96 protein-coding genes, 3 tRNA genes and 1 pseudogene (2 of these 100 only partly in view) are annotated in these 115343 nt (G+C 67.2%); 53 read left to right on the forward strand and 47 right to left on the reverse strand.

The window, feature by feature from the left end; translation table 11 throughout:
* Positions 1-28, forward strand: partial view of a helix-turn-helix transcriptional regulator gene (locus ACW175_RS18740; protein ID WP_492101500.1) — the 3' portion only. It extends 554 nt beyond the left edge of the window; only the last 28 of its 582 coding nucleotides appear in the window; the start codon falls outside the window, past its left edge; its stop codon occupies positions 26-28.
* 234 nt (positions 29-262) lie between these two features.
* Here ACW175_RS18740 and ACW175_RS18745 read toward each other — a convergent pair whose 3' ends face one another.
* Positions 263-1873: a sensor histidine kinase gene (locus ACW175_RS18745; RefSeq protein WP_492101501.1), complete on the reverse strand. Its 1611-nt coding sequence runs from the start codon at positions 1871-1873 to the stop codon at positions 263-265.
* 63 nt (positions 1874-1936) lie between these two features.
* Between ACW175_RS18745 and ACW175_RS18750 the strand changes: the two genes are divergently transcribed.
* Together ACW175_RS18750 and ACW175_RS18755 are read left to right on the forward strand one after the other, a co-directional pair.
* A complete protein-coding gene (locus ACW175_RS18750) occupies positions 1937-2560 on the forward strand; it encodes a response regulator transcription factor (protein WP_492101502.1) in 624 nt (207 codons plus the stop codon).
* A 119-nt stretch (positions 2561-2679) separates the two neighbouring features.
* Positions 2680-3048, forward strand: a complete 369-nt coding sequence (locus tag ACW175_RS18755; RefSeq protein ID WP_492101503.1) for a response regulator — start codon at positions 2680-2682, stop codon at positions 3046-3048.
* On the opposite strand, the gene ACW175_RS18760 is transcribed toward ACW175_RS18755, so the two are convergent.
* From ACW175_RS18760 to manD, 6 genes are all read right to left on the reverse strand, one after another.
* Positions 3049-3936 (reverse strand): TauD/TfdA dioxygenase family protein, encoded by an 888-nt coding sequence (locus tag ACW175_RS18760; RefSeq protein WP_492101504.1) that lies wholly within the window; start codon positions 3934-3936, stop codon positions 3049-3051.
* 78 nt (positions 3937-4014) lie between these two features.
* Entirely contained in the window at positions 4015-5637 is a 1623-nt protein-coding gene (locus tag ACW175_RS18765; protein WP_492101505.1) for a glycoside hydrolase family 43 protein, read from the reverse strand.
* Positions 5634-6848 (reverse strand): MFS transporter, encoded by a 1215-nt coding sequence (locus ACW175_RS18770; protein WP_492104997.1) that lies wholly within the window; start codon positions 6846-6848, stop codon positions 5634-5636. The genes ACW175_RS18765 and ACW175_RS18770 overlap by 4 nt, the downstream gene beginning before the upstream one ends.
* A gap of 152 nt (positions 6849-7000) precedes the next feature.
* The gene (locus tag ACW175_RS18775) at positions 7001-7525 is read right to left on the reverse strand and encodes a low affinity iron permease family protein (protein WP_492101506.1); all 525 of its coding nucleotides are present in this window, start codon (positions 7523-7525) and stop codon (positions 7001-7003) included.
* Positions 7526-7609: 84 nt separating this feature from the next.
* Positions 7610-7867 carry a hypothetical protein gene (locus ACW175_RS18780; RefSeq protein ID WP_492101507.1) on the reverse strand — a complete coding sequence of 86 codons (258 nt, stop codon included), beginning with the start codon at positions 7865-7867 and terminating at the stop codon, positions 7610-7612.
* A gap of 525 nt (positions 7868-8392) precedes the next feature.
* On the reverse strand, positions 8393-9604 hold the full coding sequence (manD, locus tag ACW175_RS18785) for a D-mannonate dehydratase ManD (RefSeq protein WP_492101508.1): 1212 nt from the start codon (positions 9602-9604) through the stop codon (positions 8393-8395).
* 172 nt (positions 9605-9776) lie between these two features.
* On the opposite strand from manD, the gene ACW175_RS18790 reads away from it, so the two are divergent.
* Positions 9777-10541, forward strand: a complete 765-nt coding sequence (locus tag ACW175_RS18790) for a FadR/GntR family transcriptional regulator (protein WP_492101509.1) — start codon at positions 9777-9779, stop codon at positions 10539-10541.
* A gap of 11 nt (positions 10542-10552) precedes the next feature.
* Here the strand turns inward: ACW175_RS18790 and ACW175_RS18795 are convergent, their stop codons facing one another.
* The gene (locus ACW175_RS18795) at positions 10553-11830 is read right to left on the reverse strand and encodes an alginate lyase family protein (protein WP_492101510.1); all 1278 of its coding nucleotides are present in this window, start codon (positions 11828-11830) and stop codon (positions 10553-10555) included.
* 265 nt (positions 11831-12095) lie between these two features.
* On the opposite strand from ACW175_RS18795, the gene ACW175_RS18800 reads away from it, so the two are divergent.
* From ACW175_RS18800 to ACW175_RS18810, 3 genes are all read left to right on the forward strand, one after another.
* Entirely contained in the window at positions 12096-13259 is a 1164-nt protein-coding gene (locus ACW175_RS18800) for a glycoside hydrolase family 88/105 protein (protein WP_492101511.1), read from the forward strand.
* A 549-nt stretch (positions 13260-13808) separates the two neighbouring features.
* Complete coding sequence (locus ACW175_RS18805) at positions 13809-16652, forward strand: TonB-dependent receptor (protein ID WP_492101512.1); 2844 nt, start codon at positions 13809-13811, stop codon at positions 16650-16652.
* A 207-nt stretch (positions 16653-16859) separates the two neighbouring features.
* Positions 16860-19616, forward strand: coding sequence for a M14 family metallopeptidase (locus tag ACW175_RS18810; RefSeq protein ID WP_492101513.1), 2757 nt, complete (start codon positions 16860-16862; stop codon positions 19614-19616).
* A 131-nt stretch (positions 19617-19747) separates the two neighbouring features.
* Here the strand turns inward: ACW175_RS18810 and ggt are convergent, their stop codons facing one another.
* The 5 genes from ggt to ACW175_RS18835 all read right to left on the reverse strand — a co-directional run bounded on the left by ggt (position 19748) and on the right by ACW175_RS18835 (position 28312).
* Positions 19748-21574 carry a gamma-glutamyltransferase gene (gene ggt / locus ACW175_RS18815; RefSeq protein ID WP_492101514.1) on the reverse strand — a complete coding sequence of 609 codons (1827 nt, stop codon included), beginning with the start codon at positions 21572-21574 and terminating at the stop codon, positions 19748-19750.
* Between the two features lie 46 nt (positions 21575-21620).
* On the reverse strand, positions 21621-24878 hold the full coding sequence (locus ACW175_RS18820) for a TonB-dependent receptor (protein WP_492101515.1): 3258 nt from the start codon (positions 24876-24878) through the stop codon (positions 21621-21623).
* A 120-nt stretch (positions 24879-24998) separates the two neighbouring features.
* Positions 24999-26003 (reverse strand): FecR family protein, encoded by a 1005-nt coding sequence (locus ACW175_RS18825; RefSeq protein WP_492101516.1) that lies wholly within the window; start codon positions 26001-26003, stop codon positions 24999-25001.
* The gene (locus ACW175_RS18830; protein ID WP_492101517.1) at positions 25967-26557 is read right to left on the reverse strand and encodes an RNA polymerase sigma factor; all 591 of its coding nucleotides are present in this window, start codon (positions 26555-26557) and stop codon (positions 25967-25969) included. The genes ACW175_RS18825 and ACW175_RS18830 overlap by 37 nt, the downstream gene beginning before the upstream one ends.
* 90 nt (positions 26558-26647) lie before the next feature.
* A complete protein-coding gene (locus ACW175_RS18835; protein ID WP_492101518.1) occupies positions 26648-28312 on the reverse strand; it encodes an MFS transporter in 1665 nt (554 codons plus the stop codon).
* 222 nt (positions 28313-28534) lie between these two features.
* On the opposite strand from ACW175_RS18835, the gene ACW175_RS18840 reads away from it, so the two are divergent.
* From ACW175_RS18840 to ACW175_RS18850, 3 genes are all read left to right on the forward strand, one after another.
* Positions 28535-28705, forward strand: coding sequence for a hypothetical protein (locus ACW175_RS18840; RefSeq protein WP_492101519.1), 171 nt, complete (start codon positions 28535-28537; stop codon positions 28703-28705).
* A gap of 140 nt (positions 28706-28845) precedes the next feature.
* Positions 28846-29457, forward strand: a complete 612-nt coding sequence (locus ACW175_RS18845; RefSeq protein WP_492101520.1) for a peptidylprolyl isomerase — start codon at positions 28846-28848, stop codon at positions 29455-29457.
* A gap of 18 nt (positions 29458-29475) precedes the next feature.
* A complete protein-coding gene (locus ACW175_RS18850; protein ID WP_492101521.1) occupies positions 29476-29991 on the forward strand; it encodes a hypothetical protein in 516 nt (171 codons plus the stop codon).
* 21 nt (positions 29992-30012) lie between these two features.
* Here the strand turns inward: ACW175_RS18850 and ACW175_RS18855 are convergent, their stop codons facing one another.
* The 3 genes from ACW175_RS18855 to ACW175_RS18865 form a co-directional block, all read right to left on the reverse strand.
* Positions 30013-31578 (reverse strand): tryptophan halogenase family protein, encoded by a 1566-nt coding sequence (locus ACW175_RS18855; RefSeq protein WP_492101522.1) that lies wholly within the window; start codon positions 31576-31578, stop codon positions 30013-30015.
* Between the two features lie 10 nt (positions 31579-31588).
* Complete coding sequence (locus ACW175_RS18860; protein ID WP_492101523.1) at positions 31589-33142, reverse strand: tryptophan halogenase family protein; 1554 nt, start codon at positions 33140-33142, stop codon at positions 31589-31591.
* A gap of 138 nt (positions 33143-33280) precedes the next feature.
* Complete coding sequence (locus ACW175_RS18865) at positions 33281-36397, reverse strand: TonB-dependent receptor (protein ID WP_492101524.1); 3117 nt, start codon at positions 36395-36397, stop codon at positions 33281-33283.
* 649 nt (positions 36398-37046) lie between these two features.
* Between ACW175_RS18865 and ACW175_RS18870 the strand changes: the two genes are divergently transcribed.
* Together ACW175_RS18870 and ACW175_RS18875 are read left to right on the forward strand one after the other, a co-directional pair.
* The gene (locus ACW175_RS18870) at positions 37047-38090 is read left to right on the forward strand and encodes a LacI family DNA-binding transcriptional regulator (protein ID WP_492101525.1); all 1044 of its coding nucleotides are present in this window, start codon (positions 37047-37049) and stop codon (positions 38088-38090) included.
* 58 nt (positions 38091-38148) lie between these two features.
* Positions 38149-40431, forward strand: coding sequence for a beta-glucosidase family protein (locus ACW175_RS18875; protein WP_492101526.1), 2283 nt, complete (start codon positions 38149-38151; stop codon positions 40429-40431).
* A gap of 82 nt (positions 40432-40513) precedes the next feature.
* Here the strand turns inward: ACW175_RS18875 and ACW175_RS18880 are convergent, their stop codons facing one another.
* From ACW175_RS18880 to ACW175_RS18890, 3 genes are all read right to left on the reverse strand, one after another.
* Positions 40514-42106 carry a fatty acid--CoA ligase gene (locus ACW175_RS18880; RefSeq protein ID WP_492101527.1) on the reverse strand — a complete coding sequence of 531 codons (1593 nt, stop codon included), beginning with the start codon at positions 42104-42106 and terminating at the stop codon, positions 40514-40516.
* 96 nt (positions 42107-42202) lie between these two features.
* The gene (locus ACW175_RS18885) at positions 42203-43000 is read right to left on the reverse strand and encodes a copper resistance protein B (RefSeq protein WP_492104998.1); all 798 of its coding nucleotides are present in this window, start codon (positions 42998-43000) and stop codon (positions 42203-42205) included.
* Positions 43000-44676 carry a copper resistance system multicopper oxidase gene (locus ACW175_RS18890; RefSeq protein WP_492101528.1) on the reverse strand — a complete coding sequence of 559 codons (1677 nt, stop codon included), beginning with the start codon at positions 44674-44676 and terminating at the stop codon, positions 43000-43002. Before ACW175_RS18890 ends, ACW175_RS18885 begins: the two co-directional genes overlap by 1 nt.
* 48 nt (positions 44677-44724) lie before the next feature.
* Between ACW175_RS18890 and ybaK the strand changes: the two genes are divergently transcribed.
* From ybaK to ACW175_RS18925, 7 genes are all read left to right on the forward strand, one after another.
* Positions 44725-45201, forward strand: coding sequence for a Cys-tRNA(Pro) deacylase (ybaK, locus tag ACW175_RS18895; protein ID WP_492101529.1), 477 nt, complete (start codon positions 44725-44727; stop codon positions 45199-45201).
* A 53-nt stretch (positions 45202-45254) separates the two neighbouring features.
* Positions 45255-45331: transfer RNA gene (locus ACW175_RS18900), tRNA-Met, on the forward strand.
* Positions 45332-45645: 314 nt separating this feature from the next.
* On the forward strand, positions 45646-46119 hold the full coding sequence (locus ACW175_RS18905) for a hypothetical protein (RefSeq protein WP_492101530.1): 474 nt from the start codon (positions 45646-45648) through the stop codon (positions 46117-46119).
* Between the two features lie 17 nt (positions 46120-46136).
* On the forward strand, positions 46137-47834 hold the full coding sequence (locus ACW175_RS18910; RefSeq protein ID WP_492101531.1) for a hypothetical protein: 1698 nt from the start codon (positions 46137-46139) through the stop codon (positions 47832-47834).
* Between the two features lie 8 nt (positions 47835-47842).
* Positions 47843-48046, forward strand: a complete 204-nt coding sequence (locus tag ACW175_RS18915) for a hypothetical protein (RefSeq protein WP_492101532.1) — start codon at positions 47843-47845, stop codon at positions 48044-48046.
* Complete coding sequence (locus ACW175_RS18920; protein WP_492101533.1) at positions 48043-48540, forward strand: hypothetical protein; 498 nt, start codon at positions 48043-48045, stop codon at positions 48538-48540. Before ACW175_RS18915 ends, ACW175_RS18920 begins: the two co-directional genes overlap by 4 nt.
* Before the next feature lie 15 nt (positions 48541-48555).
* Positions 48556-50103 (forward strand): AAA family ATPase, encoded by a 1548-nt coding sequence (locus tag ACW175_RS18925; protein WP_492101534.1) that lies wholly within the window; start codon positions 48556-48558, stop codon positions 50101-50103.
* Between the two features lie 38 nt (positions 50104-50141).
* Here ACW175_RS18925 and ACW175_RS18930 read toward each other — a convergent pair whose 3' ends face one another.
* Complete coding sequence (locus ACW175_RS18930) at positions 50142-52160, reverse strand: di-heme-cytochrome C peroxidase (protein WP_492101535.1); 2019 nt, start codon at positions 52158-52160, stop codon at positions 50142-50144.
* Between the two features lie 154 nt (positions 52161-52314).
* On the opposite strand from ACW175_RS18930, the gene ACW175_RS18935 reads away from it, so the two are divergent.
* The 7 genes from ACW175_RS18935 to ACW175_RS18965 all read left to right on the forward strand — a co-directional run bounded on the left by ACW175_RS18935 (position 52315) and on the right by ACW175_RS18965 (position 58890).
* The gene (locus ACW175_RS18935) at positions 52315-53586 is read left to right on the forward strand and encodes a cytochrome P450 (RefSeq protein ID WP_492101536.1); all 1272 of its coding nucleotides are present in this window, start codon (positions 52315-52317) and stop codon (positions 53584-53586) included.
* 366 nt (positions 53587-53952) lie between these two features.
* On the forward strand, positions 53953-54606 hold the full coding sequence (locus tag ACW175_RS18940) for a TerD family protein (protein ID WP_492101537.1): 654 nt from the start codon (positions 53953-53955) through the stop codon (positions 54604-54606).
* 6 nt (positions 54607-54612) lie between these two features.
* Entirely contained in the window at positions 54613-55581 is a 969-nt protein-coding gene (locus ACW175_RS18945; RefSeq protein WP_492101538.1) for a hypothetical protein, read from the forward strand.
* An 11-nt stretch (positions 55582-55592) separates the two neighbouring features.
* Entirely contained in the window at positions 55593-56342 is a 750-nt protein-coding gene (locus ACW175_RS18950) for a VWA domain-containing protein (protein WP_492101539.1), read from the forward strand.
* Positions 56343-56463: 121 nt separating this feature from the next.
* A complete protein-coding gene (locus ACW175_RS18955) occupies positions 56464-56772 on the forward strand; it encodes a PadR family transcriptional regulator (RefSeq protein WP_492101540.1) in 309 nt (102 codons plus the stop codon).
* A complete protein-coding gene (locus ACW175_RS18960) occupies positions 56769-57941 on the forward strand; it encodes a putative peptidoglycan glycosyltransferase FtsW/RodA (RefSeq protein WP_492101541.1) in 1173 nt (390 codons plus the stop codon). The genes ACW175_RS18955 and ACW175_RS18960 overlap by 4 nt, the downstream gene beginning before the upstream one ends.
* Before the next feature lie 58 nt (positions 57942-57999).
* Positions 58000-58890 (forward strand): alpha/beta hydrolase-fold protein, encoded by an 891-nt coding sequence (locus ACW175_RS18965; RefSeq protein ID WP_492101542.1) that lies wholly within the window; start codon positions 58000-58002, stop codon positions 58888-58890.
* A gap of 29 nt (positions 58891-58919) precedes the next feature.
* Here ACW175_RS18965 and ACW175_RS18970 read toward each other — a convergent pair whose 3' ends face one another.
* Entirely contained in the window at positions 58920-59891 is a 972-nt protein-coding gene (locus ACW175_RS18970; protein WP_492101543.1) for an alpha/beta hydrolase, read from the reverse strand.
* A complete protein-coding gene (locus ACW175_RS18975) occupies positions 59888-60742 on the reverse strand; it encodes an SGNH/GDSL hydrolase family protein (protein ID WP_492101544.1) in 855 nt (284 codons plus the stop codon). The genes ACW175_RS18970 and ACW175_RS18975 overlap by 4 nt, the downstream gene beginning before the upstream one ends.
* Positions 60743-60955: 213 nt before the next feature.
* On the opposite strand from ACW175_RS18975, the gene ACW175_RS18980 reads away from it, so the two are divergent.
* The 4 genes from ACW175_RS18980 to ACW175_RS18995 all read left to right on the forward strand — a co-directional run bounded on the left by ACW175_RS18980 (position 60956) and on the right by ACW175_RS18995 (position 69100).
* Positions 60956-62149, forward strand: coding sequence for a TetR family transcriptional regulator (locus ACW175_RS18980; RefSeq protein WP_492101545.1), 1194 nt, complete (start codon positions 60956-60958; stop codon positions 62147-62149).
* Positions 62150-62290: 141 nt separating this feature from the next.
* The gene (locus ACW175_RS18985) at positions 62291-64573 is read left to right on the forward strand and encodes a TonB-dependent receptor (RefSeq protein ID WP_492101546.1); all 2283 of its coding nucleotides are present in this window, start codon (positions 62291-62293) and stop codon (positions 64571-64573) included.
* An 88-nt stretch (positions 64574-64661) separates the two neighbouring features.
* Positions 64662-65855 carry a Ca2+-dependent phosphoinositide-specific phospholipase C gene (locus ACW175_RS18990; RefSeq protein WP_492101547.1) on the forward strand — a complete coding sequence of 398 codons (1194 nt, stop codon included), beginning with the start codon at positions 64662-64664 and terminating at the stop codon, positions 65853-65855.
* A 110-nt stretch (positions 65856-65965) separates the two neighbouring features.
* Positions 65966-69100, forward strand: coding sequence for a TonB-dependent receptor plug domain-containing protein (locus tag ACW175_RS18995; RefSeq protein WP_492101548.1), 3135 nt, complete (start codon positions 65966-65968; stop codon positions 69098-69100).
* A gap of 6 nt (positions 69101-69106) precedes the next feature.
* On the opposite strand, the gene ACW175_RS19000 is transcribed toward ACW175_RS18995, so the two are convergent.
* Together ACW175_RS19000 and ACW175_RS19005 are read right to left on the reverse strand one after the other, a co-directional pair.
* Positions 69107-70132 carry a FecR family protein gene (locus ACW175_RS19000; protein ID WP_492101549.1) on the reverse strand — a complete coding sequence of 342 codons (1026 nt, stop codon included), beginning with the start codon at positions 70130-70132 and terminating at the stop codon, positions 69107-69109.
* Positions 70129-70656, reverse strand: coding sequence for an RNA polymerase sigma factor (locus ACW175_RS19005; RefSeq protein WP_492101550.1), 528 nt, complete (start codon positions 70654-70656; stop codon positions 70129-70131). Before ACW175_RS19005 ends, ACW175_RS19000 begins: the two co-directional genes overlap by 4 nt.
* Positions 70657-70956: 300 nt before the next feature.
* Between ACW175_RS19005 and ACW175_RS19010 the strand changes: the two genes are divergently transcribed.
* Positions 70957-71496: a helix-turn-helix domain-containing protein gene (locus ACW175_RS19010; protein WP_492101551.1), complete on the forward strand. Its 540-nt coding sequence runs from the start codon at positions 70957-70959 to the stop codon at positions 71494-71496.
* A gap of 76 nt (positions 71497-71572) precedes the next feature.
* On the forward strand, positions 71573-71983 hold the full coding sequence (locus ACW175_RS19015; RefSeq protein ID WP_492101552.1) for a GFA family protein: 411 nt from the start codon (positions 71573-71575) through the stop codon (positions 71981-71983).
* 9 nt (positions 71984-71992) lie between these two features.
* Here ACW175_RS19015 and ACW175_RS19020 read toward each other — a convergent pair whose 3' ends face one another.
* From ACW175_RS19020 to ACW175_RS19035, 4 genes are all read right to left on the reverse strand, one after another.
* Complete coding sequence (locus tag ACW175_RS19020; RefSeq protein ID WP_492101553.1) at positions 71993-73102, reverse strand: hypothetical protein; 1110 nt, start codon at positions 73100-73102, stop codon at positions 71993-71995.
* 117 nt (positions 73103-73219) lie between these two features.
* Positions 73220-73759, reverse strand: coding sequence for a DUF1993 domain-containing protein (locus tag ACW175_RS19025; RefSeq protein ID WP_492101554.1), 540 nt, complete (start codon positions 73757-73759; stop codon positions 73220-73222).
* Between the two features lie 43 nt (positions 73760-73802).
* On the reverse strand, positions 73803-74510 hold the full coding sequence (gene hutC / locus ACW175_RS19030; protein WP_492101555.1) for a histidine utilization transcriptional repressor HutC: 708 nt from the start codon (positions 74508-74510) through the stop codon (positions 73803-73805).
* Entirely contained in the window at positions 74507-75910 is a 1404-nt protein-coding gene (locus tag ACW175_RS19035) for a formimidoylglutamate deiminase (RefSeq protein WP_492101556.1), read from the reverse strand. Before ACW175_RS19035 ends, hutC begins: the two co-directional genes overlap by 4 nt.
* A gap of 85 nt (positions 75911-75995) precedes the next feature.
* Here ACW175_RS19035 and hutI point away from each other — a divergent pair, with 85 nt between their 5' ends.
* The 4 genes from hutI to hutU are packed head-to-tail and all read left to right on the forward strand — an operon-like array spanning position 75996 to position 81200.
* Entirely contained in the window at positions 75996-77201 is a 1206-nt protein-coding gene (hutI, locus tag ACW175_RS19040) for an imidazolonepropionase (protein ID WP_492101557.1), read from the forward strand.
* Complete coding sequence (gene hutH / locus ACW175_RS19045) at positions 77186-78727, forward strand: histidine ammonia-lyase (RefSeq protein ID WP_492101558.1); 1542 nt, start codon at positions 77186-77188, stop codon at positions 78725-78727. The genes hutI and hutH overlap by 16 nt, the downstream gene beginning before the upstream one ends.
* Entirely contained in the window at positions 78724-79539 is an 816-nt protein-coding gene (gene hutG / locus ACW175_RS19050) for an N-formylglutamate deformylase (protein WP_492101559.1), read from the forward strand. The genes hutH and hutG overlap by 4 nt, the downstream gene beginning before the upstream one ends.
* Positions 79536-81200 carry a urocanate hydratase gene (gene hutU / locus ACW175_RS19055; RefSeq protein ID WP_492101560.1) on the forward strand — a complete coding sequence of 555 codons (1665 nt, stop codon included), beginning with the start codon at positions 79536-79538 and terminating at the stop codon, positions 81198-81200. Before hutG ends, hutU begins: the two co-directional genes overlap by 4 nt.
* Here the strand turns inward: hutU and ACW175_RS19060 are convergent.
* Positions 81197-82744, reverse strand: coding sequence for a glycine betaine ABC transporter substrate-binding protein (locus ACW175_RS19060; RefSeq protein ID WP_492101561.1), 1548 nt, complete (start codon positions 82742-82744; stop codon positions 81197-81199). The two genes, hutU and ACW175_RS19060, sit on opposite strands and share 4 nt — an antisense overlap.
* Complete coding sequence (locus tag ACW175_RS19065) at positions 82737-83501, reverse strand: ATP-binding cassette domain-containing protein (RefSeq protein WP_492101562.1); 765 nt, start codon at positions 83499-83501, stop codon at positions 82737-82739. The genes ACW175_RS19060 and ACW175_RS19065 overlap by 8 nt, the downstream gene beginning before the upstream one ends.
* A gap of 146 nt (positions 83502-83647) precedes the next feature.
* Here ACW175_RS19065 and ACW175_RS19070 point away from each other — a divergent pair, with 146 nt between their 5' ends.
* Positions 83648-83806: a hypothetical protein gene (locus ACW175_RS19070; RefSeq protein WP_492101563.1), complete on the forward strand. Its 159-nt coding sequence runs from the start codon at positions 83648-83650 to the stop codon at positions 83804-83806.
* 170 nt (positions 83807-83976) lie between these two features.
* Here ACW175_RS19070 and fliE read toward each other — a convergent pair whose 3' ends face one another.
* From fliE to flgB, 3 genes are read right to left on the reverse strand one after another with little or no spacing between them, the layout of a single operon-like run.
* On the reverse strand, positions 83977-84288 hold the full coding sequence (gene fliE, locus ACW175_RS19075; protein ID WP_099580655.1) for a flagellar hook-basal body complex protein FliE: 312 nt from the start codon (positions 84286-84288) through the stop codon (positions 83977-83979).
* An 11-nt stretch (positions 84289-84299) separates the two neighbouring features.
* Complete coding sequence (gene flgC / locus ACW175_RS19080) at positions 84300-84719, reverse strand: flagellar basal body rod protein FlgC (RefSeq protein ID WP_492101564.1); 420 nt, start codon at positions 84717-84719, stop codon at positions 84300-84302.
* Between the two features lie 11 nt (positions 84720-84730).
* Positions 84731-85174, reverse strand: coding sequence for a flagellar basal body rod protein FlgB (gene flgB, locus ACW175_RS19085; protein WP_492104999.1), 444 nt, complete (start codon positions 85172-85174; stop codon positions 84731-84733).
* Positions 85175-85285: 111 nt separating this feature from the next.
* On the opposite strand from flgB, the gene ACW175_RS19090 reads away from it, so the two are divergent.
* The 3 genes from ACW175_RS19090 to ACW175_RS19100 are packed head-to-tail and all read left to right on the forward strand — an operon-like array spanning position 85286 to position 87332.
* Positions 85286-85594, forward strand: coding sequence for a FliO/MopB family protein (locus tag ACW175_RS19090; RefSeq protein WP_492105000.1), 309 nt, complete (start codon positions 85286-85288; stop codon positions 85592-85594).
* A complete protein-coding gene (gene fliP, locus ACW175_RS19095; protein ID WP_492101565.1) occupies positions 85594-86394 on the forward strand; it encodes a flagellar type III secretion system pore protein FliP in 801 nt (266 codons plus the stop codon). The genes ACW175_RS19090 and fliP overlap by 1 nt, the downstream gene beginning before the upstream one ends.
* Before the next feature lie 26 nt (positions 86395-86420).
* The gene (locus tag ACW175_RS19100; RefSeq protein ID WP_492101566.1) at positions 86421-87332 is read left to right on the forward strand and encodes a ribokinase; all 912 of its coding nucleotides are present in this window, start codon (positions 86421-86423) and stop codon (positions 87330-87332) included.
* Here ACW175_RS19100 and ACW175_RS19105 read toward each other — a convergent pair whose 3' ends face one another.
* The 7 genes from ACW175_RS19105 to ACW175_RS19135 all read right to left on the reverse strand — a co-directional run bounded on the left by ACW175_RS19105 (position 87333) and on the right by ACW175_RS19135 (position 93586).
* Positions 87333-88247, reverse strand: a complete 915-nt coding sequence (locus tag ACW175_RS19105) for an NAD-dependent epimerase/dehydratase family protein (RefSeq protein ID WP_492101567.1) — start codon at positions 88245-88247, stop codon at positions 87333-87335.
* A gap of 51 nt (positions 88248-88298) precedes the next feature.
* Complete coding sequence (mopJ, locus tag ACW175_RS19110) at positions 88299-88793, reverse strand: motility/cell cycle regulatory protein MopJ (RefSeq protein ID WP_492105001.1); 495 nt, start codon at positions 88791-88793, stop codon at positions 88299-88301.
* Positions 88794-88990: 197 nt separating this feature from the next.
* Complete coding sequence (locus tag ACW175_RS19115) at positions 88991-89410, reverse strand: Ros/MucR family transcriptional regulator (RefSeq protein WP_099582373.1); 420 nt, start codon at positions 89408-89410, stop codon at positions 88991-88993.
* Between the two features lie 229 nt (positions 89411-89639).
* A complete protein-coding gene (locus ACW175_RS19120) occupies positions 89640-90860 on the reverse strand; it encodes a DUF2336 domain-containing protein (RefSeq protein ID WP_492101568.1) in 1221 nt (406 codons plus the stop codon).
* A gap of 84 nt (positions 90861-90944) precedes the next feature.
* Entirely contained in the window at positions 90945-91829 is an 885-nt protein-coding gene (locus ACW175_RS19125) for a crotonase/enoyl-CoA hydratase family protein (protein WP_492101569.1), read from the reverse strand.
* Between the two features lie 163 nt (positions 91830-91992).
* Complete coding sequence (locus ACW175_RS19130; protein ID WP_492101570.1) at positions 91993-92178, reverse strand: DUF5808 domain-containing protein; 186 nt, start codon at positions 92176-92178, stop codon at positions 91993-91995.
* A 73-nt stretch (positions 92179-92251) separates the two neighbouring features.
* Positions 92252-93586 carry a cytochrome P450 gene (locus ACW175_RS19135; protein ID WP_492101571.1) on the reverse strand — a complete coding sequence of 445 codons (1335 nt, stop codon included), beginning with the start codon at positions 93584-93586 and terminating at the stop codon, positions 92252-92254.
* Between the two features lie 230 nt (positions 93587-93816).
* Here ACW175_RS19135 and ACW175_RS19140 point away from each other — a divergent pair, with 230 nt between their 5' ends.
* From ACW175_RS19140 to ACW175_RS19165, 6 genes are all read left to right on the forward strand, one after another.
* Positions 93817-95484, forward strand: a complete 1668-nt coding sequence (locus ACW175_RS19140) for a GMC family oxidoreductase (RefSeq protein WP_492101572.1) — start codon at positions 93817-93819, stop codon at positions 95482-95484.
* Between the two features lie 16 nt (positions 95485-95500).
* Positions 95501-97039 carry an acyl-CoA synthetase gene (locus tag ACW175_RS19145; protein ID WP_492101573.1) on the forward strand — a complete coding sequence of 513 codons (1539 nt, stop codon included), beginning with the start codon at positions 95501-95503 and terminating at the stop codon, positions 97037-97039.
* A 50-nt stretch (positions 97040-97089) separates the two neighbouring features.
* A complete protein-coding gene (locus ACW175_RS19150) occupies positions 97090-98106 on the forward strand; it encodes a nucleotidyltransferase family protein (protein ID WP_492101574.1) in 1017 nt (338 codons plus the stop codon).
* Positions 98107-98156: 50 nt separating this feature from the next.
* Positions 98157-99506 (forward strand): Nramp family divalent metal transporter, encoded by a 1350-nt coding sequence (locus ACW175_RS19155; RefSeq protein ID WP_492105002.1) that lies wholly within the window; start codon positions 98157-98159, stop codon positions 99504-99506.
* 57 nt (positions 99507-99563) lie between these two features.
* Positions 99564-100010 (forward strand): MaoC family dehydratase, encoded by a 447-nt coding sequence (locus ACW175_RS19160; RefSeq protein ID WP_099580679.1) that lies wholly within the window; start codon positions 99564-99566, stop codon positions 100008-100010.
* Positions 100011-100073: 63 nt separating this feature from the next.
* Complete coding sequence (locus ACW175_RS19165; protein ID WP_492101575.1) at positions 100074-100550, forward strand: OsmC family protein; 477 nt, start codon at positions 100074-100076, stop codon at positions 100548-100550.
* Between the two features lie 63 nt (positions 100551-100613).
* On the opposite strand, the pseudogene ACW175_RS19170 reads toward ACW175_RS19165, so the two are convergent.
* Positions 100614-100810: pseudogene (locus ACW175_RS19170) on the reverse strand (CsbD family protein).
* 73 nt (positions 100811-100883) lie between these two features.
* Positions 100884-101732, reverse strand: a complete 849-nt coding sequence (locus ACW175_RS19175) for a trypsin-like serine peptidase (RefSeq protein ID WP_492101576.1) — start codon at positions 101730-101732, stop codon at positions 100884-100886.
* Positions 101733-101864: 132 nt separating this feature from the next.
* On the opposite strand from ACW175_RS19175, the gene ACW175_RS19180 reads away from it, so the two are divergent.
* The 3 genes from ACW175_RS19180 to ACW175_RS19190 all read left to right on the forward strand — a co-directional run bounded on the left by ACW175_RS19180 (position 101865) and on the right by ACW175_RS19190 (position 106554).
* A complete protein-coding gene (locus ACW175_RS19180; protein WP_492101577.1) occupies positions 101865-104078 on the forward strand; it encodes a S9 family peptidase in 2214 nt (737 codons plus the stop codon).
* 46 nt (positions 104079-104124) lie between these two features.
* Positions 104125-104673 (forward strand): GNAT family N-acetyltransferase, encoded by a 549-nt coding sequence (locus ACW175_RS19185; RefSeq protein WP_492101578.1) that lies wholly within the window; start codon positions 104125-104127, stop codon positions 104671-104673.
* 72 nt (positions 104674-104745) lie between these two features.
* The gene (locus ACW175_RS19190; protein WP_492101579.1) at positions 104746-106554 is read left to right on the forward strand and encodes an ATP-binding protein; all 1809 of its coding nucleotides are present in this window, start codon (positions 104746-104748) and stop codon (positions 106552-106554) included.
* Positions 106555-106642: 88 nt separating this feature from the next.
* Here the strand turns inward: ACW175_RS19190 and ACW175_RS19195 are convergent, their stop codons facing one another.
* Together ACW175_RS19195 and ACW175_RS19200 are read right to left on the reverse strand one after the other, a co-directional pair.
* On the reverse strand, positions 106643-107071 hold the full coding sequence (locus ACW175_RS19195) for a Ros/MucR family transcriptional regulator (protein ID WP_099582375.1): 429 nt from the start codon (positions 107069-107071) through the stop codon (positions 106643-106645).
* A gap of 482 nt (positions 107072-107553) precedes the next feature.
* Positions 107554-107627 (reverse strand) — tRNA-Gln (locus tag ACW175_RS19200).
* A gap of 165 nt (positions 107628-107792) precedes the next feature.
* On the opposite strand from ACW175_RS19200, the gene ACW175_RS19205 reads away from it, so the two are divergent.
* Both ACW175_RS19205 and sppA read left to right on the forward strand, forming a co-directional pair.
* Positions 107793-107869 (forward strand) — tRNA-Pro (locus ACW175_RS19205).
* 174 nt (positions 107870-108043) lie between these two features.
* The gene (gene sppA / locus ACW175_RS19210; RefSeq protein ID WP_492101580.1) at positions 108044-109828 is read left to right on the forward strand and encodes a signal peptide peptidase SppA; all 1785 of its coding nucleotides are present in this window, start codon (positions 108044-108046) and stop codon (positions 109826-109828) included.
* Positions 109829-110106: 278 nt separating this feature from the next.
* Here the strand turns inward: sppA and ACW175_RS19215 are convergent, their stop codons facing one another.
* Positions 110107-113091 carry a TonB-dependent receptor gene (locus ACW175_RS19215; protein WP_492101581.1) on the reverse strand — a complete coding sequence of 995 codons (2985 nt, stop codon included), beginning with the start codon at positions 113089-113091 and terminating at the stop codon, positions 110107-110109.
* A 649-nt stretch (positions 113092-113740) separates the two neighbouring features.
* Here ACW175_RS19215 and ACW175_RS19220 point away from each other — a divergent pair.
* Positions 113741-114148: a TIGR01244 family sulfur transferase gene (locus ACW175_RS19220; RefSeq protein ID WP_492101582.1), complete on the forward strand. Its 408-nt coding sequence runs from the start codon at positions 113741-113743 to the stop codon at positions 114146-114148.
* Between the two features lie 5 nt (positions 114149-114153).
* Here the strand turns inward: ACW175_RS19220 and ACW175_RS19225 are convergent, their stop codons facing one another.
* On the reverse strand, positions 114154-114300 hold the full coding sequence (locus ACW175_RS19225) for a hypothetical protein (RefSeq protein WP_492101583.1): 147 nt from the start codon (positions 114298-114300) through the stop codon (positions 114154-114156).
* 79 nt (positions 114301-114379) lie between these two features.
* On the opposite strand from ACW175_RS19225, the gene ACW175_RS19230 reads away from it, so the two are divergent.
* Complete coding sequence (locus ACW175_RS19230) at positions 114380-115273, forward strand: MBL fold metallo-hydrolase (protein WP_492101584.1); 894 nt, start codon at positions 114380-114382, stop codon at positions 115271-115273.
* 12 nt (positions 115274-115285) lie between these two features.
* Here the strand turns inward: ACW175_RS19230 and ACW175_RS19235 are convergent, their stop codons facing one another.
* Positions 115286-115343, reverse strand: partial view of a long-chain-fatty-acid--CoA ligase gene (locus ACW175_RS19235; protein ID WP_492101585.1) — the 3' end only. It continues 2942 nt past the right edge of the window; 58 of the gene's 3000 nt are visible here — the last part of the coding sequence; its start codon lies beyond the right edge, outside the window — the gene reads right to left on this strand; it ends in the stop codon at positions 115286-115288.

Here is a 115343-nt window from a genome sequence, read left to right on the forward strand (position 1 = left end):
GCGTCGAGCCCACTACGCGGCGGCCTGACATCCCTGCAAACGACTGCGCCCGTTTGTCGCACCCGTAAGCTAACCTGGGCGTTGCCATTTTTACGGGACTCGCCGAGAATTCCGGGACTCGGCGCACCCCACCGCGTCCGACACCTTTCAAGAGCCGGCTGGCCCCGCCTCGCGCGGGACCAGCCGGCTTCATTTAAGGCATAGCGTTTGCCCTGCCCGTGGCGATGACGCCGGGATAGTGGGTTTTAGCTGATCTGGGTTTCTAAGCGGCAGGCAGGACCACGCGGAACAAGGCTCCACCGCCCGGCGCGGTCTCCACGGCGATTCCGCCACCGTGGGCCTCCACGATCGATTTGCTGATCGACAGGCCCATGCCCATTCCCGCCGCCTTGGTCGAGTGGAACGCCTTGAACAGGCTCTGCACGTCCTCCGCGGCGACGCCTGGACCCGTGTCGGCCACCTCCATCACCACCTGCTCGCCGTCGCGCCGCGTGGAGAGGGTCAGGTCGCGCACCGTCGTCGCGCCGCCGCCCATCGCCTGGATCCCGTTCATGGCCAGGTTGATGACCACCTGCTGCAACTGCACCCGATCGCCCCGGATCTCGCCGACGTCCGGCGACAGGGCCAGGACCAGTCGGACGTCGTGCGCCGCCAGCTCGCGCCTCAGCAGTAGCGCGGCGTCCTCGATCGCCGCGTTCAGCGCCACTGGCGCGCGCTGCGGATCCTTGTTCGAGGCCAGAGCGCGGATGCGGCTGATGATGTCCGAGGCCCGTTGCCCCTCGACAATCATCCGACTCATGGCGGCGCGGGCCTCCTCAAGGTCGGGCTCGGCGCGATTGATCCACCGCAGCCCGGCCTCGCCGTTGGTGACGATGGCGGCCAGGGGCTGGTTGACCTCATGAGCGATCGAGGCGGTCAGCTCGCCCAGGGTCGAGACCCGGGCGGCGTGGGCGAGGTCGGCCTCGGCCTTGCGCAAGGCGTCCTGGGCCGCCAGCCGATCGCTGATGTCGACGATCCCGACCAGCACCGTCCCCCGCTTGACCCCGTCCCGGGGGTAGCAGGTGGTGAACAGGGCGTCGAACTCGGTCCCGTCCGCCTTGTGGAACCGCGCCTCGGCCTCGTAGCTGTGCCGCCGCTCCAGCGCCGCGAAGACGCTCTCGGCGAACACGCCCTCGCTGGACCGGGGCCAGAACCGCGACACAGAACCCAGCAGCTCTTCGCGCGGCGCGCCGAACAGCGAGACGGACTTGTCGTTGACGTCGACCACATTCGAGACCTCGATCATCCGCCGGACGACCTCCGGATGGGCCGCGACATGGGCGCGGAGATCGGTCACGCCTTGCCCTTGCAGCTCCGCCAGCATCTGGCTCAGGCCGTTGAAGTCCAGCTCCCAGAACGACACCGCCATGGCGCGGAAGACGTTGCTGTAGCGGTATTCGCTGTATTTCAGCGCGAGCGCCGCCCGATGCGCGGCCGTGACGTCGCGGCCGGTCTCCAGGACTTCGACGGGGGCGCCATCCGCGTCTCGACGCAGAGTCCAGCGGCCGTCGACGACCACGGTCTCGCCGGCGGCCGTGGTCCGCGTCAGCTCGCCCTCCCAGTGGCCGGTCTCGATCAGCTGGGCCTTGATCGCCGCGATCTCGGCTGGATAGCGCGTCGCCAAGAGCACGCCGGGATCACGGCCCACGGCGTCCTCGCGCGCATGGCCGTACAGCGCCGACGCGCCGCGATTCCAGAATGTGATCCGACCCTCAAGATCGCTGACGAAGATGGCGTCGTGGGCCGCGTCCAGCATCTCGGCCAGGTCCTGGCGCCTGCGCTCGATATCTTCGGAGGCCGCCAAGGCGAACATCGCGGACGAACTGTCGATCATGCGGCCCTGTCTCCCATGGCCTTTATTGACGAGGCCGCGCGTCTGGTCCAGCTAACGAGAACAATGGTCACCCAAACCGTCCATATCGTCGATGACGACAGCGCTTTGCGCGAGGCGCTGGGCAGCCTGTTCCGTTCGGTTGGCCTGGAAACGAAGGCGTTCGGCAACGCCCAGGAGTTCCTGCAATCGGGCCACGCCCACGAGGCCGGGTGCCTGGTGCTGGACGTCCGCCTGCCGGGTCTCTCCGGCCTCGATTTCCAGGAGAAGCTGGCGGCCGCCGACATCCGCATGCCGATCGTGTTGATGACCGGCCACGGCGACATCCCGATGAGCGTGCGCGGCATGAAGGCCGGAGCCGTGGACTTCCTGACCAAGCCCTTCCGCGACCAGGACATGCTGGACGCCGTCGCCGCGGCCCTGGAACGCGACCAGGCCTCCCGCGCCCAGCAGGGCGGCCTCGACGACCTGCGCGCCCTCTACGAGACGCTGAGTGTGCGTGAGAAACAGGTCATGGCCCTGGTCGCCAGCGGCCTGATGAACAAGCAAGCCGCCCACCAGCTGGGCCTCTCCGAGATCACCGTGAAGATCCACCGCGGCAACCTGATGCGGAAGATGGAGGCCAGGAGTCTGGCCGACCTGGTCCGCATGGCCGAGGCGCTCAAGCTGCGGCCCCAAGACCCATCGTGACGGGCCGTCTTGAACGATCCATGCGCGAGGCCACACAAACCTCCGTATAATTCCCGCGACCGCGGTTATCGGGCACTGGTCATGACGCGGCCCGCCGTCGCGCGTTCAAGGATTCTGTTTTGCCCTCCTCCCCGCTCATCTGTGTCGTCGACGACGACGACTCGGTTCGCGTCTCGCTGGAGGGGCTGCTGCGATCGCTGGGCCACCGCGTCCAGGCGTTCGAAAGCGCCACGGCCTTCATGGCCTCGGCCGCGCGGGGCCAGGCCGACTGCGTGATCAGCGACCTTCAGATGCCCGGCATGACCGGCGTCGAGATGAAGGAGGCGATGACCGCGGCGGGCGAGAAAACCCCGGTGATCCTGGTCACCGCCTTCGCCGACGACATCCAGAAGCTCCGCGCCGAGAAGGCGGGCGTGACCTGCTTCCTGCCCAAGCCGTTCAACGGCGAGAAGCTGATCGACTGCTTGAACCGGGCTCTGATCGGGTGATCAGAACGGCTTGTCGCCCTTGATCGTCACGCGCTCGACGATCCGTTCCTGGGGCCAGTAGTCGAGGATCGCGTAGTGCTGGGTGGCGCGGTTGTCCCAGAAGACGATGGCGTTCGGCGTCCAGCGGAAGCGGACCTGATATTCGGGCGACTTCACGCGGTCCAGCAGGTCAGCCAGCAGCGCCTTGGCCTCGTCCTCGGGCAAACCGAGGATCCGGGTGGTGAAGACCTTGTTGACGAACAGATGCTTGTCGCCGGTCTCCGGATGGGTGCGGACCACCGGATGGACCATCGGCGGATAGGCGGCGCGCAGTTCCTGGCGCTTGGCCTCGTCGACGCGATAGCCGTAGCTCTGGATGATGTCGTGCTCGGCCGTGAGGGTCGCCAGCTTGTCCTTCAGGGCCTGCGGCAGGTCGGCATAGATCGCGGCGGTGTCCGCGAACAGGGTGTCGCCGCCCAGCGGCGGCATGTGCCGCATCCGCAGCACCCCGCCCATCGACGGCGCCTCGCGGAAGGTGACGTCGGTGTGCCACTTGTTGGCCGCGCGGACGAGCGGCACGATTTCCTCGCGTAGCTTCATGCCGTCGGCGGCCTCGATGTGCAGGATTTCCGGGAAGCCCGGCACGTGGGCGGTGACCGGATGCCCCTCCAGCTCGCCGAAGTACCGGCCGAAGCGGACGTGGTCCTCGTAGGAAATGTCCTGGTCGCGGAAGAACACCACCTTGTGGCGCAACAGGGCCGCGCGGATCGCCGCGACGATCTCGGGCGTGAGCGGCTGGGTCAGGTCGAGACCGGATATCTCGGCCCCCAGCACCGTGCTGACGGGCGTGACGGTCAGGCCGGCGTAAAGGGCGGCGTCGCGTTCGGAGATCGAGACCGGAGCGTTCATGGCGTCCTCCCTGGACTTTCCAGAACCCTACGACCGAACGCCGATCGCTCAATTCACAATTTCTAGGGCTGGCCCCAGTTAGAGAGAATAGTCGCGTTCCTCGTAGTCGAACCAGTCGAAGTCGGCCGGCGCCGCGGTTCCGGAGGTATCCTGGCAAGCCATGCCGACGAAGGCGCCGGTGAAGTTCGGCGCGCCCGGCGCGGTGGCCTCGTCCGACAGGATCGAGGCGTCGAACGTCTCCGGTAGCCAGTTCCAGGCGTCCCGACCCTGCCGGTAGCCGAACCGCAGGCGCTCTAAATCGACCTCGACCCGAAGTTCGATCGGGCCGGCGGCCAACGGGATCGGGGTGGTGAAACTATCGGACTGCGGGCTGTCGGGACTGCAGCTCATCACCCGCAGGTGCTTGCCGATCGCGTCGTCGTGGCTGACGTACAGATAGTGCAGCTTGCAGCCGTTGTAGTAGCAGATCAGCCCCGCGGCCTGCTGAAAGTGCTCGGGCTCGAAGTCCAGCACCGTGGCTGCCGAGTAGCAGTGCGCCTGCTGCCGGCGAGCGACCAGGGCCTGGCGGAAGACGCTGCCCAAGCTCTCTCGACCGTAGAGGCGCAAGGTGCCCGGCTTGGCGGTCAGGCTGAACAGGTCTTCGGGATAGGGCGTCCGCAGCCACTGGAAGTCGATCGGCAGCTCGGGACCGTCGAAGTCGGCGCGCACCGGCGTGGCGGGCCAGTTGTGTTCCGGCAGATCCGGCGCGGGCGTTTCCAGCGTCGGGTCGCCGGAGCCGTCCAAGGTGCGCGGCCAGCCGTGCTCGCCCCAGACCAGCTTCTGGATCGCCGTCTCGCGCCCCAGCGGGCAGCGGCCGCGATTGGGCAGCGGCCGACCGACCAGATAGACGGCGTAGGTCTCGCCGTCGGCGGTCTCCACCAGGTCGCCGTGGCCGGCGCGCTGCAGCGCCACGTGCGGGCGGTCGCGCGACGTCAGGAGATAGGTGTCGGGGTGCAGGTCGTAGGGGCCGTCGAGGCCGCGCGACCGGGCCAGGGTCATGGTGTGCCCCCAGCCGGTGCCGCCCTCGGCCGTGACCAGATAGTACCAGCCGTCGCGCTTGTAGAGGTGCGGCGCCTCGGTCAGGCCGATCGGCGTGCCTTCGAAGATCACCTTGCGCGGACCGACCAGCTTGCCCTGGGCGACCGAAAACTCCTGCAGCACGATGCCGGCGAAGCGGCTCTTGCCGGGCCGATGGTCCCACAGCTGGTTGACGAGCCACTTGCGGCCGTCGTCGTCGTGGAACAGCGACGGGTCGAAGCCGGAGCTGTTCAGATAGACCGGATCCGACCACGGGCCGTCGATGCTGTCGGCCGTGACCAGGTAGTTGTGGAAGTCGCGCAGGCTGGCGCCCGACGCGCCGCCGACGGTCGTCCGGCCGTAGCGCTTCACGTCGGTGAAGATCAGCCAGAACTTGCCGTCGGCATGGGTCAGGCAGGGCGCCCAGACGCCGCAGCTATCGGGATCGCCCCGCATGTCAAGCTGGCTGGGTCGGGTCAGCGGCCGGGTCAGCAGGCGCCAATTCCTCAGGTCCCGCGAATGATGGATCTGGACGCCCGGGAACCACTCGAAGGTCGATGTGGCGACGTAGTAGTCCTCGCCCACCCGCACGATCGACGGGTCCGGATTGAAGCCGCGAAGGATCGGGTTCTGGATCACGCTCATACTCTTACCTCAGGCGCGGCGCGGTCCTTGACCAGCGTCCACAGCAGAACCGCCCCGGCGATGTCGAGCACGCCCAGCGCCACGAAGAACGGGTCGTAGCCGATCGTCGTCACCAGGCCGCCGATCATAAGGGAAAAGATCAGCAAGCCCAGATTGCCCATCATACCGGCCAGCCCCGCCACGGTGGCGACCTCGTCGCGACGGAAGAGATCCGAGGCCATGGTGATGACGGTGACCGACAGGGTCTGGTGGGCGAAGCCGCCCAGGCACAGCAGGGCGATGGCGGCGTAGGCGCTCTCGACCTTGCCGACGAAGATCATGCCGGTCATGAGGACCGCGCCCAGCGTGAAGGCGATGCGGCGGGCGTTGATCAACGACACGCCGCGCTTCTGCAGGAAATGCGCGATCACCGGCCCGGCCAGGCAGCCCAGGTCGGCGGCCACGAACGGCATCCAGGCGAACAGGGCGATCTGCTTGAGATCGAAACCGCGCGTCTGCGACAGATACAGCGGCACCCAGAACGACAGCGTGCCCCAGGTCGGGTCGGCCAGGAAGCGCGGCAAGGCTATGCCCCAGAACTGGCCCTGCTTGAGGATCGAGACGATCGACGGCTTGGTCCCGGCGGCGGCCAGGTGAGTCTCCTGGCCGGCGGCGATCTGGGCGCGCTCCTCGTCGGTCATCGACGGGTGCCGCTCGGGCGAGCGATAGAATGTCAGCCACAGCACCACCCAGACCAGGCCGAAGGCGCCGGTCAGCACGAAGGCCGCCCGCCAGTTCCAAGCCAGCACGGCCCAGACCACCAGCGGCGGCGCCAGCACCGAACCGATCGAGGCGCCGATGTTGAACACCCCGCCGGCGAAGCCGCGCTCCTTGGCCGGGAACCAGGTCGCAACGGTCTTCATGCCCGCCGGTTGGGCCGAACCCTCGGCAAGACCCAGGAAGCCGCGCAGGAAGGCAAAGCCCTGCCAGTTGTGGACCAGCCCGTGGGCCATGGCGATCAGCGACCAGGCGGCGGCGAAGACCGCGAAGCCGGTGCGCAGGCCCAGGGTGTCGAGCACATAGCCGCAGAAAGGCTGCAGCATGATCCCCAGCTGAAAGGCACCGGTGATCCAAGAATACTCCTTCACGGAGATATCCAGGTCCTTCATCACCGTCGGGGCGGCGATTCCCATGGTCGAGCGGGTCAGGTAGTTGACGATCGCGCCGAGCATGACCAGGCCGATGATCCACCAGCGCAGGGCCCTGAGCTTTGGAAAAGAGACTTTCGGCAAGGCGGCTCTCCCCGTCGGGCGCCTAGATCCGCCCGTTCGATGGTACCGCTATCGTCGTTGAGGTCTGACGTCCACCCCGCCGTGGTCTGATATCACCCGGCCTTTTTGGGCGCGGCGTGACCGGCCGCCGGGGCCTTGGCGCGGCTAGTGGCGCGAGCGGTGACGGGCGGGGCCTTCTTGGCGGACTTGGCGGACGCCTTGTCCTTGGAGCGGGCCTTGAGACGGGCGTGCTTCTCGGCCGCCACCTTCTGGAAGGCTTGCATATGCTGGTCCGCCCGCTGCTGGCAGTGGGCGTGCATGGTCTCGAGTTCCTTGTCGGTCAGCTTCTCGATGCCGATGAAATTGTCCTCGGCCGCTGTGGTGGCCCGGATAAGCTCGTCCAGCTTGGTTTGCAGGGCCACGCCGTCGCGGTTCTGGGTGTTCTGGATCAGGAACACCATCAGGAAGGTGATGATCGTGGTGCCGGTGTTGATCACCAGTTGCCAGGTCTCGGAGAACTTGAAGATCGGCCCCGTCACCGCCCACAGCACGACGAGGGCGACGCAGATCAGGAACGCGGGCGGACTGCCCGTGGCGCGGGCCGTGACGTTGGCGAACTTGGCGAACAGCTTGTCCACGCGGCGACCTCCGGAGCCTTCCGCGGAAGGCTCCATCTCTTGGGGTTCGAGCACGCTATGTGCTCGCGATCGCCCCGGTAACGCCTAGACGGGCGCGGAGGCTCCGCGTTGCGGCATAGGTTGATGTGGGACCTGGGAGCCGCGTCGCTCGACCTCGCCGACGAAGCGGTCCTTGCCGTCCTCCGCGGCGGCCGGCTCCCAGACGAAGACACCGACACAGTCGTGCTCCGCCGCGACTTCGACCGCCAGCGCCAGGGCTTCGAGGTCATTCCGGGCGGCGTTGGCGATGAAGGTCAGGGACACGCCATCGGCCCGACGCGGGTAGAAGAGGTACGTAGGCACGACACGGACTCCTGCCTTTCGAGCGGGAGTGAAGCCTAGGCTTCGTCTCTCAGTCACCAGCGCTCGAACAGGATGTGCTGGTGATGACTACAGATTAACACCCCGATTTGGGGAGCGCGAACAAATATGGCCAAGTCAGGCCATAAATGTTTGTCGTAAACCCGACATTCGCGAACACGTAAGTGCTATAAACCATCGAAATACACCAGGAATGCGAAGGCATTCACCATGCATTGGCGACAGGAAGATTGCCCCGTGATCTGCAATCGAACCGCGCCAACCGTCTTCCGTGGGGCTATTTGTAGATGAGCGGAGGCTGACCGTCAGCGCACCACGCGCGCCGGCGCAACCCTTCTGGTCATCATGGCGCCGGTCGGACAGCGATAGCGGGGAAAGCCGCTCGGCGGATACGTCCGCCAGCGCTGGTGCGCGCGAACAGCTCGTTCAGCCAAGGTCAGCGGCGACGGCGGACGCGGCGACCGCCGCCCCCGCGTCAGCAGGGGCGACTTGCGTCGGGAACTGGTCTTACCAGTTGAACATCGTCCCGTCCTGCAGGCGGTTCACCGGCAGGTAGGCGCGCTTGTATTCGTACTTTCCGGCCAGTTCCTCATCGATGTCGACGCCCAGGCCCGGCTTGTCGCCCGGGTGCAGCATACCGTCGTTGAAGGTGTAGGCGTGCGGGAACACGGCGTCCGTCTCCGGCGTGTGGCGCATATATTCCTGCAGGCCGAAATTGGGGATCGACATGTCGAAATGCAGGGCCGCCGCCATGGTGATGGGCGACAGGTCCGTGGCGCCGTGGCAGCCGGTCTTGACGTGGTGCAGGTCGGCGAAGGCCGCGATCTTCTTAAGATTGCTGATGCCGCCCGCGTGCAGCACGGTGGCGCGCAGGTAGTCGATCAGCTGTTCCTCGATCAGTTGCTTGGCGTCCCAGATGTGGGCGAAGATCTCGCCGACGGCCAGCGGCGTCGTGGTGTGCTGCCGGATCAGGCGGAAGCCAGCCTGGTTCTCGGCGGGGACCGAGTCCTCCAGCCAGAACAGGCGATAGGGCTCCAGGTCCTTGCCAAGGCGCGCGGCCTCGATCGGGGTCAGGCGATGGTGGACGTCGTGCAGCAGGTGCACGTCCCAGCCCAGGACCTCACGCGCCTTCTCGAACAGTTTCGGCACGTGGTTCAGATACTTGGCGGTCGACCACAGGTTCTCGGTCGGCAGGTTTCCATCGGCAGGCTCGTAGAACATCTTGTCACCGGAGACGCCGTAGGTGCTGGGCAGGCCCGGCACGCCGGTCTGCAGGCGGATGGCCTTGTAGCCCATGGCCTTGTACTTCACCGCCTCGGCGATGGTGTCGTCGATGGTCTCGCCATTGGCGTGGCCGTAGACGGTGACGCCGGTGCGGCACGCGCCGCCCAGCAGTTGGTAGACGGGCAGGCCCGCGACCTTGCCCTTGATATCCCACAGCGCCATGTCGACGGCGGCCAGGGCGGTCATGGCCACGGGGCCGCCGCGCCAGTACGAGCCGCGATAGAAGAACTGCCAGATGTCCTCGATCTGATGGGCGTCACGACCGATCAGGCTGGGGACCATGTGGTCCCGCAGGAAGCTCACGACCGACAGCTCGCGGCCGTTCAGGGTGGCGTCGCCGACGCCGGTGATCCCGTCCTCGGTCGTGATCTTGAGCGTCACGAAGTTGCGGCCGGGGCAGGTGACGATGACCTTGGCGTCGATGATCTTCAGCATGGACCTGGAGTAGCTAGGTGGAACCGTAAAGTGGCCTGACCACTTCTAGCGAGTTATCCGACAAGAAGCTAGTGGCCTTGCCGGTCCGTCGAACGTCGGCCTGTAGCGCGCCGATCACTCCTACAATAGGGTGCGTCGACCCCGGCGCGGGGTCGGTTGGATTGACGAGACGATGACAACTTCGACGGCCGAAACCCGCAAACTCTACCAACAGGTGGCCAATTCGATCGCCGATGCGATTCGCGACGGCACGCACCGCCCTGGCCAGCGCCTGCCCTCGGAGCGGGACCTGGCGGAAGACTACAAGGTCAGCCGCCCGACGGTGCGCGAGGCGATGATCGCCCTGGAGATTCGCGGCCTGGTCGAGGCCCGTCACGGCTCGGGCGTCTATGTCACCGAAGCGCCCCGCGCCGAAGTCGCCGCCCCCGAACTGGACATCGGCGCCTTCGAGCTGACCGAGGCCCGCCGACTGATCGAGGGCGAGGTCGCGGCGCTGGCCGCCGCCACCATCACCGACGAGGAGTTGGCCGAGCTGGCGACGATCATGGACGACATGGTCGTGGAGAACGATAGCGACCCGCGTGGCGGCGAGCGCGCCGATCGCCGCTTCCACGTCACCATCGCCCAGGCCAGCCGCAACAGCGCCTTCGTCACCGTCGTCGAGAACCTCTGGGACCTGCGCTACAAGTCGCCTCTCTGCCGCGCCATGCTTGAGCGCGCCCGGCAGGTCGGCGTGCGCCCCCTGATCGACGACCACCAGGAGATCCTGCTGGCCCTCAAGGAACGCGACCCCACCGCCGCCCGCAATGCGATGCGCGAGCACCTGGGCCGGGTGATCGACAATCTGCTGACGGCGACGGAGATCGACGCCCTTGAACGCGCCCGCAACGAGGTCGCCGCGCGACGGACCGAATTGGCGCGGCGTTCGGCGATTTAGAGCCTCCAAGGCTATTTCTTGTAAGCCTCGATCACCAGCCGGCTCCCCGCCGCCGGGTTCTTGCTGGCGATGACGTCGGCCTTGGCGGCGAAGCCCGCGTCGCCATAGGCCCGGGCCGCCAGGTCGTACAGCGGCAGCGCTTCGTCGGTCGCGTCCTCCGGCTTCAGCTCCTTGTACGGGAAGGCCGCCTCGTTGCCGACATAGGGCGCGAGATAGTCGAGGGCGGCGCGGATCCCCTGCCCCTTCGGGCCCTTGTGGTTCCACAGGTCGACACCGACGCAGGGACCAAGCTCGGCCATGCCGATCAGCGGCTCGAGGGCGAAGTAGCTATAGTGCAGGCCCCGTGTGCGGCCGAGCTCCTTGGGCATCTTGCCGTCAGGCTCGATCTGAGGGTCGATGCGCCCCTTCCCGGCCTCGGCGATCACGGTCCTGGCGAGATCCGCCCGGCGCGCGAACAGCGAGAAGGTCGCCAGCTGATAGTCGTACCAGATGCCGTGGTTGTTCTGGGCGGCGCGTTCTTCCTTGGCGGTCGCCCCGGTCTGGAGCCAGGCGACGTAGTCGCCGAACCAGGCCTCGAGCCCCTTCTGCTCCGCCGGCGCGATCGTCTTGGAGGGGGCCAGCAGGCCGATCGACTCGACCACCCGCAGCAGGCGGTAGGTGTCCAGCACGCCCTCGGCGCGACCCAGGGTGCGGCCCGGCACGCCCTGGGCGTAGGTCATCGACGGATTCATGCGCGTGGCCGGATCCAGGAACCACACGCGCAGCAGTTGGGCGGCCTTCGTCGCGTACCTGGCGTCGTCGGTGAAATAGTAGGCCAGGGACAGCGCCTCGACGGCGCTGGCCATGCTGTCCATGCGCACGGCGTCGAAGGCGTTGGTCGAGCGCTCCGGATTGAACTCGCCGTCCTTGCGGATACAGGGCTCGCCGTTCGGCTTGGTCGCATCCGGCCACCAGTATGGCCCCATGGAAATGTAGTCGTGTTTGTCGCCGCTGGGCGGCGTGCGGGTCTTGTCGGTAACGGCGTAGTCCGGGCCGGCCAGCGCCTTGTCGGCGCGGGCGATCAAGGCCTTGTAGGCCGGCGCGACGGACGGATCGGCGAGGTTGGCCTTGGCGGCCTTCAGCCCCTGCGGCTTCCAGCGAAAGGTGCGCCGGCCGTCGAAGTCCGCGGCGTAACCGTCGGCGGCCTTGCAGACCGGGCCAGCGCCAGCCGCCAAGGCCGGCGCGGCGATCGCCAGCGCGCCGGCGGCGACCGCGCAGAGGGCCAGGGATCGGATCGTAACGCGGATCATCGGGTCTTCCTCCTCGTGGTGTCGCCCGCCACGTCGAGGCCGCGAGCCCGCGCCGGCGCCGCTCCATTTGCGAAGCAGAGGAAACCGGTGTCAGGCTCAACTAAACCCAGATTGGGCGACCAGACAAGGAACTGGCATGACCAGGGCGCCATCGGGCGAGCGCGGTTGCCTGAAAGCTATGGCCTCGGGTAAAAACAACTGTCAGCGGAGCCGCTAAGCGCCGCGACGCAGCGTCCAACAGAGACGGGCCGACGGGGAGATCGCGATGCGCGCACGGTTCGCGACGGCCTTGGCCTGCCTGGCCCTGAACGCCCTTCCCGTCGCCGCGCAATCGCCGAAGCCGATCGAGCCCGCCACGGCTTCCGCCGATCTCTCCGCCTCCGCCCTGACCCTGGGCCGCGCCGTCGCCGACTGGCAGTTGCGCCACATGGACGGCCAGTTCGCCTATGTGAAGACCCAGCACGCCAAGACCCAGAATCCGCGCGGCTGGATCCAGGGCGCCTTCTATGCCGGCCTGACCGCCTTCGCCGAACGGACCGGCGACCAGGGCTACGCCCAGGCCGTGCGGACCCACGGCGCGCAGGAGGCGTGGGGCCTGGGACCGCGCGCCCTGCACGCCGACGACCACGTCATCGCCCAGACCTGGATCTGGGCGTACAGCCGCGACCATGATCCCGTTCAGATCGCGCCCGTGAAGGCCCGCTTCGACGCCATCCTGGCCGATCCGCCCAAGGCGGAGCTGACCTTCATCGAAGGCACGGAAGACCAGCCCTGCCAGGCCCGATGGTGCTGGAGCGACGCCCTGTTCATGGCCCCGCCGACCTGGACCGCCCTGTCGGCCGCGACAAGGGATCTCCGCTACGCCGCCTATGGCGACAAGGAATTCTGGGCGGCCACCGACTGGCTGCTGGACAAGCAGGAAGGTCTCTATTTCCGCGACAGCCGATACTTCCATCGCAAGGACGACCAGGGGCGCAAGATCTTCTGGAGCCGCGGCAACGGCTGGGCCTATGCGGGCGTCGTCAACATCCTCAAGACCCTGCCGGCCGACCACCCGTCGCGCCCGCGCTACGTGGCGCTGTTCAAGCGGATGTCGGCCAGGTTGGCTGATCTGCAGAAGCCCGATGGCTACTGGTCGGTGTCGCTGCTGGAGCCCGAGTATAGCCCGCCGGAGAGCAGCGGAACCGGTTTCTTCGTCTACGGCCTGGCCTGGGGCGTGAACAACGGCCTGCTGAAAGACCGGAAATACGAAACCGCCGCGCGCCTGGGCTGGAGCGCTCTGGCCAAGGCCGTACAGCCGGACGGCAAGCTCGGCTGGGTGCAGCAGGTGGGCTACGCGCCCGATCATGTCGAGGCGGGCGACACCCAACTCTATGGCGCTGGGGCATTCCTGCTGGCCGCCTCGGAAGTCTCGCGCGGTCGCTTCTAGAGCATTTTCCGACGAAGTGGGCACCGGTTCGTCGTCAGAAAATGCGTCAAAACAAGAGGCTAGAGCATTTCACCGATCCAATGGGATCGAAAGTGCTCTAGCGCCTACCCCGCCTTCGCATTCAGCCCCGAACCCGACGATCTCGCGGACACAAGCGCGCGCGCAGCCTCGCGCGACAACGCACGAGGCTGAATATCGATATTCAACGAACGCCTTGATTATTACCTACACTAAAAACGCTACATAGAGTTCATCGTTCCGCGAACGATGAGATTTCCACCTTGTTCCCCGAGCTGATCTATAAATTTCCGTAATGTTTCGCCGACGATATGGCCTCGTCTCATTCCCGCCCCAATTGGCCAAAGTCGTGGCCTTAAAGATACAGCTTCACGACAATTCGATTACACGAATTGCCTCACGATTGACCACTTGGTTCGGAAGCGCCTAAGGCGCCGACAACCGCCGGATCGCGACGGGAAACACATCTTGCATCGGGCTGTAAGGACGTCGGCGCTCGCGCTGGCGAGGGCGGCCCGGAAGGATAAAGTCATGAAGTATCAGATTACCCGGGGCCGTTTGCTCGCGACCTCCATGATCGTTGGCGTGGCCACGCTGGCCGGCTTCGCCGCGAACGCCCAGACCGCCCCCGCCGCTCAGCCGGCTCCCGAGGACAACTCGGTCGAGGCCGTCGTCGTCACCGGTTCGCTGCTGCGCCGCACCGACACCGCCACCCCCTCGCCGGTCACGGTCCAGACGACCGAACAGCTGAAGGCCCAGGGCATCACGACGGTGTCGGACGCCATCCGCAGCCTGTCGGCCGACAACTCCGGCTCGATCCCGGCCGCCTTCGGCAACGGCTTCGCCGCCGGCTCGACCGGCGTGTCGCTGCGTGGCCTGTCGGTCAACTCGACCCTGGTCATGATCGACGGCCTGCGTAATGCGAACTATCCGCTGGCCGACGACGGCCAGAAGGCGTTCGTCGACCTGAACTCGATCCCGTTCAACGCGGTCGAGCGCATCGAGACGCTGAAGGACGGCGCCTCGTCGCTGTACGGCGCCGACGCCATCGGCGGCGTCGTCAACATCATCATGAAGTCGAACTACCAGGGCATGAGCGCCGACACCTCGTTCGGCACGTCTCAGCACGGCGGCGGTGACCAGTATCGCTTCAACGGCGACATCGGCTACGGCGACCTGGATACCGACAAGTACAACGTCTATTTCGACGTCGAGTACCAACTGGACAAGCGCATCCGCGGCAACCAGCGCGGCTTCCCGTACAATACCAACGACCTCAGCTCGATCCCGGGCGGCGCGAACAACAACCCGCAGACCGGCGGTAGCACCTTCTACGGCAACATCAAGCGCGCCACCCTGGGCACGCCGGGCAACCTGGCCACGGGCGTCGCCATCGACGACCCGACCAACGTCTGGCAGCCGCTGCGCACCTGCGCCGCCGACGCCCCGCTGACGTCGCAAACTGACGAAGACGGCGTCCTGATGGGCACGTACTGCGCCCAGAACATCGCCAACTTCGGCGACATCCAGCCCAAGCAGTCGCGCGTCGGCGCCTATGGTCGCTTCACGATCAAGCCGAACGACAACTTCGAAGCCTATATGTCGGGCAGCTTCATCCAATCGAAGACCTCGGTGAACGGCACCCCGGTCAGCGTCTCGTCGAGCACGCCGAACAACCTGTCTAACCTGGTTCTGCCGGTCTACATCTGCTCGGCTGGCGTCAGCTGCGCCACCGCCGTCGATCGCCAGCTGAACCCGAACAACCCGTTCGCCTCGACCGGCGACTACGCGCTGATCAAGTACCGCTTCAGCGACCTGCCGGCCACGGCCCGCTACACCAACCGCATGTTCCGTGTGGTCGGCGGCGTGAAGGGCGACATCAAGGACTGGAACTACCAGGCTAATGTCGTCATCGCGCACGACACCCTGGAAAGCGCCCAGACCGGCTTCCTCAGCTACAAGCAGCTGATGAGCGACATACAGACGGGCGCCTACAACTTCGTCGACCCGTCGAAGAACAGCCAGGCCGTCCGTGACGCCCTGTCCCCGGTCCTGGCCAAGACCTCGACCACCGATATGGACTCGGTGAACTTCCAGGCCTCGCACGCCCTGTTCAGCCTGCCGGGCGGCGACGCCCAGCTGGGGATCGGCGGCGAGTTCCGCTATGAAGCCACCAATGACCCGGCCCTGAACCCGGTCAACGACGCGCAAGGTCTGGGCAATGCCCGCACCGAAGGCAACCGCACCGTCGCCTCGGCCTTCGCCGAAGTCGGCCTGCCGGTCACCACCCAGATCGAAGTGAACCTGTCGGGTCGCTACGACCACTACTCGGACTTCGGCGGCAACTTCTCGCCGAAGATCGGCGTCAAGTTCACGCCCATCAAGACGGTCGCCCTGCGCGGCACGATCTCGAAGGGCTTCCGCGCGCCGTCGTTCTCGGAAGCCGGCAACTCGGCCAGCCAGGGCTTCACGACGTTCTCGTTCAAGGCCGACCAGTATGCCGCGTTCCGCGACTCCCACGGCAACAACGAGTACACCAAGGCCTACTCGCTCTCGTCGATCACCACAGCCAATCCGGACCTGAAGCCGGAGAAGTCGACCAGCTACACGCTCGGCGCCGTGTGGGCTCCCACGCGTAGCTTCAGCGTCTCGCTGGACTACTACCACATCAAGAAGAACGACGTGATCGCGCAAGCCAGCGCGGGCACGGCCCTGGCCGCCTACTACTCGGGCCAAGCCATCCCGGCCGGCTACACCGTCGTCGCCGACGCGATCGACCCGGAACACCCGACCGCCCTGGCGCGCGTGCTCTCGGTGGCCTCGCCCTACATCAACGCCGACTCGCTGGTGACCAGCGGTCTGGACCTCAACGTCCAGGCCACGTTCTACCTGCCGGCCGACGTGAAGTGGACGAGCAACCTCGATGCCACGACCATCTTCGACTACAAGTACACGCAAGGCGGCACGACCTATAACTACGTGGGCAAGGAAGCCCCGTACGTGCTGTCGTCGGGCGCGGGGACGCCGAAGAACCGTCTGTCGTGGATGAACACCTTCGAGCGCGGCCCAATCCACGTGACGGGCACCATGAGCTACGTCTCGGGCATGCGCGAAGAGGACGACAGCTACGACAGCGCATGCCTCTACGGCGACTCCAACTTCAACTGCCGCGTGAAGTCGTTCACGACCGTCGACCTGACGGGCGCCTACGACGTCACCGAAAAGGCGACGGTCTATGCCGACGTCATGAACCTGTTCGACACCGGCCCGATGTTCAACCCGGCCAACTACGCCGGCGTGAACTGGAACCCAACCTACTCGCAGTCGGGCATCGTGGGCCGTTACTTCCGCGTCGGTATGCGCCTGAAGTACTAGTCGTTACCTGATCTCGCGTACGGACCGCGTGAGTATGGTCCGATGAGATGGAAGGGGTCGTCCGCGAGGGCGGCCCCTTTCCTTTTATGGCCTCGAAAAAATGGGCTGGGCCGGCCGTTGCCGCGGGTGCGGAAACGCTCTCCACTTACGTCAGTCTAAAGAAGGGCCGACGCACCGTTGCGTCCGCCGAGGGCAACGGGGTTGGAAATGACGCGAAGCGGAGCAATGGCCGGGGCGGCCCTCGGCGTGGTGCTGGCTTTCACGGGGCTCGGCGGCGCGATCGCCGCCGACATCACCCCGCCGGAAAAGGCCTTCGCACAACCGGTCGGCAGCGACTACTTCCTGGCCGACTACACCGCCTATGAGGCCTATCTGAAGACCCTGGCCGGCCAGTCGGACCGCATGAAGCTGGTCGACATCGGCAAGACCGAAGAAGGCCGCACCATGTGGGTGGCGATTGTCTCCTCGCCGGCCAACCTGGCCAAGCTGGACCACTACAAGGAGATCGCCCGCAAGCTGGCCAAGGCCGAGGGCGTCAAGGAAGACGAGGCCCGCAAGCTAGCCGCCGAGGGCAAGGCGATCGTCTGGATCGACGCGGGCCTGCACGCCAGCGAGACGATCACCTCGCAGGGACAGATCCAGGTGCTGTACCGGATGCTGACCCAGACCGATCCCGAAACGCTGCGCCTGCTGGACGACACGGTCATCCTGTTCGGCCAGGACAATCCGGACGGGATGGAGATGGTTTCGGACTGGTACATGCGTAACCAGGATCCGAAGAAGCGCGAGTTCGGCTCGCTGCCGCGCCTCTATCAGAAGTACGTCGGCCACGATAACAACCGCGACAGCTTCATGTCGGCCATGGCCGAGACGACCAACGTCAACAAGCAGCTGTTCCGCGAGTGGTACCCGCAGATCATCTACAACCAGCACCAGACCGGCCCGAACGGCATGGTGGTGTTCGTGCCGCCGTTCCGCGACCCGTTCAACTTCAACTACGACCCGCTGGTCATGACCGAGCTGCAAGAGGTCGGCATGGCCATGCACAGCCGCCTGGTGGCCGAGGACAAGCCCGGCTCGGGCGCGCGCAGCGCCGCCCCCTACTCCACCTGGCACAACGGCATGGAGCGGTCGGTCGCCTATTTCCACAATTCGATCGGCCTGCTGACCGAGATCATCGGTGGCCCCACCCCGACGACCGTCAACCTCGTGCCGGAACTGCAACTGCCGGGCAACGATCGCCCGGCTCCGATCGCGCCGCGCGAATGGCGCCTGCAGGACTCGCTGGACTACCAGTGGACCATGAACAGGGCTGTCATCGACTACGCCGCCCGTAACAAGGAACGCCTGCTCTTCAACATCTGGAAGATGGGCGACAACAGCATCAAGCGCGGTAACAAGGACAGCTGGACGATCACCCCGACCCGCGTCGAGGCGTTGCAGGCCGCCGGCAAGGGCAAGCCCGGCCCCTACGGCGCGGCGGTGGATCCGACGCTCTACAAGACCGTGCTGCAGACGCCGGCCGAGCGTGACGCCCGCGGCTATGTCATCCCGTCCGACCAGGCCGACATGCCCACGGTCGTCGCCTTCCTGAACGCCCTGATCAAGACCGGCGTCGACGTGGACAAGGCCACCAAGCCCTTCACGATCGCCGGCAAGACCTATCCGGCCGGCTCCTATGTCGTGCGCGCGGCCCAGGCCTATCGCCCGCACATCATGGACATGTTCGAGCCGCAGGATCACCCGCACGACCTGGAATATCCGGGCGGCCCGCCCAAGGCGCCGTACGACGTCACCGGCTACACCCTGGCCTATCAGATGGGCATCAAGTTCGACCGCATCCTGGACGGCTTCGAGGCGCCCACGACGCGCGTGCCGGACCTGATCTCGGTGACGCCGGGCGCGGTGAAGGGTTCGGGCGGCGCGGGCTGGCTGGTCAGCCACGAGACCAACGCCAGCTTCACCCTGACCAACCGCCTGCTGAAGGCCGGCGCCAAGGTCTATTGGGTCAAGGACGGCGCCAAGGCCGGCAAGACCAGTTTCGGCCCCGGCGCGATCTGGGTTCCGGCCTCGCCCGCCGCCAAGGCGGTGATCGACCAGGGCGTCACGGACCTGGGGATCGACGCCTACGCCGTCGGCGGCAAGCCGTCGGGCGCGACCATCGCCCTGAAGCCGATCCGAATTGGTCTGGTCGACGTCTATGGCGGCTCGATGCCCTCGGGCTGGAACCGCTGGATGTTCGAGAAGTTCGAGGCCCCCTTCCAGGTCGTCTATCCCCAGCGCCTGGACGCTGGCGACATCGCCAAGGACTACGACGTGCTTGTGTTCGCCGACGGCACGGTGCCCGCCCCCGCCGACGGCCCGTTCAAGACGGGCCGCCCCTCCACCCAGCCCAAGCCAGAGGACATCCCGGCGGAATATCGTCCGTGGCTGGGCCGGGTGACCGACGAGAAGACCCTGCCCAAGATCGCCGACTTCGTGAAGGGCGGCGGCACGGTGGTGGCCATCGGCGCCTCGACGCGTCTGGCCACGGCCCTGGGCGCGCCGGTCGAGGTCGCCACCGCCAAGATGGAGAACGGCCAGCTGAAGGCGCTGACCAACCGCGAGCTCTACATCCCGGGCTCGGTGCTGCGCGCCAAGGTCGATCCGAAGCAGCCGCTGGCCTATGGGGCTTCGGACCAGGTCGACGTGTTCTTCGACCGCAGCCCGGCCTTCACCGTGAAGCCCGACGTAAAGGGCGTGTCGCGCGTGGCCTGGTTCGACGCCGACAAGCCGCTCCGCAGCGGCTGGGCCGTCGGCCAGGAGAAGCTGAAGGGCTCGACCGCCATGCTCGACATCGACATCGGCAAGGGCAAGGTCTTCGCCTTCGGTCCGGAAATCACCCAGCGGGCGCAGTCGTACGGGACGTTCAAGTTCCTGTTCAACGGCCTGCTGTACGGGCCGGCGGTGTCGGCGGGTAAGTAAGCGCTGATAGATGCTCCCCCGCATCGCGGGGGAGCATCTCGTCTCCACAAACCAAAATCGGCGCCGGGAGGGCAGTCCCGGCGCCGATGGATCGCGTCCCAAGAGGTCTCTCAGGTGGGGGGAGCTGACCTCTAGGGGGCGATCGCCTCGGCTCCCGGACGACGCGGATCCGCGCCGCCCAGGAAGAGACCCTTGTCGATCATGATCGACTGGGCGGAGCCCATGGTCTCGTCCGAGGATAGGGGGTGGCCCATGGCCTTGAGGGCGGCCACCGTGTCGGGATTGAAGTTCGGCTCGACGCGCAGGTTGTCGCTGGCGTCTTGGAAGATGCGCGGCTGGTGGGTGGCCTCGGCCACGTTCAGCTTGAAGTCGACGACATTGACGATGACCTGCAGCACCGTGTCGATGATCGTGCTGCCGCCGGGCGTGCCGGTGATCAGCCACGGCTTGCCGTCCTTGAAGATCATGGTCGGCATCATGGTCGACAGCACACGCTTGCCCGGCTGCAGGGCGTTGGGCGGCAAGGGACGTCCGCTCTTCCGAGCCCGCCACGCCGCGGCGTGCGAGTAATTGTTCATCTGGTTGTTCAGCACGAAACCCGCGCCAGCGACCATCACGCCCGAGCCGAAGTCCGCGCCCAGGGTGAAGGTGTTGGAGACGGCGTTGCCGTCCGCGTCGGCCACCGAGAAGTGGGTGGTGTTGTGGCTCTCGAACGCCCAGGGATCGCCAGCGCCCATCTCCTTGGCGCTCTTGGCCCGGTCCGGGTCGATCAGCTTGGCGCGCTCAATACCGTAAGCTTTGGACGTGAACCCGGCGAGCGGGACCTTGACGAAGTCGGTGTCGCCCAGGAACCGCGAGCGGTCGGCGTAGCCCAGCTTCATGGCCTCGGCCATCAGGTGCAGCGACTTGGCCGAGCCGGGGCCGGAAGCCTTAAGATCGAACTGCTCCAGGATGTTCAGCATTTCCAGCAAGGTCGCGCCGCCGGCGCTGGCGGGCGGCGAGGTCTTGACCGTCAGGCCGCGATAGGTCCCCTCCAGCGGCTGGCGGACCACGGCCTTGTAGGACGCCAGGTCCTCGGCGGTGATCAGGCCGCCATGGGCCTTCATGTCGGCGGCGAAGCGCTGGGCGATCTCGCCCTTGTAGAAGGCGTCCGCGCCCTTGTCTGCGATCTGGCGCAGCGACCAGGCCAGGTCCGGCTGCTTCAGGATCTCGCCGGCGCGATAGAGCTCGCCGCCGGCCTTGTAGAACGCCGCCTTGCCGGCCGCGCTCTCGGACAGGCGCTCCTTGCCCCAGCTGAACACGAAGGCCTCGTCGGGCGACAGGGCCACCCCGTCGCTGGCCAGCTTGAAGGCCGGCTCGACGACCTGCTTCCACGGCAGCCTGCCGTACTTCTGGTGGGCCAGATAGAGACCCGCCACCGTGCCCGGCACGGTCGGGGCGCGGTAGCCGCGCGAAGAGACGTCGTCCATCTCCTTGCCGTTCTCGTCGACGAAGGTCTCGAGCTTGGCGGCCTTGGGGGCGATGCCCCGATAGTCGATGAAGACCGTTTCATGGCTCTTGGCCATGTAGACCATCATGAAGCCGTCGCCGCCGATATTGCCGGCGCGCGGAAGGGTCACGGCCAGGGCGAAGGCGGTGGCGACCGCGGCGTCCACGGCGTTGCCGCCCTGCCGCAGGATCTCCACGCCGACCTTGGTGGCGAGGGCGTTCTGGCTGACTACCATCCCCTTCTCGCCCACGACCGGCGAGTGGATGCTGGGATATTCCAGCAGCTGCTTCTTCTGGGCCAGGGCCCCGCTCGAAGCGATCGGCGTGAAGGCGAGGGAAATAGCGGCCAGGCTGACCGAGACGAGACGAATGAACTTCACAGCGGCCTCGTATTCATAAGGCCGCTCTTCCCGGCGAAAGCCGGGACCCAGATCATAAGGCTGTGCTCGAGTAAGACGTGGTGCGGCCAAGCCCTACGATCTGGACCCCGGCTTTCGCCGGGGAGAGCGGACGGGATTAGAACTTCTTGGATAGGTTCATGTACCAGTAGCGGCCCGTGGAGTTGTGCAGGGCGCCCGAGTAGCCGAAGTTGGACGCCGAGATCGGCGGATCCTTGTCGAACACATTGCGCGCGCCGATACGGACCGTCGAACCGCCGAACATGCCGTCCTTGAAGGCGTACTGACCGTACAGGCTGAGCGTGGTCCAGTCCTTGATCGGGAAGTACTCGCCGTTCACCTGCGCCGGGCCGGTGTCGTAGGCTTCGCCGACATACTGCACGAACGCGCCGGCGCCCCAGCCCTTGTAGCGCCAGGTGAAGCTGGCGGCGCCGCGGAACTCGGGGAAGCCGTCCATCTTGATCTGGTTACCGGCCGACGAGATCGTCAGGCCCGGCAGTTCGCCAGCGGCGACGGCGCTCTGCAGCAGCGACTCCAGCGGGCTGGCCGCCTGGTCGTACTTCAACAGCTTGGCCACATTGACCGACAAGCCGAAGTCGCCCCAGGGGGTGTCGTCAAGGTCGTAGGCGACGCTGAAGTCGGCGCCCTGGACCATGCGCGGCTGCAGGTTCTGATAGGTGTCGTTGATGTAGGCGATGTTGCCGACCGTGGCCGCGCCCACCGGAGCATCGCGGACGACGTTCGGGTTCGAGGAGCCGTGCAGGCGCAAATAGTAGTCGTAGGCGATGGCGTTGTAGCCGCCCACGACGCCGATGACGCCCTTCTCGCGGATCGACCAGAAGTCGGTCGTCAGGGTCAGCTTGCCATACTGGGCCGGAATGAAGGTCGGCTGATAGACGAAGCCGACCGTGGCGTTGTCGGCCTCTTCCGGCTTCAGGTTCTTGTTGCCGCTGCGCGACTCGATCGTGCTGGCGGTCGCGCAGGTCGTGCCGTTGATGCGGCAGGCGCCATAGTCGATGCGGTTGTTCGAGACCGTCGCGCCGTCGCTGTAGAACTGCGGCAGGTTCGGAGCGCGGAAGCTCTGCGAGACCGAACCTCGGAAGGCCAGGCCGTAGCCGACCTTCCAGTAGATCGCGCCCTTGGGCTTATAGACGCTGCCGAAATCCGAGTAGTCCTCGCCGCGCGCGGCGATCTGCAGGCTGATCTCCTCGACGAACGGGATGTTCATCTCGGGCGAGATGACCGGCACGGCCAGTTCGAAGAAGGCCGACTTGACCGAACGGCTGCCGTGCACGTCCGGCGAGCCCGAAGCGCCCAGGACGTCGGTGTTGTAGGTCACGCCGGTGACGCTGTTGGTGTACTTGATCTTGCCGTCCAGGCGGTCGTCACGGTCGTCGTCATAGGTCTCCCGGCGCCACTCGACACCGGCCGCGAAGCCGACGTCGCCGCCGGGCAGCCGGAACAGGTCCTTCCTGGAGACCTTGAAGTCGGCCAGGGCCAGCGAGGTCTCGCTGATGCGATAGACGTTGATCAGGAACGAGTTGATCGTGTCGCGGCTGTTGGGCGAGGTGTCGCCCAGCGAATAGTTGTCGAGGTTGCCGCCGTTGAACGGGTTGTAGGCCGACGCGTCGGTGCGGTTCAGCGCCTGCTGGAACAGCGTGTTGCTGATCGCGTTGTGCGTCATGTCCTTGGTGCGAGCCTTGGAATACAGCGCCGCCGAATCCCACTTCCAGCCGTTCCACGAACCCTTCAGCCCGCCCAGCAGGCGGTAGCTGTCGTCCGTCACCGTGTAGGTGCGCGGCCCGGTGTCGACCACGCGATAGGTCAGGATGTTCATCGCCGCGCCGCCGGTCGGCACGCCGGTCAGGTTGGCCAGGCGGTTGACGCTGCCCACGGGACCGAAGGGGTTCCAGTAGGCGTTTGCCGCGATGGTGATCGGGGCTGTGCTCAGCGGCGCCGACTGCTCGCGGCTGCCGGTGAACAGGGCGTGGTAATAGCCCGCCTCGCCATAGGCCGTGATATCGCCGAAATCGTGCTCGACGGTCGAGAACAGGTTGGTGCGCTCGACGCCGCCCTTGAGGGTGCGGTCGGGGTTTTCGTCATAGCGCAGCACGCGGTCGGTCGCGCCCGTGATGGTGCCGGACTTGATGCAGATGCCGCCGGTCAGCACGGTGCTGGAGCAGCCGGCCGCCGTGTTGCTGACGGGCTCGATGTGGAACACGCCCGAGGTCGTCAGGGCGCTCGTCCCCTGGCGCACCGCCGTGGTCGCCGGGATCAGGGTGAACGATCCCCACGGGCTGGAGGTCGAGCGGCTGTCGAAGGTGGTGTTGTCCGCCCACGGCGTGTCGGCGACCTGCGCGCGGTGGTCTTCGCTGGCGGAATAGTCGCGCTCGCTGGCGTTCAGGCGGCTGCGGCCCGTGTAGTTGCCGAAGAAGGTCAGGCGTGTGCCGTCTTCCAGGCGCGTGCCGGCCTTCACGTTGAACGAGCCTTCGCGGTAGCTGGTGCCTTCCGAGCCGCCGTACTGGGCTTCCATCTTCAGGCCGCGGAACTTGGTGTCGAGCACCGTATTGACCACGCCGGCCACGGCGTCGGTGCCATAGATGGCGGCGGCGCCGTCGCGCAGGACCTCCACGCGCTTGACGCCCGCGACCGGGAACGAGTTGGTGTTGACGGTCTGGACCGGCACCAGGTTCTCGGTCTGGCTGCCCGGCGCCAGCACGGCGCGGCGGCCGTTCAGCAGGGCCAGAGTATTGCCGGTGCCGAGGCTGCGCAGGTTCAGCGAGGAGACGTCGCCGCGCGCGTCGTTCAGGTTGCCCGTGGTGCGGGCTTCCTGGAACGTCACGTCGCCGGCCTGCGGGATGGCGCGGAACAGCTCGTCCCCCGAAACCGCGCCCGTGGCGATGATCTCGTTCTCGCCGACCACCGTCACCGGCAGAGCCGCGTTGGTGCGGGCGCCTTCGATCTGCGAGCCGACGACCACGATCGCTTCGACCGTCTGGGCCTCTTCACTCGTCGCGCCGGCCCCCGCGCCAGGAGACTGGGGGGAGACGGCCGAGGCCTGGCGCAGCGTGATGGTCTTGCCGTCGTCGGAGGCGACGACCAGGCCGGCGGCCTTGGTCAGGCGCGCCAGGGCGTCGGCGTCGGCGACGTCGCCGGTCACCGCCGGCGTGGTCTTGCCCGAAGCCGCCTCGAACGGGAACAGCACCTGCTTGCCCGATTGCTTGGCGAAGGCCTGCAGCGCGTTGACCGCATCGCCAGCTGGAATGTTGAAGCTGTGCCGGGCCTCTTGCGCCAGGGCCGGACCGGCCAGGACGACAACGGCGGCGGACGCCATCAGGAAGCCGCGGACCGTGCGGCGGCGAGTGTCGATCGACATTTTTCTTGGTAACCCCTCGGGGGCGTCATCCATCCCCATGGGAAGACGCCTTCAACCTGACCGACGCGAGGGCTCCCCGTTTCCGCCACTCGGCCGGAAACTTTTTCAGCCCACTTTTTCTCAGCCCGCCTTTTCGGCGACCGCGCGACGCGACAGGCGAATAGCGCCATCGGCGCCCGCGCCGGCGCGCACTGGGAAGGCGCTGGTCACCGCGCTGACGAAGCTGTTGGGCTCGGTGGTCTGGAAATAGCCGGCCAGGCGCAGACCCGAGATCGAAGGATCGGCGATGCGTATCTGCTGCTTGTTATAGCGGTTGAACTCGGCCACCGCCTGTTCCAGCGACTGGCCATTCAGGGCGATCGCCCCCTGTCGCCAGGCCAGGGCCCGGTCGATCTCGCTGTCCGACACGGCGTGGGAGCGGCTGCCGGCCGAGCTATAGATGGCGGTGACGCCGGCCTTCAGGCGCAGATCGTCCTTGCGCTCGGTCGGGGCGGCGTCTAGGTCGACCGCGCCGCGCTTGACCGTCACGGCCGCGCCGTCCGAGCGCAGGCGTACGGCCATCTCGGTGGAGCCGTCGGCCTGCATGACCGCGTGGGCGGCCTTGATCACGAACGGGCGGGCGTCGCCCTTGGCGGCCTCGAACACGGCCTCGCCACGAACCAGCTTCACCTCCCGCACGCCCTTGCGGTAGCGGACTATGACCTTGCTGTCGGTATTCAGCTCGATGCGGCTGTTGTCGCTGAGGACCACCACCCGGCGCTCGCCGATGGCGGTGGCGTAGGCCGTGCCGCCGTCGAAGGTCATCGCGCCGGCCACGACCAGGGCGATGGCGGCGGCGGCGGCCATGCCGCGCGCCCAGGGCGTGCGCGACACGCTCGGGCGGCGCTCGGCCAGCAAGTCGCGATCCGGACGCTCCATGCCCGGACGCATCGCGCGCAGGCGCTCCAGCCGCGACCAGGCGGCGGCCTCGCGCTCATAGGCGGCTTCATGCTCGTGACTGTCGTCGCGCCACACCTCGAAGGCGGCGCGATCGGCGGCCGAGCACGAAGGATCGTCAAGCCTGACCACCCAGAGGGCGGCCGCCTGCCTCACCGCTTCGCGTCGTGATCCCGTTTCGCGCTCCATGAGCGTCCTTCGTCGACCTTACTCTTGCGTCCGATACGACGTCCCAGCTTGTCGGAACAGTACCGAAGGCCCTTCACCAGATGCTTCTCAACAGTAGAGACGGATAGCCCGAGCCGAACCGCTATATCGTCAGGCGAGAGGCTGTAAACTTTTCTCAACGTGAAGACGCGTCGGCATTGAGTCGGAAGTTCGGCGATCGCTTCGACCAACAGCCGAAGCTCCTCGCGTGATTCGAGCACCATCTGCGCGGTGGGCGCTTCGTCGATCGGCTCTATGCGGTCGAAGTCGGCGACGGCGGTGATGGTCAGGACCTTGCGGCGGCGCAGCGCATCAAGCGCGCAGTTGCGCAGGATGCGGGTGGCGAAAGCGCCCGGATTTCCGATCTCGCGCCAGGTCTTGCAGGCGATAGCGCGGGCGAAGGTGTCGTGGACCAGATCCTCGGGATCGGTCTGGCCGTCGCGGCAGAACCGACGCGCATAGGCCAGCAGGTCCGGCTCCAGCGGCAGGATTTCGCGCCTGAACCAGGCGCGACGGTCATCGTCTTCTTGCGCCATCGACGCTCCCCTCGACGTCCAGCCAAGCGGATTAAGGGCGCGATGGCAACCCGGCGGCGACACGACCGGCGGGTTGCCAGGGTCCGCTGCCTAATCGTCGATCACGTTGTGGCGCGTGTCCTTCAGGAACAGACCACCGATAACCGCGGTCACCGAGGCGATGATCACCGGGTACCAGAGCCCCGAATAGACATCGCCCGTCGCCGCAACGATCGCGAACGAGGTCGTGGGCAGGAAGCCGCCGAACCAGCCGTTGCCCAGGTGGTAGGGCAGCGACATGGCCGTGTAGCGGATCCGCGTCGGGAACAGCTCGACCAGCATGGCCGCGATCGGGCCGTAGACCATGGTCACGTAGAGGACCAGCAGGGCCAGCAGGCCGATGACCTTGGGCTTGTCGACCAGCTTGCTGTCGGCCTTGGCCGGATAGCCGGCGACCTTCAGCTGGTCGCCGAGATCAGCCTCCCAGGCCTTGCGCGCGGCGGCGAAGGCCTTGCCGGTCGCGCCCTTCGCGTCGAAGCCCGACAGGGTGACGCCGCCGACCTGCACGGTGGTCGGCGCGCCCGGGCTGGCCTCACGCACCGAATAGGTGACGCCGGCCTTGGCCAGATAGGCCTTGGCCACGTCGCAGGCGGTGTTGAACCTGGCCTTGCCGACGGGATCGAACTGGAAGGCGCAGGTGGCCGGGTCGGCCGAGACCGTCACGGGCGCCGAGGCTTCCGCCTGGGCCAGCAGCGGATTGGCGTAGGTGGTGATCGCCTTGAAGATCGGGAAATAGGTAGCCGCCGCAAGCACGCAGCCGGCGATGATGATCCACTTGCGGCCGATCTTGTCCGATAGCCAGCCGAAGAACACGAAGAACGGCGTGCCGATCAGCAGGCCGCTGGCGATCAGCAGGTTGGCCAGGGCGCCGTCGACCTTCAGGGTCTTTTCCAGGAAGAACTGGGCGTAGAACTGGCCGCAGTACCAGACCACCGCCTGCCCCATGGTCAGGCCGAACAGCGCCAGCAGCACGACCTTGAGATTCTTCCACTGGCCAAAGGCCTCGGCCAGCGGCTTCTTGGTCCCCTTCCCCTCGGCGATCATACGCTGGAAGGTCGGGCTCTCGTGCAGCTTCAGGCGGATCCAAAGCGACACGCCCAGCAGCAGCAGCGAGACCAGGAACGGCACGCGCCAGCCCCAGGCCTTGAAGGCGTCCTCGCCCAGCTGGGTGCGGACGACCAGGATGACCAGCAGGGACAGAAACAGACCCACGGTCGCCGTGGTCTGGATCCAGCTGGTGTAGAAGCCGCGCCGGCCCTCGGGGGCGTGCTCGGCCACATAGGTGGCGGCCCCGCCGTACTCGCCGCCCAGGGCCAGGCCCTGGACCAGGCGCATGACGACCAGGGCGATCGGCGCGGCGATGCCGATCTGCTCGTACGACGGCAGCAGACCGACCACGAAGGTCGAGACGCCCATTAGCAGCATGGTGATCAGGAAGGTGTTCTTGCGGCCCCAGATGTCGCCGAGCCGTCCGAAGATCACCGCCCCCAGCGGCCGGATCGCGAAGCCGGCGGCGAAGGCCAGCAGGGCCAGGATGAAGCCGGTGGTCTCGTTGACGCCCGAGAAGAAGTGGCCGGTGATGATCACCGCCAGCGAGCCGTAGAGATAGAAATCGTACCACTCGAACACGGTGCCGAGCGACGACGCCCCGATCACCAGCACGTCGCGTCCCCTGCCCTGCTTCGACGCGGGCGCGGCTTGGCTGTCAGCCCCCATTACGCTTGTCCCTTCCCTCGATCGCGCCGCGTGTGTCCCGCGGTCGCCCCAAATGCGAGAGGACCCTAGCTCGACGAACGCGACTCTTGCGACCAAGGAAATCTGGTAGCGGTCACTTTTCGCGACATTGCGCCACAGGCCAGGCGCTGAGGCGGACGGAGCCCGCTGTCGTCCTTGGTTCTCGCGAGGCGCTTTGTCTCGCGAGAACCGATGGAGTTCAGAATGAATATCTCCAGCGCCACCGCCGCCGTTCAGATGACGGCCATGCGCAAGCCGGAAGCCGCCGAGCGTGGTCCCGACCGGGACGGCGACGCCGACGACGGCGCCCGGTCCGCTCCCGTCGCGGCGAAGCCGGCGGCGGGAACGGGCTCGCGGGTCGACACCTGGGCGTAAGACCCAGTTCGACCACGGGGACCGCGGCTCGCAACGTCCCTATGGCGAGCCGCGGCCTTCACGGGCAAGGACAGTCGACGTCATCGCCCGGCTCGCGCTAAGCATCGTCCACGTTCCCGCGTGACGAGGCCCGCAACGCCATGACCCTTCCCACGATCGGCCGCCGGGCCGCCTTCAGCCTGATCGCCGCCCTCGCGATCCTGTCCGCCCCGCCGAGCTTCGCCGCCGGCAAGCCGCGCGTGGCGATCGAGACCGACAAGGGGACCATCATCGTCGAGCTGGAAGACAAGAAGGCCCCGATCACGGCCGCCAACTTTCTGACCTATGTCGACCGCCACCGCTTCGACGGCGGCCAGTTCTTTCGCGCCAATCGGGCCAAGGGCGCGCCGGGCGCCGGCTCGATCCAGGGCCAGCCCAAGCCCTATTCCCGCCGCGCCCCGCCGATCGCCCACGAGAGCACGCTGAAGACCGGCCTGAAGCACACGGCCGGCGCCATCTCGATGGGCCGCGACGCGCCCGGCTCGGCCACCGCCGACTTCTTCATCTGCGCCAGCCCCCAGCCCTATCTCGACGCCAAGCCGGGCAAGTCCGACGCCGCCCAGGGCTACGCCGTGTTCGGCAAGGTCGTGCAGGGCATGGACGTCGTGAAGAAGATCCTTGCCGGCCGCACCGACGGCCCGACCAACGTGCCGTCGATGAAGGGCCAGATCCTGAACCCGCCGGTGAAGATCATCGCGATGAAGCGGGTCTGATCGTATTGGGAGGCAAGCATGACCGGGAAAGATATGTGGCTGCTGGTGCTGGGAGCCTTGCTCGGAGTAGGCTCCTCTCTATTCGCAAACTTCCTTAGTGGTCCGCTGCTTGCCGGTATAACCAGCTATCGCGTGATCCACTTACTAGCGAAAATCCCAACTACGGGCATCCCTGGTTTCGAGGGCAATTGGGACGTCATCTGGGAAACCGATTCCGATCGCTTTGAATCTTCAAATTCAGCCCCCGTAACAATGTCAACTTTCTGGTCCTGGATATCTTTCGAGGCAGGCTATCAACTAGGATCAGAAATAATTCTCTATCGATTTGTTGGTCGAAATCGTGGAGGGAAAATTTCCGGTTACTGGTTTGATAAGCGCAGCCACGAGGGCTACCACGGCCAGTTCCAGGTTTTACGGTCTGGTGATCTGAGAACAGCTTCTGGCGCTTGGCTGGGTTTCTCAACAACCTCAAACGTACGCTCGGGTAAAATGACCTGGGTGCGCACTTCATGCGCACGGTCAGCCGTTGACTGAACTCGCGGACCGAAACGCCTTCTAAGCCACCGTCTTGAACGGTGCGGCCACCGGTTGCGGCGGCGGCGCGGGGCAGTTCGCGGCCAGGAACTCGCCGTGGCTGGGCAGGCCCGCGACCTGGGCGGCCAGCATCGGCTTCGACTGGTCGAGGGTCCGCGAAATGACCTCGTAGGGTACGGTGTCGGCCAGTTGCTGATAACGCTGGGGTCGCACGCCCATGCCCTCCATGACCGACTGCCAGGACGGGTTGCGGAACATCTCGTCGACGCCTTCGCGCAACACGCCGTGGGCCTTGAACAAGTCCATGCGGGTCTTGAGACTGCCGGGGACCGGCGCCTGGCGGACATCGCGCCAGAACGGCGTGTCATCGCGCTGGGTCGTGCAGTAGTGCAGCACGATGAAGTCGCGGATCTCCTCGTAGTCGGCGGTCATGCGCCGATTGTACTCGGCCGCCAGAGCGGGGCTGAAGTCGCGGTCGGGGAAGAACCGCAGCAGGAAGTCCATGCCGCGATAGATCAGGTGCAGGGCCGTCGATTCCAGCGGTTCGATGAAGCCGCCGGCCAGGCCCACGGCCACCACGTTCTTCTCCCACAAGCGCTGGCGCATACCGGTCTTGAAGGCGATGAACATCGGTTCCATCAGCATCGGGCCCTGGACGTCGCGCACCAGGGTGGCGCGGGCTTCGTCATCGCTGATGTGCCTGGAGCTGAACACATATCCGTTGCCGGCCCGGTGCTGCAGCGGGATGCGCCAGCGCCAGCCGGCGTCCTCGGCCTTGGACAGGGTGTAGGGGGGCGGTTCGCCGATGTTCTCCGTCTGCACCACCACCGCGCGGTCGCACAGCAGCATGTCGGACCAGTCGTTGAACGGCACGTCCAGGGTCTTGCCGATCAGCAAGGCGCGGAAGCCCGAGCAGTCGATGAAGAGGTCGCCCTCGACCTCCTGGCCGTTCTTCATGACGACCTTGGCCACCGAGCCATCCGGGTGGGTGACCACGTCGGTGACGATACCTTCGGTGCGCTTGACGCCGCGCGCCTCCGCGAAGTCGCGCAGGACCTTGGCGATCCGGCGCGCGTCGATGTGCAGGGCGTAGCTGGCGCCGGCGATCAGCGACCGTTGGGCCTTGAAGGGCAGCATGAACTTGCCCTGGTCGGCCATCACCGTGCCGGGCGCGAAGTCCTGCAGTTCCGAGGGATGGCCGTTGGCCTTGGCCCGCAGCCAGCACTGATAGAACTCGTGCGGACCGATCGGGCCGCCGATGGCGCCGAACGGGTGATAGTAGTGCTGGCCCTTCCGCTTCCAGTCCTCGAACCGGATGCCCAGCTTGAAGCTGGCCTGGGTGGCCTGGATGAATTCGCGCTCGTCGATGCCCAGGCTGGCGATCAGTTGCAGGAACGGCGGGATGGTCGACTCGCCGACGCCGATCGTGCCGATCTCCTCGGACTCGATCAGCTCGACTTCGCACCTTGCTTCTTGGGCAGCCCCCTTCTCGAAATAGTGGGCCAGCATCGCCGCCGAGATCCAGCCGGCCGAGCCGCCGCCGACGATGACGATCTTCTTGATGGCGTTAGGGTTGGTGTTGGTCATCGGCGTGATCCTACTCAGCCGCTACTTCCGAGCGCGCTTGCGCGCTCGGCGGAGATGGGGGCGCGGGTCGGCAATACTGGTCGAGGAAGGCTTCGTGCGGTGGGGCGTTGGCCACCACCTCGCGCACGGCCTTGCGCATCTCGGCGAGCGGGGCGCTAAGGGTCTTGGGGTCGATACCGTCCAGCGACGGATCGACCGTCTCCGGCAACAGCTCGAAGCCGGCATAGATCGCCATCCAGCTGGGCGGAGCGAACATCTCCCAGCGATAGCGGACGAAGTGGCCGCGAGAGCGGAAGAGGTCGACCTTGCGCCGCAACGCCTCGGGCAAAACGACCTTGTTGCAGTCACGCCAGAAGGCGGTGTCGCCGCGCTTGTTGGCCCAGTAGTGCAGGATGATGAAGTCGCGCACGCGCTCCATCTCGCGCCTGGACCAGTCGTTGAACTCGTCGACGATCTCGGGGGCGAAGTCCTTGTCGGGAAACAGCGCCTTGATCTTCTCGATGCCAGTCTCGATCAGGGCGATCGAGGTGCTTTCCAGCGGCTCCAGGAAGCCCGAGGCCAGGCCCAGGGCGATGACGTTCTTGTTCCAGACCTGCTTGCGGCGGCCGGGATTGAAGCGGATCAGGCGCGGTTCGTGCAGCAGCGGATCGGGGATCGCCGCCTTCAGCTCGACCAGGGCGTCCTCGTCGCTTATGTGGCGCGAGGAGAAGACGTAGCCGTTGCCATAGCGGTGCTGCAGCGGGATGCGCCAGCGCCAGCCGGCGGTGTGGGCGGTGACGTCCGTGTACGGCATGGGGTCCCCCACGCCCTCGCTCTGCGCCGCCCAGGCGCGGTCGCAGAACAGCACGTCGTTCCAGTGCTCGTAGCCGGTCTGGAGGGCTTCCTCGATCAGCAGGCCGCGGAAGCCCGAACAGTCGATGAAGAGGTCGCCCTCGACCGTCTCGCCGGTGTGCAGGTCCAGCGAGGCGACGAAGCCGTCCTCGGGACGCAGATTGACCTTGGTGATCTTGGCGTCGACGCGGCGCACGCCGTTCTCCTCGGCCACCCGTCGCATGAGTTGGGCGAACAGGCCGGCGTCGAAGTGCAGCGCCCAGTCGAAGATCGACAGGGTCGAGGCCGGGTTGCGGCTGGGGGCCATGAACTTGCCGGCCTGCGCCAGCGATGCGCCCAGCGAATAGTCGGCGATGTCGGTCGGCTCGCCGGCCTGGGCAAGCTTGCGCCAATAGTGGTGGAACGGCACGCCGCGCAGGTCCTGGCCGAAGTGGCCGAACGGATGGATGAACGACTGGCCCTCGCGCACCCAGCCGTTGAAGCGGATGCCCAGCTTGCAGGTCGCCCCCGTGGCCCGCATCACCTCGATGTCGGTCAGGCCCAGCTGGTTGTAGAAGGCGCGGATGGTGGGGATGGTCGCCTCACCCACCCCGATCGTGCCGATCTCGGCGCTCTCGACCAGGGTGATCTCGAGCGGGCCGCCCTGGAAGTGCCGCCGCAGCGCGGCCGCCGCCATCCAGCCGGCCGTGCCGCCGCCGACGATCACGAGCTTGCGGATTCGATTGTCCTGCATGGGCTTGCTCCCGACTCCGGTTCTATCGCCCGGTTATCTCCAGGCTATCGGCTCAGCCCCGGACCGGACAGGCCTCGCCTCCCAAAAAAGTAGCCGCCGCGGGGGTCCGCGGCGGCTGCAGGAGGTCAGAGGGATCTTTTACCAGCGGGCGCGGATACCCAGCGTGTAGCGGGGCTCGAACTCGTTCTGGTTGGCGTACTGGGTCTTCCCCTTGGCGAAGCGGAGGTAATAGTCCTCGATCTCGCCGGTCACGTTGGACCCGTTGAAGTAGACCGTGACGTTGTCGCGGACGTTGTAGCTGACGTTCACGTCCACATAGCCGGTGGCCTTCTGCATGATCGGGATCACGCGGTCGCCGCCGCCGCCCATCGTGCCGGAGAGGCGCGCGGTGCGGTAGTTGTAGGCGACACGGGCCTGCAGCTTGTCGTCCTGGTACCAGCCGACCAGGTTGTACTGGTGCTTGGAGTTGTCGAAGAACGGGATCTCGTCGCCCGCGAGGTCCAGACGGCTCTCGTGGCTGGGCGAGTAGGTGTAGTTCGTATCGACGCCAAAGTTCGACAGCAGGCCCATGTCCGGGATGATGTCGCTGAAGGCCAGCTTGGCGCCGACTTCCAGACCCTTCACCGAGCCGCCATCGCCCTGGATGGGCAGGCTGACATTGACCGTGCGGCGGATGACGCCGTCCTGGTCGGGGAACTGTCCGGTCGTCTGGCCGCCGGTCACGAAGCTGTCGATCTTCAGCTTGAAGGCCGAGATGTTCAGCATCGAGGCACGACCGAAGTAGTATTCCACCGCGCCGTCGATGTTCGACGAACGCCACGGATCCAGGTTCGGGTTGCCCGAGGCGCTGGCGCCGGTGACGCAGCGGACGTTCGGCAGGCTGGCGCCGCAGTCGGCCGTGAAGATCGACAGACCGCCGCCGTAGTTGCCCAGATCCAGCGGCTGCATGGTCTTGGCGTAGGCCGCGCGCAGCTTGATGTGGTCGTTCAGGTCGTAGACCGCGTTCAGCGACGGCAGCCAGTCGGTGTACTTGCGCTTGGTGACCTGGTCGCCGGCGTCGGCGTTGGTGTCGCCGTAGTTGCGGGTGTCGCCGGTCAGGTTCTGCTTCACGTCCAGTTGGGTCTGGATCACGTGCACGCCGAAGTTACCGCTCAGGGCGCCGATCGCGAAGTCGAAGGCGCCGAAGGCGCTCTCTTCCTTCAGGGACACGTCATAGGTCTGGCCCGGCACCTGCACGCGGATGGCGCCGCCGAACACCTTCTTGTGGAAGGCCTCGACATTGTCGAAGTCGCGCGGATCGATGGTCCAGAAGCCTGGCATGCCCGAGGTGACGCCGCCTAGGTCATCGACCCAGATGACGTTGTTGTAGGTCGACAGCTTGGTCGGCTTGTTGACCGTATAGCCTTGGAACACCGGCTTGCCCGTGACCGGATCGGCCACGAACTCGCCTGCCTGGCACTGGTTCTGGTTCATGACGACGTCGATGGCCTTCCACTGGGCCTCGCAGCCGCCGGCCGGCACGGGCGTGCCGTTGGCCTGCACCGCGCCCGGCGTGCCGCCGTAGAAGCTGGAGAACAGGTGGAACTGCTCGACGCTGACCGAGCGGTCGCTGAAGCGGACGCCGGCGTCGACCTTGGTGATGAAGCCCAACAGCTTGTCGTCGAACTTGTAGTGCCCGTCGGCGCGGAACACGTTCATGTCCGAGTCGACTTCGTTGTTGCCCTCGGACGAGAACGCGCCGATCGCGTAGCTGTCCTTGTTGGCCATGTAGTCCTTGAGCGTCTTGCCAGCGCCCAGACCGCCCGAGATCGGTGTGTCGAAGCCGCTCCACACCGGGTGATCGCCGCTGATGTTGTAGTGCAGCTGCGGGTTCTGGCCGTAGCCCAGCGGGTTCGGGTTCAGGTAGCAGCCGCCGGCGCTGCCGGAGATGGCGTTGCTTCGCTGGGTGGCCGGGTACTGGTCGCAGATCGCCTTCGGATAGAACGGGCCGCGGGTGCGGTCATTGGCGTCGCGGAACAGGTTGAAGCGGCCGTCGGCATAGCGCCAGTTCGACAGATCACCCTGGGCCTGGCCGTTCATGCTGAGACGGTTGCCGTCAGCCCGGATGGCGCGGGTCTCGAAGGTGAACGGACCGCCGTTGTCGTAGTTCAGTTCGAGGTTGTAGTTCTTGGTCTTGGACTTGGTGACCCGGTTGACGGTGAACGAATTGATCCACCAGGCGTCCAGGTCGTACTCGTCGACGGCGATCCAAGGCCGGCCGTTGCCGCCCGTCGGGCTGTTGACGCCGGTCGTCTCGAACGCGGTCGGCTTCGTCCAGACGCCGAAGGCGCCGCCGTCCCAGCGGTTCGAAATGTTGATGCCGGCCCCGCGGTTGTATTCGTCGAGCTTGGCGTAGAAGCCCTCGGCGATCAGGGTGAAGCCCTCGCCAAGGTGGGCTTCGAACGAGGCGTTGACACCCAGCCGTTTGCGCTCGACGACGCGGTTGAAGCTCTCATAGCCGTGCGGCGAGACGAAGTTGTTGGCGGCGGAACCACCCCAGTCGTTGTTGCCCGACAGGCCCACGACGCCCGAGGAGTTGTTGCCCAGGTTCGACTTGCTGTTGGCGGCCGAGATCATCAGGCCGACATTGTCGTTGCGCCAGTTGACGACGCCGTTGACCAGATAGTCGTCCTTCTTGGTGCGGTCGCCGCGCTGGGCTTCGGCCGCGCCGGTCATGGTCAGGCCGTTGCTGAACTGGAACGGACGGCGGGTGCGCAGGTCGATGGTGCCCGACACGCCCGACAAGGCGTTCTTCGGGTTGGTCGACTTGTAGACCAGCACCTGGTTCATCAGCTGCGAGGGCACGTCCAGCAGGTTCGGCTGGGCCGAGCCCATGTTGCCGGCGCTGAGATACTGTTCGCCGTTCAGCAGGGTGATGACCTGGGCCAGACCGCGGATGTTGACCGTGGCGCCTTCACCGGCGTTACGCTGGATCTGCACGCCCGAGATGCGCTGCAGGGAGTCGGCGATGGTGACGTCGGGCAGCTTGCCGATGTCTTCCGCCGAGATGGCGTCGACGATCGAGGTTTCCTTGCGCTTGAGGTCGACCGATTTCAGCTGCGAGCCGCGGACGCCGGTGACGACGATTTCCTCGACCTGGGTCTGACCGGCGTCCTGGGCGAAAGCCCCGGTGGCCAGAGCCAATTGCGACGCGCCGGCGACCAGCGCCAGCGTCAGGCCGCGCTTGAGCACGGCTTTCCTTGCTTCCTGTGACAATTCCTCGCTCCCCAAATTAGTTCGTTCTTGTTGGACGCCCGCCCGCCGCTCGCGCCGCCGCTCTTGTCGGTGGCTTTCGAGAAACGTTTGAGGCTTTTGCGGACCCGGCCGTCGCATGTCTCGCGATCGGACAAGGTCTTCGGCGGCCCCGGCGCCCGGACTTTCGAGTCCGGCCCCGCGCCTTCCTCGAACGCTGTCACATTCTCCAAATGTCCCGAGCAAGTCAACAAGAATGTCAACGTTGTCATTCTTGCGAGACAAGGGTTTTAGCCAAGCGCGGCCACCCCTTAAAGCCAAAGAGTCAAGGCCGACTGACGCGCCAAGACTTTCGACCCCGCGCGACTTATCATTGTTTTATATCATCTTTTTTAAAATAAGACACCGGTGTCGTAAGACGGCGCTGTACCGCTACCATAGCAATGCCACCGAGCCCGGATCGCCGCGCGGCGACGCCCAATCGCCCGAAGCAGCCTCCCAGGAATGTCCCGCAAATGTCCTTCCGCCTCGACTTTATGACCCATTTTTGTCCTGACGCCATGACATCAGGGACAGCATGGACTATGGCTTTGGACGTTAGCCGCCTTGTGGACGCCGCCTTTCGTTGTTGGGGTAGCGCCGACAAGCTTGACGGTTAGGGATACGGGGACCCATGACGACGATCACCGACGTGGCCGAACGGGCGGGCGTTTCGCCCAAGACCGTCTCCCGCGTTCTCAACGATCACGACAGTGTCAGCGCCAAGACGCGCGACCGTGTCCGTGCGGCCATGACCGAGCTGGACTATCAGCCCAGCGCCGTGGCCCGCAGCCTGCGCTCGCAGGGGTCCGGTTCGGTCGGCGTATTGATGGGCGACCCGTCCGGCGGCTACCACACCCGCGTCCACCACGCGCTACTGGTGGCGTGCGTCGAGACCGGCCGCCACCTGTCGGTCGACCTGTCCGAGGGCCCGATCCCCGGCTGGGCCGACCGCGTCCGCGCCTTTGTCCGGGACGGCGGCATCCGCGAGATGATCCTGCTGCCCCCGGAATGCGACTTCGGCCCTATGAAGGAGCTGATGCGCGAGCTGGACGTGCGCTGCGTGCTGATCACCCCGACCACGCCCGATCCGCAGTTTCCCGCCATCGGCATGGACGATCGCGCCGCGGCGCGCGAGGTCGTCGAGCACCTGTTCTCGCTAGGCCACACTCGCATCGGCCACATCGCCGGCCACCCGGACCACGCCGCCAGCACCCATCGCCGCAACGGCTTCTTCGAAGCCTATGCCGCGCGAGGCCTGCCGCGCCCGCCGCCCGAGCTGGTCGTCGGCGGCGAGTTCACCTTCAAGACCGGTCTCGACGCGGCCCGCCAGCTGCTGGACATCGACAATCCACCGACCGCGATCTTCGCCGCCAATGACGACATGGCCGCCGCCACCTGCATGGAAGTGCAGCGCCGCGGCCTGCGGATCCCGGACGACGTCTCGGTGGTCGGCTTCGACGACGCGCCCATCGCCGGCGTGATCTGGCCGACCCTGACCACGATCCGCCAGCCGTTCGACCAGATGGCCCTGCGCGCGATGCACACCTTCGCCGCCTGGAGCGCCAACGAAGGCGCCGGCAAGACCAACACCCCTTTCCTCGCGCAGCACAGCCTGGTGGTGCGCGAATCCACCGGTCCAGCCCGGAGCGGCCCGCCGCCTCGGCGAAAGACTTGAACCCCTCCCCGACCCGGTCCGAGAGCCGCGCGGGGCCTAAGAACACGACGGAGGAAACATGACTCGGACGACCTGGCGGGGCCCGCGGCTCGCCCTGCTGATCGGCGCTTCCGCCTTGGCGCCGACCGCCGCGCCGGCCTTGGCCGACACCGCCAGCAAGCCGGCGGCCGCCCCCGCCCACGCGTGGTTCAACGCCAAGCTCTCCGCCGACGCCCGCGCCGACCTGGCGCTGAAGGCGATGACCAACGACGAGAAGTTCACGGTCATCTTCGGCTACTTCGGCTCGGACATGAAGCCGAAGTATACGCGCCACAAGGACTCGCACGACGCCTCGGCCGGCTATGTCGCGGGCGTGCCGCGCCTGGGTATCCCAGGCCAATGGCAGACCGACGCCGGGGTCGGCGTCGCCACCCAGGGCAGCCACCAGGACCTGCGTCCGCGCACCGCCCTACCCTCGGGCCTGGCCACCGCCGCAACCTGGAACCCCGAACTGGCCTTCAAGGGCGGCGCGATGATCGGCAAGGAGGCCCGCGACTCGGGCTTCAACGTCCAGCTGGCCGGCGGCGTGAACCTGATGCGCGATCCCCGCAACGGCCGGAACTTCGAATATGGCGGCGAGGATCCCTGGCTGGCCGGCGCGATGGTCGCCGCCCAGATCAAGGGCATCCAGTCCAACCACATCATCTCGACGATCAAGCACTACGCCCTGAACGGCCAGGAAACCGGCCGCTTCGTGGTCAGCAGCAACATCGACGACGCCGCCGCCCGCACCTCGGACCTGCTGGCCTTCCAGTTCGCCATCGAGCAGTCGGACCCGCACTCGGTGATGTGCGCCTACAACCGCGTCAACGGCGACTACGCCTGCGAGAACGACTGGCTGTTGAACACCGTCCTGAAGAAGGACTGGGGTTACAAGGGCTACGTCATGTCGGACTGGGGCGCCGACCACTCGTCGGCCAAGGCGGCCAATGCCGGCCTCGACCAGGAATCGGCCGGCGACGCCTTCGACAAGCAGCCCTTCTTCGCCGCGCCGCTGAAGGCCGACCTGGCCGCCGGCCGTGTCAGCCAGGCCCGCATCGACGACATGGCGCGCCGCGTGCTGCGCGCCATGTTCGCCAGCGGCCTCGTGGACCATCCGGTCGTCAACCCGGCCCCGGTCGACCTTCCGCCCGCCACACTGGCCGCCCACGCGAAGATCACCCAGGCCGACGCCGAGGAAGCTATCGTCCTGCTGAAGAACGACGGCGACCTCCTCCCCCTGGCCAAGACCGCCAAGACCATCGCCGTGATCGGCGGCCATGCCGATGCCGGCGTACTGTCGGGCGGCGGCTCCTCTCAGGTCTATCCGGTGGGCGGCCGCGCGGTGAAGGGCCTGGAGCCCAAGACCTGGCCGGGTCCGGTGATCTACTATCCGTCCTCTCCGCTGAAGGCGCTGCGGGCCCGGTATCCGAACGCCAAGATCACCTATGACGACGGGACCGACACCGCGCGCGCCGCCAAGCTGGCGGCCGAGAGCGAGCTGGCGCTGGTCTTCGCCGACCAGTGGACCACCGAGTCCGTCGACGTGCAGGACCTGAACCTGCCCATGAACCAGGACGCCACGATCGACGCGGTAGCCTCCGCTCAGAAGAAGACGGTGGTCGTGCTGCTGACCGGCGGTCCGGTGGTCATGCCCTGGCTCGACAAGGTCGGCGCCGTGGTCGAGGCCTGGTTCCCGGGCACGTCGGGCGGCGAGGCCATCGCCCGCGTCCTGACCGGCGAGGTCGACGCGACCGGCCGCCTGCCCGTCAGCTTCCCCAGGAGCGTGGCCGACCTGCCGCGTCAGAAGCTGGACGGCGTCGGCAAGGCCGAAGGCGAGATGTTCGATGTCGACTACAATGTCGAAGGCGCCGCCGTCGGCTACAAGTGGTACGACCTCAAGAAGATCGAGCCGCTGTTCCCGTTCGGCCACGGCCTGTCCTACACCCAGTTCGCCTACGCCAACCTCACGGCCAGCGTCGCCGGCGGCAGGGTCACGGTCAGCTTCGACGTCAAGAATGTCGGGGCCCGCGCCGGCAAGGACGTGCCCCAAGTCTATGTCGCGCCCACGACTGGTGGCTGGGAAGCGCCCAAGCGCCTGGCCGGCTTCAAGAAGGTCTCCCTCGCCCCCGGCGCGACGCAGCGCGTGAGCCTGACGGTCGACCCGCGCCTGCTGGCGGTCTGGGACGGCAAGGCCCACGGCTGGTCGATCGCGGCTGGCCAGTACGACATCGCCCTGGGCTCTTCGTCCCGGGCTCTTTCCTCCACCGCCCAGGTCACCCTGGCGGCCCGGAGCCTGCCGGTTTCCCCGACAGGCAAGTGAGGGGTGCGGGGCTTTTCCACCCTTGCCCCGCATCCGTCAGTCTCTTCCCCTCTCGGGGCGTCGTTCGCGACGCCCCTCTTTTTTAGTTCACCTGCCGCTCGCGCCCTTCCCAATAGGGAGCTCGCAGTTCGCGCCGCAGGATCTTGCCCGAGGCGTTGCGCGGCAGGGCCGCTACGAAGTCCACGCTCTTGGGCGCCTTGAAGCCCGCGATCCGGGTCCGGGCAAAGGCGATGATGTCGTCGGCGTCCGGCGTCACGCCGGGCTTGGCCGCGACCACCGCCTTGACGGCCTCGCCCCACTTGTCGTCCGGCACGCCGATCACCGCCACCTCGGCCACGTGCGGGTGACCGTAGACCGCGCTTTCGACCTCCGCCGGATAGATGTTCTCGCCGCCCGAGATGATCATGTCCTTCACCCGGTCGTGGATGAACAGATAGCCGTCCTCGTCCAGGTAGCCGGCGTCGCCGGTGCGCAGCCACCCGTCGGTGTCGATGGTCTTGGCGGTGGCGTCGGCCAGCTTCCAGTAGCCGGCCATGTTGGCCGGTGAGCGGACGGCGACCTCGCCCACCGCGCCGGTCGGCACGCTGTTTCCCGCCTCGTCGATCACCTTGATCTCGACGCCAGGCATCGGCAGGCCCGCCGAGCGCATGCGCTTATTGCCGGCGGGGTCATGGTCCTCGGGCGGCAGATAGACCACCGTGCCGGTCGTCTCGGTCATGCCGTACTGCTGGACGAAGCCGCAGCCGAACACCTCCATGCACTCGCGCAGCAGGTCCAGCGGGATGGGCGCGGCGCCATAGAGGATGTGGGTCATCCGCGAATAGTCGACCTCGCGCGCCCGTGGCTGGCGCACGACGATCTGCAGCGCCGCCGGCACCATGAACATCTTCGAGACGTGGTCCCGCTCGATATAGTCCAGCACCTTGAACGGATCGAACTCGCGCGCCACCACGCCCTTGGCGCCGTTCAGCAGGCCCACCAGACCCCAGCCGGTGCCTCCGATATGGGCGACTGGCATGGCGACAAGGCTGACGTCCTCCGGTCCCCAGCGGTTCCAGTCCAGCGGATCCTTGGCCGCCTCGCGGCGCATGGCCAGCAGGTTGTCGTGGGTCAGCATCGCGCCCTTGGGCCGCCCCGTGGTGCCCGAGGTGTAGAGCTGGATGGCGATATCCGAGGTGGCGATCGGCTTACGGGCGTCGACGTCCGACTGGGCGTCGCGCCAGGCCGCGAAGGTCGGATGCTGGCCCGCGCCGTCCGCCTCCATGGCCACGACCACCGGCCGGTCGGTCAGCTCGGCGGCGACCGCCTCGATGTGGCCGATCAGCTCTGGACCGACGAAGACCATCCTGGCCTCGCTGTCGCCGACGATATAGGCGATCTCGGCCGCCGCCAGGCGCCAGCCGATCGGCGTGGTCACAACCCCCGCCTTGGCGGCCCCGATCAGCAGCTCGAAATAGTGGTCGCTGTTCTTGCCGACATAGGCGATGCGGTCGCCCGTCGACAGCCCCGCCGCCATCAGAGCGTTGGCCACCTGGTTGGTATGCCGGTCGAAGTCGGCGAAGGTCGTGTCCCGCCCCTCGAAGCTGAAGGCGACATCCCCCGGCCGCGCCTCCGCGTGATAACGGGCGACGTCGCCCAGGGTCCGCATGCGGTCGAAATCGATCGCTTCCGCCATCGCGCCTGACTCCCTCGTTGTCCGGATCTGTGTCCAGTCAAACGGATGTTGGGCCAGGCTTAACGCCGCGACAAGCCATTCATGTCGACGGGCGGATCAGCGCCAGGCGCGGACACCGATCACCACCGCCGTGCTCCCGGCCCGTTCGCCGGCCACCGCGGCCGGACCGAACGCCCGCTCGCGCACGAGGCCGACATAGGGCGCGAACTCTCGCGTGATCTCGTAGCGCAGGCGAAGACCGCCCTCGAGCCTGCCGGCGCCGGCTTCGGCGACATCGGCTTCCAGGCGTGGCTGCAGGATCAGCTTCTGGGTCAGGCGAAGGTCGTAGGACGCCTCGCCACGCGCCGACACCTTGCCCTGGTCGGACAGGTAGGCCGTCCCCTGCAGCTCGAACCAGTACGGGGCCAGGCCCTCGAAGCCGACGGCCGCATAGCTCCGCCCCTTGGCGGCGAGATCATACCTAAGCCCGGCCTGGAGATCGAAATAGGGTCCCATCGGCCAGGCCTTCAGCACCTCGGCCTCGCCCTTTTCCCAGCCTTCGCCGTCGGTGCGATCGCCACGCGCCTTGAGCACCCACTTGGAGGCGTCGTTTCCCCACCAGGCCTCGCCCTCGAAGGCCTGGGCGTCGGCCCCGTCGCGCGAACGGTATTCCAGGGTGTCGGCGCGGACGGTCCAGACCGCCATGCCGCCGTGCTCCTTCATCAGCTGGGCGCGGGCGGCGGCCATGGCTTCCGGGCTGTAGAAGCGCTCGGCGGCGTGGTCCGTCGGGACTGGCGGCGGCTTGACCTCGGCGGCCGTCGTGGCCGGCGCCATCGCGGACATGTCGTGGCCGGCGTGCGGATCGGCGGGCTGAACCGCCGACGCCGGCGTCGGGTGATGCTCGTGCTGGATCATCACGCGCCCACCCCATCCAGAGGCCGCACCGTAACGACGTCGAACATGCCCGCGTGCATGTGCAGCAGCAGGTGGCAGTGAAAGGCCCAGTCGCCGGGTTCGCTGGCCGTCAGGTCGAAGGCGACCTTGCCGCCCGGCGCGACATTGACCGTGTGCTTCAGCGGCTGGCGGTCCTGGCCGTTGACCAGTTCGAAGAAGTGGCCGTGCAGATGGATCGGGTGGGCCATCATGGTGTCGTTGATCAGCACCACCCGCACCCGCTCGTCACGCTGGAAGGCGATCGGCTTCTTGATCGGCCCGAACGCCTCGCCGTCGAACGCCCACATGAAGCGTTCCATGTTGCCAGTGAGGTGGATCTCCATCGTGCGGCCCGGCGAGCGCGGATCGGTCGGCGGATGCAGGTTGGCGAGGTCGGCGTAGCGCAGCACCGTGTGGCCGACATCCTCAAGCCCTTGCGGCGGCTGGTCCATGCGGTCCATCGGCATCGGCGAGATCGTCTGGACCCCCGGCGTCAGCGGCACGTTGGGCGCATTGGCCTGGGACCGCATCGACATGTCCATGCCGGGCATGTCCATCCCGTGATGCATGGCGCCCATGCCCATGTCCTTCATCGTCGCCAGGGGCCGTTCGCGCAGCGGCGGCACGGCGGCGGTCATGCCGAGGCGCGGCGCCAGGGTTCCACGCGCCAGGCCCGAGCGATCCGAAGCCTCGGCGACCAGGGTGAAGGCCTTGTCCTCGGCCGGCCGGACGATGACGTCGAAGGTCTCGGCCGGGGCGATCTGGAACTCGTCTACGGCGACCGGCGCGATCGGCTGGCCGTCGGTCGCCACGACCTCAAGGGAGAGGCCCGGAATCCGGACGTTGAAGATCGTCATGGCCGCGGAATTGATGAAGCGCAGCCGCACCCGCTCGCCCGGCGAAAACAGGCCCGTCCAGTTGTCGCCCGGACCGTGGCCGTTGACGAGGTAGGTGTAGACCGAACCCGTGACGTCGGCGATGTCGGTCGGGTCCATCCGCATCCGGCCCCAGTCGACGCGGTCCTTCAGCGGCTGGTCCTGTCCTTTCAGCAAGCCGGCCACGGTCTGCTTTTGCATGTTGAAGTGGCCGGCATTGACCTTGAGCTTCCGGTACAGCTCATGGGGATGCAGGAAGCTCCAGTCCGACAGCACCACCACGTGCTCGCGGTCATAGGCAATAGGGTCCTCGCCGGCCGGGTCGATGATCATCGGGCCGTAGTGACCGATCTGCTCCTGCAGGCCCGAATGGCTGTGCCACCAGTAGGTCCCGGCCTGGCGGACGGGGAAGTCATAGGTGAAGGTCTCTCCGGGTTTGATGCCCGGGAAGCTGACGCCCGGCACGCCGTCCATCTGGAACGGGACGAGCAGGCCATGCCAGTGGATCGAGGTCTCCTCGTCCAGGGTGTTGGTCACCGCGATACGGACGCGCTGGCCTTCCTTCAGCCGGATCAGCGGGCCAGGGATGGTGCCGTTGACGAGGGCGGCGTGGCAGGCGCGGCCGTCGATCTTCGCCATGGCGTGGCCGACGGTGAGCTTGATCTCTTCGCCCGACAGCGCGGCCGGCGAACGTCCCGCCTCCCCCGCCATCGCCCAATCGGGCAGCAGGCCGGCCGCGCCAAGGCCTAAGGCGCCGCGCAGCAAGGTCCTTCGATCGATCATTCGCTATCCGTATTCCAACCTTGAGCTCGCTTGGGTATCACCCGAACCATGTCCAAGAGCACCCCCGCCACGATCGCACTGAGCAAGGCCGGCGTCGCGTTCGACCTGCATACGTACGACTACGACCCCGGCTCGGAGCGTGTGGGACTGCAGGCCGCCGAGGCCCTGGGCGAGGACCCGCGCCGGGTGCTCAAGACCCTGATCGTCACGCTGGACGGCAAGCCCGCCTGCGCCATCCTGCCCTCGGACAAGGAGGTCAGCATGAAGAAGCTGGCCGCCGCCCTCAAGGGCAAGTCGGCCGCCATGGCCCCGGTCCCCGACGCCGAACGGATCACCGGCTACAAGGTCGGCGGCGTCAGCCCCTTCGGCCAGAAGAAGCGCCTGCCGACGGTGATGGAAGAGGCCGCCCTGGCCGAGCCCTACGTCTTCATCAACGGCGGCCAACGCGGTCTTCAGGTGAAGCTGGCGCCGGCCGATGCGGTGAAGGCCCTGGGCGCGGTGACGGCGGCGATCGTCTCGGACTAGGCTCCGCTTGAAATGGCGGGCGGTTCTCGCCTATAAGCCCCGCCTCCTGGCCCGGTTGGGTAGCTCAGATGGTTAGAGCGGTGGATTCATAACCCACAGGTCGGCGGTTCGATCCCGCCTCCAACCACCAGGACGGATTTCCTTAAATATCTGGTTTTCTTGCGCTTTTCGCGAGATCTAAAAGACCAAAGCCAGGCTCTCGGGCTTTCATTCGACGCGACCGTGCGCCGCCTCGCGCGCCGGAGCGAGGCCGGCCGGGTCGACAGGTCGCCGACATCCTGAACGCCAAGGACGAATTCAGCTTGGAACGCCAAAGGCCGAGGAAGGCTCGGCCCCTCGGGAAATGTGGCTTCAGCCCCCCGTAGCACTCTCCGCTCTTCGCGCGTATGGACTCAACCGACAATACGCGTAAGGCTGCCGCCTTGGGGTCACTTGGGGGCTGGGATGGCGAGAACGATTCTAGGCGTCGGCGGACAGGTCGCCACGCCCTTGGAAACGCGCACCACCGTTCCTAGCCGCACCTCGATCACCGGAGCTCAGCTTCGCCAGCTGTTGCGTCGCCCGAGGTCGGCTGGCTACGTGACGGCGCTCGGCAGGATGGACGTCGCCGGCCATCGGGTCGACAAGGCCTCTCAAGACGCTCTGATCGCCGCGATCGCGGCTGAGTTTCCCGACCTCACCATCGAGCAGCGCCCGCTTGGCATCGTCTGCAAGTGCTTCCTGGGACCGCCCTATGTGGTCCACATCTGCGATCTCGATCTGAACATCGTCGAACACTTCGAGCACTTCCGATCGATGCCGCAACCGTTCGAGCGGGCCAGGCCGCTGGCGCTTCACCCGTCCTACGCCTTCATTGAAGTCTATGCCGACTCTCTGCGCGCCATCGCCGCCGACGGGTCGGTCTCCGTTATCGAATAAGCTGGAGTCGACCGCGCGTGACCGACGTTCATGTGGACCTATCTGGCGTCGAGCGCGCCATCGACCGCTTGCAGAGCGACATCTACACCGTCAGCAACCAGGTTGGCGCGGTGCAGGCGCAGGCCGCCGACACCCGCACCCGGCTGGAAGCCTTCTATGACGAGTTCCGCGAGTTCGTGCTCCGGGACATGAAATCCAAGGAGATCCAACGCGCCGACACGCGTCTTATCCAGATCCGCCAGGATCTGGATAAGCAGTTCGGCCATCACGACGAGGCGCGCCGCCACGCGGTCGGCATCCTGCAGGCGATGGACGCCGGCGTGGTGCGCGGCTCGACGATGCTGACCTCGGCCGAAGGCCTGATGACGAACTGCCCGCGCTATTGGCTCGCGCCGGCGCTGATCGCCCTTGTCGCCTGGATTCGCGACGACAAGCCCCTGGCCGAAGAAGCCCTTCGCCAGGCGATGACCCGCGACGACAACAAGACCGCGCTGATGTTCGCCCTCATCTGCCGACGCGCGGGACGCCATGAGGCCGGCGGTCAATGGCTGGACCGCTATTTCCAGAACCAGGACCCTTTCAAGCTCGACCGGGAAGTCGTGCTGATGCTGGACGCCGCCGTGAATGGCGTCTTCGGCGGCGCGGCCCTGGAAGTGTGCCTCACCATGGTCGACTCCTGGCTCGGTGAACTGGAGGCTCAGGCCGGCTTCATCGACAACGAGCGCGCTCGATGGGTCAAGACCCTGGCCCCCATGGCCCCGGCGGTGAACGACAATCCCTATCCCCACCTCAAGACCAATAGCTCGACCTGGCCGGCGATCGAGACCAGCCTGTCGGCCATGCGCCGCAACCAGGTCGTCAAGGACTTCTTCGGCGCGCTGTTCAATAGTGAACTCGCGGCCGAACCCAATCTATCGGCGCTGGTCGACAGTCGTCTGGACACGCTGGTCAGCCGCTACGACGACGCCGAACTCAGCCTGCTGCAGGAGGAACGGCGCCTGCAGCTGATCGTCGAAGAGGATGGCGACCTGGACCGCGCCGGGGCGCGTCTCGACGTCGAGGCCGACGCCTACCGCGCGAGCACCGACTTCGCCACCACACTGACCATGGCCGCCATGTTCCCCAAGAACGTCGGCGTATCCCTAGCCACCCAACGCTACGCGATCACGCTGTCGCGCGACTGGATCACCGCGGGCTACAGCGACCTCGTCGCCGCCGATCGCGCGGCACTTCCCCAGAAGATCGCCCTCTCCGCCGGCTCCTGGAGTGGCGAGACCGTCGACGCGTCGAACGAAGCAGAGCTCACCGCCGACCTGGACCGGCACTATAAGGATCGCATCGCGAAGGCGCTGAAAGCCATCCGCATTACGACCGCGACCTGGGTCTTCGTGGGTCTGGCCGTCCTGGTCATGCTCATGGTGTTTGGGCAAAATCCGGTGTTCGGCCTGCTCGTGGCGCTCGGGATCGGCGGCTTCGTCTATTACCAGCACAACAATGTCGGCAAGCGGCGGACCCGCGTCAGGACGACCCTCGAGACCGAGGCCCATACGGCCGGCGACATCCTCCGCGCGAGCCTGGCCGAGGTGGTCGACCTGCGCCGAGAACTGAGCGCCGAGGACGCCAAGGCCGGCGAAGTGCTTTCCTTCCTCAACGCGCTCGAAGCGGCCAGCGTTCTTCGCCGCCGCCCTGGCGCCGCCCGCAACGTGATGGCGTGAGCAAAGACATGACCAGCCGCAAGACTTCCACCGACACCACTGATCAAGTCGCCACGGACGCCGATCGCGTGGCCCGGGCGCTGCCGGACTGGGATCTGCTCCCCGGCCATTCGGTCCTGACCCGCCGACGTCCGAACTTCGTTCGCACCCAACCCTCGGCGGTCGCGAACCTGCCGTCCTCCGAGCCGGCGGGCTCCGGAACGCAAGGGTGACGCCTCCGACGACCTATGCGGCGTGGTCGGCGCTGCTGGACAGCTTCGGCGCGGGCGATGACGACGTGTTGCCGGCCATGGCGGCCGGGCGCCTGGACGGTGGCGCGGGCGTGAGCGAGCGTTGGGTCCGGCGGATTACCGACTGCCAGAACCAGCGCCTAACCCGCCTGAATGACCAGCTGGCGGCCATGCTGTCGCGAGCGCGCGACCCCATGACCTTGTCGACCACACTGATCGTGGTCCGCAAGGCCCTGAACGGGCTGCGCGCCTTCGCCGCCATCGAAGCCTTTCCGGCGGACGTGCGCACGTTCCTGCGAGACCAGATCGACGACTGGGCGACCCGACAGCAGACCTCGCTTGAGCGCTCGGCGTTGTCCTCGCGCAACGATAGCAGCCTGAAGACCCTTCGGGACACGCCCCTGACCAGCGCTCCGCCGCCGCCCACGGACACCCAGACCGCGCCACGCCCGACCGGCCGCCGCGTCATTCTTTGAAGACAGTGAGAGTCGATGGCCAACGCCCTGAAATGCCGCGAGACCCTGCTCATCTATCTGAAGGCTCGCATCCCCTTCATCACCCTGCGTACGGATGAGCGCGCCCGCGCTCTCGAACTGCTGAAGGACCTGGCCGCGGAACTCAGCGTCCCGATCGCCTATCACACGCTGTCCAACGGCGCGCGGGACGTGGTCAGCGGTCGCGTGCTGAACGAGGATCGCTCGATCGCCGGGGCTCTGGACTTCGCCGCTCAGCAGTTTCATCAGCGCGGCAACTACAACTTCGTCCTGACCGAGATCCAGGACGTCAGCGACGACAGCGCCACGAGCCGGCAACTGCTCGACGTCGTGTCTTCGGCCAGCGACGGCAGCGGCTGCGTCGTGTTGATCACGACCTCCAGCATCTGGCCGCGCCTGCAGCGCATGGGCATGAGCGTCACGCTCGATCCGCCCGATCAGGACGAAATGCAGGTGATCATCGAGTCGACGCTGGCGGACTATCGCGGCTCCCGAACCATCGAATGGGGCGAGGCCGAGATCCGGGAAGCCGCCACCGTTCTCGCCGGCGTGACCCACATCGAGGCGGTGAACGCCATCTCGACCTTCGTCGCCCGGGGCGCGGTCACCAAGGCCAACCTGGCCGAGCTCAGCCAGGTCAAGGACAGGGTCTTCTCCGATATCGCGGGCTTGGAACGGGTAGCCGTCTCGGCCGACGGCCAGGTGGTGGGTGGACTGGCCGGCCTGCGATCGTGGCTCACGAAAACCCGCCCGCTCCTGACCGCCGATCTGCGCGAGCGCAGCCTGCGCCCTCCGCGCGGCGTGCTGCTGGTCGGGGTCCCAGGCTGCGGCAAGTCGCTCAGCGCCAAGGCCGTCGCGGCTGACTGGCAACTTCCGCTCTACCGCCTGGATCTGGCGAACATCCATGGCCAGTACCTTGGCCAGTCGGAAGGACGACTGAAGGAATCCCTGGCCACGGCGGACCGGGTGGCGCCCTGCGTGCTCTGGATCGACGAGATCGAGAAGGGACTGGCCGGAGCCGGCGGCAACAGCGACGGCGGCTCGGCGACCCGCCTGCTCGGCCACTTCCTCTACTGGCTTCAGGAGGCGCGCGCCCGCGTGTTCGTCGTGGCGACGGCCAACGACATCGCCTCCCTGCCGCCGGAACTCTTCCGCCGCGGCCGGTTCGACGAACTCTTCTTCGTGGATCTGCCCAGCCCCGAGGAGCGCGAGGAGATCATCGGGCTCTATGTGAAGCGGTACCGGCTACCGGCCATCGCCCCGGCGCTGATGACCGAGTTGGTCGCCCTCTCCAATGGGTTCACCGGCGCGGATATCGAGGCCGCCGCCCGTGAACTGGCCTATGAAGAGGTCAGGACGGGCGGAGGCTCCGTCACCGATGAGGCCTGGCGCGAGGTCTTCGCCAACACGCAACCCCTCACCAAGACCAATCCGGAATCGATCGAAACGATCCGTGCGTGGGGCCAGGAGCGCGCGACACCAGCCTCCGGCGTATCGGATCCGCACGGCGGCGCGCGGCGCGGCCAGCGCAACGTGCTAGCTTAGGCCACACGCGGCGAGGGCGTGAGGCCGGTCCCGTCGGCCTACTGCGTCTTCAGGAACTCGATCACAGCGGCCCGGTCATCGGCGCTAAGCGCCGGACCGACGACACCCTTGACGCCCGCCGGGGCGTCGCGGAACTCGTGGCCCTTGTTGGAACTGCCCTTGACGCTGACGTCCAGCTTGAAGGTCCCGCGCGGGCAGGCCTTTACATCAAGACCAACCATCTTGGGGTCGTAGGCGCGGTTGCCCAGGCAGAAGCTCGACGGACGCTCGCTTGGCGGTCCCAACAGAGCGTGCAGCGACGGCACCGAGCCGTTGTGCAGATAGGGCGGCGTCGCCCAGACGCCATTCAGCGGCCGAGCCGTGTAGGCGGGCGGGGTCTGCACGCAATTGGGGCGGTTGCCCTTGTCCGCGTCGGCCTCGTCGCTCTTGATCGGCGTGCCCTCGTCGACGTGAAACTTGTCGACCACCGATTGCACGGCCGAGGCCAGGGCCTGTCCGAAGGTCAGGTCGGTGACCGGCTTGGTGGGCGTGGTGAAGCAGGTCACGCCGGTGTTCGGATCGGTCACGCCCGGCTGCAGGCCGAGCGCCAGCGGCGCCTTGATCTTGCGGCCCGACAGGATCTCGGCCTGACCCGGATCGGTGCCGACCACGCTGAGCGGGATGACTTTGACCTTCAGGTAGCTCTCGCCGTGCTCGTTGGCCGTGGTCCACAGCGCCGGGCTGTAAAGCGCCTGGTTCGGATCGTCCAACGGCGGCAAGTGGCAGCCCTGGCATCGCAGGGCGTAGACCTTGCGGCCCGCTTCGGCCTTGACCAGGTCGATCTGGCCCAGCACGTCCTGGGGCCACTTCGGCCCCGACAGGCCCTTGAAGCCGCGCACCCGGCCGTCGGGATCGCGCGCCAGCGGATTGGGTCCCTCGATCTGCTGCTCCATCCGCGCCAGGTTGCCCACCGGCACCGACGAGTCCCAAAGCTTGTGCGGCTGGTCGTAGGTGGTCATGTTCACCCGCGCCTGCACCCCCATGGCTTCGCCGACATTGCGGATGGCCGGCTGGCCAATCGAGGCGTCGTACTGCGCCCAGTTGAACCACGGCGTGTTCCACAGATGGGGATACTTCACGGGCGCGTTCGGGGCCGCGTAGTTGACCAGGGGATCGAAGGTCGCCGACTTCACCGGCAGCAGGTTGGCGTAGAACACCTGGTTGCCGATGCGGTTGAGCGCGTCGAGGCGGTTGAAGCCTTCCTGCACGCCATCGCGTTTGTCGATCGCCGAAGTCGCCTTGGCCGCGGCGGCCAGCGTCTTGATCGCCGTCTTCAGGTCCGCGTGAAGTTGCTGGCGCTGAGCCTTGGTCGCCTGGGGCCCGAGCACCCGGTCGGCGAAGGCGCTGAACCGCCAGGGCAGCACGTCGGTCAGGAGCAGCGCCCCGCCCAAGGCCGTGGTCAACTGACTCAGGCTGGAGGCGGCGTTGCCGCCGTCGATGCGCAGGGACACGCCGTTGTACTCAAGGTGGCCAGTGTGACAGGCCGCGCACGTCAGGCCGACCTGGTCGGGCAGCATCTTGCCGGTGGTCGGGTCGCGATAGGCCTTGGTGATGGCGAAGCCCACCGGCATGCCCGCGGGGTTAAGGCCCCTGTTGCTTTCGATACTGGCGTCGGCGGGCACCCCGCCAATCCTGGCCTTGTAGCCGTAAGCCTTCTCAAGTCCGCCGGCCGGACCAGCCTCGCCGCCACCTGACGGCGGGCTGGGGATGAAGCCGAGCTTCTGCATGTAGCCGTCGCTGACGAACAGCGTCTCCTTGCCGGGCAGGATCTTGGGTCGGGCCAAGGCCACGAACCAGACGTAGGGGATGGGCAGGGTCGAGGTGCCCTGGGTGGCGTGGTGGTACCAGTAGCGGTCGCTCTCGCTCCAACCCTGGTCCAGCCAGCGGGCCTCGCGCACGGGTTGGGGGGAAGGCAGCGGCGGATCGACAAAGGCTTTGACCTTCTGGATGCCGACGCCAACGACCACGAAGACGATCAGCGCCACGATCCACAGGGCGGCTTTCTTGGCTACCGACATCGACGTTCCCCTCCGCGATGTATTCATAGGAATACAATTTTGAGGATTCATCAAGATCGGTTACAAGTTTTAGGAGCGCACCGCCCTGCCTCTCGCGGCGAGTGCGTCTCGGGGCCTTTTTCACAACAATCCAACCCGCAAGCCGAGGTCAAAGATGGTCGACGTCGCAGCCGCATCGTTTCTGGACGCCTATGACGCCGCCCAGCAGCCGCAACAGAAACTGGCCTTGCTCTATCAGTGGATCGCCACCAAGCCGCTGGCGCTGTTCAAGGAGCTGAGGACCAAGCGGCCGATCCTGGTGACGCCCGGCGGGCCGACCGTCCTGGCGATGTTCGCCGACGTCGAGGAAGCCCTGACCCGTAACCTGCAATTCACGGTCCAGCCCTACGCCCCCAAGATGGACCCTGCCGTCGGCCCGTTCATGCTGGCCCGCGACGGCACGGTCTACAATCAGCGCGACAAGGGGATCATGCGGGCGCTGATCCAGCAGATCGACCTGCCTGGCGTGCGCCAGATGGTGGCCAAGATCGGCGCCCGGCTGATCGCGCAGGGCGCCTCGCCCGACGGCCGGCTTGAGTTGGTCTCGCAGGTCACCCGGCCCGGCCCCGTCGCCCTGACCGGCCAGTACTTCGGCTTCCCGGGACCGGACCTGACGGCGATGCTGCGCTGGTCCTACGCCACCCAGAACGACATGTTCCACAACCTGACCAATGACCCCAAGGTCCATCAGGCCAATATCGCCGCCGGGGCCGAGATGCGGTCGTACCTGCAAGACTTCCTGCCCCGCCGCGCCCAGCAGTTGAAGGCCGACCCGAAGATCGACGACGTGGTCGCCCGCATGCTTCGCCTGCAGACCCCGCCGCAGATCGGCTTCGACCAGGGCCGCATCCTGTCGAACACCATGGGCCTGCTGGTCGGCGGCATCGAGACCACATCGGCCGCGATCGTCCAGTCCATCGACCAGCTGCTCGACCGACCCGACCAGATGGTCGCCGCCAAGCGCGCGGCCGAAGCCAACGATGACGCGACCTTCGACGCCATCTTCTGGGAAGCCCTGCGTTTCAACCCGATGGCGCCGTTCGTGGCTCGGTTGCTGGTCGAGCCCTACACGATCGCCGCCGGAACCCCTCGCCAGACCACCCTGGCGGCCGGCGCGGTGGTGTTCGCCAGCATCGCCTCGGCCATGCACGACGCCACGGTGGTCACCGATCCGGACACGTTCAAGCCCGGCCGTCCGGCCTATCACTACCTGCACCTGGGTTTCGGCGAGCACCGCTGCCTCGGCGACCAGGTCAGCCTGATGCAGGCTCCGGAACTGGCCAAGCAGATCATCAAGGCCGGCTTCTGCAAGCGCGCGGCCGGGTCGGCCGGTCATCTGGACTTCAAGGGCGGCCCGTTTCCGGAAAGCCTGATCCTGACGAAGTGAGGACGACGCGGCGGCGCGCGCGCCTGTCGCGCACAATCCGTCTTCCCAGCGATTTCCGTTCAAGACCCACCGGCCCACTCGCTCGACGGTCGCTCGATGCAAGCGTCGCCTCGTTCGCGAAGCGCGACCGACCGTGTGGAGTGAAGATGAAGTTTCGTATTCTCGCGGCCGTCGTGAGCGCGAATCCCGCCGAGCCAACGCGCAATGTCGTCGACGGCCGGCTTTCGCGGCCTCCCCCCGTTGGCATTCAACCGAAGCTTGTCTAGGGTCGCGCCCGCCTCCTGAAAACCCGAGGCAGCCGCGAGGCTCAAAGCGCAAGCCCCTTCAATCTCCCCCGCACCCGCGACGCCAGGGACCCGTTCAAGCATGCTCACCTTGCCGCTCGAGAAGCCCGGCGCAGCACGACCCAAGCTCCAACTCTCGCTGAACAAGGGCGCGCGCTTCACCGTCCAGGTGAGGTGGGAATGCGACGCCGACCATGCCGACGATGTCGACGTGCACGCGCTCGAGGCGGTGAACGACGGCGCCGGGGCCAAGGTGACCGAGCTCAGCGCCGTGCTGTCCACCTACAACACGACGCGGATGAACCCGCGCGGGGGCGTGTTGCGGACCCAGGCCGACGGGTCGTTTCAGACCCCCAGCGGAGGTCTTGCGCATAGCGGCGACATGCGCGTGCAGAACAATTCCGAGTCCATCGTGATCGATGGCGCGAAGATCCCTCTGGGCGTCAACGAGATCCCGATCCTGGTCACCGTTCACGAAGCCGACCATGGCGACGGCCACGACGGCGGCGAGGAGGATGAGGACGAACCGGCGTTCGGCGACATCGATCTGTGCGTCATCACGCTGACCGACGACGCCGGGCGCGAATTGGGCGCCTATCAGCTCTCGTCCGAATTCAAGGACTTCAACGTGGTCCAGCTGGGCAGCATCCTGCTGGGTCCCGATGGCTGGGAGTACGCGGCGGTGGGCCGTGGCTTCAACGGCGACTTCAACGACGTGCTCGCGCACTTCTCCTGACCAGACGTGCCTGACGATCCCAAAGCCAAGGCGAACGCCAAGCCGGGCGCGGCGCCGGACCGGCTACGCCCGACGATCATCGAGCCGCCCGCCAAACGCGGGAAACGCCAGGCCGACGCCCCGCCCGTTCGCCACGCCGGGACGCCGACCGTAGCCACGCCGACCGCGATTCCCGGCGTCGCGCGCGAACGGATCGCGGTCAGACCGGCGGATATGACCCGGCTGTCGCCGGGCGTCTCGTCGCGAACCGCGGCCGGCGCGGTGCGGCTCGTCGAGAGCTTCGTGATCGAGAGCCCCGGCGACCGACATGTCACGCGGTGGGGACGCGGCGCCCAACAGCGCCACGCCGCGCTCATCTCGGACGGGCTCGCGCCATCCGACGACGGCGTGCTGATCCGCGCGCGTGGCCATGTCGGGCGGATCGTCGAGATCCTGGAAGCGATCGATGTCGAGGCGACCCGCGACGGCCGCCGGGCGTCTCTCCTGACCCTCTTCGAAGCGCCGAGCGGACGCATCGACACGCCGCGCAAGCTGACGGCCGCGCGCGCCGAATTGGCGCGACTGACCGAACTGACCCGGGCCGCGCTCGATCCCCTACGAACGCTCGAGGCCGCGCTGGTCGATCATTCGCGACGCATCGACGAGGCCCGGGTCGAGATCGAGGCGGCCGCCCTTGGCGCGCTGTTCCTCTCCGAACACCTCGCGACGTCGCGACCCGAGCTGTCCCGTCGCTTCCTTCAGAGGGAAATGAGCCTGACCCAGACCGCGGTGGAGATCCGCGGCGGCCAGTTCGAGCGGGACAGCCAGGTCGAGGACGCCCGAGCCCTCATCGCCACCATCCAGGACGTGGTGCTCGTGACCCTCGTTGGCTGGCTCGGGGACATGGCCACCCGCGCCTCGCGCCGCCCAGCCGCCACGGAGGTCGCGGAGCTCCGCGGCCGGCTCCGCGCCATTCTTCGAAAACTCGACCCATAGGATCGCCCACGATGACCTTGCAACTCAGTCTGCGGAAATCGGCGCGCGCGCTGCGCCTGTCGCTCGACAAGGCGGGCGTCGCGCCTGACGTGAAGGCCGAGCTGATCTTCGACATCGACGTGTCGGGCTCCTTTGAGCACGAGCACAAGGAGGGCACGACGAGCAAGCTGATCGCGCGCCTCGTGCCCTACGGCATGGAACTGGATCCCGACGGCAAGATGGATGTGTTCACCTTCGCCGACGGACGGCACACCGTCACTCACGTCGGGACGGTCACGCCTGATGATTGCGAGGACTACATCGTTCGCAAGGTCGTAAATCGCGTGATCGGTTGGAACGGCGGCACCGAGTACAGCTATGTGCTGGAGCGCAACCTGCGGCATTTCGGCTGGTTGCCGACGCCCGAGGTCGCTGGCGGCTTTTTGAGCCGGTTCTTCGGACGCCCCAAGACGCCGGAGGTCGTGTCGAAGAAGCGTTCGATCGTCATCTTCGTCACGGACGGCGAGAACCACACCAATGATCATGTCCGTACGACCAGGATCCTGGAGGAGTCCGAGAAGCGCGGCGATCAGGTCTATTTCCTGTTCGTGGGCGCGTGCGAGCACGACGTCGACTTCCAGTTTCTGCGGACGATCGCCGAGCGGTTCAAGAACACCGGCGTGGTGATCATCCGCGACCTCGACGCCTTCGTCGATCTTTCGGACGAACAGTTGAACGCTCAACTGCTCGGACCCGAACTGCTCGCGTGGCTGAAGGCCTGAAAGCGCCGGCGATGGACCAGGGGCGGCTCGGCGAGCGGGCCGTCCAGAGGCGGAGGCCTTTTCGGCGGGTAGGCGGCGACCAGGCCTTGACTATAAGTCTACATAGGTAGATTTATTTCTCATGGCTCGCGCACGCTCTCTCTCCGCTCACGCCCGAACAGTTCTGGCCGTCCTTCTCGGCGCGGGAGGCGCGTGGTCTCACGGCTACGAAATCGCCCAGCGCGCGGGGATCAAGTCCGGCACGCTCTACCCGCTGCTGATCCGGCTTGAGGCCCAGGGCTATCTCGAAGCGCAGTGGCAACAGCCGGCGGAAGGCGGAAGACCGCCTCGACATGCCTATCGCCTGACTGAGACGGGCGTCCAACTGGCGCGCGACAATCCTCCTCAGGCGGCGACGCTCCCGAAAATTGGTCAGGCGGCCAATCCATGAGCGTTCAGCGCCACCTGGCCGGCCTGGTTTGCGGCCTGCTGAACGCCAGCCTGCCCGCCGCCAATCGCGACTGGGCGTGCGCGACGCGGGCGGAGATCGCCGCGATCGACAATGACGCCGAAGCGCTGGCCTTCGCCCTGGAGACCTTCTGGGGCCTGGGCGTCCCCGGCCTCGGCTGCCGGCTCTTGGGGGGAGCGGTGAAGCTCGGGGGCGATGACGGCCTCGGCCAGGGCCTTCCGCACCTGGGCTGGCGTGATCGTCTACGCGACTGGCCTCGCGCCCTTGGCGTCGCCAGCGCGTTCGGCGCTTGCCTGATGGGACTTGTGTACCTGGCCGCCGCGGGCGCGCCGGGCCTCTACATCGTCGGCAATATCGCCTCGTTGGGCCTGGGCCTGGTGATGCTGGCCGTCGTCGGACGGAGCCTGTCGTCGACACCCGCCGGGTTGGGCCCGGTCTTGTTGGGACTGAGCCTGATGCTGCTGGGCACGGCGGCGTTTGGCGAAGGGGCCAGCGGCGCGACGCGCTGGCTTCGGCTGGGCGGCCTGGCCGTGCAGCCAAGCCTCATCATCTTGCCGGCGATGGTCGTCGGCTTCGCCCGGTCCCGGACGATCCCCGCCGTCCTGGCGATGATCCTCGCGGCCGGCGCGCTGGCGCTGCAGCCCGATCGCGCCACCGCCGGCGCGCTTTGCGCTGGACTGGCGGCGCAATGGCTGCCGCGCCCCGATCGCCGGGGCCTGATCGCTTTCGCGGCCAGCGCCGTCGGGTGGAGCATCGCGTTGATGCGGGCGGACGCCCTGCCCCCGACGCCCTTCGTCGACGGCGTCCTGGCTTCCGCGCTGGACGTTCATGCGCTGCTGGGATTGGCGGTGCTCGGCGCGATGGCTCTGCTGCTGGCGCCCGGACTGTTGGGCAGCCTGCACGGCGCCGACGCGCAGGAGGCGTATTTCGCGTTCGCCGCGGTCTGGGGCGCCTTGTTTCTCGCCGGCGCGGCGGGCCCCTACCCCACGCCGATTGTCGGCTACGGCGGCAGCGCGATCGTCGGCTATCTCTTGAGCCTGGCCCTGTTGCCGTCGCGCGTTTCGGAGGTCTGGGAAGGGCGCTCCGCCCTCCATGGCGACAGCCGGGCGCCGCCCGATCCGAGCCTGCGCCTGCCGATCGCTCAGCCCTGAGCCTCGCGCCCTCCGCCCGAGGCGGGCCGCTTCACCAAGAAGGAAATCAGCCGTGAAAATGCCTCGCCTTGCAAAGCGGGATCGCTACCTGCTGTCCGCTTTGTTGCTCGTGGGCGCGCTATGGTTCGGCTGGACCGAACTGACCAAGACGCGCGGAGACCAGAAGGTCGCGTTCCAGCCGGCCACGCGCGAATGCGGCTCGGAAGGCGCGCTGCGCTACTGCGTCTATCGCGCGGTCGGCGGCGTCAATGGCGACATCGTCTATCATCTGCACGGTCGCGGCCTGGACGAGCGCATCTGGAACGACGAGACCTATCTGACGGCGATGCTGCAAGCGCGCTGGCAGGCCGACGGAGCGCCGCCGCCCACCGTCGTGACCCTGTCCTATGGCCCGAGCTGGCTGCTGACGCCCAAGGGGCGGATGTCCGACAGCGGCCTGCTCGACGACATGATGCGGCGCTTGCCGGCCATCGAGGCCAAGGTCGGAAGTCCCCGGCGGCGCATGCTGCTGGGGGAATCGATGGGCGGCCTGAACGTCCTGATCGCCGGCCTGTCCTATCCCGACAAGTTCGCCAAGGTCGCGGCGCTGTGCCCAGGCGTCTATGTCGACTCGCCGTTCGCCAAGCTCTCCACGCTCGTCGCCGCGGCGCAACGGACGGGCGCCAACCCGAAGATCGCGTTCGGGATCCGCGCGATGGCCAAGACCTATGCGGCGGACGACGCGGAGTGGCGCCGCGTTTCGCCGATCGAGCTGATCAAGCGCGCGAGGCCGGACTATCCGGCGCTCTATCTCTCGTGCGGCCTCTACGACAACTACGGCAATTTCGAAGGCTCGGAGCGGCTTGCCAGCATGGCGCGCCAGCGCGGCGTCCAGACCGAATGGCGCCCGCTCTATGGCGGCCATTGCGTCACGGATGCGAACTCGGTCGGGGACTTCCTGTTGAAATGATCCCGCACGCGCCGCGCCCGATGGCCGGCCTAGGCGGTCTTTCCGTCCATCCAGCGGCGGAACAGCTGTGGCCAAAGGGCGCTGGGCGCGCCGGGGCGGCCGACGCCGAAGGCGTGCTCGCCGGTCTCGAACAGGTGAGCCTCGCAGCGGATCCTGGCGGCGCGCAGGGCGGCGAGCATCCCCAGGCTATTGTCGATCGAGACGGTGGTGTCGTCCGCCGCGTGCGCGACGAAGCACGGCGGCGTGGCGGCGGAAACCCGCAGGTCCGGCGAGCGGCGGGCGGCCACCGCCGGCGACGGCTGGGCGCCGAGAAGCTGGTCGCGTGACCGCGCGTGGGCCTCGGGCCCGATCATCGTGATCACCGGGTACAGGAGGCCGGCGAACGCGGGGCGGGCGCTTAGTCGGTCTACGGCGTCGATGGGCGCATAGACCGACTGGGCGTGGTCGGTCGCCAGGGTCGCCGCCAGATGACCGCCGGCCGAGAAGCCCAGCACGCCGACCGCCTCTGGCCGGACGCCGAACGCGGCGGCGTTGGCCCGGATCAGCCGCATGGCGCGCTGGGCGTCCTGCAACGGCGCGGCGGCGCGATTGTCCCAGCCCTCGCCGGGCAGCCGGTAGGCCAGCACGAAGACGGTCACGTCCAGGGCGTTGAACGTCCGGGCGACCTCGACGCCCTCATTAGCCGCCGAGATGGCCAGATAGGCCCCGCCCGGACAGACCAGCAGGGCCTGGCCGTTCGGCCGCGCGGGCCGGAACACGTTGAGGGTGGGCCTGGCCACCCCGCGCAGGAAGTTCGGCGGCCAGTCGGCCGGCAGTCCCGGCGTCACGCCGCCGCGCCAGCCGGGCGGGTCACCAGGCCACAGCGGAACAACCTCCTTCGGCGGCCACGCCTCCGCCCAGCCGGCCACGGCGGGGGGCGCGGTCTGGGCCAGCGTCGCGCCGGACAGCAGCGACGCGGCCACGCCCGCGCCGAACGCGCGACGGCTGGGGCCAGCGCTCATCGACGACGCTCCGCCTCGGCCCAGGCGGAGAGGAACAGCGGGTCCATCAGCGCGTAACCCGCCGCCGACGGGTGCACGCCATCGGCGCCGAGCTCCGGCTTCAGCCCCCCGTCAGCGTCGGCCAGGGCCGCGTGGTAATCGACGAAGACCGCGCCTCTTTCGCGGGCATAGCCGTGTAGCCAGGCGTTCCAGGCCTTGATGCGACCGGCGGGCCGCGCTTCTGGCTGCCAGTAAAAGGCCTTGGCCGGCGGGATGCTGGCCAGCACGACCTTGATTCCATGGGCTTGGGCCAGCTCGACCATCGCCCGGATATTGTTCTGGAACCGCGCGTCGGTCATCGGGCCGGTGTTGCCGGCGATGTCGTTGGTTCCGGCCATGATGTGGACGGCGTGCGGCCGCAGGGCGATCACGTCCTGGTAGAAGCGCAGCAGGATCTGCGGGGTCGTCTGGCCGCTGACGCCGCGATCGACGACCCCGTCGGTGAACGCGGCGGGGTCCCGCGTCTTCCAGTACTCGGTGATCGAGTCGCCGATCAGCACGATGCGTGGCCGGGCTCCGCCCGCCAGGCTCTGGTTTTCGGCGGCATAGCGGCAAAGATCGGGCCAGTCATTGGTCCGCTGAACCTCGACATAGCGGCGATAGGCCTGGAGATCCTCGGCGCTGGGCGGCGGCGGCTCGCCGACCAGGCTCCGGCGCTTGGCCAGGGCTTCGGGCGGGGCTGGACAGGGCGCTTCGGCCGTCAACGGGGTGGGCTTGTCCTGGGCCTGGACCGCGCCGAGCGGCGCGACGGCCATCGCGAGCATCATCAGGGCGGCGCCAGCCCAATGGCGGCTTTTCGGCTTGGTGCGCATGGCCGTCCCGTCTCCGTGGCGATGACGGCGCGCTTAACAGCGCCTCATGACCAATCCGTGACATATGTACGAGTCAAATCGTCGGAAAATTATAACTTTCTATCGCCTTGGCATACAATCGTGCGGCCTTTGGAGACACTTTCCGCGAGCGACTTGCGCCCTAAGGCAGCCACATCCTAAAGGCCATACGATCAATCTGTCGACGGACACCCGATGACCGCCCGCCCCGATGCCGACATCCAGCCCGTCCTGCGCGCGGCCCTGACCCTGGTCGCCGCCGACGGCCTGAAGGGCCTCAGCCTGCGCCCCCTGGCCGACCAGTTGGGCAGCACCGTTTCGGCCCTGGCGCACCGATACGGCCTCAAGGACCAACTGGTCGCCGCCGTGATCGACGCCGCGCGCGAGGCGGACATGGCATTCCTGGACGGGTGGCTGTCACGCGCCCGGGCGCTTCAGCCCCTGACCGGCGCGCTGTTAGCGGACTTGGCCGACGCGGTGCTGGACGACATGACGTCCCCTCGTCACGCCGCCCGCACCCTGTTCTTTTTCGAACTGGTTCAGGGCGCGCCGACCCGGCCGGAGATCGTCGCCCCCCTCGCCGCCTGGCGCGACCAGCGGCTGGCCTTCTGGCGCGCGGCGGCCGAGACGATAGGCCCGCCGGAGCTGGGCGACGCCCTGCATGGCTACTGCACCGACGAGGCCGCGCACGGACTGGCGATCGGGGACGTGGCGGCCTATCGCTGGCTGCGTCGGCTGACCTTGCGCCGCCTGTGCGACGGCTTGGTCGCCGCGCCCGGCGCGACCGACCTGCGCGCGTTCGTCATGCTGCACGCCGCGCTCGGCGAGATGATGAACGGCCCCGACGGCTATGAGCCCGCGCCCCTGACGGACTGGCAGGCCAGGATCGCCCGCGACATCTCGGCCCTGATCATCGCTCAAGGCGCCGACGCGGTGACCCATCGCGCCATCGCCGCCCGGGCCGGCGTGGCCAGTTCCACCCTCGCCTATCACTTCCCCCGCCAGGAGGATCTGCTGATGGCGGGACTGGAGGACATCATCGCCCGCCTGCATGGGCGGGTGTACCGCGATCCGGACAAGATCGACCTGGTCGAAGAAGATCTCAGCAGCGTCGAGATCGCCCGCGCCACCTTCGCCGTCGCCCTGGCGGCGACCCGGACGCCACGCCTGAGGGCCTGCGCGGCCGACATGCGCCGCCGGCGCGGCGAGAACTACCTGTTCATCCTGAACCGCCAGATCCCGGGCGAGTCGCCCCTCGACCTGCTGTCGTCCCAGGCCCTGTCGATCGCCGGCATCGGCCAGATCGTGCTCGATGGCGTAACGGCGGGCGGCGACATCGACCGGTCGGCTATCGAGGCCCTGCTCGCCGCCGCCCTGGCGGCCCGCTGACGCCCGCCATTCGTACAAGCGTACGCAAGACGCGCTATGACGAAGAAAACAGGAGGGTCGGCATCGTACATCTGTCACGCCAGCGTCATGACGCGCTGATAGTCGCCCTTCAGCCAGCTCGTGGCAGGGGGTTTTCCGCCAATGATTTCGACACGCCAACTTCATCTCGGGCTCGCCCTGGTCGCCAGCGCCAGCGCCTTGCCCTTCGCACAAGCGTACGCTCAAGCCGCCTCTCCGACGCCCGCCGCGGCCGAGAGCGCCGAGCTCGAGCCGATCGTCGTCACCGCCCAACGCCGTAGCGAGAACCTGCAGGACGTGCCGGTCGCGATCACCTCGATCACCGGCAAGGCGCTTGAGAACTCCAACTTCCAGTCGGTCACCGACCTGCAGTACGTCGTTCCGGGCGTGCAGTTCGACATGACCAATGGCGCGGCTTTCCAGATCCGCGGCGTCGGCAGCACCTCGTTCGACTATTCCAACGAGAAGTCGGTCAGCCTGGTGGTCGACGACGTGGTCATGGACGCCCAGCGCGACAACGGCCTGACCGGCCTGACCGACATCCAGCAGGTCGACGTGCTGATGGGCCCGCAGGGCACGCTGTTCGGCAAGAACGCCACGTCGGGCGTCATCTCGATCGCCACCGTCAAGCCGGTGCTGGGCGACTTCTCGGCGAAGGTCGCCGGCAGCTACGGCCAGCGCGAGGACCGCAATGCGACCCTGACCGTCAACGCGCCGCTCGGCGACAAGGCCGCTCTGCGCGTCTCGGCCTTCACGCAAGGCCAGGAAGGCTACGGCGACTACACGACGCTGCACCAGCCTTTGAATTCCTTCAAGGAATACGGCTATCGCGCCAAGCTGCTGCTGCAGCCGGTCGACGGCCTGGAGGTGCTGTACACCAACGACTACGAGCACCACTGGGACAACTTCATCCGCACCTCGGTGTCGGGCGGCTCGGCCGCGCTGACCGCCCTGCAGATCGCCCACGGCGTGACGCCCGGTCCGCGCAACGACGACAACGCCGACTCCAGCATGGGCGTCACGCGCTCCAAGACCCAGGGCCATGCGCTGCGGGTCCAGTATCAGGTCGGCAAGGACACCCTGACCTCGATCACCGCCTATCGCGAAACTGATTATCACGGCGAGGCCAACGCCAACCTGGTTCCCGCCACCGAGTTCGCCTTCCTGCCCTACAACACCGGCGAGCTGCACACCGAGAAGGTCAGCCAGGAACTGCGCTGGGCCTCGCCGACGGGCGGCTTCGTCGAATATCTGGGCGGGCTGTTCTATGACCGGCTGATCGCGCGTTCGACCCAGCTGCAGTGGGCCACCCTGGGCGCGCCTCTGGTGTCGTCGACCGGCGTCAAGCTGACCAACTTCTACACCCTGACCAGCCCCATCGGCGTCAGCAACGCCAACTCGACCCTGTTCAAGACCCAGAACACCACCGCCGCCGCCTTCAGCCAGCTGAAGTTCAACCTCACGCCCAAGGCCAGCCTGGCGATCAGCGGGCGCTACACCCACGACAACAACGCCCAGTCGATCGACTACATCTGGATCGACCCGCGGCCGATCACCGGCGTCAACGCCACCTTCACCCCCACCTCGGCCAAGCCGTTCAAGCAGAGCGGCCGGGTCAAGGGTCACAACTTCTCTTACCGCGTGGCGGCCCAGTACAAGCTGACCGACGACGTCATGGCCTATGCGACCTATTCCACCGGCTACAAGCCCGGCGGGGTGGCCGTGGTGGGCAACCAGTACGCGCCCTATGCCGACGAGACCGTCAAAAGCCTGGAAGCTGGCGTCAAGTCCGAGCTGTTCGGCCGCCGCGTGCGCCTGAACGCCGACGTCTTCCGCTCGACGTTCAGTGACTTCCAGGCCTCGGTCCTGACCGTCATCCCGGGCAATCCCATCACCCAGATCGCCATCGGCAACGCCGGCGAGCTGAAGAGCCAGGGCGCCGAAGCCAACTTCGCCTGGCGGATCGACGAGGCCTTCACCCTGACCGGCGCGGCCACCTACGCCGACGCCCATTTCGTCGACTACCAGTACAACGCCACCACCAACTACGGCGGCAAGAGCCTGACCCAGGCGCCGAAATGGCAGACCTCGCTCAGCCTGGCCTATGACCACGACGTCGGTGGAAACCTGCGGCTGCGGGCCAATCTCGACTATGCCTGGCGCGGCAAGAGCTGGGCTCAACTGGGCGAGCCGGCCAACATGGAGTTGCCGGCGTTCGGCCTGCTCAATGGCCGCGTCAGCGTCTCGCCGCGGAACAGCGCCCTGGAGCTTGGCCTCTACGGCCGCAACCTGTTCGACAAGTACTACTCGGCGAGCCTGCAGCAGTATTCGACGCTGAGCCTCGTTCACTACACGGTCCGCGACGCGCACCGGACCGTGGGCGTCTTCGCCCGCTACGCCTTCTGATCCGTCCCCGAAGCGCCGGCGTCCTAGCCGGCGCGAACTCTCCCGCCCGCGCGTCAAGCCGGGCGGGACCTTTTCTCAGGACAACTCCATGCCGCGCGCCTGCCTGATCGCCCTGGCGGCCATGATGACCGCACCCGCCGTCGTCGCCCAGGAAGCCTCGAACCTGAGCCCCGACCTGAAGCTCAACCAGCTTCAGGTTCTCGGCACCCACAACAGCTACGCCCTGCCAGCCGATCCACGCCTTCTGGCCCTGGCCGAGCCCCTCGTCGGCCGCGTCACCAGCCAGCTGTCGACCAGGCTGCCCCCGAGCGAGATGGCGTTGTTCAAGGAAGAGCATCCCAACGACGTCACCCTGAGCGAGGGGCTGAGCTATCGGCATCCCGACCTGACCGCCCAGCTGAACGCGGGCGTGCGCAGCCTCGAAATCGACGTCAATCCCGATCCCAAGGGCGGCAACTTCGCCGATCCGGCCGGCTATCGCCTGCTGCGCGCCCAGGGCGCGACCGACCTGGCGTCGTTCGACGTCGAGGCCCTGAAGGCTCCGGGCTACAAGGTGCTTCACATCGCCGATATAGACTTCCGCAGCCATTGCCCGGCGCTGATGTCGTGCCTGCGCCAGATCCGCGACTGGTCCGAGGCCCACCCTGGCCACGTGCCGCTGTTTCTCGTCGTCGAGGCCAAGGTCCAGGACCTGCCGCTGCTGCCCGATCCGACCCACACCGTGCCGTTCACGCCCGCCCTGTTCGACGACCTCGACCGGGAGCTCTTGGAGGGACTGGGCCGCGAGCGCTTGATCACGCCCGACGATGTGCGCGGGGCCTATCCGACACTGAACGCGGCGATCCGCGCCGGCGCCTGGCCGACCCTGAAGGCCGCGCGCGGCAAGATCATCCTCCTGATGATCACCGCCACCGGCGAGGGCGGCACGAGAGGATACCTCGAAGGCCACCCGTCGCTGAAGGGCCGCGCGGCCTTTCTGCGCGCCGAGCCGGGCCAGGACCACGCCGCCTTCCTGATGTTCGACAACGCCTTGGCGCGCCAGGACCAGATCCGGGACTATGTGCGCCAGGGCTACATCGTCCGGACGCGAACGGACATCGAGACCTATGAGGCCAAGACCAACGACATGACGCGCGCCAACGCCGCCCTCGCCAGCGGCGCCCAGGTGGTCACGACGGACTTCGAGCAGCCGGGCAACGCCTATGGCACGCCCTATGTCGTACGCCTGCCCGGCGGCGGCGTGGCCCGCGCGAACCCCTTGATCGGACCTCGACCGCGCTGACGCGGCGCATGGAGCGCGCCCCGCCGCCCCCCCACCGGCGGGTCCGCGCCTCAAACGATTGATCGCCGTTATCCAAACTGTTAACGGCCGTCTGGAGCGAGGGGGTCTTGATGCGCGGCAATGCGGCTTGCGTGATGCTGGTGGCCCTCGGGCTCGTGGTCACCCACGCCACACCGACGCGCGCGCAAGCTTCCCGATCCTTGGCGGTCGACACGACAGGGAAATCCCTGGCGAGCGCCCTGACCGAACTGGCTCGGCGCTCCGGGCGGGAACTGCTGGTGGCCGCGCCAGCCCTGGGCGCCCGTCCCGCGCCGCGGCTCAAGGGTCGCTACGCCATCGAGCAGGCCCTGCCGCTGCTGCTTGAAGGTTCCGGCCTGGCCTACCGGCGCACCGCCGATGGGACCTACATCGTCTATGTCGCGCCGTCGCTTCCCGCGCCGGAGCCCGACGTCCCCGTGGCCCTTCCGGAACTGCTGGTGACCGCGCGCAGCCAGAACAGCGACATCCGGCGCACCGAGAACGACATCCAAGCCTACAAGGTCTGGAGCAGTCGGGACATCGAGCAGGCCCACTCGGCCGACATCAACGAGTTCCTGCGCCTGATGGCCACCGGCGACGCCCAGATCGCCTCGGCCCTGCAGGACCCGTCCAATACCAACGCCAGCACGCGCTCGGAGGTCAATCTGCGGGGCCTGGGCTCGAACCAGACGCTGGTGCTGGTGGATGGTCGCCGGATGCCCGGACTGCCGCCGGCCGGCGGCTCCGGCGTCCTGGTCAGCCAGACCGACATCAATGCGCTGCCCCTGGCCGCGATCGATCGGATCGAACTCCTCAACGCCACGGCCGGTGGCGTCTATGGGGCCGGGGCCAGCGGCGGCGCGGTCAATATCGTGCTCAAGCGGGACTATCGCGGCGCCGATCTGGGCATGACCTACGGGATCACCGGGCGCGGCGACGCCCCCGCTCGGCGACTGGACGGCCGGATCGGTTTCTCCCCGGACAGCGGCCGAACGAACGTCATGGTCGCGTTCGGCCTGTCGCGGGGCGATGGACTGGACGTCGGCGATCGCGACTACGAGGCCAGGGCACGGGCGCGGCGCTATCGCAATGATCCCGCTGAGTTGGCGCTCGAGCGGCCGGTCAGCGGCGCGATCAACATCTTCAGTACGAGCGGCGCCAATCTGACGCTCGACCCCGCCTATGGCGGCGCCAGCCTGGGCGCGGCCACGACGTTCGCGCCGGCGTCCTATGGCGGCCTGACCGCCGACCGCGGCGCGGTGTTGCTGGCCAATGCCGGACGCACGGACACGAGCCTCTCGCCTGATTCCGCCGGCGCGCGCCGGGCCCTTCTCGCCCGACGGGAAACGGCGTCGGTGATCGGCAGCGTCCGTCATCGGTTCGGCTCCGCCATCGAGGCCTATGCCGACGTGCTGGCGATGCGAAACGAGGGCCGGTCGGTCGTTCCGCAAGACAACCTGCACGCCATCGGCCTGCCCGCCGACGCCCCGAGCAACCCGTTCCAACAGGCCATCATCCTCACCCTCCCGCTCCCGGGCTTCGACCCGACGGGACACAATCTGACCAAGACCGCACGGGCCACGGCCGGCCTGATCGCGGACTTGCCCGGTGGCTGGAAGGCGAACGCCGACTATAGCATCGGCAAGGCCAGCATCGATGTCGTCCTGGACGCCAAGGCCCTGTCACCAGCCTACTTCGCGAAACTGAGCACTGGCCTGATCGACCCCTTGGGCGGGCAGACGACGTTCCTCGCCGCCATGGCCGGCGCGCTGATCGACACGCGCACGAGCTTGGCCCAGTCCAACCATTTCAGGAACCGGTCGTTGCGGCTGGCCGGGCCGCTTCTCGACCTCGACGGCGGACCACTGAACTTGACCTTGACGGCCGAAGACCGGCGCGAACGCGTTCCGCCGTCGGCCATCCATATATCCGACACGGGCGTTGGCCCACTCGATGCGCCGCTGCAGGGGCTGGTTCAGTCGGCGCGCCAGTATTACGGCGAGCTGCGCGCGCCGCTCACCGACCGCTACACCGGCCCAGCGGGCCTGAAGGGCCTGGAATTCCAACTCGCTCTGCGACGCGAGGAGACGCGCCAAGGGCCGCCGACCAACATGCCGGTCGGCGGCACGGTGACCGAGGTCACCGAGCGCTCGCGTCAGGCGTCCACGCTCTACACCGCCGGCTTCAAGGCTTTTCCGGTCGACTGGCTGATGGTGCGGACCAGTGTGTCGTCGGGTTCCGTGCCCCCTGTGGCCGACCAGCTCGGCTCCGGGACGATCCACTACACATCCGATCCGGCGGCCTATGCGGCGGCGAGCGGCCGCAAGGTCCTGCTGGATGCGGGAAGCCAACCGACCGATCCCCGACGCGGCGGCGAGGCCTTGGGGCAGACTGGCGTCTACGACCTGCTATCGGGCGGCTCGCTGACCTTGCGTCCGGAGCACGCGCGCAGCCTGTCGGCCGGGGTGGTGCTGACCCCGATGAACGACCTGCGCATCTCGGTCGACTACACGCGGATCGAAAAGCGGCAGGAGATCTTCCGCTTCCACACCGGCGACATGCTGTACTTCCTGCAGCACGAAGACCTCTTCCCCGACCGGGTGAAGCGCGCCCCACTGACCGAAGCCGATCGCGCCAAGGGCTATTCCGGCGGCGTCGTCACGGCCATCGACACCACCAGTTTCAACATCGGCCGGACCTTCGTCGAGGCCGTGGACATCCAGGGCGACTATCTGATCCGGACGGAACGCCTGGGCGATTTCCGGCTGCGCGCGGCGACGACCTGGCAGCCGCACCTGCGGCGACAGACCGATCCGACCAGCCCGTCGATCGACTATGTCGGCTATGCCGACGGCCCGCTGGCCTGGCGCGCAAACGGCGGGGCGGACTGGTCGAAGGGCGTGTTCACCGTGGGCTTCAACGTCTCGTTCCATGGCGGCTATCGTGTCTACGGCAGATCCGACGCCATCGCGCAGCTGACGCGATGGCAGGGCGCCGACCGGATCCCGTCCCAGGCCTATGTCGACCTCTTCGCGACCCATCGCGTCAGCTTCGGAAATGGCGGACCGCGGAACGCCGAAATCCGCTTCGGCGTACAGAACCTGCTGGACCACAGTCCGCCGGTGATCGCTCAACGCGTCGGCTTCGGCCTGACGACGTTCAACTACAGCACCTATGGCGACCCGCGCCGGCGGCGGTTCGAGCTGAGCCTGGTCGGCCATTTCTAGGGCGGGTCAGCGCTTCGAGACCAGCTCGTAGGTGTCGGCGTCGCGGGCGACCAGCTTGACCGGCAAGACCTGCGACACCGAGCGGCCGAACCGCTCGATGTCGCCTGTCTTGAAGACGCCGGTGATGCGCAGAGCGGCGACCTTGGGGTCCTTGATGACGATCTGGGCGCGCGTGTAGCGGTTCAACAGGCCGATCGCCTCGGACAGGGTCTGGTCCTGAAACTCCACGACGCCCTGCTTCCAGGCCAGGTCCTCGTTGAGGTCCGCGGACGAGACCACGCCGGCCTTGCCGTCCTGGGCCGCGAAGGCCTGACCAGGGGTCAGCTTGACCAGCGGCGCGGTGGAACCGGAGGCGACCGAGACGCTGCCTTGGGCCAACACCACCCGCACGGCGCCCGGCGTCAGCCGCACGTCGAACTGGGTGCCCAGCGCGGTGACCACCCGTCCGGCCGCCTCGACGGCGAAGGGATGGGCCTTGTCGTGGGCGACGTCGAAGAACGCCCGTCCGTTCAGCAGGCGCACGTCGCGACGACCGCCGGTGAAGGCGACATCGACCGCGCTGTTGGCGTCCAGCGTGACGCGCGTGCCGTCTGGCAGGTCGACGATCGACTTCTGTCCCTGGCCGGTGACGTAGTCGGCCCGGCCCGCGGCGGTCAACGAGGCGGTCTGGTTGGCCGCGACCTGGGTCGGCTTGCCCGATCGCTCGAACCAGCCCTGCTGGGCGCCCAGGAGCAACGTCGCCGAGACGGCCGCGACGGCGATCGACGCCGCGATCAGTCGCGGCCAGAACGGCCGGGCGACGGGCTCCGGCCCGGCCTGCCGGGCGGCGCGCGCCATGGCGGCGATCAGGTCGCTGTCGTCGGCGTCGTCGAAGACGTCCCACATGGCGTGAACCTGGGTCCAGGCGTGGCGGTTCTCCTCGCTCTCGTCCAGCCAGTCGGCGAACTGCTCGCGTTGAGGCGACTGGTCGAGGTCGTCGCGGGCCAGCCAGCGCGCGGCCGCCTGGGCGGGGGTCAGGATCTCGCGGGTCATCGGGCGTCTCCCGCGTGGGCCATCAGATGTTCGATGGCGCGAACCATGTGCTTTTCCACCGCGCTGACCGACAGACCCAACTGCGTGGCGATGGCCTGATGCCGCAGACCGTCGATCCGGCGAAGCAGGAAGATCGCCCGTGTCCGTTCCGGCATGGTCATGAGTGCGGCGGCGGCCGCGTTCAGGGCCTGCTTGCCGGCATAGATGCGGGCCGGGTCGAAGTCCTGATCCCCGCGCAGGTCCGGATCCAGAGCGACATGCTCGTCGGCGTGCCGGACGGTGCGGCGGCGATAGCGGTCGGCCAGCACGCTGGCGGCGGTCTGGAAGATATAGGCGCTGGCGTGATCGGTATTGTCCGGCGTGCCGCGCACGGTCAGGCGCAGGAAGACCTCCTGCACCAGATCCTCGACCTCGCCGGCATTGCGGACCCGGCGCCGGAAATAGGCCGTCAGCGGTCCGCGCATCGCCGCCGCCTGCTTGGCGAAGGCGTCCGCGCGCGCGGCGGCGTCGGAGGCATTGGTCATCAGCTCCCCTCTCGCCATTCCCATCAGAGACTCCGCTGGCTGTCCAACGACATGTGGACGTCGTCTTCGAGAGGGCAGAACGCAGGCTTGGGAAAAGTCCTCACCCCGAAATTTTATTTTCGCGCCTCGATGGCCGGCGCGAAGAGGTCGACCCCAAATATCATGCTGAAAATATTCGACTTTTCGGAGATAAATATTCTTTGCCGCATCCCCTCGCGGAACAAAGGTCGGTGAGGAATTTTCCTCGGCCTGCGTGAACCCCAACAGGCGGCGAATGACCGTCCGATGGAGATCACGATCATGAGCACTCTTGGCCTTTCTCTGAACAGCGCGGGCGCCGCCCCCTTCTCGGCCGGCCCGATGGCGCAGGCGCTTCTGGACATGCTGGGCCGCGCCGAGCGCGCGCTCGAGATCGACCCGCGCCAGGCCAAGGTGTTCCTCGGCCAGGCGTCACGCCTTCTGGAGCCGGCGGCGGAAGCCGCTCAGGCGCGGGATGCCGGTCTGGCGCCGTGGCAGGAGCGCAAGGTGCTGCGCCACATCGGCGATCATCTGGACCGCTCGATCAGCAATCACGAACTGGCGGAAGTGGTCGGCCTGAGCATCAGCCACTTCTCCCGACGCTTCAAAGCCAGCTTCGGCATCCCCCCGCGCGATTATCTGATCCGCAGCCGGGTCGAACGCGCCAAGACGTTGATGCTGGATCCCGACGCGGCGCTCTGCCAGATCGCCCTGGACTGCGGCTTCTGCGACCAGGCCCACCTGTCGCGGCTGTTCCAGGCCGTCACCGGCGTCACGCCCAGCCGTTGGCGGCGGCAACACATGAACGCGGCGGCGGCCTAGAAATTGATCGTCGGCCCAAGCTCGGCCCTACACACCAGGATTTGACCGGCTTTCACGTCGGCGTTCTACTTCCCACATGACCACGACCTACAAAGGCGGCTGCCTGTGCGGCGCTCTGCGCTGGGAAGCCGAACGGGCGCCGGACTATATGGGCCTGTGCTGCTGCGCCGACTGCCGCAAGGCGTCGGGCGGGGGCTTCATCCCGTTCATGGGCTTCGCGGCCGAGGCCCTGACGATCAGCGGCCCGGCGCGGTCGTTCCGCAGCCGCGCCTTCCGAGGCGGCGAGGCCACCCGCAATTCCTGCCCCACCTGCGGGGGCCTCGTCTTCGGCGGCGAGCATGGGCTGAGCGACAGCCACACGATTTACGCCGGAAGCCTGGACGACCCGACCCTGTTCAAGCCGTCCATGGCCCTGTTCAACCGCGACCGTCCGGACTGGGTGATCCTGCCGGACGGCCTGACGGTTTTCGAGACGATGCCGGACTAGAGGAAGCCCCTAGACGAAGGCGCCGGCGTCGTGGTGGTCGGCCGGCTGAGCGACCAGGGCCACCGCGTCGGCCGAGGCCGGAATGCTCGCCTTGGCCGCCACGAGGGCGCCGCCGTAGCTGGCCTTGCCGTCATAGGCGTCGGTCAGGAAGGCCTTGGTCGCCTCGGCATAGGAGCCGACACCCGCGTTCATCCCGGCGTACATCACGAACCCGGCCATGGCGGCCTTGGCGCCCAGAGCGTCGTGGCCATAGGCGGTGAAGTAGTTCTGCTGCGCGACGATATAGTCGATGGCCGCGTTGACATTGATCCCCGCCGCCGTCGCCTTGGCGTTGCCGATGATGGCGTCATAGGCCTTCACCACCGCGTCGCGGAACGACAGGCTGTCATAGGCGGTCTTGAACGACGCCGCGCCGGCGCCGCTCATGGCCTGATTGACCGCGAACTCGATGTATTTGTTGCCGGTGTTGTAGATCGCGTAGGCGTAGTCGGTCAGGTCGCTGGTGTTGGCGGCGCTGTCGATCAGGTCGTTCAGGGCCGTCTGGCTGGGCGTCTTGCCGGTGAAGAAGTTCAGCGCCTGCAGCGCAAGGGCCGAGGTGTCCAGGGAGTAGCCGACCAGCTTGTCGATGAAGACCGCCTTGGTGATCTTGTTGGCGATGACGTCGGCCTGCAGCTGCGCCAGCTCCTTCATCTCCGCGTAGAAGGCGTTGACCACCTTCTCGCCGTTCGGACCGGTCAGATATTCCGACAGCGCCTTGGACGAGCTGGCCGAGATGCCGGCCAGGGCCTTGTAGGCGTCCTTGATCTGGGCGTCGGTCAGCACGATCGGATTGGCCACAGTGCCCGTGCCGCCGGTCCCGCCCGTGCCCGTGCCGAAGGCCACGCTGAGCGGCGTATCCAGCGGGAACTTGGTGAGAGCCTCCTTCAGGGTCTGGACGCCGATATTGATCAGGGCCGGATTGGCCTCGACCAGGGCCAGGGCCGCGTCCACATCGGGCGTCAACACGCCGAAGCTCTTCAAAAGCGGCCGTAGGTCGACGAACTTGAACGTCGCCTGGACGATGCCGCTGTCGACCAGCTGGATCAGGAATTGAAAGTCGCGAAGTGTCGGTTCGGCCATGACGGGATCCCTCAGGGACCCTCGCCGCACCACGCGTCACACTCGGTCCCCGAACGCCGTTCTACGGTTACGACGGCCGAGACCGACATCCCCTGGACTGGGGGTAGCCAGGCGGACTCAACCTCCGGGCAAGGTTCCGGGGCGGATATAGGCGAACATGTGCTGGACCCAGTCGGGCTTGCCCAGGGGGACGCCCTGGTTGCGCAGGATCGCGTAGGCGGTCGTGAGGTGGAAATAGACCTGGGCCAGCGCCCAGTCGCGCAGGAACTGCTCGCCGGTCAGGTCGAAGACTATGCCGTTGGGCATCTTCAGCTCGATCGGCTTTTCGGCCGCGCCGTCGAAGGCCGAGGCCGGCGTCGCCTCGATCCGCGCCACTGCGTCGGCCAGCTGGGCCTTCAGGCCGGCGAAGTCGGTCGCGTCCTCGACCGGGGCGAACGAGTCCGCGCCGGTCAGGTGTCGCAGGAGGTCGCTGGTCTGCACGCAGACGAACCGCACCTGGGTCGACAGCGGGAACATGTCCGCCGCCAGCCGCGCCCCGATCAGGCTCTCCGGCGCCAGCCCGTGCTCGGCGGCATGGGCCTCGCCCTTGGACAGCTGGGCCGACAGGCCTTTCAGCATATGGGCGTAGGTCGGGATGGCGATCGCGTGCAGGTCCATGGGCGTCCTCCGGTTTCAGCGAGGAGGTAAGCCGGACTCGACGTCAGATACTAGGCCCGAACCGCGCCACCAGGTCGTACGCCTCGCCTGGGAACACCTGGCGGACCCTCGTGACGTGCTGGCCCTCGCGCCAGGTGCGGCGATCGACGACGAGGCAGGCCGCGCCCTCGTCCAGGGCCAGCAGGCGGGCGACGTCGGCGTCGGCGTTGACGGCGCTGATCCGGCTCTCGGCCTCGGTCCAGGCGACATGCTCCAGCAGCCAGGCGCCGGGCGGGACCCGTGTGAAGTCGGCGGCCTCCATCTCGGCCGCGGCCTTCAGGGAGACCAGGCGCCGCTCCAGGGCGAACGGCCGGCCGCCAGCGTCATGGATCCCGTCCAGCGCCAGCAGCTTGCCGCCGGCCGCCAGCTCGACCTCCTCGGGGCTGTCGCGATCGGCGGCGCGCACCGTCCGGGCCAGCAGGCGGAAGGCATAGGTCTCGCCGCGCGCGACGATCTCCGACTGGATGTCGGGGATATTCAGCACCGGCGCGTGGACCTTCGGCCGCGCCACGAACGAGCCGGCGCGCTTGCGGCGCACGATCAGCCCGGCCTCGACCAGGGCGGTCATGGCCTTATTCACCGTCATCCGCGAGCAGCCGTACTGGCCCATCAGCTCGGCCTCGGTCGGCGCGCGATGGCCGGGCGCCCATTCGCCGGAGCGGATGCGGGCCTCGATGTCCGAGCGGATGCGCTGGTGAAGCGGCCCCGTCACGCCAGCAGGGCCTTCAGGGTCTGGACGTAGCGCGCGGTTATCGTCTCGCGAGCATGGTGGCGGCCGCTGGAGACGAGCTGCTTGCCGTGCCGCCAGACGGTGTCGATCCCGCCGCCGGCGAAGACCAGGCTGTCGATCAGCGGGTCGCCCGACCGCCCGACGATGTTCGGATGGCTGGCGTCGAGGGTGATGAAGTCAGCCGCCGCGCCGCGCCGCAGGCCGCCCCTTGTCGCCCCATTGGCGACGCCCAGGGCTTGGGCCCCGCCCAGCGTCGCCGCGCGCCACAGGTCGCCGCCGGTGGAACGGCGCGGTCCGCCCGCCAGCACGTTGCGGGCCCGGCGGGTGAGGCGCTGGGCGTACTCCAAGGTCCGCAACTCCTGGGCGGCGTCGATCACGATGTTGGAGTCGGTCCCGATTCCGAAACTTCCGCCAGCGGCCAGGTAGTCCGGGGTCGGAAAGATCCCGTCGCCCAGATTGGCCTCGGTCACCGGGCACAGGCCGGCGGTGGCGCCGCTCTTGGCCAGGCGCTCGGTCTCGGTGGCGTTGATGTGGGTTGCGTGGATCAGGCACCACCGCTTGTCGACCTCGGTGTGGTTCATCAGCCAGCGGACGGGACGCTGGCCGGTGGCGGCCAGGCAGTCGTCGACCTCTTTCGTCTGCTCAGCGACGTGCATGTGGATCGGACCGCCGGCGGCCAGCGGAATGATCGTGTCCAGTTCCTCCGACGTGACCGCGCGCAGACTGTGCGGCGCGATCCCGACCACCGCCTCGGGCAGGTCGGCGACGATCTCGCGGCAGGCCTCGACCAAGCGCGCAAAGCCGTCGACATCGTGGATGAAGCGCTTCTGGCCATCCGTGGGCGGCAGGCCGCCGAAGTTGCTATGCGCATAGAACACCGGCAGCAGGGTCAGGCCGATCCCGGTCTCTTCCGCCGCCGCCGCCATTCGCGCGGCCATCTCGGCCGGGTTGTCGTACGCGCCGCCATCGGGCGCGTGGTGCAGGTAGTGGAACTCGCCGACCCGCGTGAAGCCGCCCTCCAGCATCTCGACCTGGCCCATGGCGGCGATGGCCTGGGCCATGTCGGGGTCCAGCCGCTCCAGGAAGCGGTACATGACCTCGCGCCAGGTCCAGAAGTTGTCGCCGGTTTCCCCGCGCGTCTCCGCCAGACCCGCCATGGCGCGCTGGAAGGCGTGGCTGTGGACGTTGGCCAGCCCCGGCAGCGCGGGACCGAGGCGGATCGCGTCGCCCGCCGACGTATCGGTGTCGATGCGGGCGATGCGGCCGTCCGTGATCGTGAACTTGACGCCCCGCGCCCAGCCGTCCGCCAGCAGGGCGCTCTCGCACCAGACGGAGGTCGAAACTTCGGCGGGTTTCTCTATCGGATTTTGCGCGTCGGTCACTGGACAAGCCTCATCGTTCGCAAATATGTCTATACATATTGAAGCGGCCCGCAAGTGACGGTCCGCGCTGGCGGGAGGCGGGCTCATGCGCTGTGATCGGGTGTGGATCAACGCCCGTCTCGCGACCCTCGCCCCGGATCGCGAAGGCCTGGGGATCGTCGAGGACGGGGTCATCGCCAGCCAGGACGGCCGCATCGCCTATGCCGGTCCGGCGGAGGCCGCGCCGGCCTTCGAGACGACCGAAACCGTCGATGTCGAGTCGCGCTGGATCACCCCCGGCCTGATCGATCCGCATACCCACCTGGTGTTCGCCGGCGACCGCGCCCACGAGTTCGAGCTGCGCCTGGCCGGCGCCTCGTACGAAGAGATCGCCCGGGCCGGCGGCGGCATCGTCTCGACCATGCGCGCCACCCGCGCGACCTCGGAAGCGGAATTGGTGCAAGCCGCTCTGCCCCGCCTGGACGCCCTGATCGCCGAGGGCGTCACCACGGTCGAGATCAAGTCCGGCTACGGCCTCTCCCTCGACGACGAGATCAAGAGCCTGCGCGCCGCCCGGACTCTGGGCGACATCCGCCGCGTCGGGATCAGCACGACCTTCCTGGGCGCCCACGCCCTGCCGCCGGAATATCGCGACGACCCTGACGGCTACATCGCCCTGGTCCGCGAGAAGATGATCCCCGCCATCGCCGCGCGGGGCCTGGCCGACGCCGTCGACGGCTTCTGCGAGGGCATCGGTTTCTCACCCGATCAGATCCGCCGGGTGTTCGAAACGGCCAAGGCCCACGGCATGCCCGTCAAGCTGCATGCCGAGCAGCTATCGAACCTGAACGGCGCCGCTATGGCCGCCGATTACGGGGCGCTGTCGGCCGATCACCTGGAGCATCTGGACGAGGCCGGGATCGCCGCCATGGCCGCCTCGGGCACGGTCGCGACCTTGCTCCCCGGCGCCTACTACTTCACCCGCGAACACAAGGTCCCGCCGATCGCGGCTTTGCGCCAAGCGGGCGTGGCGATGGCCCTGGCCACCGACTGCAATCCCGGCACCTCGCCCCTGACCTCGCCGCTCTTGGTCATGAACATGGCCGCCACGCTCTTCCGTATGACCGTCGAGGAGTGCCTGGCCGGCGTCACGCGCGAGGCCGCTCGGGCCCTGGGCCTGCTGCACGATCGCGGGACGCTGGAGGCCGGCAAGGCCTGCGACCTCGCCATCTGGGACGTCGAGCGTCCCGCCGAACTTGTCTATCGCATGGGCTTCAACCCGCTCCATGCGCGCGTGTGGAGAGGCCAGTGACCAAGCTTGTTCTGAATCCCGGCGACGTGCCGCTGGCCGACTGGAAGGCGATCTATCGCGGCGTCGCGGCGCGCCTGGCCGATACGGCCTGGCCCGTGATCGCCGAAAGCGCCGCCGCCGTGCAGCGCATCCTGGCCAAGGGCGAGCCGGTCTACGGGATCAACACCGGCTTCGGGAAACTGGCCAGCGTCCGCATCGGCGACGCCGACCTGGAGACCCTGCAGCGCAACATCGTGCTGTCCCATGCCGCCGGCGTCGGCGAGTCCTCGCCGGTCCCGGTCATCCGCCTGATGATGGCCCTGAAGCTGGCCAGCCTGGCGCAGGGCGCCTCGGGCGTGCGGGTCGAGACCGTGCGGATGCTGGAGGAAATGCTGGCCCAGGGCCTGACGCCGGTGATCCCGTGCCAGGGCTCGGTCGGCGCCTCGGGCGACCTTGCCCCGCTGTCGCACATGGCCGCGACCATGATCGGGGTCGGCGAGATCTTCGTCGATGGCGAGCGCAAGCCGGCCGCCAAGGCGCTGAAGACGGCGGGCCTCAAGCCCCTGACGCTGGGCCCCAAGGAAGGCCTGGCCCTGCTCAACGGCACCCAGTTCTCGACCGCCAACGCTCTCGCGGGCCTGTTCGAGGCCGAGCTGCTGTTCCAGTCCGCCCTGGTCACCGGCGCCCTGTCGACGGAAGCCGCCAAGGGCTCCGACACTCCCTTCGACCCGCGCATCCACACCCTGCGCCGCCACGCCGGCCAGATCGAGACCGCCGCCGCGCTGCGCGACCTGATGGCGACCTCGGAAATCCGCGCCTCGCACCTGAAGGAGGACGAGCGCGTCCAGGACCCCTACTGCCTGCGCTGCCAGCCGCAGGTGATGGGCGCGGCGCTGGACATCCTGCGCCAGGCCGCCGTGACGCTGGAGACCGAGGCCAACGGTGTCTCGGACAATCCGTTGATCTTCCCGGAAGCCGACGAGGCGCTGTCGGGCGGCAACTTCCACGCCGAGCCGGTGGCCTTCGCCGCCGACATCATCGCCCTGGCGGTCTGCGAGATCGGCTCGATCGCCGAGCGCCGCATCGCCATGCTGGTCGACCCGGCGCTGTCGGGCCTGCCGGCGTTCCTGACGCCCAAGCCGGGTTTGAACTCCGGCTTCATGATCCCCCAGGTCACGGCCGCCGCCCTGGTCTCGGAGAACAAGCAGAGGGCCTATCCGGCCAGCGTCGACTCGATCCCGACCTCGGCCAACCAGGAGGACCATGTCTCGATGGCCGCCCATGGCGCCCGGCGACTGATGGGCATGGTCGAGAACGCCACGGCGGTGCTGGGCATCGAACTGCTAGCGGCGGCGCAGGGCTGCGACTTCCACGCCCCGTTGCGGTCCAGCGCGGCCCTAGAGGCGGTGCGGGCACTGACGCGGAGCCAGGTCCCGCACCTGGACGACGACCGGCACTTCCACCCGGACCTGGAGGCGGCGAACGCCTTGGTGCGATCCGGGGCGGTGATCGCAGCGGCGGGCAAGCTGCCGGGGGTCACGGCGTGACCTGGCTGCGGGTCGCGCGCGGCGACGCCCCGCTGGTCGTCAGCCTGCCGCACACAGGCACGGACATCCCGCCAGACATCGAAGCCCAACTCACCTCCCCTTGGCTCGCCCGCAAGGACGCAGACTGGTGGGTCGACCGGCTGTACGCCTTCGCCGAGGGGATGGGCGGGACCATCGTACGCACAGCGATCTCGCGGACGGTCATCGACGTCAATCGCGACCCGTCGGGCGCCTCGCTCTATCCGGGCCAAGCGACCACGGAGCTTTGCCCCACCACCACCTTCGACGGTGAGCCGCTGTATCGCGACAGCGGACCCGACGCGACCGAGATCGACCGTCGCAGGACCAGCTACTTCGAGCCCTACCACGCCGCCTTGCGGGCGGAGATCGACCGCCTGCGCGCGCTCCATCCGACCGTGGTGCTGTACGAGGCCCACTCGATCCGCTCACGGGTCCCGCGCCTGTTCGACGGCGAGCTGCCGCGGTTCAATCTCGGCACCAACAGCGGCGCCAGTTGCGACCCTGCCCTGACCGCCGCCGTCGAGGCCGCCTGCGATACGTCGGGCCTCAGCCGCGTCACCAACGGCCGCTTCAAGGGCGGCTGGACCACGCGCCACTACGGCCAGCCCAGCACGGGCGTCCACGCCATCCAGATGGAGTTGGCCTGCCGGGGTTACATGGAAGACCCCGCGGAACCGCCTACGCCCGACACCTGGCCCACGCCTTTCGACGCCGACCGCGCCGAGCCTTTGCGCGCTGTGCTCGAACACGTCCTCTCCGCCTGCCTCCAATTTGCCCGGAGCAACGCATGACCCGCCGCGACAACACCCGCGTCATCCGCCCCGCCACCGGGACGCGGCTCACCGCCAAATCCTGGCTCACCGAAGCGCCCTTGCGGATGCTGATGAACAACCTGCACCCCGACGTCGCCGAACGGCCCGAGGAGCTGGTCGTCTATGGCGGTATCGGCCGCGCCGCCCGCGACTGGCAGAGCTTCGACAGGATCGTAGAGACCCTGCGGCGGCTCGAGGACGACGAGACCCTGCTGGTGCAGTCCGGCAAACCGGTCGGTGTGTTCCGCACCCATGCCGACGCCCCACGCGTGCTGATCGCCAATTCCAACCTGGTTCCCCGCTGGGCGACCTGGGAGCACTTCAACGAACTCGATCGCAAGGGCCTGGCCATGTACGGCCAGATGACGGCCGGCTCGTGGATCTATATCGGCGCCCAGGGGATCGTGCAGGGCACCTATGAGACCTTCGTCGAGATGGGCCGCCAGCACCATGGCGGCGACCTGTCGGGCAAGTGGCTGCTCACCGCGGGCCTGGGCGGCATGGGCGGGGCTCAGCCGCTGGCGGCGGTGATGGCCGGGGCCTCGTGCCTGGCCATCGAGTGCCAGCCCTCGCGGATAGAGATGCGCTTGCGCACCGGCTATCTCGACAAGTCCACCAACAACGTTGACGAGGCCCTGGCCTGGATCGCGGAGTCCTGCGCCGCCCAGACCCCGATCTCGGTCGGCCTGCTGGGCAACGCCGCCGAGCTGCTGCCAGCGCTTTACGAGCGCGGCGTCCGCCCGGACCTGCTGACCGACCAGACCAGCGCCCACGACCCGATCAACGGCTATCTGCCGGCCGGATGGAGCCTGGACCAGTGGGCCGACGCCAAGGCGCGCGACCCGGCTTCGGTCGACAAGGCCGCGCGGGCCTCGATGGCCGTCCACGTCAAGGCGATGCTGGACTTCCAGGCCGCCGGCGTCCCGACCGTCGACTACGGCAACAACATCCGCCAGATGGCGCTGGAGGAAGGCGTGACGAACGCCTTCGACTTCCCCGGCTTCGTGCCGGCCTATATCCGGCCGCTGTTCTGCCGGGGGATCGGTCCGTTCCGCTGGGCGGCGCTGTCGGGGGATCCGGAAGACATCGCCAGGACCGACGCCAAGGTCAAGGAACTGATCCCGGACAATCCCCACCTTCACAACTGGCTAGACATGGCCGCCGAGAAGATCAAGTTCCAGGGCCTGCCGGCCCGCATCTGCTGGGTCGGCCTGGGCGACCGCCATCGCCTGGGCCTGGCCTTCAACGACATGGTCGCCAGCGGCGAGCTGAAGGCCCCCATCGTCATCGGCCGCGACCACCTGGACTCCGGCTCGGTCGCCTCGCCCAACCGCGAGACCGAGGCGATGAAGGACGGTTCGGACGCGGTGTCGGACTGGCCGCTGCTGAACGCCCTGCTCAACACCGCCTCGGGCGCGACCTGGGTGTCGCTGCACCACGGCGGCGGGGTCGGCATGGGCTTCTCGCAGCACGCGGGGATGGTGATCGTCTGTGATGGGACCGAAGCCGCCGCCAAGCGCATCGCGCGGGTGCTGTGGAACGATCCGGCGTCGGGCGTCATGCGCCACGCCGACGCCGGCTACGACATCGCCATCGACTGCGCGCGGGAGAAAGGCTTGGACCTGCCGGGGATTCTCTAGCGCGCCAGCATCCCCGCCGCCTCGGCGGGGCTCTTCTTGCCCGTATCGCGATCCACAGCGTAGTTGGCGGCCTGCATCGCCTTGACGTCGATGCTGCCGCCCAGCGGTGTCAGGGCGTCCAGCAGCCGCCGATCCCCGGCCCGCTTCGGCGAGACCAGGATCACCGCGTCATAGGGCGGCAGCGCGCCCTTGGGGTCGCTCAGCAGCACCAGGTCGTCGGCGGCGATCCGGCCGTCCGACGAGAAGGCCGAGATCACGTCGGCCTCGCGGCTTTCGAGCGCCCGGTACATGAAGGTCGGCTGGAACTGGCGCTTGGACTTGAAGCTCAGGCCATAGGCCTTGACCACCGCCGCCCATTCCGGCCGCGAGAAGAACTCCAGGTCGCCGCCCATGGTCAGTTGCGGGGCCTTCACCGCCAGGTCGGCCAGGGTCTTCACACCCAGCGCTTCGGCGCGGTCGCGGCGCATGGCCAGCGCGTAGGCGTTCTCGAAGCCCAAGGGCGCCAGCAGGACGACGCCATCGCGGGTCTTGAGCTCGGTCCTCAGCCCGTCCAGCACCGCCTGCCGGCCCGGGTTGTCCGTGCGGTTCAGGACGTTGGCCCACAGGGTGCCGGAATAGTCGACATAGGCGTCGATCTCGCCGCTGGCCAGCGCGCGGTAGGCGACGGCCGAGCCGAGGTTCACGCGGCGCCGCACGCTGGCGCCCTGGGCCTCCAGCTTGCCGGCCATCAGCTCGGCCAGGATGTACTGCTCGGAGAAGTTCTTGGCCCCGATGATATAGGCCGGCCGGCCTTGCGACAGCGCCGCGCCGGCCAGCGGCGCGATCGCCGCCAGCAGGCCGATCGCCAGGCCCGCGCCGCCAGCCCACAGCCGCTTGGGCTCCCGCCGCGCCACGCCGCTCTCGATCAGGCCCAGCAGGCCGTCGACGATCAGCGCCAGGCCCGCCGACGCCGCGCAGCCGACCAGCACCGCGACCCAGTCCTCGGTCTGCAGGCCGGAGAAGATGTAGTCTCCCAACGAGGTCTGGCCGACCGGCGTCGACAGCGTCGCCGCCCCGATCGTCCAGACGGCGGCGGTGCGGACGCCGGCCATGATCACCGGCGCGGCCAGGGGCAGCTCGACGCGCCACAGCCTCTGGCGGTCTGTCATGCCCACGCCGCGCGCCGCCTCGACCACGGCCGGGTCGACGCCCGACACGCCCGCCGCCGCGTTCCGCAGGATCGGCAGCATCGAATAGAGGGTCAGGGCCAGCAGCGACGGCAGGAAGCCCAGGGCCGGGAAACCATGGCCCAGCACCTTCACCGCCAGTCCGGAGAGCAGCAGCAGCACCGGATAGAACAGCGCCAGCAGGGCTAGGCTCGGAATGGTCTGCACCAGGCCGGCGGTCGCCAGCGCGATCCATTTCAGGCGCGGACTGCGGGCGGCGGCGATGCCCAGCGGCAGGGCGATGGCCAGGCCCAGGGCCAGGGCCGAAGCCGACAGGGTGACGTGCCAGCCCAGGCGCTCGGGCAGGACAGCGAGAGCGGCGGAAAGACGATCAGCCACGGGCTAGCTCCGCGAGACGTTCGGCCTGCCGCTTCGGCGCGGCGATCAGCTCGGCGACGACCGGATCCGCATGGCCCGCCAGCAGCACCCGAGGCGGCGCCTGAGCCAGCACCTCGCCGCCGGCCATCACCACGACCTCGTCGGCCAGCAGCAGGGCCTCGCCGACATCGTGGGTGACCATTACCGTCGTCAGGCCCAGACGCTCGTGCAGCGCCCTGACGTCGTCGGCCAGGGCCGCGCGGATGACCGGATCCAGCGCCCCGAACGGCTCGTCCATCAGCAGGATCGACGGACGCGCGGCGAGCGCCCGGGCGACGCCCACCCGCTGGCGCTGACCGCCCGACAGCTGCGACGGCGCGCGGCCGGCGACCTCGCGCGGCAGGGCCACGAGGTCCAGAAGCTCGTCGACGCGCGCGGCGATTTCGGCGGGCGTCCAGCCCAGCAGGTCCGGCGTGACGCCGATGTTCTGGCCCACGGTCATGTGCGGAAAGAGGCCGATCTCCTGGAAGACATAGCCGATGCCGCGCCGCAACTCCGGCCCTGGCCGGCCGGCGATGTCCGCGCCGTCCAGCAGCACCCGGCCGCTGGTCGGCGTCGACAGGCCGTTCATCAACTTAAGCAGCGTGGTCTTGCCCGCGCCCGAGCCGCCGACCAAGGCGACGAAGCGGCCCTTGGCGATGCTTAGCGAGGTCGGCGCCAGCACCGTCAGGCCGCCGTAGGTCTTGCTGACCTGGTCGAGGACGATGGCTTCGGTCATGCGAGCTCCAGGCGACGAGAATCGACAATCGCCCGTCCAAAGCGTTGAAGCAAAGCCTGGGTGCGACAAGGCGGCGCGCGACAGGTCGCCCGGTTCGCAAGGGCCGAGTCAATCCCGACCATGGGGTCATGGTTAAGGAGCGTCTCATGACCGTCGCGTCGCCAGCCCGTCCGTTCGATCCGCGTCCCATCCGCCGGCCTGTTCGCCAGTGGCCGCTAGGCTTCGCCGTTCTGCTCGCGACGGTGCTGAACGCCATCGTCTGGGGCGGCCTGCTCGCGGTCGCCAAGGCGTTCCTGCACCTCTGAGTTTGTTCAGTAGGCGTAGCGTTTGCAACTTCCCCCCGAAGCGAACTGGGCCGCGTCCGCGAGGATCGCGGCCCTTCTTTTTGTCGCTCACAACAAATCCCGTCTATTCCCGCCACAAGGGCGCGAAAGACGGCGGTCAGGGGTATAGGCGGACTACGAAGCAGACGCCGCTAGATCGGCATCCGCATGATCTCTTGATACGCCGAGATCACCTGGTCGCGCACGGCCATCACCGTTTCCAGGCTGGCTTCGGCCGAGCTGATGGCGGTGACGACGTCGACCAGTTCGGCCTTGCCGGCAACTTGGTCGGCGATCTTGTGTTCGGCGATCTTGGAAGTCTTGGTCGCGCCTTCCATGGCCGACTTCAGCATATCGCCGAAGTCCATGCCCTTCTTGTCGGAGCCGCCGATCGAACCGATCGAGCCGACGCCCATCGCGCTTTGCGAAGCATAGGCCTTGGCGGCGGCGAGCGCGGTGATCATGGCCTAGCCCTCTACTTCTTGAGGATGTCGAGGGTGCGCGATTCCATCGACCGCGCGGTCTCGATCACGTTGAGGTTGGCTTCGTAGGCGCGCTGCGCCTCCTTCATGTCCAGCGCCTCGACCAGCGTGTTGACGTTGGGCAGCTTGACATAGCCCTTGGCGTCGGCGGCCGGGTTGCCGGGTTCGTATTCGGTCTTGAAGTCGGTCTGGTCCGGGTCGACGCGCAGCATCTGCACGCCCTCGGCGCCCTGGACCTTGGTCGGCTTGAACACCGGGACCTGGCGGCGGTAGGGATCGCCGCCGGCGGTGCGCGCCGTGGAGTTGGCGTTGGCGATGTTCTCGGCGATGACCCGCATCCGGCCCTGCTGGGCGCGAAGGGCCGAGGAGGCCACGGCCATGGTCGCCAGCGAGTTGGATTTGATCTCGGGCATCGCCTAGTCCCCTAGCCGTTCGGCTTGCGCGCGGCTTGGCGCAGCATGTTCATGGACTTCTGGTAGAAGCTGATCGCCGCGTCGTAGTTCATTCGCGCGTCGGTCATCTTGAGCATCTGGTCCTCGAGCGACACCGCGTTGCCGTCGAGGGTGACTTCCGAATCGACGCCCGCTGACGCCCGCCAGGCGCTGGGGGCGTTCGACGGGGCCATGTGGGCGGCCGAGGTCTCCATCATCTGGACGCCCGAGGTCGGCGCGGCGCGCCCGCCGCGATAGACCGCGCCCGAACCCTGGTTCATCAGCGAGGCCTGGAAGCTGTAGGCCTTGAGATCATGAGGTCGGTAGCCGGGCGTGTCGGCGTTGGCGACGTTCTGGGCGACGAGCTTCTGGCGCTCGGTCAGATAACCGAGGCGGCTCTTGAGCATGCCGAAGAGAGGAATGTCGTCCGGACCCATGACGATCATGGTGAAGAAACAGGGTTAATTCGGCATTAAGAACCCTCAGGCACACCAGGGGCAGCGAGGCTTTCCGCCTGCGCCAAGTTGTCTCGCTTTTGGGCGGTCATGATCGACATCATCGAGTTCATCCGCGCCCTCGCCGCCCTGGCCGTGACCCTGGGCCTGATCGGCCTGGCCGCCTGGGCGATGCGGAAGTACGGCCCCGACGCGATCGGCCGCGTGATCGCCGCCCGGCAAGACCGCCGCCTGAGGATCGTCGAGAGCCTGGCCCTCGACCCGACCCGCCGGCTCGTGGTGGTCAGCCTGGACGGGGAGGAGCGCATGGTGCTGCTGGGCGACGGCAAGCTGCTGGACTGGATTCCGCGGCCGCGTCCCGTCGTCGAAGTCCCCGCCCCCGCCTCGGAGCCCGTGGCCTGATGATCCGCGACCTGATCAAGACCGTGACGGGCGCCCGGCCGGAGGATCTCCGCCGCGCCGCGATCATCTCGGTGCTGGCCGCCATCGCCTTCGGGGTGATGCCCGCCGCGGCCATGGCCCAGTCGGCCGTGAACATCAACCTGGGGACCGGCGCGGGCCTGACCGACCGGGTCGTCCAGCTTGTCGGCCTGATGACGGTGCTGTCGCTGGCCCCGTCGATCGTGATCATGACCACCTCGTTCGTGCGGATCGTGGTGGTGCTGGGCCTGCTGCGCACCGCCATCGGCATCCAGCAGAGTCCGCCCAACCCGGTGATCATCAGTCTGGCCCTGTTCCTGACCGCCATCGTCATGGGGCCGACCTTCGAGAAGTCCTACGACGCCGGCATCAAGCCGCTGCTGGACCACCAGATCGAGCTGCCAGAAGCCTTCGACCAGGCCAGCGGGCCGGTGAAGCAGTTCATGCTGAAGCAGGTTGGCCGCGAGGACCTGGCCCTGTTCGTCCGCCTGTCCAAGGTCCCGCAGGCCAAGAACGCCCAGGACCTGCCGATGAAGGTCGTGACGCCGGCCTTCATGATCTCCGAACTGAAGCGCGCGTTCGAGATCGGCTTCCTGCTGTTCATCCCGTTCCTGGTCATCGATCTGGTCGTGGCCAGCGTGCTGATGAGCATGGGCATGATGATGTTGCCACCCGCGACTATCAGCCTGCCCTTCAAACTGATCTTCTTCGTGCTAGTGGACGGCTGGCGACTCGTCGCGGGCAGCCTGGTGGAGAGCTTCCAGCGCGGCGGCGGCGGTTAGGCGTATTTAGCTAGAAGACATACGACATGACTGTTTTTGTCCTGGGCTCGATCAATCTGGACGCCGTGGCGCGGGTCGACGACCTGCCAAGACCCGGCGAGACCGTGGCGGGCACCTCCCTTCAACTGTTCCTGGGCGGCAAGGGCGCCAACCAGGCGGTCGCCGCCGCGCGCATGGGCGTGCCCACCCGGCTGATGGGCGCCGTGGGCGGCGACGACAGCGGCCTCGGCCTCAAGGCCAAGCTGGCCGGCTATGGCGTGCAGGTCGCCGACGTCATGGCGCTGGAAGGCGTGCCGACCGGCCAGGCCCACGTCTGGGTCGCCAACAACGCCGAGAACATGATCGTCGTCACGGCGGGGGCCAACGCCATGGTCACCGGCCAGCATGTCGCGGCCACGGCGATCGAGGGCCAGCGGGTGCTGCTGTGCCAGCTGGAGACCCCGCCCGTGGCCATCGAGGCCCTGTTCCGCCTGGGCGCGGCCAAGGGCGCGCTGCGCGTTCTGAACGCCGCCCCGGCCCTGCCGCAGGGCGCGGCCCTGTTCCCGCTGACCGACATCCTGATCGTCAACCAGACCGAACTGGCCAGCTACGCGAAGCTGGACCGCGAGCCGTCGCGCCTGGAAGAGGTCTCGGTCGCCGCCCGCAAGCTGATGAGCCGCCCGGACCAGACGATCATCGTCACCCTGGGCGTGGCCGGCGTCGCCGCCGTCCGTCGCGACGAGGCGTTCCTGGTCGAGGGCAAGAAGGTCAAGGCGATCGACACCGTCGGGGCCGGCGACTGCTTCTGCGGCAGCCTGTGCGCGGCCCTGGCGGGCGGCATGGACCTGCGCGAGGCCGTCGAGCTGGCCAACGCCGCCGCGGCCCTCTCGGTTCAGAAAGCCGGCGCCGCGCCGTCGATGCCGAGCCGGCGAGAGGTCGAGGCGTTCCTGGAGGGGTAGTCAGCTCCGAGCACGCTCGTCAGCGATGGTGCGCTCCAGGGCCACATCGAGCGGCGTCCGTTCGCGCCAGCCGCAGGCCTCGCGGAAGGCGCGGGTGTCGACAACCAGCGGATAAGACAGGTCCAGCGCCTTCAGCGGACCGTCCGAAGGCGCGAGCGTATCGACCACCGCGCCCGTCCAGCGCAGCGCCTTGCCGAAGCGATCAATCCAGACGCCGTGATCCGGCGCGTCGGGCAAGCCGAGATTGAAGGTCCGGTCGGTGGCGTCAGGATGCAGGGCGGCCGTCGCCAGGGCATCGGCCACGTCCTCGACATAGCCGTAGCTTGTCCGCCAGGCCATCCAGGCTGGATCGACTCTAAGGGATTTGGAGCCCGTCATCATCGGCTTCAGCAACCACCGGAATCGGCGCTGCCTGTCGCCCGGTCCGAACACCATAGGCAGGCGAAGGATCACGTGATCTGGCCGCATCCTTACCGCCATTTCCAGCGGTATCTTGTCATAGGCATCCAGCCAGGCGTCTTCGGCTTGCGCCCGCCGGAGCGGATCTACGCGGTAGGGATGGCGCGTCTTCCGCAGCGGCGCATCCTCGGCCAGCATCGCGATCGGTTCCGGTGCGGCCTTACGGTGCAGGCCCTCGTAGTTGCGGTAGACGTCGCAGGAACTCACCATGACCCAGCGCCCGACCTCGCCGTCCAGAGCGTCGAGCAGCGGTAGGGTATCTGCTTCAGTAAAGGCCAGGAGATCGACGACTTCCGTCACTCGGCGATCTCGAACAAGGGTCCGCACGGCCGCAACGTCGCGACGATCGACGCCGAGTTCCCGGCTGACGCCTAGGACTTCGCGGCCCGCGGCCTGAAGGGAACGGACGACATGGGGACCGATGAACCCCGTCGCGCCGAGCACGAGCACCGTCATGGCGCGAGCGTCGATCGCTCGCGCGGAATCGTCAACGTCTGAAAGACGACCCTAAGCCGCCCGGATGCCCGAGAAGCCTTCCGAGGCGGAGCCGACCACGGCGTCGTAGCCGAGGATCATGTCGACGTCCTTGCCGTTGCTGGCCAGCGGCAGGCGCAGCCACAGGATCGACATGTGCGGGGCGCCGCGCCAGGCCAGGCTGTGGACGCCGACGCCGGGGCGACGCTCGTCGACCACCTTGTCCAACTCCCGGCGCCAGTAGTCGAAGGCGTCCTTGTTGTAGACGTCGCCGATCATCCGGCCGGTGATCTCGCGGCCATAGACGCCGTAGAGGCCGGTGCCGGCCAGACGCAGGCGGTAGTCGCGCGGCTGGTTGACGACGTCGATCAAGCTGACCGTGGGCAACAGCCGCTTCATGCTCGTGGGATGCAGGTCGACGCGCGCGGGGAGGCTCGCCCCCCGGCGGAGGGACGCCCAGTAGGCGAACATCTCCTGGTGAGCGCGGGCCGCCGTGGCCGATGCGCTCAGTTGCGCGGACATCTTCAGAGTCCTTAACAAGTCGTTGGAATCACTTCGATTCACTATCGCTTAAGGAACGAATCGGCGGCAAGCGAAAAACATGTCGCGCGACAAGATTCCCGGGGAGAGTCAATCACCAACGAACACGCCCGCCGTCCGGGTTCGGACGACGGGCGCGAGGATCTTCGGAATGGCCCCAAGGCCAAGCTTTTGTTCCGACTCGGCTATTTCGTCTTGCGGGCGGGTTTGCGGCCGCCTTGGCCCAGGCCCATCTGCTTGGCGAGGTTAGAACGCGCCTCGGCGTAGTTCGGCGCCACCATCGGGTAATCCTTGGGCAGGTTCCACTTCGCCCGGTACTCTTCCGGGGTCATGTCGTACTTGGTGCGCAGGTGGCGCTTCAGCGACTTGAATTTCCGGCCGTCTTCCAGGCAGATCAGGAAGTCGGGGGTGATCGACTTCTTGACGGCGACCGCGGGCTCTTTCGGAGCCGGGGCGGGCTCGGCCGCCGGCGAACCGACGGTGGCGAGGGCGGCGTGGACCTGCTGGATCAGCGCGGGAAGGTCAGCCGTGCCGACAACATTATTGCCAACATAGGCTGAAACAATACCCGCGGTCATCTCGATCAGGTTCGATTGATCTTCCATCATAGCCTCGCCCGTCGACAAATCTTTTTGTTGATGCGGCTGATTCCTTGATCAGTCGAGGCGTGCATACAAAGATTGCAGGCGCCGGGCAATACGGCCTCTACAAAGAGATCGTACGTAATATTCCAGTGTTCGTGAGATGGACATGACCGGTCAGAGGTCGTGTCCCGCATATTGAGTCCTGAACGACGTCCAGCGAACACGTTGAGATATCAAAGATATCCCGAAACTATCGACCGAAGTCGCGCGACAGCGCTAGCATCGCCGCGCGCTGCGGCGCCGAGTATTCGTCGACGGCGGCTTCGTCGCCATCGCGAATAGCCTTCAGCAGGGCCGGCGTCAGGGCCGAGGTCAGCGACCAGTTCCAGTAGCGCAGCACCGTCTGGGCGCGATCGACGGCGATGGCGTCGTAGACGGTCAGCACCCGGTCCAGGGCGTGGTCGGTCGCTCCGCTGGAGTCGACTTCCCGGCGGCGCAGGCCGCGCCACAGCTGGCGCACGCACTTGCGCGGCAGGCCCGTGGCCTTGCAAAGGATGGCCAGCGGCTCGCCGCCCGGATCGGTGAAGATCTTGGCGCCGGTCATCGGCTTCAGGCCCGAGAGATACGAGATCTCCTCGGCGATCTCGCGGGTGATCCCCGCCTCGCCGGCGGCCACCGCCTCGTCCAGGCTGTCGTAGGGGCTCTTGGCGATGGCGGCGCGGTTGCGCTGGCGGCGCTCGATGAACTGCAAGGCCTTGCGCGACAAGGGGTCCTGCCAGCCCTCGGCCGAAGCCAGGGCGAAGACGTCGCCGACCGCGTCCTGCAGGATCTCGCGCGACACCGCGAAGCGCTGGAGGATCGTCTTGCGCGCCTCGGCGTCGGCCCACCAGAACATCACGTAGGCGTGGCTGGGCCGCAGCTCGGGCCGGCGCAGCAGCAGCGGGATCAGGTATTGGGCGTCGCGCGTGATGGCGACGATGTTCTCGACGCCCTGGTGACTGAACTTGACCAGCTCGTTGCGCAGCAGGGTCTCGACCACGGGCGCCTCGCCCATATCGATCAAAGCGTCGGCGACCACCTCGCTGACCCCGCGCCGCTTGGCGATCAGGCGGCGGTGATCCGTGGTCGAGTGGTAGAGGCAGGCGATCAGGTCGGCGTCCGACAGCTTCTCGGCCTCGACCAGCAGGGCGCGGGCCACCGGCAGCTCGTCGCGCATCAGCAGGCGCGCCAGCACGCCCGGGATCTCGACCAGCATGGCCAGGCGGCGGGCGACCTTCTCGCGCTCGCCGACATTGGCGTCGCGCAGCATCTCGACCAGCAAATCGGCGGTCATCGAGCGTTCGAAGGCGTTGATCCGGCTGGTCGGCAGGCAGACGACGTCGGCCAGCCGCTTCAGCAGGGCCGAGCGCGAGCGCGGCGCGGCCCGGGGGGCCTCCGGCTCGGGAAACGACAGGGACGCGGGCTCGCTCATCGCAACGACAAGACCAGATCGTGCTTAACGAGCCGTGAGCGAAGCCCGCGACAAACTCACCTCAACGCGCTTAGCGGAACACACTTAGCGGAATTGGGGCTCTTCCCATTCCGGCCAGATGTCCGGAAGGTCGGCCGAGACCTTGTTCGGATAAGCCGGCGCGCGCTTCTCCAGGAACGAGGTCACGCCCTCCTTGGCGTCGCCCGAGGCGCCGCGCGACTGGATCGCCCGGCTGTCGGCCTTGTGGGCCTCCATCGGATGCGCGGCGCCCGCCATCCGCCACAGCAGCTGGCGGGTCAGGGCCACCGAGACGGGCGCGGTATTGTCGGCGATCTCGCGAGCCAGGGCGCGGGCGGCGGGCAGCAGCTCGTCGGGCGCGTGTAGCGAGCGGACGAGCCCTTTCTCCAGCGCTTCGGAGGCCGGGAAGACACGTCCGGTGTAGCACCACTCCAGCGCCGTCTGCAGGCCCACCAGGCGCGGCAGGAACCAGCTGGACGCGGCCTCCGGGTTGATGCCGCGACGGGCGAAGACGAAGCCGAACTTGGCTTCGGTGGAGGCGAGGCGGATGTCCATCGGCAGCTGCATGGTCACGCCCACGCCGACCGCCGCGCCGTTGATCGCGCCGATGATGGGCTTGAGGCTGTCGTACATCCGCAGGGTCACGCGGCCGCCGCCGTCGCGATAGATGTCACCGACCTTGCCCTCTTCCCGCTCCAGCGCCTGGGGCGAGGTGCGATCGAAGGTGGCGCCTCCGCCGCCCAGGTCGGCTCCGGCGCAGAACGCCCGGCCCGCGCCGGTGATGATCACCACCTTCACCGCGTCGTCGGCGTCGGTGACGTCCAGCACCTCCAGCAGGTCCTTCATCATCCGGGCGGTGAAGGCGTTCATCCGCTCTGGACGGTTCAGGGTGATCGTCGCGATCCCGTCCTCAACGTCGTAGAGCAGGGTCTCGAAGGTGGGGTTGGACATGGCGCGGTCTCCCTGGAGGTCGTTTTCAAACGATCGTATGCCCCGCGCAGCGTTGCAAACAACCACACCCGACCGCAAGCTGCCGCGACGGCGCTATCGCTGAAAAATTCGTCGCTTGGACTCTGGGCCTGGCGGGTTCGGCGCTGGCGGGACCCTACCCAGGTCAGCGCACCAGGATCGATGCAGCGATGCTTGCGACGATGAGGATGGCCATCAGGACCAAGGCCACCCGCGCCTCTCGATGGGCCAGATTGACGGTCCAGCCCATCATGGGGTTCATCTTCGGCACAATAATGCGAGGATCGTTGGGGTTATTGTAGAAACCCCAAGCATTGTACCCGTTCGGCATGGCGCCAGGCTCCTTGAAGCCATGAGTTGTAATGCCTTCCCCCCACTCGGTAAAGCGCCTCTCGCCCCCGCCCCTACCCCCGCTTCACGCCCAGCTTGCTGATCGCATGCACGAAGTTGTTCGGCGCGATCTCGATATTTCCCGTCCAGCTCAGGTCGGGGAACCGCTCAAGGATCTGACGATAGGCCTCCTCCAGCTGGATCTGGGCGACGCGCTTGCCGATGCAGGTGTGGGGGCCATAGCCGAAGGCGATGTGCTTGCTGGCATTGGCCCGCGTCACGTCCAGCGTGTCGGGCTCGGGGAACATGGCCGGATCGCGGTTGGCGGCGCCGTAGTACATGACGACCTTCTCGCCCTCGCGGATCAGCTGGCCGTCGACCTCGACGTCGGCCGTGGCCGTGCGGCGCATGTAGATCACCGGGCTGACCATGCGGATGAACTCGTCGACCGCGCCGCCGAGAAGCGAGGGATCGTCGATCAGCTTCTGCTTCTGGTCCGGAAACTCGGTCAGCAGCTTCATCGCGCCCGACAGGGTGTTGCGCGTGGTGTCGTTGCCAGCGAACACGATCAGCAGCCACGAGCCGTCCAGGTATTCGTCGGCCAGCAGGGCGCCGTCGACCTGGGCCCGCGCGATGGCGGTCATCAGGTCTTCCTGCGGGTCTTCGCGACGCTTCTTCAGCATCATGCGGCCGTAGTCGAACATCTCCTCGACGCCGATGTTGAAGTCCTGGACGAACTGCATCAGCTCCAGCGTCGGGGCGACGGGGGCGGCGGCATTCTGGACGGCCAGGTCCTGGGCGCGCTCGAGGTAGTGCATCCACTTCAGGAACCGGGGCCGATCCTCGGGCGGCACGCCCAGGATCTCGCACAGGGTGAACAGCGGCAGGTGCGACGAGAAATGCTCGACCAGGTCGATCTCGGCGCCATCGGCCAGCAGCGGCTCCATGGCGTCCAGCAGCCGCGTCACCTCGGCCCGCACCCGCTCGGTCAGACCGCGCAGATAGGCCGGGGTGAAGTAAGGCATGTGCTCGCGACGCAGCTGCAGGTGATGCGGCGCGTCGAGATTGATCATGGTGTCCATGGACGCCCGGAACAGCAGGGCGTGGCGCTTCTCGGGCGAGCCCATCGACATCAGGATGCCGCCGCGCTGTGACGAGAAGGTCGCCGGATCGCCGTTGACCCGCTGGACGTCATCATAGCGCGTCAGGGCCCAGAAGCCCGGTCCGCCATAGGGTTCGGAGTGCCACATGACCGGGGCGTCGGTGCGCATCCGCGCGAAGTCGGCCCAGGGCTGGCCCTTGGTGAAGCGGAAGATGTCGGCGAGGTCGACGCCGCTGAGAGTTGGATAGGTCGGCGGGGCTCCGGGGCCGGCGATGCCGTCCACTACCGTCTGGCTGATCAAATCCATCACGCGTCTCCCAGAGCATCGTTCTTTGACACGACGATACCCTGGAAACGCGCTGGAGAAACGGCGCCGCGACGGCAACTTGCGCGATCGCCGAAGCTAGGCGCATCCTGCCAACTGAACATCGATCACGCGGAGCACACGCGGGACTGTTCCGGAGCCCTTCTGAACAGAAGGGCTCTGATCTCAAAAAAAGAACGAGCGCGTCTAAGCGCGCTCTGGGGAGAGAGACGATGACCGGGATCATCGAGGCCGACTACGTCATCGTGGGCGCGGGCTCGGCTGGCTGCGTGCTGGCGGCAAGACTGTCGGAAGGCGGCCGGTTCAAGGTCGTGCTGCTGGAGGCCGGCGGCGACGACCGCCCGACCAAGAACCTCTCGCAGTTCGCCTCGAACCTGATGATCCACATCCCGGTCGGCTACTCGTCGACCCTGAAGGATCCCAAGGTCAACTGGCTCTACCAGACCGAGCCGGACCCCGGCACGGGCGGCCGCACCCACGTCTGGCCGCGCGGCAAGGTGCTGGGCGGTTCATCCTCGATCAACGGCCTGCTCTATATCCGCGGTCAGCACGCCGACTATGACGGCTGGCGGCAGCTGGGGTGCGAGGGCTGGGGTTGGGACGACGTGGCCCCGTACTTCCGCCGCGCCGAGCATCAGGAACGCGGCGAAAGCGACTGGCACGCCACGGGCGGTCCGCTGAACGTCTCGGACGTCACCGAGAAGAACCCGATCTCGAACGCGGTGATCGAGGCCTGCGAGCAGGCGGGCATCCCGCGCAACGACGACGTCAACGGCGCGACCCAGGAGGGCGCGACCTACTATCAGCTGACCGTCAAGAACGGCCAGCGCTGCTCGGCGGCGGTGGCCTACCTGCACCCGGCCATGAACCGTCCCAACCTGCGGGTCGAGACCAACGCCCTGGCCGGCAAGGTGCTGTTCGAGGGCAAGCGCGCCGTCGGCGTCGAGTTCACCCAGAACGGCGTCAAGCGCGTGGCCAAGGCCCGGGGCGAGGTGATCCTGGCCGGCGGCGCGATCAACTCGCCGCAGTTGCTGCAACTGTCGGGCGTCGGCCCCGCCGAGCTTCTGATCCGCAACGGCGTCAAGGTCGTGGCCGACCTGCCAGGCGTCGGCGAGAACCTGCAGGACCACTACGTGATGAGCGTGCGCTATCGGCTGAAGGCCGGCGTGGTCTCGGTCAACGAACAGTCCAAGGGCGGCCGTCTGGCCGGCGAGGCGCTGCGCTACCTCTTCCAGCGCAAGGGCCTGCTGACCCTGTCGGCCGCGCACATCGCCGCGTTCTGCAAGTCCCGTCCGGATCTGGCGGGACCGGATATCCAGTTCCACATCCTCCCCGCGACCATGGACCTGGACAAGCTGGTCAACGAGCAGAGGATGGAGCTGGAGAACGCCCCCGGCCTGACCATTGCCCCGTGCCAGCTGCGCCCGGAGAGCCGCGGCCACGTGAGGATCAAGTCGGCCGATCCCAGCGTCTACCCGACCATTTTCGCCAACTACCTGGCCGATCCGCTGGACCAGGAAGTCGCCGTGGCGGGCCTGAAGTGGGCGCGCAAGATCGGCCAGGCCGCCGCCCTGTCACCCTATGTAGAGAGCGAGATCAATCCAGGCGGCGAGTTCACCAGCGACGAGCAGCTCCTGGGCTATGCGCGCCTGTCCGGCTCGACGATCTATCACCCGGTCGGCACCTGCCAGATGGGCCAGGGCGTGATGGCCGTGGTCGACGCCCAGCTGCGCGTGCGCGGCGTCGAGGGTCTGCGGGTCGTCGACGCCTCGGTCATGCCGCGCCTGGTGTCCGGCAACACTAACGCCCCCACGATCATGATCGCCGAAAAGGCCAGCGACATGATCCGCGAGGCCGCCCGCGCGCCCATGGCCGCTTAAGACGAGAGGCCCGGACATGCACCCCTATCTCCACGCCCAGTCCCAAGGCGACAAGGCCGCCTACATCATGGCCGGCTCCGGCGAGGTCGTGACCTACGCCCAACTGGACCAGCGCTCGAACCAGGGCGCGCACCTGTTCCGGTCGCTGGGCCTTGGTCAGGGCGATGTCATCGCCATCCTGATGGAGAACAACGCCCGCTTCTTCGAGGTCGCCTGGGCGGCGCAGCGGGCGGGGCTCTACTTCGTCTGCGTCTCGACCAAGCTGACCGCCGCCGAGGTCGAATACATCTTGAAGGACTGCGGGGCGAAGGTGTTCATCACCTCCACCGCCATGGGTCCGCTGATCGACGAGGTGGCCCGGCTGGTCCCGGACCTGACCCTGTTCGCGGTCGGCGGAACCCACGGCGCCTATGCCGACTTCGAGCAAGCCCGCGCCGACGAGCCGACCACGCCGATCGCCGACGAAAGCGCCGGCTCGGACATGCTCTACTCCTCCGGCACCACCGGCCGGCCCAAGGGCGTCAAGCCGGCGCTGAACGGCGGTCCGATCGACGCGCCGAACGCCCTGCAGATGATGGCCCAGGGCCTATTCGGCTTCTCCGGCGACAGCATCTACATCTCGCCCGCCCCGCTGTATCACGCCGCCCCGCTGCGCTGGTGCATGAGCGTCCACAAGCTGGGCGGCACGGTGATCGTGCTGGAGAAGTTCGATCCAGAGACGGCGCTCGCGCTCATCGAGCGGCACAAGGTCAATTGCGGGCAGTTCGTCCCGACCCACTTCGTGCGGATGCTGAAGCTGCCGGAAGAGGTCCGCGCCAGGTACGATGTGTCGTCGATGAAGTCGGCAGTCCATGCCGCCGCGCCCTGCCCCATCCCGGTCAAGGAGCAGATGATCGCCTGGTGGGGTCCGGTGATCTACGAGTACTACGCCGGCACCGAGGGCAACGGCTTCTGCTGGATCAATTCCAAGAACTGGCTGACCCACAAGGGCAGCGTCGGCCAGGCGGTGCTGGGCGAACTACGCATCTGCGACGAGGCCGGCGACCTGGTCCCACCGCGCACCGAGGGCGCGGTCTATTTCGCCAACGGCCCTGCGGTGAACTACCACAACGCCCCGGAAAAGACCGCCGAGAGCTACAACAAGCATGGCTGGACCACCCTGGGCGACGTGGGCTGGGCGGACGAAGAGGGCTATCTCTACCTGACCGACCGCAAGAGCTTCATGATCATTTCGGGCGGGGTGAACATCTATCCGCAGGAGATCGAGAACCTGCTGATCACCCACCCCAAGGTCGCCGACGCCGCCGTGGTCGGCGCCCCCTGCGAAGAGATGGGCGAGAAGGTCGTGGCCGTCATCCAGCCCATGGACCACGCCGAGGACCAGACGGCCCTGGCCGAAGAGCTGATGGCCTTCGCCCGCGCCAATCTCAGCCACGTGAAGTCCCCGCGCCGGATCGACTTCATGGCGGAGTTGCCAAGGCATCCGACTGGCAAGCTCTACAAGCGGCTGATCCGCGACGCGTACTGGGGCAAGGGCGAGAGCCGGATCGTTTAGGTCCCGGGAAAGTTATACGCAGATTTTGGATTTGCGTATAACTTGCTTGCATGATCCAGCGCCTGCCGCTTTCGGCCAGCACCAGCTACGCGGAACTGATGGAACGCCTGCGCCTCGCGCGTCTGGGCGAGTTTCCGGCTGGGTCGAGCTTCGTCTCCAAGACGGTGAAGGGCCGGATCTACTGGTACGTCCAAATGCCGACCGGCGGCGCGAGCAGCCGCAAGCAGGTCTATGTCGGCCCCGACAGCGAAGAGCTGCGCGAGCGGATCGCCCGCCATGGCGAACACCGCGCCGATGTGGAGGACCGTCGCCGACTGGTGGCGGCCATCGTCGCCTCGGGCGCGCCCCGCCCTGATCGCACGAGCGGCGAGATCGCCGCCGCCCTGGCTGAGGCCGGCGCGTTCCGGTTGCGGGCCCTGGTCATCGGCACAACCGCCTATCAAACCTTTGCGGCGCATCTGGCCGTCCGTCTGCCTCTCACCAGCCTGGCGACCCTGGACCTCGACATCGCCCAGGACTTCGGGATCGCCACACATGTCGACGACAAGCTGGACCGCCCCGTGCTCGACATCCTGCGCGGCCTGGATCCGCGCTTCCGCCCTGTCAGCTACGCCTTCGACGCCGCTCGCACGACCAGCTACGCCCTGGGCGAGCGCTATCGTGTCGACGTGCTGACGACCAATCGCGGCGCGCCCCGCGACAAGCCCTCGTTCCTGCCCACCCTGGGCAGCGACGCCGTGCCGCTCCCCTTCATGGACTATCTGCTGCGCGAGCCGGTGGAGACGGCGATGCTGCATGGCGCCGGCGTGCTGGTGAACGTCCCCGCCCCAGCCCGCTACGCCGTGCACAAGCTGATCGTCAGCCGTGATCGCAAGGTCAATCCGGAGAAGGGTCTCAAGGACCGGCTGCAGGCCGCGCAGTTGATCGAGATCCTGACGGAGGACGACCCCTTCGCCCTCCGCGACGCCTATGCCGAGGCCCGCGAGCGCGGCGAGACGTGGCGGACTCTGCTGGACGAGGCCGTCAGCCTGCTGCCCGAGGCCGCACGCGCGGCGTTGGAGCGCTAAGTCACGCCTTTGGTTCTATAAGTCCGGCGAATCCACGGTAACGCTTGGCCATGCTCGCAGCCCTGCTCGCCCGCCTGCCCCGAATCTCGATCCCGAAGACCGCCACCGCGCCGTTCTGTCCGGCGGAGGTTCGGGGCGCGGTCGCCGTGCCCGATGGCCTGTCGGCCTGGAAGCGGATGCTGCGGGTCGCTGGACCTGGCCTGCTGGTCAGCGTCGGCTATATGGACCCCGGCAACTGGGCGACCGACATCGAGGCCGGCTCGCGCTACGGCACGTCCTTGCTGTTCGTGGTCGTGCTGTCCAGCCTGGCGGCGATCGTGCTGCAGACCCTGTCGATGCGGCTGGGCCTGGTCACCGGCAAGGACCTGGCCCGGATGTCGCGCGAGCGGTTCGGACCGCGCGCGGTGCGGATACAGTGGCTGCTGGCCGAGCTGGCCATCATCGCCTGCGACATCGCCGAAGTGCTGGGCAGCGCCCTGGCCTTCAAGCTGCTGCTGGGCATTCCGCTATGGGCTGGCGTGCTGCTGACCGCCTTGGACACGGTCATCGTGCTGGGCCTCAAGGGCAAGGGCTTCCGGCAGCTGGAGGCGATCATCCTGGGCCTGATCTCGACGATCGGGATCTGCTTCCTCGTTCAACTGATCCTGGCCCCGCCCAATGCCGGCGACGTGGCGCGGGGTCTGGTTCCCTCGCTGGACGCGTTGAAGCAGGGCAACGCCCTCTACCTGGCGATCGGCATCCTGGGCGCGACGATCATGCCGCATAACCTCTACCTGCACTCGGCGATCGTGCAGACGCGGGTGACACCCGCCGACGCGCCGGGAAAGCGGTCGGCGATCCGACTTTCGACCATCGACACGGTCATCTCGCTGCTCCTGGCCCTTTTCATCAACGCCGCGATCCTGATCCTGGCGGCCTCGGCCTTCCACGTATCCGGCCTGACGGAAGTCGCCGGCATCGAGGAGGCCCACCAGTTGCTGGCCCCCGTCACCGGCGGGGCGCTGGCCGGCGTGCTGTTCGCCATCGCCCTGTTCGCCTCGGGCCAGAGCTCGACCTTCACCGGCACCATCGCCGGCCAGGTGATCCTCGAGGGGTTCCTGGACCTGAAGATCCCCTGCTGGCAGCGGCGGCTGATCACCCGGGGCCTGGCCATCGCCCCGGCGCTGATCGGCGTCCTGACGATGGGCGAGCACTCGGTCGGCAAGCTGCTGGTGCTGACCCAGGTGGTGCTGAGCGCCCAGCTGCCGTTCGCCATCTGGCCGCTGCTGCGCTTCACCGACGACAAGGCGCTGATGGGGCCGTTCGCCGATGGCTGGATCACCAAGATCGTGGCTTGGTTCCTGTTCGTGGTGATCTCGGCGGCGAATGTCTGGCTGGTGGTTTCGACCTTCTCCGGTTGACCCGCGACGCCCGGACTGGTCTCTATCCGAACAACTGTTCGAGGGAGAGAAAACACCATGAAGGAAGTCGCCTACGCTGACGTCGCCAGCCTGGTTGGCCAGGAGATCGGCGTGTCCGACTGGGTCGAGGTCACCCAGGAGCGCGTCAACCTGTTCGCCGAGGCCACGGGCGACCACCAGTGGATCCACGTCGACGTCGAGCGCGCTACCCGCGAGATCGGCGGCCCGATCGCCCATGGCTACCTGACCCTATCGCTGATCCCGATGCTGGGCGCGGACATCCTGCGCGTCACGGGCGTCACGCGGGGCATCAACTATGGCTGCGACAAGGTCCGCTTCACCGGCATGGTCCGCGTCGGCAAGCGCGTGCGGATGCGCCAGAAGCTGCTCTCCGCCGAGCCCAAGTCGGGCGGCCTGCAGATGAAGAACGAGTGCACCATCGAGATCGAGGGCGAGGAACGCCCGGCCTGCGTGGCCGAGACGATCTCGGTGATCTACGGCTAAGCTCTCCACGCCCCTCGGGCCGGCGGAATCGCGCTAAGCGTCCAACGGTCCGAGGAGCGTCCGATGGCCAAGCAGCACGACTATACAAGCCTGGTCGAATGGACCGGCGATCGGGGCCAGGGTACGAAGACCTATCGCGGGTATGATCGCACCTGGATCATCGCCACGCCCGGCAAGCCGCCCATCCCCTGCTCCAACGATCCGCTGCTGGGCGGCGACCCGACGCTGCACAATCCCGAAGACCTGCTGCTGTCCTCGCTGAGCGCCTGCCACATGCTGTGGTACCTGCACCTGGCCTCGGCGGCGGGGGTCGTGGTGCGCGGCTACCGGGGCCAGCCGATCGGCGTCGGCGAAAGCACGCCCGACGGCGCCGGCCGCTTTCTGAGCGCGACGCTGAAGCCGCATATCCGGGTCGAGCGCGGCGCCGACCTCGCCAAGGCCGACGCCATCCATCATGAGATCCACAAGGTCTGCTTCATCGCCAGGTCGGTGAATTTCCCGGTGGCCTATGCGGCGACCTACGAGGAAACAGACGCCTGATTGGTGGTCTCAGGTCCAAAAACAAAACGGCCGCCGGATCGCTCCGGCGGCCGCTTCTGCTAGTCATAGCTCGGCGTTCACTTCTTGATCGCGTCGCCGATCTTGTCCTGAGCCTGACCGACCTTGTTCTGAACGTCGCCCTTGGCCTTCTGGACCGCGCCTTCGGCTTCGAGGCGTTCGTTGCCGGTGGCCTTGCCAGCGGCTTCCTTGACGGCGCCCACGCCCTTGTCGATAGCGCCTTCGACACGATTGGTGCTCATGGCTCACTCCTGTGTGTGGTGTTGAACTCCCCACAAGAACGGGCCTCGCGCGTATCGCGTTCCGAAATAGTCGCTAGTGGGAAGCCCCCATCGCATTGGCCGAGATCGCCACCGCCGCGACCGCGCCGGGTATGCTGGGCTCGGGCTTGGCCAGCCGCGCCTGGGTGACCGGCGAGCCGGGAACCTTGTCCAACAGGGCGAGGGTCTCGCGGATGAACTTGGCGTGGGTGACGATGCCGATCTCCAGGCGCTCGCCCGACAGCTCGACCTGCTGGGTCAGGAGACCGGCCACGAACTGGACTTCCTGGCTTTCGCTGGCGCCAGGCCGGCGGCGCGCGCCCTCCGCCATGAACACCGGCCCGCCCGAATTGCCGGGGAACACCGAGAAATCCATCAGGAAGGTCGGGAAGTTGGCGGCCGGCGCCAGCGGGTACGAGGCCACGCGGCCCGAGCGCAGGATCGGGAACCCGGCCGGATTGGCCGACAGACCGCGCGGAAAGCCCAGCGCCATCATCTCGTCGCCGGGGCCCAGGTTGAACTTGTTGAAGGTGTCGTCCTGGGCCAGGTACTTCATCGGGATGGCCGCCTTGACGAACTCGGGCGGGGCCTCGACCACCATGGCCGCGACATCGCGGGTCGGGTGCTTGACCCACAGCGGGTGATCGCCATCGCGGATCTTCAGGGTCTCGGGATCGAAGCGCCAGACGCCGTCGCCGCCTTCGATGCGGTAGCCGATCTTGGCCGAGACGGAAGGCATCTTGTCGAACACGTGGGCGGCGGTGACCAGGATGGTCCGCGGCTTGCCGTCCGGGGTCGGGTCGGAGATCAGAAAGCCGGTGCCGACCGTCCGCGTGCCGTCACCCAGCGGCTGCTCAATCTGAACCGTCGCCTTGATCAGGTCGACGGAAAGATCCCAGGCCATATCGCCCCCTTGGTTACGCTTAACTCGACTACTCGCCCGACCACAGAGGGAGTTTGACCACAGGATTCTCGCGCCGCAAGTTGTCGTTCTGCCGCAGTCGCGCGTTAGAGTCAGTTGGGGAAAATTCTGGCCATGAACCGGCGACAGATGATGACGAGCGCGGCCGCGACGCTTACGTCATCCCCCACGGTCCTCCCTGGAATAGCTTTCGGATCCCCCATGTCGTCAGACGCCGCCCGCCCCAATCACTCGGCAAGCCCGCCCCTCGCTCGCAAGATCCCCAAGACGATCGAGCAACTGGGTCGCACCCGGGTCGACGACTATGCCTGGATGAAGGACGACAACTGGCAGAAGGTCCTGCGCGACCCGGCCCTGATCAAGGCCGACGTCAAGGCGCACCTGACCGAGGAGAACGCCTACGCCAAGGCCATGCTCGCCTCGACCGAGGCGCTGCAGACGGCGATGTTCGAGGAGATGAAGGGCCGCATCAAGGAGGACGACGCCAGCGTCCCCGCCAAGGATGGCCCGTTCGAGTACTACACCCGCTTCGAGAAGGGCGCGCAGCATCCGATCCACGCCCGCAAGCCCGTCTCTAAGGCAGGAATGGGCGGCGGCGGCGCCGAAGAGATCCTGCTGGATGAGGAGACCGAGTCGAAGGGCAAGGCATTCTACCAGGTCGGCGCGGCCAGCCATTCGCCGGACCACAAGCTCTACGCCTTCGCCGTCGACGAGCAGGGTTCGGAGGTCTACCGCGTCCATGTGAAGGACCTGGCGACCGGCGAGGTGCTGGAAAGCCCCGTCGAGAGCACCACCGGCGACTTCTGCTTCTCGCCCGACAGCCAGTGGCTGTATTGGACCTTCCGGGACGACAACGGCCGTCCCGCCAAGATCTATCGTCGCCCGGCCAAGGGGACGGCCCAGGACGACGTGCTGATCTATGATGAGCCCGACGAGGGCTTCTTCATCGGCGTGGGCGTCACCAGTTCCGAGAAATACATTGTCATCTCGTGCGGCAACCAGGAGACCAGCGAGAACCTGCTGATCCCCGCCGCCATGCCCACCGCGACGCCGGTCGTCTTCCACCCCCGCGAGGTCGGCGTTCGCTACGAGGTCGAGCACTGGAACGACCACTGGGTGATCCGCACCAACGCCGACGGCGCGGTCGACTGGAAGCTTGTCACGGCTCCGGAGAACGCCACCGGCAAGGCGAACTGGAAGGACTGGATCGCCCACCAGCCGGGCCGCCTGATCTCTGGAACCATGGCCTTCAAGGCCTGGTTCGTGCGGCTGGAGAAGGTCGACGCCCTGAACCAGGTGGTGGTCACGGCGGCAAATGGCGACGAGCACACCATCGGCTTCGACGAGGCGGCCTACGCGCTCAGCCTGGAAGGCGGCTACGAGTACGACACCGCCAGCCTGCGCTTCGTCTACAACTCGATGACCACCCCCCGGCAGTGGTTCGACTACGACATGGCCTCGCGCCAGCGCACCCTGCGCAAGACCCAGGAAATCCCGTCGGGCCATGATCCGGCCCAGTACGAGACCCGCCGCCTGAACGCCAAGGCCAGCGACGGAACCGATGTGCCGGTGTTCATCCTGATGAGGAAGGGGACCAAGCTGGACGGCTCCGCCCCGCTGCTGCTGTATGGCTACGGCAGCTACGGCATCGCCATGGAGCCCAGCTTCTCGATCAGGAACCTGTCGCTGGTCGACCGCGGCTGGATCTGGGCCACGGCCTGCCCGCGCGGCGGCTCGGAGAAGGGCTGGGGCTGGTTCCTGGACGGCAAGAAGTTCAAGAAGAAGAACACCTTCACCGACTTCATCGCCTGCGCCGAGCATCTGCACGCGGCCGGCTATGGCGCGCCTTCGAACACGGTCGCCTATGGCGGCTCGGCCGGCGGCTTGCTGATGGGGGCCATCACCAACATGCGGCCGGACCTGTTCGCCGGGATCATCGCCGCCGTGCCGTTCGTCGACGTGGTCAACACCATGAGCGACACGTCCCTGCCCCTGACCCCGCCGGAATGGCCCGAATGGGGCAATCCGCTGGAGGACAAGGAGGCCTACGACTACATCGCCAGCTACTCGCCCTACGACAACGTCTCGGCCAAGCCCTATCCGGCCGTGCTCGCCACCGGCGGCCTGTCGGATCCGCGCGTCACCTACTGGGAGCCCGAGAAATGGGCCGCCAAGCTTCGTGACCACACCACCAGCGGCGCCCCGGTGCTGCTGAAGATCAACATGGACGCCGGCCACGGCGGGGCCTCGGGGCGCTTCGATTTCCTCAAGGAGATCGCGCTCGACTACGCCTTCGCCGTCTGGGCGGTCGAGAAGGGCTGGGCTTAGAGCCCCTTCCCCCTCGCGGGGAAGGGTTTCAGTTTACGAGGATTTGATGCTGCAGGTCCGCCACTCCGCCGACGCCGACATCCCCGCGATCTCGGCGATCTATGCCTGGAACGTCCTGAACGGCCTGGGCACCTTCGAGGAGATCCCGCCGGATGAGGCCGAGATGGGCCGCCGCCGGGCGGCCTTCCTCACCCGCGGCCTGCCCTATCTCGTCGCCGAACTGGACGGCGAGGTTCTGGGCTACTGCTACGCCGGCCCGTTCCGTCTGCGCGCGGCCTATCGCTATACGGTCGAGGACAGCGTCTATGTCTCGCCCAAGGCGGTCGGCCAGGGCGTCGGCCGAGCCTTGTTGCAGGCCCTGATTTCCCATTGCGAAGCTTTGGGGCTGCGGCAAATGTGCGCGGTGATCGGCGACAGCGGAAACGCCGCCTCGATCGGCCTGCACGCGTCTCTCGGCTTTGAAAAGAAAGGCGTCTTCCCGGACATGGGCCACAAGTTCGACCGCTGGGTCGACCTGGTCTGGATGCAGCGCCCTCTCAACGGCGGGGGCGACACGCCGCCCGATTCACCTGGATTGATCCTCAGCGGCGTCTGATACCGGCGTTCGAAACAAGGCTTAACCAGTGTTCGTGTAGGATCCCGCCCTGGGATGCTCGAGGACAGGTTGTTGCCCGCTTCGAAAACGAAACAAACGCGGCCGGAGAACGTCGCGCTGATGCAGGCCTACGTGCCTATCGTGAGCGGCTACCTGCTCGCGACCTCGATCTACTATGCGCTAATCTGTCTATCCCACCCCTTCTACGAGCAGGGTCTGGCGTTCGTCGTCCTGGAAGGCCTGTCGGTCGCCGCCGGTCTCTACGCCATCTGCGCCTGGGCCCTGCTGCGCCGGGGCCAGATCAAGGGCTTGCCGCTTGAGGCGCTGACCCTGGGCATGAACGCCCTGTTCCTGATCAACACCGTGGCCTACCAGACCCTGCACTTCGAGACGCAGAAGCTGGTCTATTTCGTGCTGATGGCCTTGGTCTTCGCGACATCCGCGCCCAGCCGGCGCGTCGCGATGATCAGCGCCACGGCCGCCATCACCGGGCTCCTGTGGATGACCCGGCAAGTCCCCCGGGACAGCGTCGACCAGTTCCTCTTTGTTGGCCTTGCTGGCGCCTTCGCGGCGGCCGGCATGTCGGCCCTGATGCGCGGCGTCGTCGGCCGCGAGGTGCGCGCGCGCCTGGCCAGCGAGACCCTGAACGCCGAGTTGCAGCGCGAGTTGACCGAGAACCGCCGCCTGAAGACCGAGGCCCAGGACCTGGCCCTCGCCGCCGAGACCGCCAACCGCGCCAAGACCGAGTTCCTGGCCACCATGAGCCACGAGATCCGCACCCCGTTGAACGGGGTGCTGGGCATGGCCCAGATCATGAGCGCCGGCGACCTCGCGGCCGACCAGCGCCAGCGCCTGGAGACCATCACGGCCTCGGGCCAGTCGCTGCTGGGCGTGATCAACGCCATCCTCGACATTTCCAAGATCGAGGCCGGCAAGATGGAGATCCTGCCCGCCCCGTTCGACCTCTGCGCCCAGCTCAACGCGCTGCGCCAGCTCTATGGCGGCCTGGCGCGCGACAAGGACCTGGCGTTCAGCCTCGAGGTCTCGCCCGAGGCGGGCGGCTGGCGGCTGGGCGACGCCGAGCGCCTGCGCCAGGTGCTGTCGAACCTGATCTCCAACGCCGTGAAGTTCACGGAGGCCGGCGCGGTGAGGGTGATCGTCGAGGGCGACGCGGCGACGCTCACCGCGCGCGTGATCGACACCGGAGTCGGAATCCCCGAGGATCAGCGCGAACGCCTGTTCACCAAGTTCGCCCAGCTGGACAGCTCCAGCACCCGCCAGGCCGGCGGCTCGGGCCTGGGCCTGGCGATCTGCAAGACCCTGATCGAGCTGATGGGCGGCGCGATCACCTTCTCGGCCCCGGCGGAGGGCGGTTCCTGTTTCACGATCCTCCTGCCGATGGCCAAGGCCGAGCCCGTCGCCCCGCCCACTCGATCCCTGGACATCGCCACGCCCGAGCTTGACCACCGCGCGCCGCGGATCCTGGTCGTCGACGACAACCAGACCAATCGCGCGGTGCTGCTGACCCTGCTGCGCCACCTGGGCGTCGATGGCCACTTCGCCGTGGATGGCCGCGACGCCGTGGCGATGTGGGAGAAGGACCGCTGGGACGCCATCCTGATGGACGTGCACATGCCGGTCATGGACGGCGTGGAGGCCAGCCAGGCCATCCGCGCGGGCGAGCGACGCACCGGCCGGCCCCGCACGCCGATCGTCGCCGTCACCGCCAGCGTATTGACCCATGAGCGCACGCTCTATGCCGACGCCGGCATGGACGCCCTTGTGCCCAAGCCCGTCGAGATTCCCCGTCTGGTCGAGGCCCTGGCCCGAGTGCTGGACGTGGAAGAGGTCGACGAGGCCGAAGCGCGCGGCGTCGCCTAGAATTTCCGCCTCTCCTTGCGGGAGAGGGCGAAACGAAAAAGGGGACGCCCGCCAGCGTCCCCTTCGTGTTCCGTACGCTGTTGAGCGATCAGCCCTTGCGCGAACGCGTAACCTTGCCCTTGCGACCGCCCTGCCCCAGGCCGAGGGCCTTGGCCATGGCCGAACGGGCTTCGCTGTAGGCCGGCGCCGTGGTCGGATAGTCGTTCGGCAGGCCCCACTTGGCCTTGTACTCGGCCACGGTCATGCCGTGGGTGGTCAGGTGGCGCTTCAGCGTCTTGTAGGGCTTGCCGTCTTCGAAGCTGATCAGCGCCTCCGGCGTGATGCTCTTACGGATTTGAGCCGGAGTCGCCTTGGTCACGGCCTCGACCGTGGGCGCCGGCGGCGCGCCAATACCGGCCAGAGCGTCGTGCGTGGCACGGATCAACGCAGGAAGTTCGGAAACCGGCGTAACGTTATTGGCCACATAGTTGGCCACGATTTCGGCGGTGAGTTCGATTAAGGTAGCTTTATCTTCCACGATCACAACTCCATTCCCCTTTTAACCGCAATTACACCGTCGCCTGAGAAAAACAAGTAGTTTGCCGGCGTTTTGTGAGCAAATTCGTGAATTGCTGTAACAATTGACTGTCATTTAGCTCGTTCAGCAACGAAAATTTTCGCCAACTATATCGATGACAACGCTGTTATCAGAGATCGATTCGATGCGCTAAACCCGAGCGCGCGAGCCTCTATCTCGCAACTGCGAACTCGACCTGAAAGAGTTCTGGCGCCGCCGGGGTCAATACCGCGACATGCTGTGTGCTCAAGGCTCGAAACTACGCCGCTTTAGACCCTGGAGCCCTGTGACGGCGAGAGCGCCTCGCGGGGCCTTCTCGACAATCGCCAGATGGCGACATCCCGCAAGACGGCCGCGCGTGCGAGGAAAAGATTGCAGCCACCATCCGAGGCTAGACCCCCATCCAAGGACTGAGGATCAGTCTCGTTAGTCATGGAAGGAAGTGGCTGGGGAACTAGGACTCGAACCTAGAATGACGGTACCAAAAACCGCAGTGTTACCATTACACCATTCCCCAGCAGGAACGGCGAAACCCCTCAGGGCTCGGCGAGGCGGTGGAAATAGCTCACGACTCGGACGGATGCAACATCCCATTTCAGAAGTTTTTTCGGGCTGTCACACGAACCTCGAAAAAGGCGCTTGCGCCCTCGGAAACCGCCACCTATAAGGCCGGCCTCCAAGTCGGAGTGTGGCTCAGTCTGGTAGAGCACTGCGTTCGGGACGCAGGGGTCGCAGGTTCAAATCCTGCCACTCCGACCATTTCCTCCCCGCCAACCAGAGGCGGGAAAATAGCCCAAAATTCATAAGTTCAGGCGCCGCGAAAGCGGCGCCTGACTTGCGACTCGCCGGAACCCCCTCGCGTTGCGCGCTGTTCATTTGGCCGCAACCCGAACAGCGGTTAGCTTGTCGTCGGTTTCGCTCACAGGACCTCCGATGAAGCAGTTCTTCCTGACCGTCGCCGGCGTGTTCGTCGGTCTTCTGTTGTTCGTGGTCGGGGTCCCCTTCCTGCTCATCGTGATGGCGGCCGGCGCCGCCCGGCCCGCGCCCGTTCCGGCCCACACCGTGCTGCAGCTGGACCTGCGCGGCGGCCTGTCGGACCAGGCGCCACAGAACCCCTTCGCGGCGTTCGGCGGCGGCGGGGATTCGGTGATGTCGATCATCGAGACGCTGCGACGCGCCGAGAAGGACGACAAGGTCAAGGCCGTGCTGGTGCGCCTGCCCGAGGGTGGCATGGCGCCGGCCGCGGCCGACGAACTGCGCCTGGCGTTCAAGCATTTCCGCGAGACCGGCAAGAAGCCGATCTACGCCCACAGCCAGGGGCTCTATCCGTCCGGCATGGTCACCTCGACCTACATGCTGGGCGCGGCCTCCAGCGAGTTCTGGATGCAGCCTGACTCGAGCTTCCAGGCGGTCGGCGTCTCGTCGGAGTCGATGTTCTTCAAGCGCTTCTTCGACAAGTACGGCGTCAAGGCCGAGTACGAGCAGCGCTACGAGTACAAGAACGCCGTGAACCCGTATCTCTACAGCGACTACACCCCGGCTCACCGGGAATCGACGCTGTCGTGGATGGGCTCGGTCTATCGTACGGCCCTGACCAGCGCGGCCATCGACCGCAAGCGCGATCCGGTCGCCTTGACCAAGACCCTGGAGGCGGGACCGTACAGCGCCCAGGAAGCCCAAGGCAACGGCCTGATCGACAAGGTGGGCCAGGTCAGCGACATCCAGGCCTTCGCCCTCGACAAGGCCGGCAAGGGCGCCAAGCTGGTCGACTTCGACGACTATGCTTCCCGCTCCAAGCCGCCGACCGTCAAGACGGGTCCGGCCATCGCCGTGATCGGGGCCGAGGGCGCCATCGTCACCGGCGCGGATGGCGGCGGCTCGCCGTTCAGCGGCGACAGCAATGTCTATTCCGACAACGTCGCCCAGGCCTTCAAGACGGCGATCGACGACAAGGACGTCAAGGCGATCGTCTTCCGCGTCTCCTCGCCCGGCGGCTCGGACACGGCCTCGGAGCAGATCCTGTCCTCGGTGAGGGCGGCCAAGGCGGCCGGCAAGCCCGTGGTGGTCAGCATGGGGACCTATGCGGCCTCGGGCGGCTACTGGATCTCGAGCCAGGCCAATTCGATCGTCGCCCAGCCCTCGACCCTGACCGGCTCGATCGGCGTCTATGGCGGCAAGTTCGCCGTGGGCGACGCCCTGGCCCGCTTCGGCGTCGACACCAAGCCCCTGCATGTCGGCGGCAGCTATTCGGAAGCCTTTGGCCAGGGCGATGGCTTCACGCCCGACCAGCGGGCCAAGTTCTCCGGCTGGATGGACCGGATCTATGCCGGCTTCGTCGCCCGCGTGGCCGAGGGCCGCCATCTGCCGCCCGAACGGGTGCGCGAGATCGCCAAGGGCCGCGTCTGGACCGGCGAGCAGGCCAAGCAACTGGGTCTGGTCGACGAGCTGGGCGGCTTCTACGACGCCGTCGACAAGGCCAAGGCCCTGGCCAAGCTGAAGGACGACGTGCGCCTCAAGCGCATGGACGGCGGCAAGTCGCCGTTCGAGGCCTTCGAGCGCTTCCTGGGCGTCTCGGAGACCTCGGCCAAGACCCTGGCGGCCGCCGCCTGGGTTCTGGGCGATCCGCGCTCCCAGGCGATCCTCGACGAAATGGCCAAGGCCCGCCTGCGGGCCGCGCCGGGCGGGGCGGCGGTGCTGGCGGACACGCCGATCCGGTAAGGCGAGCGACGCATCCGTCAGAGAATGCGAAAGCCCCGACGCCGCCAGCGTCGGGGCTTTTGTTTATGCGCCCTCTATAGCGCCGCCATTCCCGCGCTTGTGACGCCGCCCTCTGGTTCAGCGGGCTTGTGAGTGCGGAGCCACGTCCGCTCCGCCCTTCCCCCAGACACGGCAAAGCCGCCGACCTTGCGGCCGGCGGCTCGGAAGGAACCCCAGAAAGAAAGACGCCGGTGCTTGCGCACCGGCGTCCGACTTTCGAGCGATCTTCTCTCGTTCGGTTAGAACGAGTAGCGGGCGCCCAGGTAGAATTGACGCGGAGCATTCCAAGCGTTCGCTTGCTTGAAGGCATAGATGCCGTCGCCAGCGATCAGCTTCTGCACGCCCGTAGCCGATTGCTTGTTCAGGATGTTGAAGATGTCGAGGAAGAACTCGACCTTCCCACCCAGGCCAGGCACTTCGTGGTCGTACTTCAGGCGCATGTCGAAGGTGTAGTACGAAGGATTCTTCTCGCTGCCGACCAGGCCAGCCTTGGTGTAGGTCTCCAGAACGCCGCCATAGTAGTAGGCGGCGTCTTGCGGCGCGAAGTAGCGGCTGCTGACCGGAGAGGCCGGCGTGAAGAGAGCGCCGCTGTTCCAGTTGAACACGCCCGAGACCTGCAGGCCGAACGGGGTGTCGTAAGCGCCATAGGCCTTGAACTGGTGTTCGATGTTACCAGCCTGAGGACCCCACATGTTCGGCGCGCGCGGATCCACGGCGATCCAGTCGCCTTGGAAGTCGGCGTTGCCGTCCGAGTTCGAGTTACCCTTCGCCCAGTTACGGGTGTAGGACATCTGACCGAACCAGTTGGTGGTCTTGAACTTCGTGACCGTCAGTTCGAAGCCCGTGTACTCACGCTTGCCGCCGGCCAGGGTGCCGAGGACGTAGTTCGCGTTCGGCTTCGACGAGAAGCCGAAGTACGAGTACGGCAGGTAGAACGGCGTGCCGGGCGAAGCCGCGCCGTTGGCGCCGCAGGTGGCCACGGTGCAGGTCGGATCCGAGTAGATCCCCAGATCGTAGTCTTCGAAGATGTCCTTGGTGACGCGGTGCGTCAGCGAGGTCGAGACGTTGATCGACGAACCGAAGGTGGTCGAGCCACCGATCATGTATTCGTCGGTGAACGGGGTCTTGGTGTTCGGGCCGAACACCGAGTCCGGCGTCACGGCGCCACCGCGGGTGCGGAAGGTCAGCCACTGGTTGCCCAGGTAGATCTGCTCTTCAGTGACCGGACCGCTCAGGTTGCCGGCGAAGTTGGCCATGTCCGAACGGATCGGGTCATAGTAACGGCCGTAGTACGCGTAGACCTTGCTGCGGCCGTTGCCGGTCACGTCGTAGACGACGTTGACGCGCGGGGCCAGCTTCCAGTCGAACGTGAACAGCTTGTCGCCCGAGGAGCTGAAGTGGCTCCACTTTTCGGCGCGAACACCGGCGGCGACCGTCAGTTGGTTCCAGGTCCAGGTGTCCTGCAGATAGGCCGTCTCGCCTTCGCTCTTGATGGCGTAGGGCGCGTCGGTCGTGCGCAGGGCGCGGTAGGCGTTCACGTTGCCGTAGGGGTTACCCGCGGTGCTGGTGAACTTGTAGGCGTTGACTTCGGCGGTCGAGATCGTGCCGTCGCCGTTGGTGTCGAGCAGCGTGCGGAACTGCGAGGCGTTCGGGCTGGCCACCGCCGCGGCGATGATGCGCGGGACGTCCGTCGAAGCGAACGGACGCGCGGTCCAACCGGCCGAAGCGCTGGTGTAGTCCGCGAAGGTGGCGCCGGAGTTCACCGAAGCGATCGACTGATACTGGGCGTTGCCCGGGATCGTCGCGTTGCTCTTATAGATGTGCTTCGACGTCGTGTAGCCGCTCTTAAAGGTGTGGCTGCCGAAATCGGTGTCCAGATAGTACTCGAGCTTAACGCCGTACTCTTCGGCGTTGCGGTGCGATTCCGAGTTGCTACCGGCGCCGCCCAGCTGACGCTGTTCGATGGTCGAGCCCGAACCGCGGAACGTTACGTTGTCACGGACTGTCTGGTCGGCCGCCTGCGTGGTCAACTGAGCCTTGTGGTTGTAGTAGTAGGCGTTGATCGACAGATCGTTCCAAGTGTGGGTGTAGTCGATCTTGTAGTTGTCACCGCCTTGCTTGGTGGTGTTGTCGCGACGGTTGATCACGGTCGCGCTGGGCGAACCGTCGCGGAAGTACGGGTCGTTGAAGAAGGTGCCGACCAGACGGTCGTTGTCGGTGATCTGCCAGGTGGTCTTGAAGAAGGCGTATTTGGAGTCGGTGGCGACAGTACGACGGGCGGCCCCGGTGGCCGGATCCAGCACGTCGTCCGAACGATGCTTCTTCTGGTACGAACCGAAGACCCAGAGCTTGTCCTTGATGATCGGACCGCCGAGGGTGAACGCGGTGTCGTACGTCTTGAAACCGGCCGAGGTCGAGTGCTTGTCCTTGGCGACCAGGCTGTCGTTCTGCAGGTAGTAGTTGACCGAGCCATGCCACTCATTCGAGCCCGACTTGGTGACGACGCGCGAGATCAGGCCCGAACCGCCGTCATATTCAGCCGGCACGCCGCCGACGATGACTTGCTGTTCCTGGATGATTTCCGAGTTGAAGTTCGAACCGAACGTACCCGTCAGCGGGTCGGTCACGTTCACGCCGTCGATGTAGTAGACGTTGTCGGTCGAGGAGCCGATGGCGCCGCCGACGTCCGAATAGTTGACGCCCGAGCGCGAAGACGGGTTGCCGCCCGACGAGGGCTTCACGCCCGGAACCAGCTGCAGGTAGCTCTGGTAGCTACGGCCGGTGGGGAGCGATTCCACCGTCTGCAGCGTCAGGGTGGTGGCGACGGTGGCCGAGGTCACGTCGACGGCGGCCAGCGAACGGCCGGTGATGACGACTTCTTCGATCTGGTTGCCTTGGGTGGCCAGCGCGTAACCGACCGAGCGGTCCTGACCCGACACGACGGCGACGTTGCCGGTGCTGAAGTCGTTGTAGCCCGCCGAGGTCACGGTGACGGTGTAGTTGGTCGAGGGGTCGAGGCCGCTGACGCGAACCTTACCTTCGGAGTCGGTCACACCCGTGCGCGGCTGGATGCTGTCCGGCGACTTGACCAGGACCGTGGCGCCCGCGAGGGGCTGGCCGTTCGGACCGGTCACGGTGACGCGCAGGGCGCCCGACGACGCTTGCGCCAGGGCGACCCCGGCGACGCAGACGCTCAGCGCAATGCCGAGCGCGGCGCGGCTCACGCCCTTCGCGAGGCGCGCGCGAGCGCTACCTTTGTTGAATTCCATGCTCTTCAAATCCCCTCTGAGCGTGGCGCGGGCGGCAAGTTGGACAAACCCCTCTAGAAACTTTGTCCGACCTGGAGCGGAAAAACCGCCGAACGGCGCCACGAGATCACTGGTGTCCCGGAAAACATTTCTCCGGTTGCACGGACGTTAGGGGGGCGCGCCGCCGAGGGTCAATTGTCATTGCAAATTTGTAATTCACATCGCCGATCCCTGTCGCAAAATCGCCACAGGGTCGCCGCTTTTCCAGAGACCATTGCTCGGCTGGAATACTGAAGGTTCGGAAGCCCGCGCAAAATCCTAGTCACGCTTCTGTTTTAATGGGGTTATTTCAACCTCGAGGAACGCCGTTCAAGCCGTTATTGTTTCTAAGAAAATCAAGCCAAAAAATTACCAGGTATAATTGACATTGACAAAATCATGCCCGTAACGCCGCTATTTGACACAAATCTGTTTTGACCGAGCCGCAAATGACGACACAAACTCTTCACAAATGCCGCCTTGGCGCGCACCCAGACGAACAGCACTGACCATTGCCTAGGCGCCTGTCGCCCATGAAGATGCCGATGCGGCGGAGCACGCCGCGCGATGTGAGCCCCAAGAACCGATGAGTGAATTTCGACGCGTCACCGACTCCCTTTCGGTCAGCCCGCAGGTCTCCGAGGCCGACATGGCCCGCGCCGCGGCCCAGGGATTCGTTCTGGTGATCAACAATCGCCCCGACGGTGAGGACCCCAGCCAGCCGTCAAGCGCGATGATCGAGGCCGCCGCCCACGCCGCGGGGATGGACTATCTGCACGTACCGGTGCGGGGCGGCCCGACCCAGGAGCAGGTGGACGCCGTTCGCGCGGCCATGGAAGGCGCCGGCGGACCGGTGCTGGCCTTCTGCCGCTCGGGCACACGCTCGATCGTCACTTGGTCGATCGGCCAGGCGCTGGCCGGCGAGGATCGCGAGACCCTGGTGAGCCAGGGCCGTGAAGCAGGCTACGACCTTTCGGGCGTGCTGCCCGCCTGAGAGAATTAGAAAGCGGCGGACTCGCGAGCCGCCATCGGCGTCGGTTCGGGATGGCAGCTGGCCAGAACGAACTGCGCCATGATGATACACAGGATGGCGAAGGCCGCGCGCTGAAGCCGTTTTGAGACAAAAATCGCCGCGTCCGCCGTCATGGCCGATCCTTCCAGGGTTACTGGAAGCTTAAAGCGCAAGACCGGCGCCGCCCGGCCTGCGTCGAACAGGAGCGTCTCGATGATCCCCTTCGTTCGCGAGCTGGACTTCGAATACGGCCGCTGCGATCAGGTCTCGCCCCTGATCCGGCGGGTGATCGCCCGCAATCCGGGGCCGTTCACCTTTACCGGCACCGGCGTCTACATCATCGGCCGAGGCGAAGTGGCGGTGATCGACCCGGGTCCGGACCTGGCCGAGCACTTCGACGCCCTGAAGGCCGCCCTTGCCGGCGAGCGAGTGACCCACGTTCTGGTCACCCACCACCACCTGGACCACTCTCCCCTCGCCCACCCTCTGGCCCAGGCATTCGGCGCCAAGGTCCACGGCCTGCCCGCGCCGGCCGACCAAGGCGAGGCGGCGTCCCCGGGGCTGGAGGAAGGCGCCGACGACCGCTTCCGGCCCGACGTGACCCTGGCCGACGGCGATGTGATCGGCGGCCCCGGCTGGACGCTGGAGGCGGTGACGACCCCCGGCCACACCTCCAACCACGTCTGCTTCGCCCTGAAGGAAGAAAACGCCCTCTTCTGCGGCGACCACATCATGGGCTGGTCGACCACCGTGATCACCCCGCCCGACGGCGACATGGGCGACTATTTCGCCAGCCTGGCCAAGGTGCGGGCGCGGAACTTCGACGTCCTATGGCCCACCCACGGCGCGCCGGTCCGTGAGGTCGCGCCCTTCATCGACGCCTATGTCGCCCACCGCCGGGCGCGCGAGGCGCAGATCCTCGAAGCCTTGGGCGCGGGCCTCACCACCATCAAGGCGATGGTCCCCAGCCTCTACGCCGCCGTGGATCCGAGGCTGCACCCGGCGGCGGCGCACTCGGTGTTCGCCCACATGATCCAGCTGGTGCGCGAGGGGCGGGTCGTGACGCCGGGCGAGCCGGGGTTGGAGGCGGAGTACCGGCTGGCTTGAGGCGACCTCGCCTTACCGCCCCCGCACCGCCGTCATGAGCGCGCCGATCCGCGCGCAGTTTCGGCCCTGG

The organism is Caulobacter sp. FV1ye6ST (genome assembly GCF_058681225.1).

What these genes read in the sequence shown, in the direction of transcription:
- ACW175_RS18745 (WP_492101501.1), bottom strand. Translation starts at nt 1,873, where the DNA reads ATGATCGACAGTTCGTCCGCGATGTTCGCCTTGGCGGCCTCCGAAGAT.
- ACW175_RS18750 (WP_492101502.1), top strand. Translation starts at nt 1,937, where the DNA reads ATGGTCACCCAAACCGTCCATATCGTCGATGACGACAGCGCTTTGCGC.
- ACW175_RS18760 (WP_492101504.1), bottom strand. Translation starts at nt 3,936, where the DNA reads ATGAACGCTCCGGTCTCGATCTCCGAACGCGACGCCGCCCTTTACGCC.
- ACW175_RS18765 (WP_492101505.1), bottom strand. Translation starts at nt 5,637, where the DNA reads ATGAGCGTGATCCAGAACCCGATCCTTCGCGGCTTCAATCCGGACCCG.
- ACW175_RS18770 (WP_492104997.1), bottom strand. Translation starts at nt 6,848, where the DNA reads ATGCTCGGCGCGATCGTCAACTACCTGACCCGCTCGACCATGGGAATC.
- manD (WP_492101508.1), bottom strand. Translation starts at nt 9,604, where the DNA reads ATGCTGAAGATCATCGACGCCAAGGTCATCGTCACCTGCCCCGGCCGC.
- ACW175_RS18790 (WP_492101509.1), top strand. Translation starts at nt 9,777, where the DNA reads ATGACAACTTCGACGGCCGAAACCCGCAAACTCTACCAACAGGTGGCC.
- ACW175_RS18795 (WP_492101510.1), bottom strand. Translation starts at nt 11,830, where the DNA reads ATGATCCGCGTTACGATCCGATCCCTGGCCCTCTGCGCGGTCGCCGCC.
- ACW175_RS18800 (WP_492101511.1), top strand. Translation starts at nt 12,096, where the DNA reads ATGCGCGCACGGTTCGCGACGGCCTTGGCCTGCCTGGCCCTGAACGCC.
- ACW175_RS18805 (WP_492101512.1), top strand. Translation starts at nt 13,809, where the DNA reads ATGAAGTATCAGATTACCCGGGGCCGTTTGCTCGCGACCTCCATGATC.
- ACW175_RS18810 (WP_492101513.1), top strand. Translation starts at nt 16,860, where the DNA reads ATGACGCGAAGCGGAGCAATGGCCGGGGCGGCCCTCGGCGTGGTGCTG.
- ACW175_RS18820 (WP_492101515.1), bottom strand. Translation starts at nt 24,878, where the DNA reads ATGTCGATCGACACTCGCCGCCGCACGGTCCGCGGCTTCCTGATGGCG.
- ACW175_RS18825 (WP_492101516.1), bottom strand. Translation starts at nt 26,003, where the DNA reads ATGGAGCGCGAAACGGGATCACGACGCGAAGCGGTGAGGCAGGCGGCC.
- ACW175_RS18830 (WP_492101517.1), bottom strand. Translation starts at nt 26,557, where the DNA reads ATGGCGCAAGAAGACGATGACCGTCGCGCCTGGTTCAGGCGCGAAATC.
- ACW175_RS18835 (WP_492101518.1), bottom strand. Translation starts at nt 28,312, where the DNA reads ATGGGGGCTGACAGCCAAGCCGCGCCCGCGTCGAAGCAGGGCAGGGGA.
- ACW175_RS18840 (WP_492101519.1), top strand. Translation starts at nt 28,535, where the DNA reads ATGAATATCTCCAGCGCCACCGCCGCCGTTCAGATGACGGCCATGCGC.
- ACW175_RS18845 (WP_492101520.1), top strand. Translation starts at nt 28,846, where the DNA reads ATGACCCTTCCCACGATCGGCCGCCGGGCCGCCTTCAGCCTGATCGCC.
- ACW175_RS18850 (WP_492101521.1), top strand. Translation starts at nt 29,476, where the DNA reads ATGACCGGGAAAGATATGTGGCTGCTGGTGCTGGGAGCCTTGCTCGGA.
- ACW175_RS18855 (WP_492101522.1), bottom strand. Translation starts at nt 31,578, where the DNA reads ATGACCAACACCAACCCTAACGCCATCAAGAAGATCGTCATCGTCGGC.
- ACW175_RS18860 (WP_492101523.1), bottom strand. Translation starts at nt 33,142, where the DNA reads ATGCAGGACAATCGAATCCGCAAGCTCGTGATCGTCGGCGGCGGCACG.
- ACW175_RS18870 (WP_492101525.1), top strand. Translation starts at nt 37,047, where the DNA reads ATGACGACGATCACCGACGTGGCCGAACGGGCGGGCGTTTCGCCCAAG.
- ACW175_RS18875 (WP_492101526.1), top strand. Translation starts at nt 38,149, where the DNA reads ATGACTCGGACGACCTGGCGGGGCCCGCGGCTCGCCCTGCTGATCGGC.
- ACW175_RS18880 (WP_492101527.1), bottom strand. Translation starts at nt 42,106, where the DNA reads ATGGCGGAAGCGATCGATTTCGACCGCATGCGGACCCTGGGCGACGTC.
- ACW175_RS18885 (WP_492104998.1), bottom strand. Translation starts at nt 43,000, where the DNA reads ATGATCCAGCACGAGCATCACCCGACGCCGGCGTCGGCGGTTCAGCCC.
- ACW175_RS18890 (WP_492101528.1), bottom strand. Translation starts at nt 44,676, where the DNA reads ATGATCGATCGAAGGACCTTGCTGCGCGGCGCCTTAGGCCTTGGCGCG.
- ybaK (WP_492101529.1), top strand. Translation starts at nt 44,725, where the DNA reads ATGTCCAAGAGCACCCCCGCCACGATCGCACTGAGCAAGGCCGGCGTC.
- ACW175_RS18905 (WP_492101530.1), top strand. Translation starts at nt 45,646, where the DNA reads ATGGCGAGAACGATTCTAGGCGTCGGCGGACAGGTCGCCACGCCCTTG.
- ACW175_RS18915 (WP_492101532.1), top strand. Translation starts at nt 47,843, where the DNA reads ATGACCAGCCGCAAGACTTCCACCGACACCACTGATCAAGTCGCCACG.
- ACW175_RS18925 (WP_492101534.1), top strand. Translation starts at nt 48,556, where the DNA reads ATGGCCAACGCCCTGAAATGCCGCGAGACCCTGCTCATCTATCTGAAG.
- ACW175_RS18930 (WP_492101535.1), bottom strand. Translation starts at nt 52,160, where the DNA reads ATGTCGGTAGCCAAGAAAGCCGCCCTGTGGATCGTGGCGCTGATCGTC.
- ACW175_RS18935 (WP_492101536.1), top strand. Translation starts at nt 52,315, where the DNA reads ATGGTCGACGTCGCAGCCGCATCGTTTCTGGACGCCTATGACGCCGCC.
- ACW175_RS18940 (WP_492101537.1), top strand. Translation starts at nt 53,953, where the DNA reads ATGCTCACCTTGCCGCTCGAGAAGCCCGGCGCAGCACGACCCAAGCTC.
- ACW175_RS18950 (WP_492101539.1), top strand. Translation starts at nt 55,593, where the DNA reads ATGACCTTGCAACTCAGTCTGCGGAAATCGGCGCGCGCGCTGCGCCTG.
- ACW175_RS18955 (WP_492101540.1), top strand. Translation starts at nt 56,464, where the DNA reads ATGGCTCGCGCACGCTCTCTCTCCGCTCACGCCCGAACAGTTCTGGCC.
- ACW175_RS18960 (WP_492101541.1), top strand. Translation starts at nt 56,769, where the DNA reads ATGAGCGTTCAGCGCCACCTGGCCGGCCTGGTTTGCGGCCTGCTGAAC.
- ACW175_RS18965 (WP_492101542.1), top strand. Translation starts at nt 58,000, where the DNA reads ATGCCTCGCCTTGCAAAGCGGGATCGCTACCTGCTGTCCGCTTTGTTG.
- ACW175_RS18970 (WP_492101543.1), bottom strand. Translation starts at nt 59,891, where the DNA reads ATGAGCGCTGGCCCCAGCCGTCGCGCGTTCGGCGCGGGCGTGGCCGCG.
- ACW175_RS18975 (WP_492101544.1), bottom strand. Translation starts at nt 60,742, where the DNA reads ATGCGCACCAAGCCGAAAAGCCGCCATTGGGCTGGCGCCGCCCTGATG.
- ACW175_RS18980 (WP_492101545.1), top strand. Translation starts at nt 60,956, where the DNA reads ATGACCGCCCGCCCCGATGCCGACATCCAGCCCGTCCTGCGCGCGGCC.
- ACW175_RS18985 (WP_492101546.1), top strand. Translation starts at nt 62,291, where the DNA reads ATGATTTCGACACGCCAACTTCATCTCGGGCTCGCCCTGGTCGCCAGC.
- ACW175_RS18990 (WP_492101547.1), top strand. Translation starts at nt 64,662, where the DNA reads ATGCCGCGCGCCTGCCTGATCGCCCTGGCGGCCATGATGACCGCACCC.
- ACW175_RS18995 (WP_492101548.1), top strand. Translation starts at nt 65,966, where the DNA reads ATGCGCGGCAATGCGGCTTGCGTGATGCTGGTGGCCCTCGGGCTCGTG.
- ACW175_RS19000 (WP_492101549.1), bottom strand. Translation starts at nt 70,132, where the DNA reads ATGACCCGCGAGATCCTGACCCCCGCCCAGGCGGCCGCGCGCTGGCTG.
- ACW175_RS19005 (WP_492101550.1), bottom strand. Translation starts at nt 70,656, where the DNA reads ATGACCAATGCCTCCGACGCCGCCGCGCGCGCGGACGCCTTCGCCAAG.
- ACW175_RS19010 (WP_492101551.1), top strand. Translation starts at nt 70,957, where the DNA reads ATGAGCACTCTTGGCCTTTCTCTGAACAGCGCGGGCGCCGCCCCCTTC.
- ACW175_RS19015 (WP_492101552.1), top strand. Translation starts at nt 71,573, where the DNA reads ATGACCACGACCTACAAAGGCGGCTGCCTGTGCGGCGCTCTGCGCTGG.
- ACW175_RS19020 (WP_492101553.1), bottom strand. Translation starts at nt 73,102, where the DNA reads ATGGCCGAACCGACACTTCGCGACTTTCAATTCCTGATCCAGCTGGTC.
- ACW175_RS19025 (WP_492101554.1), bottom strand. Translation starts at nt 73,759, where the DNA reads ATGGACCTGCACGCGATCGCCATCCCGACCTACGCCCATATGCTGAAA.
- hutI (WP_492101557.1), top strand. Translation starts at nt 75,996, where the DNA reads ATGCGCTGTGATCGGGTGTGGATCAACGCCCGTCTCGCGACCCTCGCC.
- hutU (WP_492101560.1), top strand. Translation starts at nt 79,536, where the DNA reads ATGACCCGCCGCGACAACACCCGCGTCATCCGCCCCGCCACCGGGACG.
- ACW175_RS19065 (WP_492101562.1), bottom strand. Translation starts at nt 83,501, where the DNA reads ATGACCGAAGCCATCGTCCTCGACCAGGTCAGCAAGACCTACGGCGGC.
- ACW175_RS19070 (WP_492101563.1), top strand. Translation starts at nt 83,648, where the DNA reads ATGACCGTCGCGTCGCCAGCCCGTCCGTTCGATCCGCGTCCCATCCGC.
- fliE (WP_099580655.1), bottom strand. Translation starts at nt 84,288, where the DNA reads ATGATCACCGCGCTCGCCGCCGCCAAGGCCTATGCTTCGCAAAGCGCG.
- flgC (WP_492101564.1), bottom strand. Translation starts at nt 84,719, where the DNA reads ATGCCCGAGATCAAATCCAACTCGCTGGCGACCATGGCCGTGGCCTCC.
- flgB (WP_492104999.1), bottom strand. Translation starts at nt 85,174, where the DNA reads ATGGGTCCGGACGACATTCCTCTCTTCGGCATGCTCAAGAGCCGCCTC.
- fliP (WP_492101565.1), top strand. Translation starts at nt 85,594, where the DNA reads ATGATCCGCGACCTGATCAAGACCGTGACGGGCGCCCGGCCGGAGGAT.
- ACW175_RS19100 (WP_492101566.1), top strand. Translation starts at nt 86,421, where the DNA reads ATGACTGTTTTTGTCCTGGGCTCGATCAATCTGGACGCCGTGGCGCGG.
- ACW175_RS19105 (WP_492101567.1), bottom strand. Translation starts at nt 88,247, where the DNA reads ATGACGGTGCTCGTGCTCGGCGCGACGGGGTTCATCGGTCCCCATGTC.
- ACW175_RS19115 (WP_099582373.1), bottom strand. Translation starts at nt 89,410, where the DNA reads ATGGAAGATCAATCGAACCTGATCGAGATGACCGCGGGTATTGTTTCA.
- ACW175_RS19120 (WP_492101568.1), bottom strand. Translation starts at nt 90,860, where the DNA reads ATGAGCGAGCCCGCGTCCCTGTCGTTTCCCGAGCCGGAGGCCCCCCGG.
- ACW175_RS19125 (WP_492101569.1), bottom strand. Translation starts at nt 91,829, where the DNA reads ATGTCCAACCCCACCTTCGAGACCCTGCTCTACGACGTTGAGGACGGG.
- ACW175_RS19130 (WP_492101570.1), bottom strand. Translation starts at nt 92,178, where the DNA reads ATGCCGAACGGGTACAATGCTTGGGGTTTCTACAATAACCCCAACGAT.
- ACW175_RS19135 (WP_492101571.1), bottom strand. Translation starts at nt 93,586, where the DNA reads ATGGATTTGATCAGCCAGACGGTAGTGGACGGCATCGCCGGCCCCGGA.
- ACW175_RS19140 (WP_492101572.1), top strand. Translation starts at nt 93,817, where the DNA reads ATGACCGGGATCATCGAGGCCGACTACGTCATCGTGGGCGCGGGCTCG.
- ACW175_RS19145 (WP_492101573.1), top strand. Translation starts at nt 95,501, where the DNA reads ATGCACCCCTATCTCCACGCCCAGTCCCAAGGCGACAAGGCCGCCTAC.
- ACW175_RS19150 (WP_492101574.1), top strand. Translation starts at nt 97,090, where the DNA reads ATGATCCAGCGCCTGCCGCTTTCGGCCAGCACCAGCTACGCGGAACTG.
- ACW175_RS19155 (WP_492105002.1), top strand. Translation starts at nt 98,157, where the DNA reads ATGCTCGCAGCCCTGCTCGCCCGCCTGCCCCGAATCTCGATCCCGAAG.
- ACW175_RS19160 (WP_099580679.1), top strand. Translation starts at nt 99,564, where the DNA reads ATGAAGGAAGTCGCCTACGCTGACGTCGCCAGCCTGGTTGGCCAGGAG.
- ACW175_RS19165 (WP_492101575.1), top strand. Translation starts at nt 100,074, where the DNA reads ATGGCCAAGCAGCACGACTATACAAGCCTGGTCGAATGGACCGGCGAT.
- ACW175_RS19175 (WP_492101576.1), bottom strand. Translation starts at nt 101,732, where the DNA reads ATGGCCTGGGATCTTTCCGTCGACCTGATCAAGGCGACGGTTCAGATT.
- ACW175_RS19180 (WP_492101577.1), top strand. Translation starts at nt 101,865, where the DNA reads ATGAACCGGCGACAGATGATGACGAGCGCGGCCGCGACGCTTACGTCA.
- ACW175_RS19185 (WP_492101578.1), top strand. Translation starts at nt 104,125, where the DNA reads ATGCTGCAGGTCCGCCACTCCGCCGACGCCGACATCCCCGCGATCTCG.
- sppA (WP_492101580.1), top strand. Translation starts at nt 108,044, where the DNA reads ATGAAGCAGTTCTTCCTGACCGTCGCCGGCGTGTTCGTCGGTCTTCTG.
- ACW175_RS19220 (WP_492101582.1), top strand. Translation starts at nt 113,741, where the DNA reads ATGAGTGAATTTCGACGCGTCACCGACTCCCTTTCGGTCAGCCCGCAG.
- ACW175_RS19225 (WP_492101583.1), bottom strand. Translation starts at nt 114,300, where the DNA reads ATGACGGCGGACGCGGCGATTTTTGTCTCAAAACGGCTTCAGCGCGCG.
- ACW175_RS19230 (WP_492101584.1), top strand. Translation starts at nt 114,380, where the DNA reads ATGATCCCCTTCGTTCGCGAGCTGGACTTCGAATACGGCCGCTGCGAT.